The sequence below is a fragment of the Nocardia sp. NPDC056541 genome, from assembly GCF_042794235.1.
GTDB lineage: Bacteria > Actinomycetota > Actinomycetes > Mycobacteriales > Mycobacteriaceae > Nocardia.
Window position 1 is genome coordinate 251,586 of sequence record NZ_JBHTUD010000005.1, and the last position, 112,523, is coordinate 364,108.

111 protein-coding genes and 2 riboswitches (1 of these 113 only partly in view) are annotated in these 112,523 nt (G+C 66.7%); of the genes, 50 read left to right on the forward strand and 61 right to left on the reverse strand.

Annotated features, from left to right (window positions below; genetic code table 11):
* Nucleotides 1-116 precede the first annotated feature (116 nt).
* The 13 genes from ACFQ9R_RS11110 to ACFQ9R_RS11170 all read right to left on the reverse strand — a co-directional run bounded on the left by ACFQ9R_RS11110 (nt 117) and on the right by ACFQ9R_RS11170 (nt 12,983).
* On the reverse strand, nt 117-953 hold the full coding sequence (locus tag ACFQ9R_RS11110; RefSeq protein WP_067444693.1) for a mycofactocin-coupled SDR family oxidoreductase: 837 nt from the start codon (nt 951-953) through the stop codon (nt 117-119).
* A gap of 30 nt (nt 954-983) precedes the next feature.
* Nucleotides 984-2,261, reverse strand: a complete 1,278-nt coding sequence (locus ACFQ9R_RS11115) for a cytochrome P450 (RefSeq protein ID WP_067445216.1) — start codon at nt 2,259-2,261, stop codon at nt 984-986.
* Nucleotides 2,262-2,389: 128 nt separating this feature from the next.
* A complete protein-coding gene (locus ACFQ9R_RS11120; protein WP_378990275.1) occupies nt 2,390-3,001 on the reverse strand; it encodes a hypothetical protein in 612 nt (203 codons plus the stop codon).
* Between the two features lie 44 nt (nt 3,002-3,045).
* A complete protein-coding gene (locus tag ACFQ9R_RS11125; protein WP_378990276.1) occupies nt 3,046-4,332 on the reverse strand; it encodes an MlaD family protein in 1,287 nt (428 codons plus the stop codon).
* On the reverse strand, nt 4,329-5,435 hold the full coding sequence (locus ACFQ9R_RS11130) for an MlaD family protein (RefSeq protein WP_378990277.1): 1,107 nt from the start codon (nt 5,433-5,435) through the stop codon (nt 4,329-4,331). The genes ACFQ9R_RS11125 and ACFQ9R_RS11130 overlap by 4 nt, the downstream gene beginning before the upstream one ends.
* Nucleotides 5,432-6,535, reverse strand: coding sequence for an MCE family protein (locus ACFQ9R_RS11135; protein WP_378990279.1), 1,104 nt, complete (start codon nt 6,533-6,535; stop codon nt 5,432-5,434). The genes ACFQ9R_RS11130 and ACFQ9R_RS11135 overlap by 4 nt, the downstream gene beginning before the upstream one ends.
* Nucleotides 6,532-7,542: an MCE family protein gene (locus ACFQ9R_RS11140; protein WP_378990280.1), complete on the reverse strand. Its 1,011-nt coding sequence runs from the start codon at nt 7,540-7,542 to the stop codon at nt 6,532-6,534. Before ACFQ9R_RS11140 ends, ACFQ9R_RS11135 begins: the two co-directional genes overlap by 4 nt.
* 4 nt (nt 7,543-7,546) lie before the next feature.
* Entirely contained in the window at nt 7,547-8,584 is a 1,038-nt protein-coding gene (locus ACFQ9R_RS11145) for an MlaD family protein (protein WP_378990281.1), read from the reverse strand.
* Nucleotides 8,581-9,846: an MlaD family protein gene (locus ACFQ9R_RS11150; RefSeq protein ID WP_378990282.1), complete on the reverse strand. Its 1,266-nt coding sequence runs from the start codon at nt 9,844-9,846 to the stop codon at nt 8,581-8,583. The genes ACFQ9R_RS11145 and ACFQ9R_RS11150 overlap by 4 nt, the downstream gene beginning before the upstream one ends.
* Nucleotides 9,847-10,701: an ABC transporter permease gene (locus ACFQ9R_RS11155; protein WP_378990283.1), complete on the reverse strand. Its 855-nt coding sequence runs from the start codon at nt 10,699-10,701 to the stop codon at nt 9,847-9,849.
* The gene (locus ACFQ9R_RS11160; protein ID WP_378990285.1) at nt 10,701-11,531 is read right to left on the reverse strand and encodes an MlaE family ABC transporter permease; all 831 of its coding nucleotides are present in this window, start codon (nt 11,529-11,531) and stop codon (nt 10,701-10,703) included. Before ACFQ9R_RS11160 ends, ACFQ9R_RS11155 begins: the two co-directional genes overlap by 1 nt.
* A 2-nt stretch (nt 11,532-11,533) precedes the next feature.
* Nucleotides 11,534-12,028 carry a hypothetical protein gene (locus ACFQ9R_RS11165; protein WP_378990427.1) on the reverse strand — a complete coding sequence of 165 codons (495 nt, stop codon included), beginning with the start codon at nt 12,026-12,028 and terminating at the stop codon, nt 11,534-11,536.
* 301 nt (nt 12,029-12,329) lie between these two features.
* Nucleotides 12,330-12,983 (reverse strand): TetR family transcriptional regulator, encoded by a 654-nt coding sequence (locus tag ACFQ9R_RS11170; RefSeq protein WP_378990286.1) that lies wholly within the window; start codon nt 12,981-12,983, stop codon nt 12,330-12,332.
* A 259-nt stretch (nt 12,984-13,242) separates the two neighbouring features.
* Between ACFQ9R_RS11170 and ACFQ9R_RS11175 the strand changes: the two genes are divergently transcribed.
* On the forward strand, nt 13,243-14,355 hold the full coding sequence (locus tag ACFQ9R_RS11175) for a diguanylate cyclase domain-containing protein (protein ID WP_378990287.1): 1,113 nt from the start codon (nt 13,243-13,245) through the stop codon (nt 14,353-14,355).
* A 69-nt stretch (nt 14,356-14,424) separates the two neighbouring features.
* On the forward strand, nt 14,425-15,342 hold the full coding sequence (locus ACFQ9R_RS11180) for an LLM class F420-dependent oxidoreductase (RefSeq protein WP_378990428.1): 918 nt from the start codon (nt 14,425-14,427) through the stop codon (nt 15,340-15,342).
* A 13-nt stretch (nt 15,343-15,355) separates the two neighbouring features.
* Here the strand turns inward: ACFQ9R_RS11180 and ACFQ9R_RS11185 are convergent, their stop codons facing one another.
* Nucleotides 15,356-16,570 carry an acyl-CoA dehydrogenase family protein gene (locus ACFQ9R_RS11185; protein ID WP_378990288.1) on the reverse strand — a complete coding sequence of 405 codons (1,215 nt, stop codon included), beginning with the start codon at nt 16,568-16,570 and terminating at the stop codon, nt 15,356-15,358.
* Between the two features lie 135 nt (nt 16,571-16,705).
* On the reverse strand, nt 16,706-17,503 hold the full coding sequence (locus ACFQ9R_RS11190; RefSeq protein ID WP_378990289.1) for an SDR family NAD(P)-dependent oxidoreductase: 798 nt from the start codon (nt 17,501-17,503) through the stop codon (nt 16,706-16,708).
* 79 nt (nt 17,504-17,582) lie between these two features.
* Nucleotides 17,583-17,716: riboswitch (cobalamin riboswitch) on the forward strand.
* 105 nt (nt 17,717-17,821) lie between these two features.
* On the opposite strand from ACFQ9R_RS11190, the gene ACFQ9R_RS11195 reads away from it, so the two are divergent.
* From ACFQ9R_RS11195 to ACFQ9R_RS11215, 5 genes are read left to right on the forward strand one after another with little or no spacing between them, the layout of a single operon-like run.
* Nucleotides 17,822-19,342, forward strand: coding sequence for an ABC transporter substrate-binding protein (locus ACFQ9R_RS11195; protein WP_378990290.1), 1,521 nt, complete (start codon nt 17,822-17,824; stop codon nt 19,340-19,342).
* A complete protein-coding gene (locus tag ACFQ9R_RS11200; RefSeq protein WP_378990291.1) occupies nt 19,339-20,100 on the forward strand; it encodes a class I SAM-dependent methyltransferase in 762 nt (253 codons plus the stop codon). The genes ACFQ9R_RS11195 and ACFQ9R_RS11200 overlap by 4 nt, the downstream gene beginning before the upstream one ends.
* 11 nt (nt 20,101-20,111) lie before the next feature.
* Nucleotides 20,112-21,077 carry an ABC transporter permease gene (locus ACFQ9R_RS11205; protein WP_378990292.1) on the forward strand — a complete coding sequence of 322 codons (966 nt, stop codon included), beginning with the start codon at nt 20,112-20,114 and terminating at the stop codon, nt 21,075-21,077.
* Nucleotides 21,074-21,895, forward strand: a complete 822-nt coding sequence (locus ACFQ9R_RS11210) for an ABC transporter permease (protein WP_378990293.1) — start codon at nt 21,074-21,076, stop codon at nt 21,893-21,895. The genes ACFQ9R_RS11205 and ACFQ9R_RS11210 overlap by 4 nt, the downstream gene beginning before the upstream one ends.
* A complete protein-coding gene (locus ACFQ9R_RS11215; protein WP_378990294.1) occupies nt 21,888-23,420 on the forward strand; it encodes an ABC transporter ATP-binding protein in 1,533 nt (510 codons plus the stop codon). The genes ACFQ9R_RS11210 and ACFQ9R_RS11215 overlap by 8 nt, the downstream gene beginning before the upstream one ends.
* Nucleotides 23,421-23,439: 19 nt before the next feature.
* Here the strand turns inward: ACFQ9R_RS11215 and ACFQ9R_RS11220 are convergent, their stop codons facing one another.
* Both ACFQ9R_RS11220 and ACFQ9R_RS11225 read right to left on the reverse strand, forming a co-directional pair.
* Nucleotides 23,440-24,057 carry a hypothetical protein gene (locus tag ACFQ9R_RS11220; protein ID WP_378990295.1) on the reverse strand — a complete coding sequence of 206 codons (618 nt, stop codon included), beginning with the start codon at nt 24,055-24,057 and terminating at the stop codon, nt 23,440-23,442.
* 91 nt (nt 24,058-24,148) lie between these two features.
* Nucleotides 24,149-25,765, reverse strand: coding sequence for a hypothetical protein (locus tag ACFQ9R_RS11225; protein ID WP_378990296.1), 1,617 nt, complete (start codon nt 25,763-25,765; stop codon nt 24,149-24,151).
* Here ACFQ9R_RS11225 and ACFQ9R_RS11230 point away from each other — a divergent pair.
* Genes ACFQ9R_RS11230 through ACFQ9R_RS11240 form a run of 3 tightly spaced genes read left to right on the forward strand, consistent with a single transcriptional unit; the run spans nt 25,764 to nt 27,980 of the window.
* Nucleotides 25,764-26,657: a helix-turn-helix domain-containing protein gene (locus tag ACFQ9R_RS11230; protein ID WP_378990297.1), complete on the forward strand. Its 894-nt coding sequence runs from the start codon at nt 25,764-25,766 to the stop codon at nt 26,655-26,657. The genes ACFQ9R_RS11225 and ACFQ9R_RS11230 overlap by 2 nt on opposite strands.
* 32 nt (nt 26,658-26,689) lie before the next feature.
* Nucleotides 26,690-27,514 carry an SAM-dependent methyltransferase gene (locus ACFQ9R_RS11235; RefSeq protein WP_378990298.1) on the forward strand — a complete coding sequence of 275 codons (825 nt, stop codon included), beginning with the start codon at nt 26,690-26,692 and terminating at the stop codon, nt 27,512-27,514.
* Nucleotides 27,515-27,569: 55 nt separating this feature from the next.
* Nucleotides 27,570-27,980, forward strand: coding sequence for a hypothetical protein (locus ACFQ9R_RS11240; RefSeq protein WP_378990299.1), 411 nt, complete (start codon nt 27,570-27,572; stop codon nt 27,978-27,980).
* 309 nt (nt 27,981-28,289) lie between these two features.
* On the opposite strand, the gene ACFQ9R_RS11245 is transcribed toward ACFQ9R_RS11240, so the two are convergent.
* The 6 genes from ACFQ9R_RS11245 to ACFQ9R_RS11270 form a co-directional block, all read right to left on the reverse strand.
* Nucleotides 28,290-28,682 carry a nitroreductase/quinone reductase family protein gene (locus ACFQ9R_RS11245; protein WP_378990300.1) on the reverse strand — a complete coding sequence of 131 codons (393 nt, stop codon included), beginning with the start codon at nt 28,680-28,682 and terminating at the stop codon, nt 28,290-28,292.
* A 377-nt stretch (nt 28,683-29,059) separates the two neighbouring features.
* On the reverse strand, nt 29,060-29,866 hold the full coding sequence (locus tag ACFQ9R_RS11250) for an AAA family ATPase (RefSeq protein WP_067445129.1): 807 nt from the start codon (nt 29,864-29,866) through the stop codon (nt 29,060-29,062).
* Nucleotides 29,863-31,392 (reverse strand): nitric oxide reductase activation protein NorD, encoded by a 1,530-nt coding sequence (locus ACFQ9R_RS11255; protein WP_378990301.1) that lies wholly within the window; start codon nt 31,390-31,392, stop codon nt 29,863-29,865. The genes ACFQ9R_RS11250 and ACFQ9R_RS11255 overlap by 4 nt, the downstream gene beginning before the upstream one ends.
* Before the next feature lie 213 nt (nt 31,393-31,605).
* Nucleotides 31,606-32,307, reverse strand: coding sequence for a TetR family transcriptional regulator (locus ACFQ9R_RS11260; RefSeq protein ID WP_378990302.1), 702 nt, complete (start codon nt 32,305-32,307; stop codon nt 31,606-31,608).
* Nucleotides 32,308-32,320: 13 nt separating this feature from the next.
* Complete coding sequence (locus ACFQ9R_RS11265) at nt 32,321-32,758, reverse strand: hypothetical protein (RefSeq protein ID WP_067445123.1); 438 nt, start codon at nt 32,756-32,758, stop codon at nt 32,321-32,323.
* Between the two features lie 30 nt (nt 32,759-32,788).
* The gene (locus ACFQ9R_RS11270) at nt 32,789-33,526 is read right to left on the reverse strand and encodes a hypothetical protein (RefSeq protein WP_084472288.1); all 738 of its coding nucleotides are present in this window, start codon (nt 33,524-33,526) and stop codon (nt 32,789-32,791) included.
* A 561-nt stretch (nt 33,527-34,087) separates the two neighbouring features.
* Between ACFQ9R_RS11270 and ACFQ9R_RS11275 the strand changes: the two genes are divergently transcribed.
* Both ACFQ9R_RS11275 and ACFQ9R_RS11280 read left to right on the forward strand, forming a co-directional pair.
* Nucleotides 34,088-34,750, forward strand: a complete 663-nt coding sequence (locus ACFQ9R_RS11275; RefSeq protein ID WP_378990303.1) for a TetR/AcrR family transcriptional regulator — start codon at nt 34,088-34,090, stop codon at nt 34,748-34,750.
* 131 nt (nt 34,751-34,881) lie between these two features.
* Complete coding sequence (locus ACFQ9R_RS11280) at nt 34,882-35,121, forward strand: hypothetical protein (RefSeq protein ID WP_378990304.1); 240 nt, start codon at nt 34,882-34,884, stop codon at nt 35,119-35,121.
* A gap of 326 nt (nt 35,122-35,447) precedes the next feature.
* On the opposite strand, the gene ACFQ9R_RS11285 is transcribed toward ACFQ9R_RS11280, so the two are convergent.
* On the reverse strand, nt 35,448-36,116 hold the full coding sequence (locus ACFQ9R_RS11285; protein WP_378990305.1) for a hypothetical protein: 669 nt from the start codon (nt 36,114-36,116) through the stop codon (nt 35,448-35,450).
* Between the two features lie 460 nt (nt 36,117-36,576).
* On the opposite strand from ACFQ9R_RS11285, the gene ACFQ9R_RS11290 reads away from it, so the two are divergent.
* Both ACFQ9R_RS11290 and ACFQ9R_RS11295 read left to right on the forward strand, forming a co-directional pair.
* The gene (locus ACFQ9R_RS11290; protein WP_378990307.1) at nt 36,577-37,401 is read left to right on the forward strand and encodes a DUF1684 domain-containing protein; all 825 of its coding nucleotides are present in this window, start codon (nt 36,577-36,579) and stop codon (nt 37,399-37,401) included.
* Nucleotides 37,398-38,441 carry an LLM class flavin-dependent oxidoreductase gene (locus ACFQ9R_RS11295; RefSeq protein ID WP_378990308.1) on the forward strand — a complete coding sequence of 348 codons (1,044 nt, stop codon included), beginning with the start codon at nt 37,398-37,400 and terminating at the stop codon, nt 38,439-38,441. Before ACFQ9R_RS11290 ends, ACFQ9R_RS11295 begins: the two co-directional genes overlap by 4 nt.
* A gap of 207 nt (nt 38,442-38,648) precedes the next feature.
* Here the strand turns inward: ACFQ9R_RS11295 and ACFQ9R_RS11300 are convergent, their stop codons facing one another.
* The 10 genes from ACFQ9R_RS11300 to ACFQ9R_RS11345 all read right to left on the reverse strand — a co-directional run bounded on the left by ACFQ9R_RS11300 (nt 38,649) and on the right by ACFQ9R_RS11345 (nt 51,165).
* Entirely contained in the window at nt 38,649-39,686 is a 1,038-nt protein-coding gene (locus tag ACFQ9R_RS11300) for an aldo/keto reductase (RefSeq protein WP_378990309.1), read from the reverse strand.
* On the reverse strand, nt 39,683-40,726 hold the full coding sequence (locus ACFQ9R_RS11305) for an aldo/keto reductase (protein WP_378990310.1): 1,044 nt from the start codon (nt 40,724-40,726) through the stop codon (nt 39,683-39,685). Before ACFQ9R_RS11305 ends, ACFQ9R_RS11300 begins: the two co-directional genes overlap by 4 nt.
* A gap of 17 nt (nt 40,727-40,743) precedes the next feature.
* The gene (locus ACFQ9R_RS11310) at nt 40,744-42,081 is read right to left on the reverse strand and encodes an NtaA/DmoA family FMN-dependent monooxygenase (protein WP_378990311.1); all 1,338 of its coding nucleotides are present in this window, start codon (nt 42,079-42,081) and stop codon (nt 40,744-40,746) included.
* On the reverse strand, nt 42,081-43,421 hold the full coding sequence (locus tag ACFQ9R_RS11315; RefSeq protein WP_378990312.1) for an LLM class flavin-dependent oxidoreductase: 1,341 nt from the start codon (nt 43,419-43,421) through the stop codon (nt 42,081-42,083). The genes ACFQ9R_RS11310 and ACFQ9R_RS11315 overlap by 1 nt, the downstream gene beginning before the upstream one ends.
* Nucleotides 43,418-44,608 (reverse strand): acyl-CoA dehydrogenase family protein, encoded by a 1,191-nt coding sequence (locus ACFQ9R_RS11320; RefSeq protein WP_378990313.1) that lies wholly within the window; start codon nt 44,606-44,608, stop codon nt 43,418-43,420. The genes ACFQ9R_RS11315 and ACFQ9R_RS11320 overlap by 4 nt, the downstream gene beginning before the upstream one ends.
* Nucleotides 44,609-44,901: 293 nt before the next feature.
* Nucleotides 44,902-45,807, reverse strand: coding sequence for a LysR family transcriptional regulator (locus ACFQ9R_RS11325; RefSeq protein ID WP_378990315.1), 906 nt, complete (start codon nt 45,805-45,807; stop codon nt 44,902-44,904).
* A gap of 110 nt (nt 45,808-45,917) precedes the next feature.
* Nucleotides 45,918-47,696: a dipeptide ABC transporter ATP-binding protein gene (locus ACFQ9R_RS11330; RefSeq protein WP_378990316.1), complete on the reverse strand. Its 1,779-nt coding sequence runs from the start codon at nt 47,694-47,696 to the stop codon at nt 45,918-45,920.
* The gene (locus ACFQ9R_RS11335) at nt 47,693-48,556 is read right to left on the reverse strand and encodes an ABC transporter permease (RefSeq protein ID WP_378990317.1); all 864 of its coding nucleotides are present in this window, start codon (nt 48,554-48,556) and stop codon (nt 47,693-47,695) included. Before ACFQ9R_RS11335 ends, ACFQ9R_RS11330 begins: the two co-directional genes overlap by 4 nt.
* On the reverse strand, nt 48,553-49,506 hold the full coding sequence (locus tag ACFQ9R_RS11340) for an ABC transporter permease (protein WP_378990318.1): 954 nt from the start codon (nt 49,504-49,506) through the stop codon (nt 48,553-48,555). Before ACFQ9R_RS11340 ends, ACFQ9R_RS11335 begins: the two co-directional genes overlap by 4 nt.
* Before the next feature lie 3 nt (nt 49,507-49,509).
* The gene (locus tag ACFQ9R_RS11345; protein ID WP_378990319.1) at nt 49,510-51,165 is read right to left on the reverse strand and encodes an ABC transporter substrate-binding protein; all 1,656 of its coding nucleotides are present in this window, start codon (nt 51,163-51,165) and stop codon (nt 49,510-49,512) included.
* Between the two features lie 219 nt (nt 51,166-51,384).
* On the opposite strand from ACFQ9R_RS11345, the gene ACFQ9R_RS11350 reads away from it, so the two are divergent.
* From ACFQ9R_RS11350 to ACFQ9R_RS11385, 8 genes are all read left to right on the forward strand, one after another.
* A complete protein-coding gene (locus ACFQ9R_RS11350; protein WP_378990320.1) occupies nt 51,385-53,019 on the forward strand; it encodes an ABC transporter substrate-binding protein in 1,635 nt (544 codons plus the stop codon).
* A 9-nt stretch (nt 53,020-53,028) separates the two neighbouring features.
* The gene (locus ACFQ9R_RS11355; protein WP_378990321.1) at nt 53,029-54,072 is read left to right on the forward strand and encodes an ABC transporter permease; all 1,044 of its coding nucleotides are present in this window, start codon (nt 53,029-53,031) and stop codon (nt 54,070-54,072) included.
* Complete coding sequence (locus ACFQ9R_RS11360; RefSeq protein WP_378990322.1) at nt 54,069-54,953, forward strand: ABC transporter permease; 885 nt, start codon at nt 54,069-54,071, stop codon at nt 54,951-54,953. The genes ACFQ9R_RS11355 and ACFQ9R_RS11360 overlap by 4 nt, the downstream gene beginning before the upstream one ends.
* Nucleotides 54,950-56,602 carry a dipeptide ABC transporter ATP-binding protein gene (locus tag ACFQ9R_RS11365; RefSeq protein ID WP_378990323.1) on the forward strand — a complete coding sequence of 551 codons (1,653 nt, stop codon included), beginning with the start codon at nt 54,950-54,952 and terminating at the stop codon, nt 56,600-56,602. Before ACFQ9R_RS11360 ends, ACFQ9R_RS11365 begins: the two co-directional genes overlap by 4 nt.
* Entirely contained in the window at nt 56,599-57,900 is a 1,302-nt protein-coding gene (locus ACFQ9R_RS11370) for an acyl-CoA dehydrogenase family protein (RefSeq protein ID WP_378990324.1), read from the forward strand. The genes ACFQ9R_RS11365 and ACFQ9R_RS11370 overlap by 4 nt, the downstream gene beginning before the upstream one ends.
* Complete coding sequence (locus tag ACFQ9R_RS11375) at nt 57,897-59,273, forward strand: acyl-CoA dehydrogenase family protein (RefSeq protein ID WP_378990325.1); 1,377 nt, start codon at nt 57,897-57,899, stop codon at nt 59,271-59,273. Before ACFQ9R_RS11370 ends, ACFQ9R_RS11375 begins: the two co-directional genes overlap by 4 nt.
* A gap of 22 nt (nt 59,274-59,295) precedes the next feature.
* On the forward strand, nt 59,296-60,327 hold the full coding sequence (locus ACFQ9R_RS11380) for an aldo/keto reductase (protein WP_378990326.1): 1,032 nt from the start codon (nt 59,296-59,298) through the stop codon (nt 60,325-60,327).
* A 92-nt stretch (nt 60,328-60,419) separates the two neighbouring features.
* Nucleotides 60,420-61,754 (forward strand): NtaA/DmoA family FMN-dependent monooxygenase, encoded by a 1,335-nt coding sequence (locus ACFQ9R_RS11385; RefSeq protein WP_378990327.1) that lies wholly within the window; start codon nt 60,420-60,422, stop codon nt 61,752-61,754.
* Between the two features lie 64 nt (nt 61,755-61,818).
* Here the strand turns inward: ACFQ9R_RS11385 and ACFQ9R_RS11390 are convergent, their stop codons facing one another.
* Genes ACFQ9R_RS11390 through ACFQ9R_RS11400 form a run of 3 tightly spaced genes read right to left on the reverse strand, consistent with a single transcriptional unit; the run spans nt 61,819 to nt 65,232 of the window.
* Nucleotides 61,819-63,075, reverse strand: a complete 1,257-nt coding sequence (locus tag ACFQ9R_RS11390; RefSeq protein WP_378990328.1) for an MFS transporter — start codon at nt 63,073-63,075, stop codon at nt 61,819-61,821.
* Nucleotides 63,072-64,133, reverse strand: a complete 1,062-nt coding sequence (locus tag ACFQ9R_RS11395) for an LLM class flavin-dependent oxidoreductase (RefSeq protein WP_378990329.1) — start codon at nt 64,131-64,133, stop codon at nt 63,072-63,074. The genes ACFQ9R_RS11390 and ACFQ9R_RS11395 overlap by 4 nt, the downstream gene beginning before the upstream one ends.
* 25 nt (nt 64,134-64,158) lie before the next feature.
* Nucleotides 64,159-65,232 (reverse strand): acyl-CoA dehydrogenase family protein, encoded by a 1,074-nt coding sequence (locus ACFQ9R_RS11400; RefSeq protein WP_378990330.1) that lies wholly within the window; start codon nt 65,230-65,232, stop codon nt 64,159-64,161.
* A gap of 159 nt (nt 65,233-65,391) precedes the next feature.
* On the opposite strand from ACFQ9R_RS11400, the gene ACFQ9R_RS11405 reads away from it, so the two are divergent.
* The 3 genes from ACFQ9R_RS11405 to ACFQ9R_RS11415 all read left to right on the forward strand — a co-directional run bounded on the left by ACFQ9R_RS11405 (nt 65,392) and on the right by ACFQ9R_RS11415 (nt 68,271).
* On the forward strand, nt 65,392-65,568 hold the full coding sequence (locus ACFQ9R_RS11405) for a hypothetical protein (protein WP_378990331.1): 177 nt from the start codon (nt 65,392-65,394) through the stop codon (nt 65,566-65,568).
* Nucleotides 65,569-65,687: 119 nt separating this feature from the next.
* Complete coding sequence (locus ACFQ9R_RS11410; protein WP_378990332.1) at nt 65,688-66,896, forward strand: LLM class flavin-dependent oxidoreductase; 1,209 nt, start codon at nt 65,688-65,690, stop codon at nt 66,894-66,896.
* 10 nt (nt 66,897-66,906) lie between these two features.
* Nucleotides 66,907-68,271, forward strand: coding sequence for an NtaA/DmoA family FMN-dependent monooxygenase (locus ACFQ9R_RS11415; protein WP_378990333.1), 1,365 nt, complete (start codon nt 66,907-66,909; stop codon nt 68,269-68,271).
* A gap of 84 nt (nt 68,272-68,355) precedes the next feature.
* Here ACFQ9R_RS11415 and ACFQ9R_RS11420 read toward each other — a convergent pair whose 3' ends face one another.
* The 5 genes from ACFQ9R_RS11420 to ACFQ9R_RS11440 form a co-directional block, all read right to left on the reverse strand.
* Entirely contained in the window at nt 68,356-69,498 is a 1,143-nt protein-coding gene (locus ACFQ9R_RS11420) for a serine hydrolase domain-containing protein (protein WP_378990335.1), read from the reverse strand.
* An 83-nt stretch (nt 69,499-69,581) separates the two neighbouring features.
* Entirely contained in the window at nt 69,582-70,415 is an 834-nt protein-coding gene (locus ACFQ9R_RS11425) for a DUF1707 domain-containing protein (protein WP_378990336.1), read from the reverse strand.
* A gap of 97 nt (nt 70,416-70,512) precedes the next feature.
* The gene (locus ACFQ9R_RS11430) at nt 70,513-71,130 is read right to left on the reverse strand and encodes an NPCBM/NEW2 domain-containing protein (RefSeq protein ID WP_378990337.1); all 618 of its coding nucleotides are present in this window, start codon (nt 71,128-71,130) and stop codon (nt 70,513-70,515) included.
* 228 nt (nt 71,131-71,358) lie between these two features.
* On the reverse strand, nt 71,359-71,895 hold the full coding sequence (locus tag ACFQ9R_RS11435; RefSeq protein WP_378990338.1) for a hypothetical protein: 537 nt from the start codon (nt 71,893-71,895) through the stop codon (nt 71,359-71,361).
* A 48-nt stretch (nt 71,896-71,943) separates the two neighbouring features.
* Complete coding sequence (locus tag ACFQ9R_RS11440; RefSeq protein WP_378990339.1) at nt 71,944-74,322, reverse strand: NB-ARC domain-containing protein; 2,379 nt, start codon at nt 74,320-74,322, stop codon at nt 71,944-71,946.
* Nucleotides 74,323-74,444: 122 nt separating this feature from the next.
* On the opposite strand from ACFQ9R_RS11440, the gene ACFQ9R_RS11445 reads away from it, so the two are divergent.
* From ACFQ9R_RS11445 to ACFQ9R_RS11480, 8 genes are all read left to right on the forward strand, one after another.
* Nucleotides 74,445-74,714: a hypothetical protein gene (locus tag ACFQ9R_RS11445; RefSeq protein ID WP_378990341.1), complete on the forward strand. Its 270-nt coding sequence runs from the start codon at nt 74,445-74,447 to the stop codon at nt 74,712-74,714.
* Nucleotides 74,711-75,541 carry a Mov34/MPN/PAD-1 family protein gene (locus ACFQ9R_RS11450; RefSeq protein ID WP_378990342.1) on the forward strand — a complete coding sequence of 277 codons (831 nt, stop codon included), beginning with the start codon at nt 74,711-74,713 and terminating at the stop codon, nt 75,539-75,541. Before ACFQ9R_RS11445 ends, ACFQ9R_RS11450 begins: the two co-directional genes overlap by 4 nt.
* 207 nt (nt 75,542-75,748) lie before the next feature.
* Nucleotides 75,749-76,804, forward strand: coding sequence for an SEFIR domain-containing protein (locus ACFQ9R_RS11455; protein WP_378990343.1), 1,056 nt, complete (start codon nt 75,749-75,751; stop codon nt 76,802-76,804).
* A 202-nt stretch (nt 76,805-77,006) separates the two neighbouring features.
* Nucleotides 77,007-77,234, forward strand: a complete 228-nt coding sequence (locus ACFQ9R_RS11460; RefSeq protein WP_378653145.1) for a hypothetical protein — start codon at nt 77,007-77,009, stop codon at nt 77,232-77,234.
* 17 nt (nt 77,235-77,251) lie between these two features.
* On the forward strand, nt 77,252-77,575 hold the full coding sequence (locus ACFQ9R_RS11465) for a hypothetical protein (protein WP_378990344.1): 324 nt from the start codon (nt 77,252-77,254) through the stop codon (nt 77,573-77,575).
* Nucleotides 77,576-77,633: 58 nt separating this feature from the next.
* Nucleotides 77,634-78,467 carry a hypothetical protein gene (locus ACFQ9R_RS11470; protein WP_378990345.1) on the forward strand — a complete coding sequence of 278 codons (834 nt, stop codon included), beginning with the start codon at nt 77,634-77,636 and terminating at the stop codon, nt 78,465-78,467.
* Between the two features lie 38 nt (nt 78,468-78,505).
* Entirely contained in the window at nt 78,506-79,450 is a 945-nt protein-coding gene (locus ACFQ9R_RS11475; RefSeq protein WP_378990347.1) for an LD-carboxypeptidase, read from the forward strand.
* A gap of 217 nt (nt 79,451-79,667) precedes the next feature.
* A complete protein-coding gene (locus tag ACFQ9R_RS11480; protein WP_378990349.1) occupies nt 79,668-80,237 on the forward strand; it encodes a GNAT family N-acetyltransferase in 570 nt (189 codons plus the stop codon).
* A gap of 50 nt (nt 80,238-80,287) precedes the next feature.
* Here ACFQ9R_RS11480 and ACFQ9R_RS11485 read toward each other — a convergent pair whose 3' ends face one another.
* The 3 genes from ACFQ9R_RS11485 to ACFQ9R_RS11495 form a co-directional block, all read right to left on the reverse strand.
* Entirely contained in the window at nt 80,288-80,662 is a 375-nt protein-coding gene (locus tag ACFQ9R_RS11485; protein WP_378990350.1) for a VOC family protein, read from the reverse strand.
* A gap of 137 nt (nt 80,663-80,799) precedes the next feature.
* Complete coding sequence (locus ACFQ9R_RS11490; RefSeq protein ID WP_378990351.1) at nt 80,800-81,165, reverse strand: VOC family protein; 366 nt, start codon at nt 81,163-81,165, stop codon at nt 80,800-80,802.
* Nucleotides 81,166-81,406: 241 nt separating this feature from the next.
* Complete coding sequence (locus ACFQ9R_RS11495; RefSeq protein ID WP_378990352.1) at nt 81,407-82,204, reverse strand: TetR/AcrR family transcriptional regulator; 798 nt, start codon at nt 82,202-82,204, stop codon at nt 81,407-81,409.
* Between the two features lie 133 nt (nt 82,205-82,337).
* Here ACFQ9R_RS11495 and ACFQ9R_RS11500 point away from each other — a divergent pair, with 133 nt between their 5' ends.
* From ACFQ9R_RS11500 to ACFQ9R_RS11515, 4 genes are all read left to right on the forward strand, one after another.
* Nucleotides 82,338-83,795 (forward strand): MFS transporter, encoded by a 1,458-nt coding sequence (locus ACFQ9R_RS11500; protein WP_378990353.1) that lies wholly within the window; start codon nt 82,338-82,340, stop codon nt 83,793-83,795.
* A 397-nt stretch (nt 83,796-84,192) separates the two neighbouring features.
* Nucleotides 84,193-84,621 (forward strand): acetyltransferase, encoded by a 429-nt coding sequence (locus ACFQ9R_RS11505; RefSeq protein ID WP_378990354.1) that lies wholly within the window; start codon nt 84,193-84,195, stop codon nt 84,619-84,621.
* Nucleotides 84,622-84,686: 65 nt separating this feature from the next.
* Complete coding sequence (locus tag ACFQ9R_RS11510) at nt 84,687-85,844, forward strand: glutamate--cysteine ligase (RefSeq protein WP_378990355.1); 1,158 nt, start codon at nt 84,687-84,689, stop codon at nt 85,842-85,844.
* A 36-nt stretch (nt 85,845-85,880) separates the two neighbouring features.
* Nucleotides 85,881-86,132 (forward strand): three-helix bundle dimerization domain-containing protein, encoded by a 252-nt coding sequence (locus ACFQ9R_RS11515; RefSeq protein WP_378990357.1) that lies wholly within the window; start codon nt 85,881-85,883, stop codon nt 86,130-86,132.
* A gap of 29 nt (nt 86,133-86,161) precedes the next feature.
* Here ACFQ9R_RS11515 and ACFQ9R_RS11520 read toward each other — a convergent pair whose 3' ends face one another.
* Complete coding sequence (locus tag ACFQ9R_RS11520) at nt 86,162-86,983, reverse strand: class II glutamine amidotransferase (protein WP_378990429.1); 822 nt, start codon at nt 86,981-86,983, stop codon at nt 86,162-86,164.
* A gap of 365 nt (nt 86,984-87,348) precedes the next feature.
* Between ACFQ9R_RS11520 and ACFQ9R_RS11525 the strand changes: the two genes are divergently transcribed.
* On the forward strand, nt 87,349-88,065 hold the full coding sequence (locus ACFQ9R_RS11525) for a phosphodiesterase (protein WP_378990358.1): 717 nt from the start codon (nt 87,349-87,351) through the stop codon (nt 88,063-88,065).
* A 29-nt stretch (nt 88,066-88,094) separates the two neighbouring features.
* Here the strand turns inward: ACFQ9R_RS11525 and ACFQ9R_RS11530 are convergent, their stop codons facing one another.
* Nucleotides 88,095-88,520 carry a hypothetical protein gene (locus ACFQ9R_RS11530; RefSeq protein WP_378990359.1) on the reverse strand — a complete coding sequence of 142 codons (426 nt, stop codon included), beginning with the start codon at nt 88,518-88,520 and terminating at the stop codon, nt 88,095-88,097.
* Nucleotides 88,521-88,882: 362 nt separating this feature from the next.
* Here ACFQ9R_RS11530 and ACFQ9R_RS11535 point away from each other — a divergent pair, with 362 nt between their 5' ends.
* Nucleotides 88,883-89,506, forward strand: a complete 624-nt coding sequence (locus tag ACFQ9R_RS11535; protein ID WP_378990360.1) for a carbonic anhydrase — start codon at nt 88,883-88,885, stop codon at nt 89,504-89,506.
* Nucleotides 89,507-89,616: 110 nt separating this feature from the next.
* Here the strand turns inward: ACFQ9R_RS11535 and ACFQ9R_RS11540 are convergent, their stop codons facing one another.
* Entirely contained in the window at nt 89,617-90,498 is an 882-nt protein-coding gene (locus ACFQ9R_RS11540) for a hypothetical protein (RefSeq protein ID WP_378990361.1), read from the reverse strand.
* A gap of 296 nt (nt 90,499-90,794) precedes the next feature.
* Between ACFQ9R_RS11540 and ACFQ9R_RS11545 the strand changes: the two genes are divergently transcribed.
* Complete coding sequence (locus ACFQ9R_RS11545) at nt 90,795-92,444, forward strand: FAD-dependent monooxygenase (protein ID WP_378990362.1); 1,650 nt, start codon at nt 90,795-90,797, stop codon at nt 92,442-92,444.
* A gap of 149 nt (nt 92,445-92,593) precedes the next feature.
* Here ACFQ9R_RS11545 and ACFQ9R_RS11550 read toward each other — a convergent pair whose 3' ends face one another.
* Nucleotides 92,594-93,229, reverse strand: coding sequence for a TetR/AcrR family transcriptional regulator (locus ACFQ9R_RS11550; protein ID WP_378628561.1), 636 nt, complete (start codon nt 93,227-93,229; stop codon nt 92,594-92,596).
* Nucleotides 93,230-93,464: 235 nt separating this feature from the next.
* Here ACFQ9R_RS11550 and ACFQ9R_RS11555 point away from each other — a divergent pair, with 235 nt between their 5' ends.
* A complete protein-coding gene (locus tag ACFQ9R_RS11555) occupies nt 93,465-93,932 on the forward strand; it encodes an SRPBCC family protein (protein ID WP_378990363.1) in 468 nt (155 codons plus the stop codon).
* 406 nt (nt 93,933-94,338) lie between these two features.
* Here the strand turns inward: ACFQ9R_RS11555 and ACFQ9R_RS11560 are convergent, their stop codons facing one another.
* Nucleotides 94,339-94,557 (reverse strand): hypothetical protein, encoded by a 219-nt coding sequence (locus ACFQ9R_RS11560; RefSeq protein ID WP_378990365.1) that lies wholly within the window; start codon nt 94,555-94,557, stop codon nt 94,339-94,341.
* Between the two features lie 389 nt (nt 94,558-94,946).
* Between ACFQ9R_RS11560 and ACFQ9R_RS11565 the strand changes: the two genes are divergently transcribed.
* The 3 genes from ACFQ9R_RS11565 (at nt 94,947) to ACFQ9R_RS11575 (ending at nt 98,612) form a co-directional block, all read left to right on the forward strand.
* A complete protein-coding gene (locus tag ACFQ9R_RS11565) occupies nt 94,947-95,375 on the forward strand; it encodes a Fur family transcriptional regulator (protein WP_378990430.1) in 429 nt (142 codons plus the stop codon).
* Between the two features lie 22 nt (nt 95,376-95,397).
* Nucleotides 95,398-97,629 carry a catalase/peroxidase HPI gene (gene katG, locus ACFQ9R_RS11570; RefSeq protein ID WP_378990366.1) on the forward strand — a complete coding sequence of 744 codons (2,232 nt, stop codon included), beginning with the start codon at nt 95,398-95,400 and terminating at the stop codon, nt 97,627-97,629.
* A 497-nt stretch (nt 97,630-98,126) separates the two neighbouring features.
* Entirely contained in the window at nt 98,127-98,612 is a 486-nt protein-coding gene (locus ACFQ9R_RS11575; RefSeq protein WP_378628534.1) for a hypothetical protein, read from the forward strand.
* A gap of 261 nt (nt 98,613-98,873) precedes the next feature.
* Here the strand turns inward: ACFQ9R_RS11575 and ACFQ9R_RS11580 are convergent, their stop codons facing one another.
* The 5 genes from ACFQ9R_RS11580 to ACFQ9R_RS11600 form a co-directional block, all read right to left on the reverse strand.
* A complete protein-coding gene (locus ACFQ9R_RS11580) occupies nt 98,874-99,470 on the reverse strand; it encodes a hypothetical protein (RefSeq protein WP_378990367.1) in 597 nt (198 codons plus the stop codon).
* A gap of 75 nt (nt 99,471-99,545) precedes the next feature.
* Complete coding sequence (locus ACFQ9R_RS11585) at nt 99,546-99,872, reverse strand: hypothetical protein (RefSeq protein WP_378990368.1); 327 nt, start codon at nt 99,870-99,872, stop codon at nt 99,546-99,548.
* A gap of 546 nt (nt 99,873-100,418) precedes the next feature.
* Nucleotides 100,419-101,378 (reverse strand): non-homologous end-joining DNA ligase, encoded by a 960-nt coding sequence (ligD, locus tag ACFQ9R_RS11590; protein ID WP_378990370.1) that lies wholly within the window; start codon nt 101,376-101,378, stop codon nt 100,419-100,421.
* A 160-nt stretch (nt 101,379-101,538) separates the two neighbouring features.
* Entirely contained in the window at nt 101,539-101,826 is a 288-nt protein-coding gene (locus tag ACFQ9R_RS11595; RefSeq protein ID WP_378990372.1) for a DUF1905 domain-containing protein, read from the reverse strand.
* 25 nt (nt 101,827-101,851) lie between these two features.
* Nucleotides 101,852-102,232 carry a DUF1761 family protein gene (locus ACFQ9R_RS11600; protein ID WP_378990373.1) on the reverse strand — a complete coding sequence of 127 codons (381 nt, stop codon included), beginning with the start codon at nt 102,230-102,232 and terminating at the stop codon, nt 101,852-101,854.
* Nucleotides 102,233-102,308: 76 nt separating this feature from the next.
* Between ACFQ9R_RS11600 and ACFQ9R_RS11605 the strand changes: the two genes are divergently transcribed.
* Nucleotides 102,309-102,956, forward strand: a complete 648-nt coding sequence (locus ACFQ9R_RS11605) for a TetR/AcrR family transcriptional regulator (protein WP_378990374.1) — start codon at nt 102,309-102,311, stop codon at nt 102,954-102,956.
* Between the two features lie 13 nt (nt 102,957-102,969).
* Here the strand turns inward: ACFQ9R_RS11605 and ACFQ9R_RS11610 are convergent, their stop codons facing one another.
* Nucleotides 102,970-104,178, reverse strand: coding sequence for an alpha/beta fold hydrolase (locus ACFQ9R_RS11610; RefSeq protein ID WP_378990375.1), 1,209 nt, complete (start codon nt 104,176-104,178; stop codon nt 102,970-102,972).
* A 324-nt stretch (nt 104,179-104,502) separates the two neighbouring features.
* A complete protein-coding gene (gndA, locus tag ACFQ9R_RS11615) occupies nt 104,503-105,948 on the reverse strand; it encodes an NADP-dependent phosphogluconate dehydrogenase (RefSeq protein ID WP_378990376.1) in 1,446 nt (481 codons plus the stop codon).
* Between the two features lie 165 nt (nt 105,949-106,113).
* Nucleotides 106,114-106,210, forward strand: a riboswitch (TPP riboswitch).
* On the opposite strand from gndA, the gene ACFQ9R_RS11620 reads away from it, so the two are divergent.
* From ACFQ9R_RS11620 to ACFQ9R_RS11635, 4 genes are all read left to right on the forward strand, one after another.
* Nucleotides 106,201-106,908 (forward strand): TenA family protein, encoded by a 708-nt coding sequence (locus ACFQ9R_RS11620; RefSeq protein WP_378990378.1) that lies wholly within the window; start codon nt 106,201-106,203, stop codon nt 106,906-106,908. (Overlaps the previous riboswitch by 10 nt.)
* Nucleotides 106,905-107,927, forward strand: coding sequence for an ABC transporter substrate-binding protein (locus ACFQ9R_RS11625; protein ID WP_378990379.1), 1,023 nt, complete (start codon nt 106,905-106,907; stop codon nt 107,925-107,927). Before ACFQ9R_RS11620 ends, ACFQ9R_RS11625 begins: the two co-directional genes overlap by 4 nt.
* Complete coding sequence (locus ACFQ9R_RS11630) at nt 107,905-108,744, forward strand: ABC transporter permease (protein WP_378990380.1); 840 nt, start codon at nt 107,905-107,907, stop codon at nt 108,742-108,744. Before ACFQ9R_RS11625 ends, ACFQ9R_RS11630 begins: the two co-directional genes overlap by 23 nt.
* Nucleotides 108,737-109,576 carry an ABC transporter ATP-binding protein gene (locus ACFQ9R_RS11635; RefSeq protein WP_378990381.1) on the forward strand — a complete coding sequence of 280 codons (840 nt, stop codon included), beginning with the start codon at nt 108,737-108,739 and terminating at the stop codon, nt 109,574-109,576. The genes ACFQ9R_RS11630 and ACFQ9R_RS11635 overlap by 8 nt, the downstream gene beginning before the upstream one ends.
* Here the strand turns inward: ACFQ9R_RS11635 and ACFQ9R_RS11640 are convergent.
* Nucleotides 109,523-110,182, reverse strand: coding sequence for a DUF3159 domain-containing protein (locus ACFQ9R_RS11640; RefSeq protein WP_378990382.1), 660 nt, complete (start codon nt 110,180-110,182; stop codon nt 109,523-109,525). The genes ACFQ9R_RS11635 and ACFQ9R_RS11640 overlap by 54 nt on opposite strands.
* 167 nt (nt 110,183-110,349) lie before the next feature.
* Complete coding sequence (locus ACFQ9R_RS11645; protein ID WP_378990383.1) at nt 110,350-110,925, reverse strand: hypothetical protein; 576 nt, start codon at nt 110,923-110,925, stop codon at nt 110,350-110,352.
* A 404-nt stretch (nt 110,926-111,329) separates the two neighbouring features.
* On the opposite strand from ACFQ9R_RS11645, the gene ACFQ9R_RS11650 reads away from it, so the two are divergent.
* Nucleotides 111,330-112,163, forward strand: a complete 834-nt coding sequence (locus ACFQ9R_RS11650; protein WP_378990431.1) for an alpha/beta fold hydrolase — start codon at nt 111,330-111,332, stop codon at nt 112,161-112,163.
* A gap of 36 nt (nt 112,164-112,199) precedes the next feature.
* On the opposite strand, the gene ACFQ9R_RS11655 is transcribed toward ACFQ9R_RS11650, so the two are convergent.
* Together ACFQ9R_RS11655 and ACFQ9R_RS11660 are read right to left on the reverse strand one after the other, a co-directional pair.
* A complete protein-coding gene (locus ACFQ9R_RS11655; protein ID WP_378990384.1) occupies nt 112,200-112,430 on the reverse strand; it encodes a hypothetical protein in 231 nt (76 codons plus the stop codon).
* A gap of 28 nt (nt 112,431-112,458) precedes the next feature.
* On the reverse strand, nt 112,459-112,523 hold the 3' end of the coding sequence (locus ACFQ9R_RS11660; RefSeq protein ID WP_378990385.1) for an alpha/beta hydrolase. The gene runs 1,585 nt beyond the window's last position; 65 of the gene's 1,650 nt are visible here — the last part of the coding sequence; its start codon lies off the right edge, out of view; its stop codon occupies nt 112,459-112,461.

Genomic DNA, 112,523 nt, shown 5'->3' on the forward strand with positions numbered 1-112,523 from the left:
TTTATATCTCCCCGCCCCTCACTTTGGGCCCGGCCCCCCCCCCCCCCCTGCCCGTTTCCCCGCTTTGTTTGTTCCGGGGGGCCGCCCCCCCCCCCCGGGGGGGCGCGACGGGGTGATTACTTGAGCATTCCGCCCGCGTCGATCGGCAGGGGCACGCCGGTGACGTAGCGAGCCTCGTCGGAGGCCAGGTACAGCACCGCGTTGCTGACATCCTCGGGCTCGATCCAGGCCACCGGCAGGGTGTGGAACAACCGGGCGATCGGCTCGAGGTCGGCGGGGCCGGGGCTCTCCAGATCCGGGCGGAACAGCTTGTAGGTGCCCTCGTTCATCACCATGGGCGTGTTCACGTGCGTCGGGTGGACCGAGTTCACCCGGATGGAGTGCTGCGCCAGTTCCACCGCGAAGGTCCGCATGAGTCCGACGACACCGTGCTTGGCCGCGACATAGTGGCCGATATTGGGATAGGCCTTGAGCCCGCCCACCGAGCTCGTCAGGATTATCGAGCCGCCGCGCTCACCGGCGATCACATGCGGCACAGCGGCTTTCACCGATTTCCAGACGCCGCCGAGGTTGACGTCGATCATGTCGTCCCACAGGTTCTCCTGCAGATCGACCAGCGCGCCGCCCTCGTTGCCGATCCCGGCGTTGGCGACGATGATGTCGAGCCTGCCCAGTTCGGCGACCGCGCCGTCGACCGCGACCTTGAGCCCGTCGTAGTCGCGGACATCGACCTCGGCGGTGACCACGCGACGGCCCTGTGCCCGGATGAGGTCGGCGGTGGTCGCCAGATCCTCCGGGGTCGACATCGCGAACGGCACGTTGTCGAGTTGCTTACAGACATCGATGGCGATGATGTCGGCGCCTTCCTGCGCCAAGCGCAGCGCGTGGCTGCGGCCTTGCCCGCGCGCGGCTCCGGTGATGAACGCGACCTTGCCTTCGACCCGTCCGGTCATGATTACCTACCTCTGTCGTTGTTGTAGTGGTCAGGATTGGGGAGTGAAGCGGATGTGCAGTTCGCTGAGCCCACGCAGCAGGAAGGTGGGTTCGTACTCGTAGGTGCGCGCGTCGACCGGACCGTGCTTGTCCGCGTCGATCTCGATGTCGAGCAGCCGGTCCAGGATCCGTTCGATCGAGACCCGACCCTCGACCCGCGCGAGCGGGCCGCCCGGGCAGGTGTGCACGCCGCGACCGAACGCGATGTGCTCACGGAAGTTGTCGCGGTCGAGACGGAACTCGTGCGGGTCCTCGAATCGGCGCGGATCGCGATTGGCCGCGCCGGGGCAGAACATCACCAGGCCGCCGGCCGGGATGTCCACCTCACCGACGGTGGTCGCGCGGCGAGCGAGCCGGAACCCGCTCTTGACCGGTGCGTCCATCCGCAGGGTTTCCTCGATGAAGTTCGGGATCAAGGTGCGGTCCTCGCGCAATCGCTGCTGCACGTCGGGGTGATCGCCCATGAACCGCACCGCCGCGCCCAGCACCTTGGCCGTGGTCTCCTGCCCGGCGGCGAACAAGAAGGTCGCCGACCGCGCCACATCGAGGACCTCCGGTGTGGTGCCGTCCGGATACTTCGCCAGCGCCAACGACGTCAGTACGTCGTCGCGTGGCTCGTTGCGGCGATCGGTGATGTAGGAGACGAATTTCTCGTCCAGCCAGGCCAACGGGTTGCTCGAGAGCGCTTCGTTGTCGATCGCACCGGGTCGGGCACCCGGCTGGGGCGCGCCGAGCACGACACGGAATTGCTGGTGATCGACTTCGGGAACGCCGAGCATATCCGCGACGACCAAGAGCGCGAACGGCTTGGCGTACTGGGATAGGAATTCACATTGGCCGGCCTCGACGAATTCGTCGAGCTGCTGGTCGGCCAGCCGCCACATGAATTCTTCGTTTTCTTTCAAGCGGGCGGGCGTGAGCAGACGATTCAACACCGACCGCGCGAAGGTGTGTTGCGGCGGGTCCATCGTCACCATGTGCTCGAACATCGGCAACTCGGTCCGATGCTGGTCGATGAGGTCGCTGATATCGTCGCCGACCGGCGTGAACGGCAGTGGCGGGAAGGGTCCGCCGACGGCGACAGCCGAGGAGAAGATCGACGAATCCTTCAGTACCTCAGCCGATTCCTCATATCCGGTGACGGCGTACACACCGAAGTGCGGTTCCTGGGTCACCGGGCACTTCGACCGCAGATGATCGAAATAGGGATGGGGATCGGGAATCAGATCCGGGTCGGTGAAGTAGTTCACTGTATCGAAATCGGTCACGGAGAACTCCAGGTGATCGGGAAGCCGCGACAAAGACGCGCACTTCGATGGTAACAACCATATTCATTTTTGAGAACCTCATTCCCGCAAGACAGCACGGAACTCCGCGCGGTCGAGCGGGTAGAGGATTAGGGCAGGTAGACCCGGCTGGCCAGCCAGCGTCCGTTGACGAGTTCCATCGTCATCTGGACCCGGCTGTGGTCGACGCGCGGATCGGCGGCGGCGATATTGGTGACCGTCTGATCGATGAACAACAGCACTTCGACCTTGGTCTCGGATTTCGATTTCACCGCGGCATCGAGCACGGTCCCGGTGCCGGTCGCCTTGTTCTCGAGCAACAGCTGGCGCAGCTGACCGCTCGACCGGGTGTACATGTCCTTGAACTCGCCGGTCGATCCGTCCAGCACCGCCGCGAAATCACGATCGAGGTGGTTGGAGTCCACGCTGGTCAAGGTGACGGCGTAGGCCCGCGCCGCCGCGAGCCCGGCTTCGGCGGCGGCGTCGGTGTCGGACTTCTCGTCGAGTTTCCAGCCGAGGAAGCCGGCCACCACCAGCGCTGCCACGGCGGCCACCACGGTGACCGGCGCGGCGATCCGGCGCGCGATCGCCCGCACCCGCTGCAGCTTCGTCGGGCCTGCCTGTTTCGGCTCTTCGGTCGGCGCCGGATCAGAATCCGCCGATGTCTTCACTACCGCCGGTTCGAGCAATTCGGTCTCGGTCTTGGTGTCCGTGTCGTTCATAGCGATTCCTAGCGTGGTGGTGTGCGGTGCGAGTCCGGAGCCGTTCACCGAGGTACCGGCGTCGACAGATCCGGCCCGGCGAAGGTGAGCGGGAGGGTCCATGGTCCGAGCGGAGTCGGGATCGCCTGCGTCGCGGTCGCCTGTCCCGGCGGCGGCGGACCGGGGACACGCGAACCCGGCGGGCGCGGTGCGTTGCGCGCACCGCGGATGAGGACAGACGGGTCCTCGTTCGGGCAATAGGTGTAGAGGTAGGGCTCGGGGAAGTCCGGCTGCGACGGTGAATGTCGCGGCAGGTTGTAATCGCAGGAGTAGCGGGGGTACAGATTCACCAGCCCCCAGAGGCCACCGTCGTGGAATGCCGCGGTGAGGTTGCCCAGCGTCGAGCCCGCCCGCTCGGTCGGGAAGAAGAACTCACGCAGGGCAGGCACTCGCGAGTTCGCCATGTCGGCCACCGTGGTGAGGTTGCCGAGCAGGTCGACCACGCCGGGCGAGTTCTGGTCAAGCACCGCGTCCAGCGCACCGAGCGTTCCCGGCGCCGCGCCGAGCAGATCGACGAATCCGCCCGACTTCGCCTCCACGCCCGACATCACTCGTGCCGCGTCACCGGCGAATTCACCCAGTCCCGGCGAGGCGGCGGCCGCGGTGCTCAGCACCGTCCGGCTGTCGCGCAGCAGCCCGACCGTTTGGGGCAGCACCGAATCCAAGGTGGAGACGAGAAAGATGCCACCGTCGATGATGTCGGAGAGCTTGCGCGGGCCCTGCTCGCTCACCCCGAGTTCCTTGACGATCGCCGCCAGCCGCGCCGGATCCACCTGTGCGAGCGTGGTATCCAGCTGCGCGAGGGTCTGCCACAGCGGCACCGGCGTCGAAGTCCGCTCCACCTCGATCTCGGCGCCGTCGGCCAGGTAGGGGCCGTCGTCGTCGACGGGGCGGAAATCGAGGTACTGCTCGCCTGCCAGCGACAGGCTCGCGACCCGGACCGCGCCGCCGACGGGCACCCGGGCCTGCGCGTCGATCGCCGCGGTGGCCACCAATCCGGTCGAAGTCAGCTCGATCGCGGTGACCTCACCGATCGGGACACCGCGCAAGGTGACATTCTGCCCGGTCAACAGCCCACCGGACTGTGCGAGGTGCACCCGGACGGTCATGGTGGCCGCCGTGGGGTCGACGCCGAGGGCGCCGAACAGCAGATACGCGATGCCGACGATCAGGGTCAGCACCAGCGCGCCGCTGGACAGGATGGACCGGAACCGGCTGCCGAGCACGGCCGCGCCGACCACGACGCGCGCGGGCACGCCGAGCACGAGCCGAAATCGCTGCGCAGGTGTCATCGCCCCGCTCCCGTCACGCGCTGCTGCAGTTTGAGCAGGGTGTAGGTCAGGGTGCCGACGAGAGCCTGCCAGTCGCTCGCGTCCGGTATCCGGCTACCCGGATCACCGGGATGCGCCGGATCGGGCACCGCCCCGATCGTCACGTCCTGCAGATCGGCGTTCACGTGCGCCGAGGTGCCGTTGGTGATCTTGATGATCGGTCCGAGAATCGAATTCATCGCCGCGAGACTGGCATTGGGATCGGTCGAGGCCGCGTTGAGCCCGGCGGAGAGCCGGTTGACGTCGGCGACCATGCCCGCGGCGGAGCCGTCGATGGCGGGGAACTTCGCCAGGTCCCGACTGATCTGATCGACCTGCCGGATCAGCGTCAACGCCTGCTGGGAACTGTCGGTGGCGGCCGTGAGCGCCGGTCCCGCGACGTCGGCCAACTCGCCGAGCGGGCGACGCTGATCCTGCAATTGCCGGGTGAGCTGGTCGACTTCGACAAGTGCGGTGCGGATATCGGCCGATCGCGCGGCCAGTGCCTGCACCACCCTGGTCGATCTGTCCAGCAGCGCGGCGAGATTCGCGCCTCGGTCGCCGACGGCGTGTCCGAGACCGTTGACGATATTGGTCAGGTTCCGGATCACCCCACCGTTGACCAGCAGCGACGCGGTGGTGAGCAACTCCTCGATGGTGGCCGCGGCCTGGGTGGCCGACAGCGCGATGGTGTCGCCGTCGTGCAGCACCGGCCCGCCGGGAGCGGCGGCGTCGGGCGGAGTGAGCGCCACGAAGACATCGCCGAGTGGTGTGGCGGTGCGCAATTCGGCCCGGGTGCCCACCGGCAGGGCCACCCCCGGCTGAATGCGCATCGTGACCACGGCGGTGTAGTCGCGTGCCGACATCCGCGCGACCTCGCCCACGTCGGCGCCGAGTACCCGCACCTTCGCCTGCTCGGGCAGGTTCAGCGCATTGGCGAAGCCCGCGTGGATCGTATAGCCGCCCTCGCCGACGCCGGGCGCGGGCAACGGCAGATCACCCAGACCCACCGCGCAGCCGGGCACGGTAGCGAGTACCACCCCGGCCAGCAGCAGGGTCGACGCGGACCGATATCGCTGTCTCATCGTGGCAACCTCGACATCGCCTCAAGCATGTCGGTGATGCCGAAGTCCGGCCCGAAATCCTGCAATGTTCCTGTGCTGCAACCGAGTTGGCGTAGCCCCAGCACGTTGCACACCTCCTTCACCAGTTGGCCGTCGAAGAAGACCTTGTCCAGCAGCGCGTGCACCCGGACGCCGCGGTAGTCGACGTCGATGGCGTTGTAGGCGTTGTTCAGCAACAGCGGTGTCACGTCGATGAACTCGGCGATCTCCTCGCGGTAGTCCGCGAGCGCGTGGGTGACGGTGCCCGCGTTGGTCACCGTGGAGCGCAGGCTCGCACTGTTCTGGGACAGGAGGTCATCGGTCTGCTGCATGATCTGCACGATCTGCGCGCCGGTATCACCCGCGCCGATCTGGAGATCGGCCAGGACACTACTCAATTGCCCTGTCGCACTGCCGAATTCCCGGATCGTCTGGTCGTTGTCGGCCGCAGCGCGAATCAGGACCGCCAGGTGCTCGACGATGTCGGTGATCGCCTTCTGGGTCTGGGCTCCCCCGTCCTCGCCGAGCCGCAGGGCACCGGACAGTTCGTTCATCGTGGCCCGAAGTTCCGGACCGCTGCCCGAGGCGATCCGCGCGGACGTATCGAGCAGGCGCGCGATCGGACCGGTCTCGGGAGTCGCGCCGGCCAGCTGCGCGGCCATCCCGTCGGCGGCGCCGAGCAAGCGGTCGAAGTCGATGGGGGTGCGGGTGCGGTCGAGGCCGAGCTGCGCTCCGTCTGCCAGGGTGGCGCCGCCACGGTAGGCGGGTGTGAACTCGACGTGGCGATCGGTCAGTACCGAGGTCGAGACGGTCACCGCGGTCGCGTCCGCCGGGATGGCGACCTCGCCCTCGACCCGCATGGTGACCTCGACGTGGGAACCGCGCGGGGTGATGGCGGTGACCTCACCGACCGGCATCCCGAGCACGGCCACGGCGTTGCCGACGTAGAGTCCGGCGCCGTTGTCGAATCGGGCCGTCACAGTGATGGCCGAATCCGTGTCGTTCGGGCTGCCCGCGCACCCCGCGAGCGCGCCGAGTCCGAGGACCAGCACGATCCTGACCAGCGTGGCGAGTCGTGTCATTTGCAGTCCTGGAAGTAGGGGGCCAGCGAGACCTGCTCGGCACGCCCGCTCAGCGCGCACATCCAGGAATCGATCAGCGGCCCCGCGGGCGCGGTGAAGTCGACCTCGTTGGCGGTGCCCGACGCGTTCGCGAAATTGCGGATGGGGACGGGCAGGATCTGCAGGATGTTGCGCAACAGGTCGTCGTGGCGGGCGAGGCTGCCGAGCAATCCGTCGAAACCGCGCAGCAGTTCGTCGATCTTGGGCCGGTCTTCGACGACCAGCACCCTGACCTGATCCGCCAGCCGCCGCGTCGAGTCCATCAGGGTCTGGAGCGCACCGCGCCGCGCGAGAATCTCGGTGACCAGGTCGCGGCCCTGGCCCACGATGGCCGCGAGGTCGCCCTGCTGACCGTTGACCACCGTGGTCAACTGTTGCACGCCGGTCAGGAGCGCGCCGAGTTCGTTGCGACGGCTACCCAGCAGTGCGGCCAGCGAGCGCAGATTCCCCAGCAGCCCGGGCAGTACCGTCGGTACGCCGTCGAGTTGGTTGGCCAGCGCGTCGAGCGAGGTGGCGATACGGCCGGAGTCGATCTGTTCGAATGTCGCGGTGGCATTGTCGAGTGCTTGCTGCAGATCGTAGGGAACGGCGGTGCGCGACAGACCGATTCGGTGATCGGCGATCTCGCCGTCACCCGCCGGGGTCAGTTCGACGTAGCGGGCGCCGAGCAGGGTGGTCAGTTTGATGGCGGCGCGGGTGTCGGCGCCGAGGGCGGCCGATCGATCGACGCTCAGGGTGACCAGCACCCGGTCACCGGCCAGCCGCTGACCCGCGACCGTGCCGACCGGAACACCGGCGACGGTGACCCCGTCCCCCACGCGCAGACCGGCGGCCTGCGCGAACTCGACGTCGTAGCGCTGCTGTCCGACGCCGAGGGAGTTGAAACCCACCGCCCCGGCGACGATGGCGAGCAACAGTCCGAGCGCGATCAGCCCCAGCACGGCTTTCGAAGGCTGTTTCGATGTCATTGCCTCACCTGCAGATCGGTGATTGTTGGATGGCGCCGGTCGGCGAGGCCAGAGCGACGATGGTCGGTACCAGGGTGGCCAGCGCGGGCAGGAACGTCACGCCCATGTTGCACAGGTAGGTGTTGAGGTAAGACCCCTCCTGGCTCGCCCTGGCGAGCCCCTTCAGCAGCGCGGGCAGGTTGAAGCCCAGGTAGGCGAAACTGTCCTTGTTCTGCTCGAAGTGCTTGGTGAATCCTGGTTCGCGCGTGAGGAATTCGTTCAGCTGTGGCCGGACGTCCTCGACGACGGTGGCCAGGCGCCCGGTCACCGACGCGACGGTCGTCAACGACCCCATCAGCGCGTCACGGTGACGCGAGAGTCCGTCGATGATCGAGCGCGACTGGGTGAGCAGGGTGCTCACCGTACCGCTGTGCGCTGCCAGGTCGCCCACCACCTGGCTCAGGTTCGTGATCACCGCCCCGAGCACCTGATCCGGTCCGGCGACGGACTCCGCCAGGGTGGAGACCTGCGCGATCAGCAGCACCAGCGAGGTGTTGTCGCCCTGGAGCGCGGTGATCAGCGCTCCGGTCACATTGTCGACCTGCTGCGGATCCAGCCCACCGAACAGGGGCTCAAACCCGTTGAGCAGCACCGAGATATCGAACGAGGGTTCGGTGTGCTCGAGCGGGATCGTGCCGCCGGGCGCCACCTCCTGCGGTTGCCCGAAGTCGGCCAGGGAAAGGCCGAGATAGCGCTGGCCGATGACATTCTGATAGGTGATCGAGGCTTTCGTATTCCCGAAGACCTTCTGTTGTTCCTCGACCCGGAACCGCACCTCGGCGCGGTTGCCGACCAGCGCGATCCCGTCGACGCGACCCACCCGCACCCCGGCCATCCGCACATCGTCACCGGCGCGCAGGCCCGTGACATCGCTGAAGATCGCGGAGTACGTTCTCGCCGAGCCGTCCACCCCGCGGTGCAGCGTCACGAAGGTGACCCAGATCAGTCCGAGGGACACGACCAGGAACAGGCTCAGCCCGATCAGTGATCGACGAAAACTCATCGGCCGCCACCCACCGGGAGCGGACTGTCGGAGAGCAGTTGCGCCAGTACCGATTCCGCGGCGTTGGCCTCTCCGCCCAGAATCCGGCGGATCAGGTCCTGCAGTTCCGGCGCCAGCTGGGGTACCGAATACGACCGCGGATTCATACTGGGTGACAACTCCTGCTGGGGGATCGAGTCCGGTGCGGTCGTGCAACTCGGCGCGGCCAACTGGCCGTATCGGGGACAGTCCGCACGGGTGTAGGCGGTGTGCGGGCTCAACCGGAACTGGAATTTGCCGGTACCCATCTGGGTGTCGGAGTTCCAGAACTCGGCGAACCACAGATCCGAGATCGTTTTGATCCGGACCACGATCGGTGCGAAACTACCGGCTCCCTCGCCCAATACATCGAGGACCGGCACCAGATCATTCGTCACTGTGACGATCTGATCGGTATGTCGAGCCAGCCCGCCGCCCACCTTGGACAGGGTGTTGTTGCCCGCAGACAGCAGGTTCATCAGTTCGCCCTCGCGTTCGGCGACCGTGCGCAGCGGAAGCACCGCCGAGTGCAGGGCATCGAGCAGGTCCGGGGCCGCCGCGTTGAGTCCGTGCACCGCCTCGGCCATCGCGCCGAGGGTCGAGGGCCCACCATCGGGCGCGAGTAGCGCATCGAATTCCCTGGTGATCCGGTCGAGTTGCCCACCGGCGCGCACGATGTCGTCACCCCGCCGATCCGTGGCCGCGGCCACCGCGGCGAGCATTCCGACTGTGGTGTCGGACCCGACCCGCCCCGTACTCGCGATGATCTCGCGCAACTTGGTCAACGCGGTCTGCAACTGGACCGTCGCGAGGCTGCGGTCCTGAGCGATCTCAGTATCGGCGGTCAGCCCGGGGCCGGGCCCGTTGTCCACCAATTGGACCGAGGACACGGCGAAGACGTTGCTCGGCACCACCCGCGCGGTCACCGTGCGCGGCACTTTCCCGGCGTACACCGGGTCGAGCAGCAATGTCACCCGATTCGGACCGCCGTTGTCGGCGAGCGCCACCGTGGACACCGCGCCGATCAGCAGACCACGAAACTTCACGTCGGATCGGGCGGGCAGACCATCGCCGAGCTGATCCAGCATGGCGATCACTTCCACCTTGTCGTCGAAGCGGCCCGTCGACTTCATCAACAGTGCCGTGACCATGGCTACGGTCAGCACGATCAACACCACGCCACGCAGCACCAGCGAGAATGCGCCGGGACCTCGCCCATCCTTCTCGAACGGAGTCGCCGGCATCTACCCTCCCAGCCGAGCGCTGGAACCGATGCCCCAAAGACCTACGGTCAGCAGCAGATTGACCACGATCATCACCGAGATGGACGCGCGCATCGCCCGGCCCGCGGCCGTGCCGACGCCCTGGGGGCCGCCCGCGGCGTAGAAGCCGTAGTAGCACTGGATCGTCGAGGTGAGGATCACGAACAGAATCGCCTTGATCAGCGAGTACACGATGTCGGGGCCGTTGAGCACCAGCTGGAAGTAGTGCTGATAGGTGCCCGCCGACAGACCGCCGGACAGACCGACCACTATTTCCACCGCCAGGTAGTTGGCCGCCAGACAGACCAGATACAGCGGGAACATCGCGACCACCGACGCGAGGATCCTGGTACTGACCAGATACGGAACCGCGCGAATGGCCATCGCCTCCATCGCCTCGATCTCCTCGGCGATCCCCATCGCACCGAGTTGCGCGGTGAACCGGCACCCAGCCTGGGCGGCGAAAGCCAGCGAGGCCATGATGGGCGCCAATTCCCTGGTCGAGGCGGTCGAGGCGATCAACCCGACGGTGGGCTCCATGCCCAGCAGGTGCAGTGCGTTGTAGCCCTCCAGGCCCACGATCGCACCGCCCGCCGCGCCGAGCACGATGATCACGCCCGCGGTGCCGCCGCCGACGACGATCGAACCGTTTCCCCAGGTGATGTCGGACAGGATGCGCAGAAATTCCTTGCGGTAGTGCCGCAGCATCACCGGAATCGAGAACAGGGCCCGGATCAGGAACGTCCCCATATGGCCGACCCGCATCGCCCCCGCGGCCAGCCGGACCGCGGCCCGGTGCACCGGCCGCACCCCCGGCGGGTAGTACTGCGCCGCCATTACAGCCCCTGCCGCGGCAGCAAGATCATGTACAGCTGGGTGAAGGCGACGTTCACGATCATCAGCAGCAGGATCGAGGAAACCACTGTCGAGTTGACCGAATTCGCCACGCCCGCCGGACCGCCCTTGGTGGTCAGCCCTTTCTCGCAGGCGACCACGGCGACGATCGCCCCGTAGACAACAGCTTTGATCATGGTCAGCACCAGATCGTCCACGGTCGCGAAGGACGAGAACGTCGCGACGAAACTTCCCGGCGCCCCGCCCTGAACGAAGACATTGAACAGGTAGCCCGCGAGAAAGCCGACGAAGCAGACGATTCCCGTCAGCGACACCCCGATCAGTACCCCGGCCGCCAGCCGGGGGACGACCAGGCGGCGGATCACCGAGACACCCATGATCTCCATGGCGTCCAGTTCGTCGCGGATCTTGCGCGACCCGAGATCCGCGCAGATCGCCGAGCCGACCGCCGAAGCCATCAGCAGCGCCGCGACCATCGGCGCCCCCTGCCGGATCACCGCGAGCCCGCTCGCCGCACCGGCGAGCGAGGTCGCTCCGACCTGCCCGGCCAGCAACCCGAACTGGATGGACAGCGTCACTCCGATCGGCAGGGCGACAAAGATCGTCGGCAAGGCCGCCGACGACGCCATGAACGCGGCCTGTCTGACGAACTCCTGGAACGCGAATCGACCGGTGACCGTGTCGATGGCGAGAAAGCGCACAGCGCGCATGCCGAGGACGAATTGGCCACCGACCGTTTCCAAGGCGGCAATCGGGTGTCGGCGCAGATAGCCGCGCGCCCACTCGGCTATCTCACGATCGGCCGTTGCCATGGTCAACTCGCGGAGACCAATCCAGCAGTGGTCCGTGACGCGCTGACACGGAACATCTCGGTGGGGCCGACTTCTTCGGCGGGGAATCCCGCCGTAGCCAAGGCGCAGGCTTTGAACGCGCGCGCGGCCCGGCTGACGCGATGGTGGGTGATCTTCACTCGATCCGCCAGTTCGGCCGGAAGGGCATCGCCCCACAGCGACAGCTCGGCCGAACGGTGGTCGAGACAGTCCAGAATGCCATCGCGCACACGACAGTCCGCGACCATCTGGGTGGGTACAGCCACCGCATGCGGCCAGGTGTCGTGTTTCGGGGCCGCCAGCGACTGTTCGATATCGAGCACAGTGGCACCGAGGATCTGCAACGGGCGCACGTCGGAGTGGTCGTCGACGAGCACGGTCACTTCCCACCCGGCGGTTGTTCGATCGAAGAGCCAACCTCCCGCGTAGCGAACAACTTCCACGGCATTCGGCGCGACGATGGCCAGGCGATATCGCAGCGGATGCCGGCGGGCGTGGGCTCTCCAGTGGGCGGAATCAACGAATTGTGCGGCCATGTGCTTCCCATCCAAACTTCGAATCTGAAGATCTCGACAGGTGCGCCCCACGCCCGGATTTCGATCGCTCGGAGCCCCTGCCGACCACACGGTAATCCGGTTACTCAGCATGTGACAGCAGTCTCATCCAAGTAACTAGTGATCTACGTCACATTGATTTGCCCTTGACGTACAACCCTGAAATTCGCCTTACCGCAGGTCATTCGGGTTGTTCGAGCCGTCGGCCGGCGGGATCCGTCCGTGCCTAGCGGGCGGGCCCGTAAGGACCAGCCAACGAGGGATACACGAGCGGCGACGAGCCCTCCTCGCCCTCGGCCACCCGAACGCGCGCCGCCTCGGCCACGCTGCCACTGGTCAATCGGTCGATCGCACGCTCGAGCATGGGCAGGATCTCGGTCACATCGAGATCCTTGTCGACGAATCGACCGGTCAACGCGTAGATCAAATTGGTGACGATCAGTCCGACGTCCTCGACATAGTCGCGATCGTAGCCATCGAACAACATCGCGGCGACCGGCAGCACGGCGCTCACACCCTGTGCGTCCAATTGCCGACCACCGATGCCGCTGCGCGCGCGATGGTAGGCCTCGAGCATTCTGGGATTGCGTTCCCACGGCTCGAAGACGTGCCGGATGACGCGGACCAACCCGTCGCGCAGCGATTCACCCGGAACAGGCAACTCCAGTTCGGCATAGCTGTTGATCGCCATCCACCGGGTGACAGCGGCGACCATCAACTCGTCACGGGTGGCGAACTTCTTGTATACCGTCGCGAGCGAAACCTGGGCCCGACGCGCGACCTCCTTGAGCTGCAGATCGTCGTACCCATCCGACATCAACATCTCCATCACGACGTCGATGATCCGGACCGAGGAGTCCGTTTCCGGTGACCGTTTCACTCCACCACGGTATCGCCGCTGGTCGACTGACCTACTCCCGGGCCGACCGTCTCGACTCCGCAGACCTGGCGCTCTTCATCGATGAGCCGACGCCGATCGTGATGGCACCACCGTCGCGGGCAACCCGGCGGCGGGACCGAACCGGCGGGATTCCGCGACGCTCCGACCTAGACTACTGCCGATCAGCGGGTGGGTTTTCCGGAATTCTCACACGCGCAACCAACAGATAGGCGATGCGGTCGAGACCAAGGGTGAGTCGATGTACAACGGCAAGACGCTGCGGGACTGGTGGCACGATCCTGTCGACTACCGATGGCTCGTCCGCACGCTGGCCGCCAGGTCGGCGCTGGTTCCGCTGAAGATTCTGATCGGCCTCGCGGGAGCCGCGATCGCGGTGATGGGCGCGGTGATCGCGGGAACACCGGTGGGACCGCCCGGCCATCCCGGCCTCGCTTCGACAATCGGAGTGCTGTCGGGAACCCTGTGGGCGGCGCGCTGGTGGCTGCTGACCTGGCCGAGCAGGACCGAGTCGCTGATCCTGATCGCCTGCGCCGATGTGCTGTTCACGGTGGAATTCCTCCAGTTGCAGGATCGACTGTTCGGGGCGATGGGCACCGTCCTGCTCCTCGGCACCGGCAGCTACCTGAGCTTTTTCCACAGCGCCAAAGCACTGGCCGTGCATTCGGTGTGGTCGCTGCTCTCGGTGGTGGTGTTCTCGGTGCGGATCGCCACCGGCGGCGGGAGCATCGAACTCGCCCTCGCGGTCGCATTGCTACTCGCTTCGGTGGTCAGCGCGGTGCCCGCGTTCCAGCTGCTCTATTCGTTGCTGCGCACCGAGTCGCAGTCGGACCCGCTCACCGACCTGCTGAACCGCCGCGGTCTCGAGAACCGGCTGCAACAGCTGATGGACCGCAATCCCGCGATGTGTGTCATCTGCTTCGACCTCGACCGGTTCAAGAGCGTCAACGACACCTGGGGCCACCGCATCGGCGACATCGTCTTGATGCGCACCGCCCGGCGGCTGCGCGATGCCGCCGGGGAGATGGCGGTCGTGGCGCGGACGGGCGGGGAGGAATTCGTGGTGGCTGCCCCGATCTCCGCGGCCGCCGCGCGCAGGGAAGCCGAACGGCTGTGCCGAGTGGTCGCCGAACCGCCGGAAACCACGGTGGCTGTCACCGCGAGCGTCGGTGTGGCGATTTTCGACGCGACGATCTGTCCACGCTGCCCCTGCCCGACCGCGGACCGACTGCTGCAATCCGCCGACGCGGCGATGTACCGGGCCAAGCAGTCCGGCGGGAACCTGGTGGTGGTGGACGAACTCAGCCCGCCGCCGGACCACCGCCACCCGGACGACCCGGACAACAGCCGGTAGCGCCGACCGTTGCCCGGCGATCAGGCCGCCGCCGCGCCGGACCTGTTCACATCGGGCACGATGGTGATCATGGACCTCCGCATCTTCACCGAACCCCAGCAGGGCGCCGACTACGACACGTTGCTGTCGGTGGCCCGCGCCGCCGAGGAGCTCGAATTCGACGCGTTCTTCCGCTCCGACCACTACCTCGCCATGGGCGATGCCTCGGGCCTGCCCGGCCCCACCGATGCCTGGATCACCCTGGCCGGGCTGGCCAGAGACACCTCGCGTATCCGGCTGGGCACCCTGGTCACCGCCGCGACCTTCCGGCTGCCGGGGCCGCTGGCCATCCAGATCGCCCAGGTGGATCAGATGTCGAACGGGCGGGTCGAACTCGGTCTCGGCAGCGGCTGGTTCGCCGCCGAACACGCCGCGTACGGAATCCCGTTCCCGGACAACAGGTTCGGCCTGCTCGAAGAGCAACTGGCCGTCATCACCGGACTGTGGGACACCAAGCCGGGGGCGACGTTCAGCTTCGAGGGCGCCCACTATCAGCTCACCGACTCCCCCGCCCTGCCCAAGCCCGTGCAAGACCCGGTGCCCGTGATCATCGGCGGCAACGGCAAGGTCCGCACCCCGCGCCTGGCGGCCCGCTATGCCACCGAGTTCAACATGCCGTTCGCCTCGATCGCCGACAGCGCCGCCCAGTTCGACCGCGTGCGCGCCGCGGTGCGCGCGGCCGGGCGCACCGACGAACTGATCTACTCCAACGCCCTGGTCGCCTGCGTCGGGCGCACCGACGCCGAGGTAGCGCGCCGGGCCGCCGCGATCGGCCGCGAGGTGGACGAACTGAAGAGCAACGGCCTGGCAGGCTCCCCCGCCGAGGTCGTCGACAAGATCGCCCGCTACCGCGAGATCGGCGCGAGCCGGATCTACCTCCAGATCCTCGATCTCGCCGATCTCGATCACCTGGAACTCATTGCCGCCGAGGTGCAATCGCAGCTCTGAGAGCGAAATCCGGTCAGGGAAGCAGACCCAGCGCGGTGCGGCCGACCACGTCGAGGATCGCGTCGGTGTTGGGGGGATGGAGTTGTCCGGTGCGGACGTCGCGGTAGAGGCGTTCGAGTTCGTTGCGGCGACTGACCGACGACGCGCCGACCACCTGCACCGCGGTGTCGACGACGTTCTTGGCTGTCCTGGTGGCGAATTCCTTCGCCGAGAACAGACGCGGAATCGCCCACACGCCGAGCTCGACGCCGGCGTCCGCGTCCCGGGTCGCCGTCTCGAGCAGTGCGTACGCGGCGTCGAGCTGGATTTCGGCTTCGGCGATCTGGCGTTGTACCGCCGGTTTGCCGGCGTGGGCCTCGACACCGGGGACCAGCGAGGAGCGGGTGCCGGCGTGCAGGATCGCGACATCGAGCGCCCGCCTGGCGATCCCGAAGTAGACATTGGCCAGCAGCGGCAGGTACCAGCCGAGGATGCCGTTGATCAGCGGGGGGTAGGCACCGCCGGGCGCGTGCGTTCCCGCGAGCGTCGCGGCTTCGGCACGGGCGTTGTCGAAGATCGTGTCGTCGCTGCGGGTCGCCCGCACGCCGAGGGTGTCCCAGGTTTCCTCGGTGCGCACCCCCGGCTGGTCGCGGGCGACGAACAGGTGCACGATGCGCGGGTCGGCGGGGTCGGAGTCGTCACGGGCGTGGATACCCACCGAGGTCCACACCGGGCCCAGCGAGGTGAAGGTCTTGCGGCCGTCGACGCGGTAGGAGCCGTCGGGCAGGCGCCGGGCGCTCACCACCGAATCATCCAGTCCCACATCGTTTCCGCGTTCACCGTGACCGGCCGCGAACACCTCACCGTCGCGAACCGCGGCGAGCAACCAGCTGAAGTCCTCGGCACCGGAGACGGTCAGCGCGGCAGCGGGCCCGGTCCAGTACAGGTGCATGTTCACCGCGAGCGCGGTCGCGGGTGCCCAATACGCCAATTGCCTTTGCTCCCTGGACAATTCGCTGAGCGACAGGCCCCGGCCACCGTACTGCGGCGGCAGCGCGGCGCGCAGGTACCCGGCCTCGCGCAGTTCCTCGAAATCCTCGGTGAAGAAGGCGTTTTCAGCGTCGTAACCGGCCGCGCGGGCGTGGAACCGGTGGTAGTCCTCGGTGCTGAAGAAGGCGCTCGGCGCGGCGGCCGCCGAGAGCGGGGAGGTGCTGCTGGCAACGACGGTGGGTGTGACGGTGCTGGTCATCGCTGGTCTCCCGGGTTCGCCTCGGCGGCGAGATCGATGGCTTGCGCGAATCGGCGCGACTCCGAATGTGGCAAGTATCGCGGGCCGACCGGGCCGCGGTGAAGCAATAGAATCGGCCCGATCACATCCCGAACGTCAGTAGAAGACCGGCCCGGGAACGCCGCCCCCGGCCGCGATGGCATCGCCGGTGATGGCGATGCTGCGTGGCGAGGCCAGGAACGTCACCACATCGGCGACCTCACCCGCGTCGATGATCCGGCGAATCGAATTCTTGGCCAACTCTGATTCCAGCTCGGCCACGTCGCCACCCTCTTGCTCGACCTGGCGGGTGAGACGTTCGGTGAGCCGTTCGGTGCGGGTGAGGCCCGGGTGCACGACTGTCACATTCACCCCGTGCGGCCCCAGCTCGTCGGCGAGGTTCTTGGTCAACGCCGAGACGCTCACGTTGCGGATGGTCTGCCCGATCGAATTGGCCTGCCGCGCACCGAGCCCGCTGATGTTGATGATGCGACCCCACCCCTGCTCCACCAGATGGGGTGCGACAGCACGTGCGGTGCGCAGGTATCCGAGCACCTTGATCTCGACTTCCCTGCGCACGATCTCGTCGGTGGTGGCTTGCAGATCGCCGCCCGCGCCCGCGCTCCACGGTGTGGCGGCGGAGTTCACCAGGATGTCCACGCCACCGAGTTCGGTGACGGTGCGCGCGACGAGTTCTTTCACCTGCTCGTCGTCGCCGGTGTCGGTCGGTACCGCGATCACCCGTCGTCCCGATTGCCGAGCGATCTCGTCGGCGGCAGCGCGCAGCGGTTGCGCCGACCGTGCCGCGAGCACCACATCCACCCCCTCCGCCGCGAGCCCCCGCGCGATGGCCAGACCGATTCCCTTGCTCGCGCCGGTGACGATCGCCCGTTTCCCATCCAGTCCCAGATCCATGGCCCGACGCTAACAATCCCACCCGCAACGCCACACGCCCCAGCTCGAGATGATCGAAACCCGCAGCAGCCGGGGCTTCTCGCGACGTCCGGCGCACCGCGTAGGATATCGCCTGTCCGTAGGGAAGACCGGTGCGAGTCCGGGGCTGTCCCGCAACTGTGAGGCTCGTTCCCGAGCCGAAGCCAGATACCTGCGGATGAACTGTTGAAACGGTCGTGATCACGTGGGTATTGATCGATGCGCCGAACCGAGCCACACCGGTTGTGGCTTGTTTGCGCATGTCTTCGTCGCGTGTGAGCCCACGCGATAGGAGCATCCATGCAGCCGTCGAATCTGCGCCGCCGTACCTTCCTGCTCGGTGGCGCGCTCGCCGCGGGCACGGCCCTGGTCGGGTGCAACCGCTCGTCCGGGAACTCCGTCGACACTTTCACTGCCGCGTTCCAGGGCTCCGGTGCCGGTGAGGGCATCGATCCCGGTGTGAACACGCCGTTCATCGACGAGGCTCGGATGAAATCGGTCTACGACGGACTGTTCGAGATCGATGAGACGATGACCCCGATCCCGCGCCTGGCATCAGCCGCGGAGCCGAACAACGACGGCACGCGGTGGCGCATAACCCTGCGAGACGCCTTCTGGCACAACGGGAAAGCCGTCGGCGCCGATGACGTGCTCTACACCTTCTCGAGGGTGCTCGGACCTCCGCAGCGCCGCCCGTTCATCGCCGCCTCCTCGCTCGACAAGGTCGACCTAGCCCAGAGCCGCGCGATCGATGCGCGCACGGTGGAGATCGTCTTGAAGGAGCCCTCTTTTGAGTTCCTGATCGCGTTGTCGGCCTATGGGACCAAGATCGTTCCGAACGGGGCCACCGACTTCGAGCGACCGGTGGGGACCGGCCCCTTCGTGTTCGAGTCCTTCACGGCGGGCAGGGAATTCGTTGCTACCGCCAACGATCGCTACTGGGACGGCGCCCCGTCGATCCGGCGACTGCGCATCGTCAGCGCGGAGTCCGATGCCCGGCTCGCAGCGGTACAGAGCGGCGAGATCGACTACGCCGACAACCTCACCCCGTCGGCAGCACGGACCCTGCAGGGTCGGCGCGGCCTGACGCTCGCGGCGACCCCCAACAGTGGCATCTACTTCTTCGCGATGAAGACCGACCGTGCCCCGTTCGACAACCCGGATGTGCGCCGGGCGGTCATGCGGATGCTCGACCGCGACGAGCTGGTCAAGGTCGCGCTCGAGGGCAACGGCGAGGTCGGCAACGATGTGTTCGGCAAAGGCTTCCAGTACTACGCCGACCTGCCCCAACACACCTACGATCCCGACGAGGTGGGCCGGTTGCTGCGCCGCGCCGGGGTGCGTGACCTGTCGTTCGACCTGTTCACCGCGCCGGTGGCGCACGGCTTCGTGGAGTCGGCAAGGCTTTTCGCCGAACACGCGGGCCGCTGTGGGGTGAAGGTCAACGTCGTCCTCGGTTCCAAGGACACCTATTACACCGACGCGCTCAACACCGGTCATCTCACGATGGGCCAGTCCGGGCCACTGCCTGTTCCGAACCATTTCGCGTCACGACTGCTCACCGGGTCGCCGCAGAATCGGACGAAGTGGTCCGATGCAGAGTTCGACGCGCTCTACGTCAAGGCACAGTCGACACCCACCGTGGAAGGACGTGCGGCGATCTACCGAACGATGCACGAAATCCTGTACGACCGTGGCGGCTTCGTCTTCTTCGGCAACACCGCCTGGAACAGCGCCGCGGGCGATCGTTTTCAGCAACTGCCCGCCGCGGTACCGAACTCGCACGGCTGGGCCCGATTCGACGAGGTGAATGCTCGATGACCGGACTGGACGCGGCGACGGCGCGGTACTGGCTCGAACGCTGGGACCGCCAGCAGGAGCACTACATGCCCGATCGCGAGCAGCGATTCGAGGTGATCGGCGATGTGTTGGACGAACTCGGTGACCGCGACGACTTGTTGATCGTCGATCTCGGGGTCGGTCCGGGAACCCTGTCGCAGCGGCTGCTCGACCGGTTCCCCGACGCCTGCGTTGTCGGCGTGGACGCCGACCCGCTGCTGCTCGGTCTCGCCGAACCGGCCTTGGCTTCGCCACGCTTCCGGACAGTGAATGCCGACCTGCGATCCGAGGGCTGGCTCGACGCACTGGATCTGGAGCGAGTCCCGGACGCGTTCGTCAGCACCACCGCCCTGCACTGGATGAATCGGGATCCGTTGCGTGCGCTGATCAAGACCTGCGTGCAAGCGCTGAAACCCGGCGGGTTGTTCGTCAACGGTGATCACCTGTACGAGGGCCCATCCGGGACCGGGCTCGATGCTCTGGGCAAATCGTTGACCGCGCGCCGCGCCGCGCGACAAGGAACCGGGGACGCCGAGGACTGGGCGGCCTGGTGGGACGCTGTGAACCGAGCACCCGAGCTCGCCGACCTCGTGCGGGCCCGCGACGGCGGATTCGAGCACACCGTGCACGATCGCCCGACCGTGCACGACTACGTCGCCTTCGCCCGCGACGCGGGATTCGCCGAGGCCGGCATCGTCTGGCAGTACGGTGACGACCGCATCGTGGTCGGTATCCGGTAGCGTCCGTGCGCTTGTCGACCCCGTTCACCCGATTCCTGCTGCGCCGCAGCGTCATCGGGATCGGCCAGCTCGGCGTGCTGCTGGTCTTGGTGTTCGTGCTCTCATTGCTGTTGCCCGGCGATGCTGCCGACGTACAGAGCAACGACGTCCTCGGCGAGCAGCAGCGCGCGGCGGCCAGGCATCTGCTCGGCCTCGACGTCGCACCGGTCCAGCGTTTCCTGGACTGGCTGGCCGGCGCCGTGGTCGGCGACTTCGGCGTGTCCTACGCCAACGGACACCCGGTCGGTGACGTGATCGCCGACCCGTTCCTGACCACCGCGCTGATGGCCGCGCTGGCCTTGGCGCTGCTGGTCCCTGTCGCCGTCACGGCCGGGTTCGCCGCGGGCTCGGCACCGGGATCGTGGTGTGATCGGATCGTCAGCACCGTCAGTATCGGGCTCGATTCCATTCCGGATTTCGTGCTCGCGGTCCTGCTCGTCAGCTACATCGCCCTCGATCTCGACCTGCTGCCCGCCACCTTCCTCGGGACCGACCTCGATACCCTGCTCGACCGTCCGGAATACCTGGTGCTGCCGCTGATCGTGATGGTCGCTCGCGTCGCCGCTCCCCTGGTTCGGCTGGTCCGCGCCGGTGTCATCGACGTGATGGATCAGCCCTATATCGCCGCGGCCCGCCGTCTCGGCGTCGGCCGGATATCGCTGCTGACCCGCCATGTCGCGCCCAACGCGCTCGCGCCCGCGATGCAGGAACTCGGGCGCACCGGGGACGGATTGCTCTCCGGTGTGCTCATCGTGGAGGCGGTGTTCGTGGTGCCCGGCATCGCGTCGGCGCTCATCGGCGCCATCGGCAACCGTGACGACCCGGTCATCCTCGCGATCGTCGCGATCACCGGGGTCGTCGCGATCGCGATCAACACCGTCATCGATATCGCCGGGCAACGCATGGTGCCGGTGTCGGCCGAAGGCATCCGCCGATGACCCTGCGCCGCTGGATCTACAGCGTGCTGGTCGCGGTGCCGGTACTCGTCGCGACCGTGGGGCCGTTTCTCGCCGTGGGGGCGCCACCGCACCGTCAGTCGCCGTTCGGGCCGTCGGACTGGTCACCGTTCGGCACCGACCGACTCGGGCGTGATGTGCTGGCCGCCGCCCTCACCGGCGGACGGACATTCCTCGTCGTCGCGGCCGTGACAGTCGCCATCGCCTATCTCGTCGGGTCGCTGATCGGTGTCGCGGCGGCCGCGGCGCCACGCGCGTGGGTGGACGAGTTGCTGATGCGCCCGATGGATGTGCTGCTGTGTCTGCCCTCGTTGCTCATCATCATGGTTGCCGCGTTGCGCACTCGTGGCTCAGCGGTCGCGATCGCGTGTGCGATCGGTTTCGTGCTCGTCGCGCCGATCGCGCGATTCGTTCGCATGACGGCCCGCGGGACTGTCCACGGTACGGTCATGGACGCGTTGCGGATGCAGGGCGAGAGCCGCGCCTTCCGATACGGCAACTACGCGGTTGCCGAGATGTCCCGGCCGATTGCCGCCGATCTGGCGTTGCGGTTCACCGCTGCCGTGTACTTTCTGGCGTCGGCCAATTTCCTCGGCCTCGGATTCGACACCACCTCGACCGATTGGGCGGTGTCGGTCGCGGCCAACAAGGACGCACTGACCATCGCGCCCTGGTCGGTGGCCCTGCCCGCGCTGTTGATCGTGGCGCTCATCGTCGGGGTCAATCTGCTCGCCGACGACCTGCTCGCCGACCCTCGCACCCACGCCGCACGCCTGGCCACCCGTGACCGCGATGGCTGAGCCGCTCATCAGTGTGCGTGCGCTACGGGTCACCGCGGGCCGGACCGTCCTCGTCGACGACATCGACCTCGATGTGTACGCCGGCGAGATCGTCACCCTGTTCGGTCCCTCCGGTGCCGGCAAAACCACCATCGCTACGGCGATTGCGGGCGTCGCGGTCGCGGGAACTGTTGTCGCGGGAACCATTCGGTGCCCAGGACCGCGGAGCAGCGTGCGGATCGGCTACCTGCCCCAGCATGCGGCGTCCACCCTGAACCCCGCTCGCAGAATCGGTACCGCGCTGGCCGAGCTGGAGCGGCTGCGTCGACGTCGCCTCGGGCTGCCGCGCACCGACAGGGCCACCCGGCGCGGCCACGTTGCCGACGTGCTGACAGCCGCGGCGTTCGAGGTGTCCGACCACACAATGGCCACCATGCTCGGCAAGTATCCGTTCGAGTTCTCCGGCGGCGAACGTACCCGGCTCGCGCTGGCGCAGGTGCTGATGTCGGATCCCGATGTGCTCATCGTGGATGAGCCGACAGTCGGATTGGATCCCCTCGCGCGAGCCGCCCTGCTCACCGGACTCGACCGGCTGCGTCGGACAGGCAAAGCCGTAGTGCTCGTCACCCACGACACCGTCGCCGTCGACCGGGTCAGCGACCGGACGCTGTTCGTGCGCGCGGGTCGGCTCCACGACAGCGACCGACCCGCGCCGGTGGCAGCACCGCGCCGACGACGAGCGTCCGCGGTGTCACCGCCTGTTCTGCGACTGCGCGATCTCGCTGTCTCCCATCGACGTTCGCGCGTTCTGCGCGGTGTCGACCTCGATCTGCATCGCGGTGAACTCGTCGCGATGGTCGGCGTATCCGGGGCGGGCAAGTCGACGATCGGTCGTACGATCGCCGGACTGGTCGGTCCCGACAGCGGCCACGTGCTGCTCGACGGCGAACCACTGGCCCCGCTGCGCCGGCGTAGTCGCGCACAGATCGCCGCCGTTCAGTACGTGTGGCAGGAGTCGGCAGCCTCGTTCGACCCTCGGCGCACGATTCTCGACCAGGTCGCGGCCACCGCCGTCCGGCTGCGCGGAGTCGACCGAGACACCGCCCGCCGGCACGCTCACGAGTTGCTGAACGACTTGGGTATCGATGCGCGGCAAGCACTTCGATATCCCGCGGGATTGTCCGGCGGCCAGCTTCAACGCGCCGCCCTCGCGCGAGCACTCGGCGCCGAACCCGCTGTCCTGGTGTGCGACGAGATCACCACCGCGCTCGACGCGCCGCTGACCAGCCGAATCCTGGAGTACCTCGACAGCTACCGGCATCGAACCGGCGCCGCGATTCTGATGATCACCCATGATCTGCGTACCCACCTCCACCGCGCCGACCGGATCGTGATGGTCGACGCGGGGCGCGTCATCGAGGCCGGCGTACCAGCCGAATCCTGCGCCGACCAGCCCATCCCGATCCTGTCCGGATTCCTGGCCGCCGACGAGGTCGGCCACACCCGGCGACTCCGCCGTACCAGAGGGACACCAACACCCACCTGAACACCGCAGTCCTCGCCCGCTATGGGACGGGTTGGTGGCCCCGGCCCAGCGGGAGCGCGACGCGCAGGGCTCGAATTTCCTCGACCAGGTCGGCATAGCCTTCCTGGACTTGAGCAAAGCGCAGGGCGGCATGGTGCTGGTGTTCGGCGCTCTTGGTGTGGCGCAGTGTCCACTGAACGTGGGTGTAGGTGTCTGCCACGTGGCTGATCACCTCGCCGAGGGAATGGGTGTGCCGGCGGCCCGAGGTGGGGCGAGGAAGATGACAGGCCGACCACTCGTCGATCAAGCCGATGACGGTGTTGATCCGGCCGCTGGTGGTAGGCGCGTCGAAGTCGGCAGGCCGGCGGGTGGTCGACACCGACGCGGTGAACAGAGTCGCGTGCAGATCCGCCAGCTCGCGTGCCCATCCGATCAGCGGCGACCCGCCCTGCAGGTTCCCGGCGACGGCGAGCAGTAACTGACGGGCCTCCAGTAACCCCTCGGCGGTCCGCACGCGTGTGTTCTCCCCAGCGCGGCTGTCGGGCTTCGCGGCGGAGCCGCCTGCGTGCGTCACAGCTACACACACCCGGCTCACCGGCGTCTGCCCATTGCCCGATGGCCACGTCTCGGCGTCGTCGTAGTCATGAGCTGAGTACATCGCCGAATAATCTCTGCGACAATGACATTCGACAGGGCATGTCGTAAATGCCGCTGTGTGGGGATGACATCATCGGGTTGCGTCGACATTGCTACGCGGTCGCGAGGCGATGTTCGGTCAGCTGGTGCGGAGTGTGCCGGGCGGTGCGGACGGCCCGCCGGATCGTCTGACAGAGATCGCGAACATCGGATCGCGAGGACGCGAGACTCGCGGCGTGCACCAGCTGCCCCAGCCGGTCGCCGACTCGCCCGCTGTCGACCTGACCGGTCATGTCCAGGCAAGCCGTCGCGACGGAGACCGCGTCATCGATCTGGCCGAGGCGGAAGGTGCCCGTGGCGATGGTGATGTTGTCGAACAGAATGCTGCGGGCAGGTCGTCCCGGCGTGGACGCGGCCAACGAGGCGCGAGCGGCATCGACGGCTTCGGCTGTGTAATGTTGCGCGGTCTGTCCGCGGGCTGTCAGGGCGTACTCGTTGTAGATCACCGATCGCATCCCGGTGAACTCTCCGGGGGTGAAGAACACCCGGGTCCACGGGTCGATGGGATGATCTGCGACCCGGGCGATCTCGTCTTCGGCTCGGGCGAGCGCGGTCCGCATCCGGTCGACGTCGCCCATCATCGCGTGCGCCCAGGCCTCATTGGCATACAAGCGCGCCGATTCCCCACCGCCGGTGGCGTCTTGGGCAGGTAGCTGGCCGAGTTGGAACATCCGCAGAGCGACGCGCGGGTCGCGTTCGATCAAGCTGATCCGCCCCAGCACGTAGAGCGTTGACGCGACCAGGCTGTCCGCACCCGCTCGCCGCGCGGAAACCAAAGCCATGGTGGCGTATTGGCGGGCGCGATGCTGGTCACCGATGTCGTGGTAGGCCCACCCGATCAGCCGGGCCAGATCGGCGGTGGCGACCAGCAGTGCGTGCGCGAGCGTCGTGTGTCCGCGGTATCCGGCCAGCAGCGCGGTCGTCGATTTCAGGAGATCGACGGCCGTGCGCGCGACCGAGCCACCACCGTGTCGCTGATCGCGTTCCCGCAATCCCGAGGTGGCGCTGCGCACCGCATCGAGATCGAGGCACCCTGTGTCGCAGGGCATCTCGGGAACGTCGAGGGAAGGCAACCAGGGCGTCAGGATGTCAGCGGAACCGACCACGGCGGTCGCGAGGGCCTCCAGCAGCGTCGCATCCGCGCCGCGCCGCGTACCGGCACCGACGAACTCGGGAGCCTGTGACACCACTTCACGAGCGAACCCCACATTCAGGCCCGGCGAGGACAGCACGGAATCGATCTCGGGAACCGGTGCGCCGAGCGCAGCCAGCAGAACGCGATAGGACTTGCTGGGCCTGCGGACCTCGCCGAGTTCCCAGCGCGCGATGTGTCGTTCCGAACACGCGACATTGACGCTGTCGCGGCGAGCTCGGTCGTTGATCAACTCGGCGAAATCCCCACGGCTGAGCCCTAATCGAGCGCGACGATAGGTCCGAAGTCGCTGCCCCCAGCTGTTCGCGGCTCCGGCATCGAGAGTGCCGCGGAGGGTGTCTGGGTCGGTGACGTCCATGAGTGGGCCCCACTCTTCTTGCGCCGCAGGGTATGTCGCAGTTCGGATACACCCTCCGACTTGTTCGCCAAATAATCGTGGTTGATAATCTAACCTGATAATCAGGATTGCGAAACAGGTGGCAGCCGCCGCCCAGCAGCCCGATACGGTGGGATCCATGGCACGAACCGCACGAAAAGTGCTGCTAGGTCGAGAGATCGACGCGCTTCTGCGCCGGTCTCGCACTACCCAGGCCGACGCGGGAAAGATGATCGGGGTGAGCCAGTCCCGCATCGCGGCGGTGATCAGCGGCACGGGAAATCTGAGCGCCCAGGCACTCGACGAGCTGGTCAGGCAGCTCGGCGTGACCGACCACGACTACATCGCGATCCTGCTCGATCTCCGCGAAGACAGCCATCGCCGCGGATTCTGGAACTCCGGCTACCGCCGCGCCTACATCGAGGAACTGCGACTGCTCGTCGACCTCGAGGCGGTGGCGGATCGACTACGCGAGACCGCTGCCGAGATCGTTCCCGGCCTGCTCCAGCACGAGAGCTACATCCGCGCGCTGCACGAACCCCTCCAACTCGACCCCGACGATCCGGACGCGGTCACCGTGGACGACTACGTCCGAGCCCGCGTCGCGCGTCAGCGAATCCTGCTCGCGCGGGGCGCACCCGAGTTCCACGCGATCCTGTCCGAATCCTGCCTGCGCCGCACCTACGGCGGAGACGCGGTGATGCTCGACCAGATCACCCACCTGCTCGAGCTGTCCGCCCGACCCAACATCCAGATCCAGGTCATGCCCTTCACCCACCAAGCACCTGGCGCCGGCATGGAAGACCGCTACATCCTGGTTCGCGTGCCCTCCCCGGGAGCGGCCGGCGATCTCGAGATGGCCGTCGTCGAAGCGCAGGGCGAGATCCGCTACATCGATGACAAACCCGCCGTCGGTATCCGCGACAAGATCTTCAACCGCCTGGCGATGACCGCCTTGAGCCCCCACGACTCACGTCAGTTCATGGAACACCTCGTCCGCGGCCTCCGCAGCCGCCCCACCATTCAGCGATAGACCGGCACCACCGCAACCGCAGAGGAATCACGATGTCCGACAGCGACTTCGAGCCACGCCCGATCGACACCAACAAACCCAGCTCCGCACGCATCTATCACCACATGGTCACCGGCGAGGTGATCTTCGAATCGGATCTGCCGTTCATTCATCGGCTCTACGCCGACATCCCCTTCTATCCCCTGTGGGCCCAGCACAATCGCCGGTTTCTCGCCCGCGCCGTTCGCTACATGGCCGGCACCGGAATTCGCCAGTTCCTCGACATCGGGTCCGGCCTGCCGACCGGCGGCAACACCCACGAGGTCGCGCGCGAGCTCGCCCCCGATTCCCGCGTCGTGTACGTCGACAACGACGAAGAAGCGATCAACCGGGCCCGCGACCTGCTGCGTGAACAGGGCGTCACCGACACCGCGACGATGGTCGACGCCGATCTGCGCGACCCCGCGCGCATTCTCGCCCACCCCGATACCCAGCGCCTGATCGACTTCACCGAACCCGTTGGGCTGCTACTGGTTTCGGTGCTTCCCTGGGTCACCGACGCCAGCGAGCCCGGCAAGATCGTCGCGCAACTGCGCGATGCCCTCGCCCCCGGTAGCCACATCGCGATGACACACGTGTCCCTCGAAGACGCGGGCGCGGAGATCAAAGCACAGGTCGCCGCAGGCGCGGCGGTCTTCACCGATGCCAGCACACCGGTCACCCTGCGCACCCGCGCGCAGTTCCAGACCTTCTTCGACGGATGGACGATCGCCGACCCCGGCATCACCTACGCCACCGACTGGCGACCCGAACAGCCGATCGACCACGACGACTACGCCCGCCCCTGCAATTTCGCGGCTATCGGCAGTCTCCCCTAGTGTGTGCCCGCGCTGCCGGCACCGTCGCCGGCAGCGCTGTTCGAAAGGATCCACCATGTCGTTACCGACACCGCCCGCTGCTCACTTCCGCAAAGCGGCCGCCAGTTCCCCCCAACAGGCGTGCGTGATGGTCTACCGCGACAACCACCGCACCCTCATCTGGGACGACAAACTCGCGCGCCCGGTCACCACCGCACACCCTGTCCCCCTCGAGGAATGCCTGACCCTCGACCACCACCAGTTCGAGGCCCTTCAGGCCGCGATCCGAGCAGACCGGCCCATCCGTGGCGCCCTGACGATCACCCGAGCATCCGACGACCTCTACGAATTCAGCGCCGCGCCGGAATGCCGTGCCTCCGCCGGAGCCGCCCGGCTCTTCTTCGACCACCTCGAATACACCGCGTTCGTCCACGCGGTTCGGCACCGCGAGTTCGAACGATCGACCTTCCTCTCCCACGCCGCGTGACCGACTCAGCCGTGAGCCGCCGCGTGCCGGCACAGCTCGGCCGCAGCACCTCCTGACAGCCGCGATACCCCGCACCCTCCGCTCAGATCCGACATGGCCACCGACCCCGAAACCGGTGTAGGTGCTGATATTCGGGTCGGGTGAGGGGTGCGCGGGCCGCGGCTCCGGGATGCGGCGTGAGTCGGCCCAGCGCCGTCAGTCGAAGGTCGAGCTGTATGCCGCTCACCGGCTACCTCTGCCATGGCTGCATCCGCCTCAGGTCGCACACCAGCCACTTCCCAACCGAACGAGCTGAGAAATTCCGCTAGCTCAGTCCAAGTCGATGCGAACGGTCAGCAGATCGGTACCAACCGCTCGTACCACTGCGCTGTTGGCCCGCGGCAGCTCACGAAGCCGAGCTCGTGCGTCGTCGCCGCGCACCAAGTGAGCGGTGCCGGAGTACCACCGTCCACGAATACGCAGTCGAACACGGTTGTTCACCTGGATGTTTCGAATGTATTGGGATTTTTCACCGAACTCGGAAACGAGCCAGAAGGAGTTGCCGCTTCGACGGCCGCCGATCGGCGTGACCCGCGGCTGACCGCTTTTGCGCCCCGTTGTTTCGAGCAGGGTCTGAATCGGCAACCGTCCCATGATCGGGTTACCGATGTATCGTTGCCCTGCCGTCACCACTCGGTGTTGCAGGTCTCGCAGCTTGGTCACATTCCAAATCTTACTGAGCCAGTTGTTGGCCAACGGGTCAGCGCGGCGTTGCACCCGGTCATTGATCGTTGGGCGTCCCGCGACAACCCCGAGGCCGCAACCATGGTCAATGACCGGGCATGCACAAACTGACTGAGCCGCCACGAATTCAGCGACACCCGTGCGTGGTTCACGCCAATAAACGCTTACGCTCCGAGCTGCCCGGCATCGGCCGCCGACGATCTGATCACGGTGCTGGCGGGCAGATTCTTACCAGTCACGGGTCATCAGCATGTTGACCTGGATGAGGAACATTGTCAGCAGGTACCCGTACATCATGATCTGGAAGACGATCAACGCGCGCTTGCGGTTGCGGTCCTGTTCGTTCATAGCGACTCCTAGTTCGTGGACTGGATGTGTGTGGCAGTGGGCGACAGGTGTGCGGCTGCGATCTCTCGCAATCCGTCGTGGATCGCTCCGTCGCTGCTGAGCGGCGCCAGGATGCAGACCTGGGCCGCCTCGAGTTCGTCAACTCCCGCGGCGACCAATCGCGCCGCAGCGACCAGAACCCGGGTGGAGGGCGGTTCGAAGTGGAAAGCCTGGTCGGCCTGGCGGATGGTGGTGGCGCAACCGACGAGTCGGTGCGCGGTGGCGACCTCGACGCCGGATTCGGCGGTGATCACCTCTGCTTCACGATCGGGTGGCAGGTAGTCCATCCCGAGGGTGACGAAGCGTTGCCGGAAGGAGGGTTTGAGTTCCTTGAGCGAGCTGCGGTAGGCCGGGTTGTAGGAACAGACCAGCATGAAATCTGCTGGTGCGAGGACTGTTTCGTCGGCGCGGTCGAGGTAGAGGGTTCGCCGGTGATCGGTCAGCGAGTGCAGGATCGCGAGTGAGTCGTGGCGAGCCTCGACCACTTCGTCGAGGTAGCAGATCGCGCCGGTCTTGACCGCGCGTGTCAGCGGTCCGTCGGTCCAGATGACGTCACCGCCGGTGACCATGAATCGACCGACCAGGTCGGAGCTGGTGAGGTCGTCGTGGCAGCTGATGGTGACGACCTCACGCCCGAGGGCGCGGCCCATGTGCTCGACGAAACGGGTTTTCCCGCATCCGGTGGGGCCGGTCAGCATCACGGGCAGGTGTTGATGGAAGGCCCGCTCGAACAGGCGGACTTCACTGCTGTGGGCGAGGTATCGATCGGTATTCATTGGGTTGTCAACTCTCGATGGATGTTTGCCAGGACTCTCGGAAGGTCCTCGACCTGACGAATCCGCTGTGACCGGCGTGACCCGAACACTTCGGGCAGCGGGTCGACGCGGGTGGGGCCGACCCCGAGGTAGTAGGTGAGCACGCCCGCCTCCTCGGCCTCGGCGACCGCATGTGCGACATCGGCGAACGCGTAGCGGCCCTCGTAGCCTTCGTCGGACATCAGTCCGTCGCCGATGATGATCAGCAGTCGCCGTTCGCTGGGTTGCTCGAGCAGCCGCTTGGTGAGGTGCCGCACAGGTGCGCCCAAGCGGGTGTAGCCGCCGGTCATGAGTCCGGCCTTGCTCGGATCGACGAAATGCGGATCGGCGAAGTCCTTCAGGCAGCCGACTTCGACTCGGTGCCTGGTGTTGCCGGTGAAAACGAAAATCGCGTGTCTTTCCCGGGCCAGTGTCATCGCCCGTGACATCGCGTCCGCGCACGCGAGTTCCAGTGCGAAGATCCTGCCGCCGTTGAGCCCGAGCGACGAACTGCCGTCCAGCAAGAGCGCTGTCGTGCAATCACGTGAGCTGGGTACCAACTCCCGGAAGATTTTCGGCTGCCCGGCCGCGCCGGTCCGCACCGCGACGTGGTGGCGTACGTAACGGTCGATGTCGAGATCGGAGCCGTCCTCGAGTCCACCGCGCATTTCCCGGTGAGTGCGCTGTTCGAACCACCGCCGGATATCGGGCGAGACCGCGGTGACCGGTGTACTGCGGGTCGAGTGGCGGCGTTCGACAACTGCGACGTGGTCCGCCAGAAACGATCCGGTCCACAGATTCCACTCCGGATATGGGATCCCCGAGCGCTGATCGGTCCGGACCTCGAAGTCCTCGTCTTCGGGACGGCTCGGCGGCGGAAGCGTAGAGCTGCGCTCCCCTCCGTCGCCACCGACAGGGATGGTGACCATCCCTCGGCGGTCGCTGCGTGCGGAACTCCACGGCATCCGGCCGTAGACCCGGCGGATCGTCGCCGCCAACACGCCCCGGGCCGCCGTCGCCAACGGCAATCCGCCCAGCAACGGGTGTGGCGGCAGTGGCCGCGAGCGGGCCAGTTCCATCGCACGCTCCAGCATCGCGTGCCCCTCCAGATCGTGGTCGGCGATCTCGAGGTCGGGGGCGATTCGCCGCAACTCCGGCACCAGACCGGGAAAACGCTCGGCGATCCATCCGGCCGCGACACCGCCTTCCACCCAGGACAGCGCCACACGCTGACGTGGTGACAGCTCGTGCAATGCGTAGGCGGCGATGCGGTCCTTGGACGGCGAACACTGCAACGCGACACCACAGGTGAGCGTCGCGCGCGTCCATTCCGGCGCCATCACCGGGTAGGGAACGCTCACGAGTGTGCGGGCACGGTTCAAACCGAACCCGCGCGCGGGCCCGCTCATCAACCGCACGCCTTCTCGCCGCTTCTCGGAGAAGGCAACCGCGGTCACCGAACATCCACGCTCGACGGCCAGTGCGTGGCTCAGATCGTCGGGGTACAAGAGACCTCCTGATGTACCGATCGACAGTCGCGATGTCGGGGGTCCATGATCAGAAGGTTCCGATGTTCTTGATGAGCCAGTACCAGAACACGACGATCGCGATCATCGCGCCCCAGCACACCGTCAGGCGAAAAATTTCCTGCCACATGTTTCTCACTCCAGATCGTGTCATCGGCCCGAATCGTGATGCCCACGACCAGGACCGGTGCCCGCCTATCGGGCTTCGAGACTTCGTACGGTGGTCAGCAGGTAGCTGTCGAGGACCGTGTGACGCAGCTGCCTGGCTTCGCCGGTGACCGCCAGCAGCCCATACAGGCCATCGACGAAGAACATCGCGCTCTGATGCGCGGGAATCTTCCGCTGCGCGGCAGAGCTTTCGATGATCGCGGCTACGGCGGCGGCGACCGGGCACTGCGGCCATCGCTGGGATCGGCGGTCGGACATGAAACGCTCCGACATGAGATCCCGGAACAACGCTGTGCCGAACCGGCTCTCGAGCGCGAGCACGAGATCGATGGTTCGCGCCAACGAGGTCGCCAGATCCCGCGGTGCCGAAACCGAACTCCGCAGGCTCTGCGCGATCGCTGCCTCCTCGCGGTCGGCCAACGCGAGAAGGATGTGCTCCTTGTTCGGGAAGTGGAAGTAGAACGTCGCGCGGGCGACGCCTGCCGCCGCGGCAATCTCGCCGAGGTCGGCCGCGGCCATCCCGGCAACCCCGAACTGCGCCACCGCCGCCTCGAAAAGTCGCTCGCGGGTTTTGATCTGCCGGAGTCTCCGCGAGCCTGCAATGGCCGCGATCGTGACCGTGCTCATGTGTCGATCCTCAAAGTTCAGCACTGGGATCGAGCCGCGCTCGACAATCTCACGAGCGCGACCGGACCTGCTGACGTCTTGGTTGTTCCGGCCCGGTGTCACCGGGCGGCTGGTGTCACCGAGGCGGCGACTTCGCGGCATTCTCTCGGGCGATCCGCTCGTCGTGGTTGCGGACCAGTTCGCGGAAGCCGATTCGTTCGTAGTCCGGCTTCGGTTGTATTCCCCACTCATCGCGTGCGGTGGTCTGGTTCGCAGCTTCCGGCGCGCCGCCGAAGGGCGGGCCGGACAACGGGTAGGGGAACTCGCACTCGAGCGCATCGTCGGAGTAGCGCACCTTCATCAGCTCGCTACAGATCTCGGTCAGCGACAGCGATGGGTAGCCATACCAGATCGCGATCGCAGGAACGGTCAGAGAGCCCTCCACGACGAGCGCGAACAGGCACACCATGATCGCCCGTTGGAGCCATTTGTGCATTCGAGCGAACGTCGGCGTGGTGCCGGCCGGAAGCGAAGTGTCCTGCTCCGGAGTTCGACTGCTGCTTTGATCGGTCATTTTCTGTGTCTCCGTGTTTCGCGGGGAATTTCAGTCGGAGAAGATCTCACGATTGACTGTGTGCAGATAGGGAATGGCCAGGAATGGCGTTATGTACCAGATGTCGTAGAGCCACCAACCGAACACCGGAAGCACCGTCCCGCTGTACCGCAGGTCCGCATAAATGGTCATGTTCGCGATATATCCGACCCACATCACCACACCGAACCAGCAGGTGACGATCAGCCATTGATGACCCCAGCGCTGCATCCGAAGGAAAGCGATCGCGGCAGCGATCCGCAGCGGGAATACGATGAAGATACTGGCGATCTCCCACGACTTCTCTCCGGGCGCACCGGCACCACCGATCCACAATTCGTTGTAGTGCCAGAAATACCCGGCATCGAAGAAGTTGCCCCAACCGGTGAAGAACACCCGATTCACCAGGCTGTGGCTGGCGAAGATATCCAGTACCCATCCCACGGTGTTGATCGCGGCGTCCAGGATCACCAGATACCCGATTACGGTCACGATCATGGGGCGCACCGACAGATTCGCCTGCTGAGCGCGCCGCAGTAGCCACAATCCCCGCAGGAAGATCGGCAGCCCGATCAAACCCAGCACCAACGTGCCCATCAGCACCGTGCCCACGATCAACCACCGGTCGGCCTCGCGTTGAGCTGCCGAAGACTCGTCCAGATGCTGATCGTAGGACACCGAACCACCCGGCCCCGGCGGCGAGTCCGCCCGTTTCTCACCCGACTGTCGGTTGAATATCGACAAGTTCATGAAAGTCCTCACCAACTCCTGAATTACGACTCGAAGCGCGACGAAACGTTTCCGGCGCGCAGCTGATAGCGACCGGAGACACTCACCGTTCCGGAGCCGAATACATCGATCGCCAATAGTTCTGCACTATCGACCGATTCCTCTTGAAGTGCCGAGAGCAACTCGCGCAACACTGACTCTATTCAGAGAAATGCCACGTCACAGTTCGCCTCCGCACTACGGGCACAGCCCACAAGTAAACCAACGAACACCGCCACAGACGGCATCGTCGAAGATAGGGTTGCGCAAACAGAGGACTTCGGTATCGAGCGCACTTACACAATCTGCACGCTCGATGGCGGCATGCCGTGAATTCTCGGTCTCGGCACGCCGTGTCAAATTCCCTTCATGGCCAGAAAATAACAGGCGATACAGGTTTACCATGTTGTATCTCCTGCTGTCCAGGGCTCTTCGGAACAGGGCCCGCGAATGCCGTCGGATCTCAGCCGATGCCCCGCGCGGCGACCGCCCCTACCGCCCGCTCAGCATCGGCCCGGACCGTCGAGACGATAGATTCGACGTATGCGCACAACAGGCTGGCTAGGCCATCCACCGGCAACCGACGACGAAGCGCGCGCTCGGATCCTCGAGGCCACCCACCGCTGCGTCGAACGCCGTGGTGCGCGCACCACCATCTCCGACGTCGCGTCCTCGCTGGGGTTGAGTCGCGCCACCGTGTACCGCTACTACGAGGGCACCGCCACACTCCTGCAAGCGGCGGCGGTCGAAGGCACCCGGGAGTTCCTCGATCAACTCGGCGACCACCTTCGATCCTTCGACGACCTCGCCGAAGCCGCCGTAGAAGGCGTCACGTTCATCATCACGCAGGTGCCCTCGCAGCCCTACCTGCAACTGATGTTCGAGGAATCCACCCACACCCTGCTGCGCACAGTTACCTCCGAAACCACGCGCGCGATCGCACGCGCCCTGCTGGTCGAACGAACATCCGTCGACTGGACACGGACCACCATCGATTCCAGCACCCTCGACGAGCTTGTCGAATGGATCCAACGGATCGTCCAGTCATTCCTGTCCGACCAGACGGAAAGCCCCACACGCACCCCCGAACAACTGCGCGAATACCTCCACCGATGGCTCGGCCCCTCGATCAGGACCTGGGCTACCGTCGCCGACAACGCCCCAAGTCGATCAGCTCCCGAAACCGCTCCTGCGACGACACCATGAGAAGACATCCGGGTCGGCTACCACCTCACCACCAACCCGAGTACGCGAGCAGACGGTGGGATAGCTCGCACCAACAGCCGATAAGCTTCGATGTCTGGGATGTTGGGTATCAGCTCAAAGAGGAATCCGCGATGACCAGGCGTTTTCCGGTTGCCCATGTTTGCGTGTCCTGCCGAGGAATCGAACCTGCGACAACAAGGCGTTGCCTACCCGACCTCGACCACGAGCTCAAATTTCCGGCGACTACTGCGGGAGACCTGGGGTCCGAAATCAAGGCAAAGCAGCTCGCAGCCGACCCGAACATCTACGACCTGAACATGATTGAACGCTGCAGCGTCGGCGGCCTCATCACCTACAAGACCCGCGACTGACCCCCGATAACGTCTGCATCCCGATCATTGCCGCCCAGGTGGGGAGGCCGGCCTCGTCGGGGGCTTATCGGTGCGGACCCCGCGGAAGCCGGGTTGTGCATGGCCGGTCACTGACCTGGTGCTACCACCGAGTGGGTAGACCGCTGCATGCAGTACTGAGGGTCGTGCCTGTGTGTGGCCGGGCTGCACATTGCGATTCCTCGGCACAGCCTCTGCAACCATCGTTCGAGGTAGGTAGCTGTGCCAATCAACACCAGGTATCTCGCGCTGTCCAATTCGGTGTCGAACCATGCCCCGACGCTCGGGCGAACTCCCTCCGGGCGAGCTCAGTCGCGAAGCGAGGTCACCAGCATCGCCATCCCGGCCCCGGTGAACAACACCGTGACCCCTGCCAGGACGACGAACCCGAAATTCGGCTCCATCCCGTTGGCGAGCAGGGTCGGCACGAACACTCCGAGCGGCACGGCTGCGGCGAAAGCCCACGCACCCAGCCGGAATGCCCCCATGAACACTCCCACCGGCTCGAATATCCCTACCAACGCCAGCCCGACCCCCACGAACGCCAGCCACAGCCACCACCCCAGACGCCCGGTCTGACGCGGGTTGTAGGAATCGGACTGCCCGTCGATGACGACGCCGACGACCTGTCCCTGCCACGTCCGCAATGTCGCCTGCCCACCTTCGCGGGCCTTGGCGAAAAGTTCGCCGTTCACGTCGTGCGAATGCTGCGTCCCGTCGCGCATCCACCTGATCGTGAGGTGATTCGTCGTGGTCGTGCTGGTGGTTCCATCGTCGTTGAAGTGGGTGGAAGTCGAAGTGGACGTGTCCTTCTCGATGATGGTGACGGTCTCTTCGTCGAAGCAGCTGCCCGCACTCTTCTCACATGCCACCTGATGCCGATACTCCCGCGTCTGGTGAAACGGATCCACGGCATGCGCCAGCGCGAACACCACCAGTCCGGCCCCGACCAGGAACGCCAGCGCCCTACCAACCATCGCCTCTCCCACCAAGTTCCGATGACACACCTGCAGCGAGGTTGATCCGAACTTCCCCGAAGAGCCTCCGACACTACCGCCGCAAGCCCTCCCACACTCCAATTTTCTCTACGCTGGGCAATGATTCGCGTGAGTCGTGACCTCTTCGCCTCCCGCGTGCCGGCGGGCACCAGGCACGACCACAGACGGATACCGCTGGGCGGCTGATCAGGCACCCACCCACCGCCACGGGCAGCAGCTCCACCCGCCGCCCCCCCGTTCCCATCGCAGTTGTGTTTCTACGATTTGCACGCCGGTTTACACGGGTATCTGCGGGAAGCGCCCGGCAGCTTCGGGACATACAGCTAGCCATCTACCTGCGCGAACAGAGGGAGAATGGGACGAGTCGAGCAATGGTGACTTCTGTTCGGGTTGAGCGCAATTCTGTTCGTGGGCGGTGGTGTCGGGTTGTATCGATGCCATGGCAGCACAGGAAACCCCGGTCGCCGAGGTAGACAGCTTCACCGCCGAATGGCAGCAATGGCACCGTCAACAGGAGGCGCGACTGGCTGACCGGCACGGATTCCTGGCCATCACGAACCTGCACTGGCTCACCGAAACCCCGGAGCGGTTCACCGACGCGCCCGGCACCTGGTCCACCGGTGCCGGCGGTGTGGTCGTGGTTCTCGATGAGGGCGAGGAATTGGTCGTCGAGGGGACACCGGTGCACGGCCGTTACGAGTTCGGCGCGATCGCCGAGCGCGACGGGGTGAACGCGGTGTGGGGTGACGCGGTGATCGAGGTCGCGCGCCGTGGTGGCAACGACATCGTTCGCCCTCGGCACCCGAACAACCAGTTGCGCACCGCGTTTCGGGGCACACCCGCGTTCGCGCCGGACCCGAAATGGGTGGTGACGGGTCGCTACGTTCGGTTCGAGCAGCCGCGACCGACCACCGTCGGCGCCTCGGTTGAAGGGCTCGAACATGTCTACGACGCACCGGGACAGGTCGAGTTCGACATCGACGGTCAACCGCTGCGGCTGACCGCGTTCCCCGGCCGGAATCCCGGCGACCTGTCGGTGCTGTTCACCGATACCACTTCCGGAGTCACCACCTACGCCGCGAATCGCATTGTGCAGGTGTCGACTCCGGCGCCCGACGGCACTGTCGTGCTCGATTTCAATCGGGCGGTCAACCTGCCGTGCGCCTACACCGATCTCGCGACCTGCCCGCTGCCGCCCGCCGAGAACAGGCTCCCGATCGCGGTCGAGGCGGGGGAAAAGATCCCCTACGAGCGCCAGGGATGAACTCACCGCAGATCAGCACGCTGGCGTTCCTGACGCCGGGCAACTACCTCGACGACGATCCGTACACCGGGCTCGAGGACACGCTGCAGCTGTTCGAATACGGCGAGCGCCTCGGCTTCGACGGTGCGTGGATCCGGCAGCGTCATCTCGAGCACGGCGTGGGTTCGGCGGCGGTCTTCCTGGCCGCCGCCGCCCAGCGCACCAGCCGAGTAGAGCTGGGCGCCGCGGTCATTCCGATCGGTTACGAGAGCCCGTTCCGGCTGGCCGAGGACCTGTCGCTGGCCGATGTGCTGTCACAGGGCCGACTACAGCCCGGTTTCAGCGCGGGCACCCCACCGCACGCCGATCTCATCGGTGACCTGGTCTTCGATGGTGACTGGCGCAGCTTCGACCTGTCCTACGGCCGGGTGGCCCGTCTGCTCGAGAACCTGCGCGGGGACTATCTCGGCGACGCCGACACCGTCATCCAGTCACCGGGCAACACTCAGCGTCCCCGTCTGCAGCCGCACAGCCCCGGCCTCGCCGATCGTGTGTGGTACGGCGGCGGGAGCATCCGATCCGTGCACTGGACCGCGGAGAACGGACTGAACCTGCTCAGCGGCAACATCGTTTTCGGTGACGCCAGTGACGATTTCACCACCTCCCAGCTGACCCTGATCGCGGACTACCGCCGCCTGATCGACCCGGCTCGACCCGCCCGCGTGGCGGTCGGACGTGTGATCGTGCCGTTCGACAGCGCCGACCCTGCGACCCGCGAGCGCTACCGTGCCTACGCCGCGAGCCGCCACGACCGCACTCTCGGCCCGCAAGGTGAACGCCGAATTCTGTTCGCGCCGGACATCGTCGGCACCGCGGAGCAGATCCTGGAACAGCTGCGAGCTGACCCGGTGCTCGCGCAGACCTCGGAGCTGCGCCTGGAATTGCCTTACGAATTCCACCGTGAGGATTACGAGCAGATCCTGCACGACACCGTGCACCTGATCGCTCCCGAACTGGGCTGGAAACCGACGTTCACGAACGCGGCGAGTACGTCGGCGTGACCAGCCGCTCGGTGCATCGCCGAGCGTAGGAGCGAGCACAACACCGGTTGGGAGCGAGCACAACACCGGCACGGCCTCGATCCGCGCCGATGGATCGCGACGGTGATCCCGTGTGCCGGGCGGCGAACAATCAACCGAAGTCGCTGCCGCCACCCGGAAATCGCTGAGGAAGAGGGATTACGTCTCCCTCAGCGATCACTGGATGGGCTAGGCGGCGCGTCTGCGCAGGGCGGGGTCGGCCAGCGCGTCGGGGATCTTGCCGGTGTCCCGGTCGGCGAAGATCGTGCCGGGCGGGACTATCTCGTCGATGCGGTCGAGGATCTCCTCGCTCAGGACGACATCGGTCGCACCCAGATAGGCGTCGAGGTGTTCGCCGGTACGCGGGCCGATGATGGCGGCGGTGACATCGGGGTGGGCGAGCACGAAACCGATCGCGAGCTGGATGAGCGTGAGTCCGGATTCCTCGGCGAGGACGGCGAGCGCGTCGGCGGCGGCGAGTTTGGCCGCGTTGGCGGGTGCGTCGATGTCGAATCGACCCGGGATCAGTTCGGCCCGATGCGAACTCGGTTGAGGTGCGCCGAGGCGGTACCCACCAGAGAGCCACCCCGCGGCGAGCGGGCCGTAGGTGATGACGCCGAGTCCGTACTTGCGGGCGATCGGCAGGGTCTCGCGTTCGATGCCGCGAATCAGCGGTGAATACGGAACCTGTTCGGCGCCAGAGCGATTGGCCTTGGCCCGGTCGGCGATCCACTGGGCTTCGACCAGTTCGCCGGGCGAGAAGACCGAGGTGCCGTAGTAGCGGATCTTGCCCGCGCGGACGAGGTCGTCGAGAGCGGCGACGGTGTCCTCGAGTGCGGTCACCGATTCAGGGCGGTGCACCTGGTAGAGGTCGAGGTGGTCGGTGTCGAGGCGACGCAGCGAGTCCTCGACGGCACGGACGATCCAGCGCCGGGAGTTGCCCCGGTGGGTGGGGTCGTCGTCGACGGCGTTGTGGAACTTGCTGGCCAGGATCACCTGGTCGCGACGGTCGCGCAGCGCCTTCCCGACGATGATCTCGGATTCGCCCCGCGAATAGGTGTCGGCGGTGTCGATGATGTTGATTCCGGCGTCCAGCGCCCGATGGATCAGCGCGATCGATTCTTCGTGGGTGGTGCCGCCACGGGAACCGAAGTTCATGGTGCCGAGCACATACGGGCTCACCCGGACTCCGGTACGGCCGAGCAGGCGCAGGTCGGACAGGCTCATCGGGTGGCTCCGATCGTCGTGCGGCGGCGGACGGCCGCGTCGGTGAGCGAGGGCGGCAGGTAGCCCTCGTCGGCGGGGCTGAGTGTGGTTCCGGGCGCGACGATCTCGTCGATGCGGTCGAGCACCTCGGTGCTCAGCCGCACATCGACGGCGCCGAGCTGGGTCTCGAGGTGGGCCAGGGTGCGCGGCCCGATGATGACGGTGCTCACCGCCGGATGCTGGAGCACGAACGCCAGCGACAGATGCACCAGCGAAATGCCCGCTTCGTCGGCGAGTTTCGCCAATTCCTCGGCGGCGGCGCGCTTGCGCTGGTTGGCTGCCAGTTCGGGGTCGTGCCGGTGCGGCTGCCGGGCGAGCCTGCTCGACTCGGGCGCGGTCTCCCCCGCCCGGTAGCGGCCGGAGAGCCAGCCGCCCGCGAGCGGACTCCAGGTGAGTACGCCGAGGCCGTGCCGTTCGGCGATCGGCAGGGTGGCGCGTTCGGCGCCGCGAGCCAGGATCGAGTACGGCGGCTGCTCGGTGACCGGACGCGCCAGGTTGCGGTCCTGAGCCACCCATTGCGCCTCGACCAGCTGATGCGGTTCGAACGTCGTGGTGCCGTAGTAGCGGATCTTGCCCGCGCGCACCAGATCGTCCAGCGCGCGCAGTGTCTCCTCCAGCGGGACGTCCGGGTCGGGGCGGTGCACCTGGTAGAGGTCGAGGTGGTCGGTGCCGAGGCGGCGCAGCGAGTCCTCGACGGCGCGGACGATCCAGCGCCGGGAGTTGCCGCGACTGTTCGGGTCGGTGCCGATCTGGCCGTGGAACTTGCTGGCGAGGACCACGTCGTCGCGGCGGCCGCGCAGGGCCTTACCCACGATCTGTTCGTTCTCACCCTGGGAGTACACGTCGGCGGTGTCGACGACGTTGATGCCCGCGTCCAGGGCGCGGTGGATGATCGTCGCCGCGTCGTCGTGGTCGGGGTTGGCCCAGGCGCCGAAGTTCATGGCGCCCAGCGTGAGCGGGCTCACCAGTACGCCGGTGCGGCCGAGGTGTCGCAGTGTCATGGAGTGGGTTGTCACTTTCAGGTTGTGGAAACGGTTTCGCGGGCAAAGGAGTTCGCGGGTTCGGACAGGCCGAGGTGGCCGCGCAGGGTGGTGTGTTCGTATTCGCGACGGAAGAGCCTGCGCTTGCGCAGTTCGGGCACGACCTGGTCGACGAAGTCGGTGAGGTAGCCGGGCAGGACGGCGGGGATGATGGTGAAGCCGTCGATGCCCGCGTTGCGGTGCCACAGCTCGATGTGGTCGGCGACCGTCTGAGGTGTCCCGATCACCACGCGGTGCCCGCCCAGGAACTCGGTGAGCAATTGCCGCACGGTGTGGCCGGTTTCGAGCGCGTAGCCGGTGAGGGAGGCGAAGAAGCCCTGCGGGCCGATCCGGTCGGCGGGCAGCGTGGTGAGCTGGTGCGGCAGCGGGGAGTCGAGGTCGAGTTCGACGTCGGGATAGCCGAGCCAGCGGGCGAACTGGCGCACCGGAGCGCTGTCGGGGTGCAGCCGCCCCTGCAACTCGTCGAACTGTGCGCGGGCCTCGGCTTCGGTGGACCCGATCACCGGGACCAGGCCGGGAAGGATCCGGATCGCGTCGCCGTCGCGGCCGGAAGCCACCGCTGCCGAGCGGATCTCGGCCGAGAAGCTACGCGCGGCAGACAGGCTGAGCTGGGTCGTGTAGATCGCCTCGGCATGGGCGGCCGCGAAGGCCCGGCCCTGCGGGGAGGCTCCGGCCTGCACGAGAACCGGGCGACCCTGCGGAGAGCGCAGCACATTCAGTGGACCGGCGACGGAATAGAACTCGCCCCGGTGATCCACCGCGTGTACCCGATCCGGATCGGCGAAGACACCGGCTTCCTGGTCGCCGATCAGCGCATCGGATTCCCAACTGTCCCAGAGCTTCTCGGTCAGGGAGACGTACTCGGCGGCACGCCGGTACCGTTCGTCGCGCTCGGGCAGCTCGGCGATGCCGAAGTTGCGGGCGGCGTTCGGTTCGAACGTGGTGACCACATTCCAGCCCGCTCGGCCCCCGCTCACGTGGTCGAGCGAGAGGATCCGCCGGGCCAGGTTGTAGGGCAGGTTCAGCGAGGTGGTCGCGGTGGGGATCAGCCCGATGCGCTCGGTCGTCACGGCCAGCGCCGAGCTGAGCAGGATCGGGTCGAGCGTGGCGGCGGGCGCTCGGGCGATGCCGGGCTGCTGCACCGGGATATCGGGGAACAGCAGGCCGTCGAGTCCGCCGCGTTCGGCCTCGGCCGCGACCCGCTGGTAGTGCGAGAGCTGGATGAAGGCGTCGGCGGGCAGGGTCGGTTCGAGCCAGGCGGCCGGGTGGTAGCCGGCGCTGCCGACGTTGACGAGGAAGTGCAGTCTGCGTGCCATCAGTCAGCCCCTTCTGCGATGGTGCCCGGGTAGGTGGGAACGGGCAGACCGAGGTGACCGCGCAGGGTGGTCGCCTCGTAGTCGGTGCGGAACACGCCGCGCTCGCGCAGGATCGGCACGACACCGTCGACGAAGTCGTCGAAGCCGCCGGGCAGGACATCGGGCATCAGGTTGAAGCCGTCGGCGATGCCCGCCTCGACCCAGTCGATGATCGCGTCGGCGACCTGTTCCGGTGTGCCGGTGACGATGCGGTGGCCCGCGCCGCCGCCGAGGCGCCGCAGCAGCTGACGCACCGTCAGGTTCTCGCGCCGGGCCAGGCCCACGGCGATCTTGTAGAAGGTCTGTGACCCGCCCGCCTCGTCGGGGTCGGCCAGCAGGTGCCACGGGAGCGGGCCGTCGAGGGTGAGATCGTCACGGTCGACGCCGAGCTGGGTGGCGAGCCGATCGAGCGCGTAGTCCGGTGGCACGAGTTCGGCCAGCAGTTCACGGCGCTGGGCGGCCTCGGCTTCGGTGGAACCGAGCACGGTGGACAGGCCGGGCAGGATCAGCACGTCCTCGGCCCTGCGCCCGTAGCCGACGGCACGCGCCTTCACGTCGCGGTAGTACTCCCCCGCCTCGTCCGCGGTCTGGGCGGCGGTGAAGATCACCTCGCCGACCCGGGCGGCCAGTGCCCGGCCGTCTTTCGACGCACCGGCCTGCACGACCACCGGTTCGCCCTGCGGCGAGCGCGGAACATTCAGCGGACCGGCCACGTCGAAGTGCGGGCCGTGGTGATCGACGGCGTGGATGCGCGTGTAGTCGGCGAAGCGGTGGGTGGCCTTGTCGCCGATCAGCGCGTCGGGCTCCCAGCTGTTCCAGAGCGCGCGCACCACCTCGACGAATTCGGCGGCGCGTTCGTAGCGGGCGGCGTGGGCCGGTTCGGCGTCGAAGCCGAAGTTGCGCGCCGCGTCGACACCGGCGGTGGTGACCACGTTCCAGCCGGTGCGACCGCCGCTGAGCAGGTCGAGCGAGGCGAAGCGGCGGGCGACGTCGTAGGGGTCGTTGTAGCTCGACGACAGAGTGGCGATGAGGCCGACGCGCTCGGTGGCCGCGGCGAGGGCGGCCAGGATCACGGTCGGTTCGAGGCTGTTGAACGGCCGGTACCGGATGTCCTCGCGGATGGCGGGCCCGTCGGCGAGGAAGATCGCGTCGAACTTGGCTTCCTCGGCGCGCTGGGCGATGCGCACGTAGTGGTCGAGGGTGAAACTCGCGGCGGGGTCGGTGCCGGGGAAGCGCCACGAGCCGCCGAACACGCCGGCGTTGAGAATGTTGACGTTGAGGTGGACCTGTCGGCGGGTCACGGCTGTTCCTCCTTGGCACGGCCCGTCGCCAGCGCGGCGCGACCGAGATCGGCGAGCACGAAATCGCTCTGCGGGAAGTGGATTCGCCCGACCATGGCATCGCGATGGTGGCGTTCGAGGGGATGTCGTCGGTCGAGGCCGGGGTTGCCGGTCAGGTCGAGCGCGGATTCGGTAACCCGGATGGCGGTGGAGGTGGCCACATGTTTGGCCAGTGCGGGCAGGCGGCCGTGCTCGTCGTCGGCCAGGCTCGCCACGCCCTGGCGCACCAGTGCGCGGCTGGTCTGGATCCAGGCTTCGATCTCACCCACACGGTCGTGGAAACGCGGCACGGTGGCCAGCGAATCACCCAGTGCGGTGGGCACTCTGGTGTGCAGGTAGCGCACCAGCCAGTCCCGCGCCGCGATCGCGACGCCGTTGTAGTTCGCGGCCAACAGCAGGGGCAGCGATTGGCGCCCGGCTCGGCGAATCTTGGCGGAGCCGCCGTTGGGGTCACGCAGGTCGACGAGCCTGGCTTCGGCGACGACCGTGCCGTCGAAGACCACCGACTGAGTGTCGGAAGCGCGCAGGCCCAGGTGATTCCAGGTCGGTTCGACGTGCCAGTCGGTGGCGGTGCGGTCGAGCAGGAAGGTCGCCACACGCGGGCTCGGTTCGGCGGTGCTGGTAGTGACGGTGAACCAGCTCAGCCCGGAAATGCCGGTGGCGTAGGCCTTCTCACCGTCGATTCGCCAGTCCCCCGAGGGCAGGCGGGTGGCGGTGGTGGCCGGAATGCCGCCTCGGGAGAGGCTGCCCAGTTCGCGTTCGACGGCGAGCCCGTTGATCAGCGCGCCGTCCGTCGCGGCCGAGCGCAGCACCAGTTCCTTCAGTTCGGCGGGCCACGGGCTGTCGTCGCGGAGCAGGCTCAGATGGTTGGTGTAGTTCCACTGCAGGATCAGTCCGACCGACGGGTCGGCGGCGCCGACGCGTTCGATCACCTCGACCGCCTCGGCGAGACCCGCTCCGAGACCGCCGTATTCCACCGGAACCGTGAGCGCGGGCGCGCCGATCGCGCGCAGCGCCTCGAAGGCTGCGAACGGAAAGGCCCCCGCCCGGTCGTGTTCGGCGGCGCGATCGGCGATCAGTGCGAGCGCGTCGGCGAACGCGTCCTCGTCGAGACCGTGCACGGTGTGTGCTGGTGCCACAGCGGTCATGCGGGTGTCACTCTCCTGGTCGCGTCACGACCGCTCGGCGGCGGTCGAACGCAGATCTGTGCGGCGCACCGGAATTCACCGGAAAGGGAATCGGGGCGCGATGAAGTGGATCGTCGAAATCAGCGACGACAGGGCGGAGCCGTGGCGGCGGCCTCGATCCGGATATTCGGCAATTCCACGAGACCTCCTTTCCACGTTCGGTCTCCGCAATCCAGTATCGGAACCTCCGATGTCACCGAACAAGACAGCCGGTCTACCGGATTCGTTCAGTTTTTCTCGATCGTCGACCGGGATCAGGACGCCAACTGCTCGGGCGCCGCGATGGTGCGCAGCATGCGTATGGCCGCGGCGACAGCGGGCCTTTCCAGGGAGGCCTGCCGATAGGTCACGCCGACCTGGCGCGACCCGTTGGCGATGGTGCAGGCGATCAGGTGCCGGTACTCCGGTGGCACCGACATCTCCGGTACCACCGCCACGCCCAGCCCGTGGTCGACGATCTCGGCCATCCCGGCGAAGGTGCCGCTGCGATGCTCGATCCGCGGGGCGAACCCGGCCTCACGGCAGGCGTACATCACCGACACGATCGACGGCGCGCCGTCGCGGGCGGCGATCCAGTCGGCGTCGCGCACCGCGGACAAGCCCTGCTGGCGGGCCCGTTCCCGCAGGCCGGGTGGGGCGAGCAGCACGAGCGGATCGTCGAACAGGAACTCCGAGGACAGCCCGAGCGGCAGATCCCGAGCCCGGAACGAGTACGAATAGGTGATCGCGATGTCGACCTCCTGCTGGCGTACCGCGGGCACCGCATCCACCGGGATCAGGTCGACCACCTGCACCCGCAGGCCGGGGTTCTCGTTCATCAGCCTCGCCGCCGCGGGCAGCGCGAGCCGGGTCTGCGCGGTGCGGAAGGTGGCCAGGGTGAGTACACCGGTGATGGCCTCGGCGGTGGCGGCCACCGCGCTCTCGGCTTCCTCGAGCGCGGTGATGATCCGCGAGGTGTAGTCCACCAGCACCCGGCCCGCGTGGGTCAGGCGCAACACCCGGCCTTCACGGCGGGTGAGCACCGCGCCCACTTCCTCTTCGAGAATGCGCAACTGTTGCGAGACCGCCGAGGTGGTGATCCCGTGCAATTCCGATACGGCGGTCATGGTGGTTCGCTCGGCGAGATCGCGCAACAGGACAAGGCGTCGAATGTCGTACATGAATTCCTCGCTTCGACCGGTTGGCGTCCGGATTCGCCCATCATCCGCAGTAGCGACATTCCAGGAAATCCTTACGATCAGAGCGATTCTGTGCAGCTGCGCTTCGCCGATCACGCCACCACGGCATCGACGGCGACGGGCGTGCCCGTACCGACCGGTACCGCGTCGAGCAGCCGTCGGGTGTAGTCCTGGGTGGGTTTCTCGAAAACATCGGTGACAGCACCGGATTCGACCACCGAACCCGCGCGCATCACCGTCACCTCGTCCGCGACCAGCCGCACCACACCCAGGTCGTGGGTGATGAACAGGTACGTCAGACCCTGCTGGTGCTGGAGATCGACCAGCAAACGCAGGATCTGCGCCTGCACCGAGACATCGAGAGCCGAGACCGCCTCGTCGAGGACCAGCACGCGCGGTCCAGCGGCGAGCGCGCGGGCCACAGCGACGCGTTGACGCTGACCACCCGAGAGTTCGGCAGGCTTGCGCGCCAGGTGTTCTCGCGACAGGGCGACCTCATCGAGCAGTTCGCGCACCCGATCGCTGCGTCGTGGCCCACGCGGGAGCAGGCCGAGTGCGACGAGCGGTTCGGCGATGATCTGCTCCACGGTGAACTTCGGGTCGAGCGACGAATACGGGTTCTGATATACGAACTGGATCTCGCGACGGATCGGACGAAGTTTCCCGCGTGAGAGCCCGTCGATGCGGGCGCCGTCGAACCACACCTGCCCCGAGTCCGGTGAAGTGAAGCCCGCGGCTATCCGGGCGACGGTCGACTTGCCCGCCCCCGATTCCCCCACCAGCGCGTGCGTTGTTCCCGCGCGGACGGCCAGGGAGACGTTGTCGACCGCGCGCACACCACCGTGCGCGAAGGTCTTGGTCAGTTCCCGGACCTCGAGCAGCGGCCTGGCCGCTTTCGGCACAGGCGTCGCCCGGCCCGTCGACGAACTGATGGACGTCGGCGCCGACCGCGCACGCACGGCCGACGATCCGGTCCCTGTCGACGAAACCGATTCTCCGGGAACCGACGCCGGGCCGCAGGCGGACGGGCCACCTGGTTCGAGACGGGGCTCGGTGCTCGTCAGGCGGGTGCTCACCTGGGTGGGCGCCGCCGCGACCAGTCGGCGCGTGTAGTCGTGTCGGGGATCGGCCAGGATGCGGCCGGCCGGGCCCTCTTCGACGATGCGGCCCTGCTGCATCACGATCAGGCGGTCGGATCGTTCGGCGGCCACGCCCAGGTCGTGGGTGACGAGCAGGACGCCGAGGCCGAGGGTGTCGCGCAGGTGGGCGAGGTGGTCGAGGATCACCTTCTGCACGGTGACGTCCAGGGCCGAGGTCGGCTCGTCGGCCACCAGCAGCGCGGGGTCGTTGGCCAGCGCGATAGCGATGAGCACCCGCTGTTTCATGCCGCCGGACAGTTCGTGCGGGTACTGCCGGTACACCCGTTCCGGCTCGCGCAATCCCGCCGTGGCCAGTTTCGCCACCGCGAGGTCGCGACCCGGCCCGGATTCGACGCGCCGGTGCAGTCGCAAGGCCTCGAGCACCTGGGTGCCGACCCGTTTGACCGGGTTCAGCGAGGTGCCGGGGTCCTGGGGCACGAAACCGACGAACGGGCCGCGCAATCGGGCGAGCTTGCGGTCGTTCCAGGACGCGGTGTCGTGCCCGTTCAACGCCAGTGCCGTGGCCTCGACCCGCGCCGATGGGGGCAACAGATGCAGCGCGGCATGGACGGTGGTGCTCTTGCCGGACCCGGATTCGCCCACGATCGAGACGAATTCGCCCCGGCCCACCGTCAGCGACACACCGTCGACCGCGGCCTGCCCGTCCGCGCCGCGGACGCGGTAGCGCACGGACAGGTCCTCGATCCGCAGCAGGGTTTCCTTCTCGCTCATCGCTTCTCTCCCAACGCTCGCCCGATTCGATTGGTGGACAGCACGACCACGGCGATCACGATGCCGGGCAGCAGCGAGATCCACGGGTAGGTGGCCAGAAAGTCCCTGCCCTCGGAGACCGCGAGGCCCCATTCCGGGTCCGGCGGCGGTGCGCCGTAGCCGAGGAAGCCGAGCGCCGCCACGGCCAGCACCGCCGTGCCGCATTCGAGCGCGGCCAGTGACAGCACCGCCGAGACCGAGTTCGGCAGCACGTGCCGCACCACGACCCGTCCGAAACCGGCCCCGGAGCCGTAGGCGGCCTCGACGTAGTCGGTGCCCGCGACCTTGAGCACCTCCGAGCGCATCACCCGCGCGAACGCCGCCACCGCCGAGATACCGACGGCGACAGCGATATTCACGGTGCCGTAGCCCAGCGCGGTGACCACGGTCATGGCCAGCAGCAGGCTCGGGATGGCCAGCAGGACGTCGACGAAGCGCATGATCACCGCGTCGACCCGGCCCCCGAGGAACCCGCTGAGCAGCCCGATCGCCGACCCGATCACGAACCCCAGGGCCACCGCGAGCAGGGTCGCGGTGAGTGTGGTCGAGGTGCCGTAGATGGTGCGGGCGAGCAGATCGCGGCCGAGGCGGTCGGTGCCGAACAGGTGCTCGAGACTCGGCGCGCTGAAGCTTGCGTCCGAATCACCTTCCAAGGGTGAGTACTTCGTGAACAGGGACGGGACGAGCGCCCAGGCGAGCACGGTGGCGAGCACCAGCCACGCCAGGGTCAGCCCCGGCGCGGCGGTGATCGCCGCGGTCGCGGTGCGCACGCGATCGGGAACCGTCGGTGCGGTACGGATGTCGTTGTCGAGGACGGTCATGCGGAGGTCCTTGCTCGCACACGGGACCGCAGCCGCGGATCCGCCAGTGGATAGACGAGATCGACGAGGAAGTTCACCGTCACGAAAACCAGCGCGGCGAACACCACCACCGCCTGCACCAGCGGCACGTCCTGGGTGCGCACCGCCGTTTCGGTCAAGCGGCCCAATCCCGCACGGGAGAACACGGTTTCGACGATCACCGCGCCGGCGAGCAGGTTGCCGAAGGTGACACCGGCGATCGTGAGCGCGGGCAGGGCGGCGTTCTTCAATACCTCCCGTACCAACACCCACAGCCGCGTCGCGCCCTTGGCCACCGACACCGTGACATACCCGGCGTGCAGTTCGGCGTCGAAGTTCTTGATCAGCAGCTGCGCGATCGGCGCCGACACCGGTATCGCCAGCGTCACCGCGGGCAACACCAGCGCGCCGAAGCCTTCGTTGCCGATCGGCGGGAACCAGCCCAGCTGGAACGAGAACACCTGCAGCAGTGCGAGTCCCACCAGGAACACCGGCACCGACACCCCCGCCGCGGGCAGGGTCGCGACCAGATCGGCGACCCATTTGGTGCGGGTGTAGCCCGCGGTGGCGGCGACGGCGAAGGCCAGCGCGACGGCGAGGACCAGCGCGGCGCCCGCCAGCAGGGCAGTGTGCGGCAGCACCGACATGATCAGCGGCCACACCTGCTCACCGGTGCGGGTCGACACCCCGAAATCACCGGTCAGCGCGGCGAACAGCCGGTGCGTGTACTGCCCGACCAGCTGCTGGTCCAGGCCGAAGTACTCCCGTGAGTTCTGTTTGTCCTCCTCGGAGATCAAGTCGCCCTGCGACGGGTCGAACAGGAAGTCGACCGCGTCGTAGGGCAGCACGAACAGCAAAACGAAGGTGAGGGTGTAGGCGCCCCACACCACGAACACCGCCTGCCCCAGCTTGGCGAGCACATAGCGCGACATCGGTTACCTCGGCTCGATCCAGGTGTCGTAGAAGACGTTGCGCGACTGCGCTTCATAGCCCACGTTGTGCACCCGCGGGGATGCCGCGGTCACCTGCGCCGGGTTGTACACCGGCACGGTGAGCACCTGGTCCACGAGCAGGAACCGCTGCGCCGCCTCGGCGGCCTCGGCGCGCTTGCCCGGGTCGAGGGTCTTGCTCACCGCGCTGAGCTTGTCGATCGCCTGCTGGTAGAGCGGGTTCTCCGGCGCCAGCTTCGAGGAGTTGGTGTACTGCGGCGAGTACACCTGCTCGAGCACCGCCACATCGGCGCGACTCTGGTTGGCCACCTGGATGTTCCAGCGTTTCTGCTGGGTGGCGGCGGCGGTGTAGTCCGGGATCGGCAGCACGTCGAGTTTCAGGTCGATGCCGATCTTGCGCAGATCCTGCTGGATCAGCTCGTAGGCGGGCTTGTTGTTGACCAGGTTGTTGATGCCGAGCAGGGCGAGTTCGAGTCGGCGGCCCTGCGCGTCCACCCGGATACCGTCGGAGCCCTTCTTCCACCCCGCTGATTCGAGGATCTGCTCGGCCTTGGTCCGGTCCTGCTTCAGTTCCGCGGAGAAGTCGACGTGGCCGGGCACGCGCGAGGAGATCACCGAGCTCGAGACCTTGTAGCTCGAGGTGAGCACCGTCTTGGCGAGCGCGTCGCGGTTCCAGCCCAGCTTCACGGCCTCCCGCACGGCACGGTCGTCGGTCGGGAACCGGTCGGTCTTGAGGTCGAAGGAGATATCGCGCCCGGGAATCAACTGCGGCACGATCCGGTAGCCCTCGGCTTTCAGCGGCGCCTCGTCGGTGTTGTTGACGTCGAGGATCGCGTCGACCTGACCCGCGCGCAGCGCACCGGTGCGGACCGCGGCCTCGGGAATCACCGAGATCTCCACGGCGTCGAGGTAGGCCTCGCCGTTGTGTTTGCGGCTGGCGGGCGCCCAGTTGTATCCGGGACGCTTCTTCAGCACCGTTTTCTGCTGGTAGACGTGCTCGGCGACGACGAACGGACCCGTGGTCACCAGATTCTGCGCCAGCGCGCGCTGCTCTTTGGTCAGCTGCAGGGTCGAGTGACCGACGATGCCGGAGAAGTACAGCGAAAGTGCCTGGAGGAAACCGGCGTTCGGTCGATTGAAGACGACCTTGACCGTCGCCGGGTCGAGCACCGTGGTGCTGGTGTAGCCGACCCAGTACGCGGTCACCGGCACGATGCCCAGCGCCTTGTCACCGAATCCGAGCAGGTCGAAATTCTCTTTCACCGAATCGGCGGTGAATTTCGAACCGTCGGTGAAGGTGACGTCGTCGCGGAGCCGGAAGGTGAATTCGGTCAGCTCCGGATTGATATCCCAGGACTTGGCCAGCCACGGTTCGATGGCCCCGGTTTCAGGATTCTGGTAGGTCAATTTGTCGGTGATGTTGCTCGTGATGAGCGACTCCGGATACGAACTGCCCGAATGCGGATCGAGGTTGGCGGGTGCGTCGAGGACGGCGAAACGCAGGGTCCCACCGGCGACCGGCGGGCCCGCGTCGTCGTTGCCCGCGACCCGGTTACCCGAGGCCGCGCAGCTCGTCAGCACGGAGGCGACGAGGGTGACGGCCACGAGCATCGTCGCCGCGGAGAATCTTTTCGATGACATTTCGCGAAGTCTGCACAACGACAAGTGCGCGAACAACCAAGTTGCACTTCGTGATTTGTTCAGTTTTAGTGAATCGAGCACGCCACCCGATCGTGAAGCGAAACTTGAATAATGGTGTAGGCATTCTTGGCGATCCGAAATCGCGGAATGTGACGGTCGCGGACTTAACCTCCGGAGTGTAAGCAACACAGTCCGCTCCGACGAAAGACCCACGACCACATGAGGAATATTCGATTCCGTCACCTTCTGGCCACCGGCACCGCGGCCATCGCCCTCGCCACCGTGCTGGCCGCGTGTGGTGGGCCGTCGTCGCAGAACGAGGCGGCAGGCGACCCGGTTTTCGGTGGCACGCTGAACTTCTACGATCCCATCGAGTACACAGCGTGGACGCCGGTCAACTCGATCTGGTCCAACAGTCAGGTCGCCAACAATCTTGCCGAGCGCCTGACCTGGCAGGATCCCGAGACCGGGGAGATCAAGCCCTGGCTGGCCACGTCGTGGGAGGTCAGCCCCGACAAGCTGAAGTACACCTTCCGCTTGCGCGCGGGAGTCACGTTCAGCAACGGTGACCCGCTCGATGCGGCGGTCGTGAAAGCCAACTACGACCAGCACGCTCTCGGCGACAAGGCACTCGGCGTTCCGCCGGACCGGTTCTTCTCCGACTACCGGGCTTCGACCGTGATCGATCCGCTGACCGTCGAGGTGGCCTTCACCAAGCCCAATGCCGGTTTCCTGCAGGTGGCTTCGTTCTACCGGGCCGGGTCCATTCTGGCGAAGCCGTTCCTGGAGCGGGACCTCAACGGGCAGAGTCAGGCCAAGAACTGGATCGGGTCCGGTCCGTTCGTGGTGGAGTCGGTCACCGGCAACACCGGCATCACCCTGAAGCGGCGCGAGGACTACAACTGGGCGCCGACGGGTTCGGGCCACCAGGGCAAGGCCTACCTGGAGCGGGTGGTCTTCAAGACCGTGCCGGAAGCCGGGACCAGGGTCGGTGCGCTGCAGTCGGGTGAGGCGCACATCGCGCGCAACATCAGCCCCTACGACGAGGAGACGGTGACCGCCAACGGTGGCCGGATCGAGGCGTTCGCGGTGCAGGGCCAGACCAACAAGCTGTCGGTGCAGCTGGATTCGGCCACGCCGATCGTGGAGAAGGAGGTGCGCCTGGCCCTTCAGGCCGCCACCGATCGCAAGGAGATCAACGAGACGGTGCTCTCGCCGAGCTACCCGATCCCGAACAGCATCCTGGTCAAGGACACTCCCAATCGCGGCGACGCCGGCAAGTACCTCGGCTACGACCTGAACAAGGCCAACTCGCTGCTCGAGGGCGCGGGCTGGAAGAAGGGTGGCGACGGCATCAGGGCCAAGGACGGCAAGCGCCTGCAGTTCGAGGTCTGGGTGGCACCGTTCTACCAGGTGTCGCAGCCGGTGCTGGAACTACTGCAGTCCCAGTGGAAGAAGGCAGGCGTCGATCTGGTGATCCACACCGTGTCGCAGACCGAATACGAGTCGATCCGTAATTCCCGTCCCGACAACTGGGCGCTGGTGCAGGGCCAGACCTCGCGCGCCGAGGCCGACGTACTGCGCACCGCGTTCGACAGCACCGCACAGAACGAGTTCTTCGCGCCCGTGCCGGACGCGAAGCTCGACGAGTTGGTGCGCGCGCAGGCCTTCGAGTTCGACCCGGCCGCGCGGACCAAGGCCATCCAGGCGGTCGAGGACCGGGTCTTCGGCGAGGGCTACGCCATTCCGCTCTACGACGAGACCCAGGTGTTCGGCCTGGCGCCGACCGTGCACGGTTTCACCACCGAGTCCACGGCCCGCACCTGGCTCTACGACACCTGGATCACCGGGTAGGAGCCGGCGATGCGCATCTACGTTCTGCGGCGGCTGGTACAGGCGGTACTGGTCCTCTGGGCCGCCTACACCCTGTCGTTCATCTTGCTCAGCGCGCTGCCCGGGGATTCGGTGAACAACCGCATCCAGAACCCGGAAGCGCAGATCACGCCGGAGGCGGGCCGGTTGATGCTCGAGTTCTACGGGCTCGACCGGCCGGCCTGGGAGCAGTACCTGCACGCGCTGTGGGCCCTGCTGCACGGTGACCTCGGATTCTCGCTCACCTCGGGAAGGCCGGTGACGCACGCGGTCACCGAGGCGCTGCCCTCGACACTGACCCTGACCGGACTCGGCCTGGTGTTCGGGCTGATCTTCGCCGGTGTCGTCGCGGTGGCAGCCAACTACGCGCCGTGGACGTGGCTGCGCGGCGTCTTCGATTCCGCGCCCGCGCTGTTCGCCTCGGTTCCCACCTTCGTCGTCGGTGTGCTGGTGCTGCAATATCTTTCGTTCCGCTGGCACCTGATCCCCTCGGTCGACGACGGCACAGTGCTCGCGCTCATCGCGCCCGCCGCGACACTGGGGCTGATCGTGGCCGCGCCGCTGGCCCAGGTGTTCGCCACCTCGGTGCGCACCACCCGGCAGCGACCGTTCGTGCACGTGGTGGCGGCCAGGGGCGCGAGCGAGGGCTACATCTTCCGCAAAGATGTGCTGCGCAATTCGTCGCTGCCGGTGCTCACGCTGCTCGGGCTGGCCTTCGGTGAACTGATCGCCGGTGCGGTGGTGACCGAGTCGGTGTACGCGCGACAGGGCATCGGCCAGCTCACCGTCGGCGCGGTCGACACCCAGGACCTGCCGGTGGTGCAGGGGGTGGTGTTGCTCTCGACGGTGGCCTATGTGCTGGTGAATCTCGCGGTGGACCTGGCCTATCCGTTCATCGATCCGCGGGTGCTGGTGGACGGGCGCACGCACCGGGTCACCCGGTCGCGATCGGCCGTACGCAAGCAGGCCACCGTATCCGTTCCGGTCGTCGCGGCGGTGCCGCGTCGACTGCCTGCCGAGGTGGCGATGCCATGACGACACTCGAAAAGATCGAAGCTGTTCCAGCCCAGCCAGATTCGACGGAAACTGCGGGTCGGGCATGGTCCGCGCTGCGATGGACCCGTCGGCACTGGACAGTCGCGCTGGCATTGCTGGTGGTCGTCACCATCCTGGCGTGGGCGATCGTGCCGCAGCTGTTCACCGGCTACGACCCGCTCGCGGTGAATCCGGCCCAGAAGCTGAAGCCGCCCTCGGGCGAACACTGGTTCGGCACCGATCAGCTCGGCCGGGATCTCTACGCGCGCATCGTCTACGGCGCGCGGCCCTCACTCCTTGGTTCGGCGATCGCCGTCGGTGTCGGTGTGCTCGTCGGCTCCCTGCTCGGCGCGGTCGCGGGCTGGTTCGCCGGGTTCCCCGACAGCGCGGTGATGCGGCTCATCGACGTGGTGCTGTCGATTCCTGGCTTCCTGCTGGCCATCACCATCGTGGTGCTGCTCGGTTTCGGAGTGTGGCAGGCGGGGATCGCGGTCGGGCTCACCTCGTCGGCGACCTTCGCGCGACTCATCCGCTCGGAGGTGGTCAAGGCCCGCACGAGCACCTACGTCGAGGCAGCCACCACCAGCGGGGCCTCGACCGGCGCGATTCTCCTGCGACACGTGATCCCCAATTCGATCGCGCCGACCGTCTCGCTGGTCACCGTGCAGTTCGGCATCGCGATCATCTGGATCGCCTCGCTGAGCTTCCTCGGGCTCGGTGCGCAGCCGCCGGACCCGGAATGGGGCCGGCTGGTCTCCGACGGGCGCAACTACATCGCCACGCGCGGCTGGCTGACGCTGTGGCCGGGGCTCACCATCGTGGTGATGGTGCTGGCGACCAATCACCTGTCCCGCCATCTCTCCAGGAGGGGCTCCGCATGAGCGTCGTCCACGAAATATCAACGCCTACAATAGAAGTCGAGGTGCGGCCGGTGCTGCGCGTAGCGAACCTGCGCGTGGGCTACCGGGTGGACGACCGGGTCTCCCCGGTGGTGCGCGACGTCTCCTTCGACGTCCCGCCCGGCACCGTGCTGGCGCTGGTCGGCGAGTCCGGTTCGGGCAAGACCACCACCGCCCACGCCGTGCTCGGGCTGCTCCCCGGCAACGGCGAGGTCACCGGCGGCACCATCACCTTCCGCGACCAGGTCCTCACCGAGCTGAGCGCGAAAGGCTGGCGCTCGATCCGGGGACACGCGATCAGCCTGATCCCCCAGGATCCGACCGTCTCGCTCGACCCGGTGCGCCGGGTCGGACACCAGGTCGAGGATGTGCTGCGGCTGCACACCGAGCTCGATGCCGACGCTCGCCGCGAACGCGTGCACGAACTGTTCGAACTGGTCGGCTTCACCGACGTCGAGCGCCGCTATCGCCAGTACCCGCACGAACTCTCGGGCGGGATGCGCCAGCGGGTACTCATCGCCGCCGCGGTCGCGGCCGAACCGGATCTGATCATCGCCGACGAGCCGACCTCGGCGCTGGACGCGACGGTGCAGAAGCAGGTGCTCGACCTGCTCGACGAGGTCCGGCTGCGCACGGGGACCAGCGTGGTGCTGGTGACCCACGATCTCGGCGTGGCCGCCGATCGCTCCGACCTGATCGGCGTGCTGCACCAGGGCGAGCTGGTCGAGTTCGGGCCGACCGCGCAGCTGGTCGCCGACCCGCAGCACGCCTACACCCGGCGACTGCTCGACAGCGTGCCGTCGCGGCGGCCGTGGGTCCGCGACCGCACACCGGTCGCGGTCGGCACCGAAACGGTCATCGAGGTCGACGAGCTGCGCAAGGACTACGGCGGCATACCCGCCGTCGACGGCATCTCGTTCCGGGTGCGACGCGGCGAAACCTATTCCATCGTGGGCGAATCCGGCAGCGGGAAGTCGACGACGGCGCGGGTGCTCACCGGGCTCACCGAGGCGGACTCGGGTCGGGTCACACTGCTCGGTACCGACATCACCCGGCTGAGCCGCCGGGAGTTCCGTCCGCTGCGCCGCGACGTGCAGATCGTGTACCAGAACCCGTATTCCTCGTTCGATCCGCGCTTCGACGTCTACGACGTGGTGGACGAGCCGCTGCGCTCGTTCGAGCCGCGCCGTGGGCTGCGCCGCGGCAGGCCGAATCGGGATCGGGTGGTGGCCGCGCTCGAGGCCGCCGCCCTGCCCGCCGATTTCGTCGACCGGCATCCGCGCGAATTGTCGGGCGGGCAACGTCAGCGGGTGGCCATCGCTCGCGCGCTGGTGCTCGAGCCGAAGGTGATCGTGCTCGACGAGCCCATCTCGGCGCTGGACGTCTCGGTCGCTGCGCAGATCCTCGACCTGCTGCGCGGCCTGCAGGAAGAACGCGGGCTCACCTACGTCTTCATCTCTCACGACCTGGCCGTGGTGCGCGCGATCTCCGATCGCGTCGCGGTGATGCGCGAAGGCCGCATCGTCGAACAAGGCACCGTGGACCAGGTCTTCTCCTCTCCCACCGACGATTACACCGTGCGTCTGCTCGACGCGATCGCCGGCCGCGACCTCATCGGAGGACTGTCATGACCACCACCATCGCGCCCGCCACCCTGGCCGAGGCACTCCCCCGCATCCGGTCCATCCTGACCGAGTTCGTCCCCGGCACGGGCGAGCGCGACCTCGCCTTCGAGCACCCCGACGCGCTGATCCAGGCGCTGGCCGACGCGGGCTTCGGCCGATTGCGGGTGCCGGTGGAGTACGGCGGTTTCGACGTCGACCTGCCGACGCTGTTCGGGCTGCTGGCCGAGGCGGGGCAGGCCGATTCCAATATTCCGCAGATCTGGCGCGGGCATTTCACCACCACCGAGATCCTGCGCGCCGAAACCGATCCGGTGGTGCGCGAGCACTGGTTCCGGGCGATCGGTGCGGGCGCGGTGTTCGGCAACGCGCAGTCCGAGCCCTCGGCACTGGTCGCCGAAGCGGTGGGTGAATCCGCGGGCTGGGGCGTGACCACCACGCGCGCCCGGGTGGGCGAGGACGGCGTGCGCGTGGTCTCGGGCACCAAGTTCTACTCGACGGGCGCGCGATTCGCCGACTACATCCGCGCGGCCGTGGTCGACGACGAGGGCACCCGCGGTTTCGTGGTGATCCCGGCCCGGCACCCCGGCGTCACCCACGCCGACGACTGGGACGGCATCGGTCAGCGTCAAACCGGCAGCGGCACGACCTATTTCGAGGATGTGCCGGTCGAGGAGCACGGCGATATCGGCCGGTACAAGGAGTCCTTGCGCGGTCTGGATTCCTTCGTCCAGATCGTGCACCTGGCGAATCTGACCGGGATCGCGCGCAGCATCGTCGCCGAGACGGCGGAGATCGTGCGCGGTCGCACCCGCACCAGTCTGCACGCGCTCACCCAGCGCGCCACCGAAGATCCCGACGTCCTGTCGGTGATCGGCCTGCTCGAAGCCCGCAGGCTCACCGCCGAAACCCTGTTGCGGCATGCCGCCGAGCAGCTCGAGGCCGCGCACGCGGCCGGGGACGAGGCCGCCTACACCCGGGCCTACCTCGATGCCTCCGCCGCGCAGATCGCGGTGATCGAGGCCGTACTCGATGCCGCGACAAGGGCTTTCGATGCGGGCGGGTCCTCCACGATCCGCAACAGCGTGCATCTGGACCGGCATTGGCGCAATGCCCGCACCCTTGCCTCGCACAACCCGGTCATCTACAAGCCGCGCGTGCTCGGCGACTTCCTTGTCAACGGCAACGCGCCGGTGCCGGGCTACTACCGGCAGCGCCCCTCGGTGGTCACACCGGACGCCACCGTCGCCGCGGCCAACGGCGAGGCGACCGCGGCAGCCGACGCCGCGCAGAACGGCGCGCGATGACCGCCGTCGACCAGTCGGCATCCCTGTTCGAACCCGGCGCGACCGGTTCAGCACCGGCCGCGTCCTCTCTCCCGGTACTCGACGCCGTGCCGGGTATCAGCAGCGGTAGCCTGCCGATCGGCCCGACTCAGGGCACCGCGTCGGAGACCGAAATCGCAGGGACACCACAGCGTTCCCCGTCGGCAAGGCCCGACCATCCGCTCACGGTGGCGGGTATCCGAGCCGCCGCGGCGCCGATCCTGCGGCAGCTCGCCGAGACGGCGCGGCAACGCGAGATCGACCGCGACTACGCCTTCGCACAGGTGCGCGCGCTCGCCGAGACAGGGATCGCCTTGACCGGCATCGCCACTGCAGAGGGCGGGGCGGGCGGGTCGCTGCGCGAGGTCAGCGACCTGGTGATCGAGATCGCGCGGGCCGATTCCAGTGTGGCGCAGGCATTGCGGAGCAGTTTTCTGACCGCGAACCAGGTGGCGGGCAGACCTGACCTGCCGCACCGGGAGCAGACGCTGCAACGGCTACGCGACCGAGACCTGTTCGCGGGTACCAGCAATGAACGCACGGGCGGTGCCAGCGGGCAGGTCAACGCGACGGCCCGCCGTGACGGCGTGGACTGGGTGATCGACGGCGAGAAGTACTACTCGACCGGTGGGCTGTACGCGAACTGGTTCTCCACGCAGGCACAGACCGAGGACGGGACCGTGCTGCGGTTCACCGTGCCGGTGGATCGCGCGGGGGTGCGACGACTCGACGACTTCGACGCGGTCGGCCAGCGCCTCACCGCCAGCGGGACCACCCGGTTCACCGGGGTGCGAGTGAGCGCCGACGAGATCACCCCGGCGCCGGAGACCGAACCCGACAATCCGTGGCAGGGCTCCTACGCCCAGCTGTATCTGGCCGCCGTGCAGGCGGGTATCGCCGCGCGAGCCCGGGACGACGCCGTCGCCTACGTGCGGGAGAAGGCCCGCCCGATCAAACACAGCACCGCTACCAGCAGCCTCGACGATCCCTATGTCCGCCAGACCGTCGGCGAGATCGCCGCCCGCGCCCAGGCGGCGCGCGCGGTAGTCCTGCTGGCCGCCGAAACCCTCGAAGGTGTCCGCGGGCGCACCGGCGACGATGCCAGAGCCGCGGGTGCGGCGGCGGCGGTCGAGGTGGCCCAGGCGGGCGTGATCGCCATCGAATCCGCGCTCGCCGCAGCCGAACTCGTCTTCGACGTGGGTGGCGGATCGATCACCGACCGCGCCCTCGGCTTCGACCGGCACTGGCGCAATGCCCGCACCGCCGCCAACCACAACCCCCGCCAATGGAAGCAAGCCGTCGCGGGCGCGTTTCACTTGACGGGCGAACAACCCCCGACCACCGGTCTGTTCTGATCCACCGAGAGAAAGATCCCTGATGAGCTACGGCCCCTTCGACCGCACCTACACCGCCGCGGAAGACCGCTACGAGAAGGTCCCGTACCGGCGAACCGGTACCTCCGGCCTCGACCTGCCTGCGTTCTCCTTCGGGCTGTGGCAGAAGTTCGGCACCGACTACGCCTTCGCCACCCAGCGCGAGATCATCCTGCACGCCTTCGATCTGGGCATCACCCACTTCGACAACGCCGACCGCTACGGCCCACCGCACCGCGCCGCCCAGAAGAACTTCGGCCGGGTGCTCGCCAAGGACCTCGCGCCGTACCGCGACGAGATCGTGCTGTCCACCAAGGCGGGCAACGCGATCGGGCCGAGCCCGTACCTGCGCGGCGGCTCGCGCAAGTCGATCCTGAACTCCCTCGAGCACAGCCTGCGCGATCTCGGCACCGACTACGTCGACATCTTCTACCACCACAGCCCCGACCTCGACACCCCGCTCGAGGAGACCGTGGGCGCACTGGTCAGCGCGGTTCAGCAGGGCAAGGCGCTCTACGTCGGCATCTCCAACTACCTGCCCGACCGTACCCACGAGATCGCCGAGCAGCTGCGCGCCGCCGGTGTCCCGTTGCTGATCCACCAGGCCCGCTACTCGATCTACGATCGCCGCCCCGAGCAGAACGGTCTGCTCGACACCGCGACCCAGGACGGGTTCGGCGTGATCGTCTACTCGCCGCTGGCCCAGGGTCTGCTCACCGACAAGTACCTCGAGACCATCCCCGAGGGTGCTCGCGCGCAGAACAGCACGTTCCTGTCCCCCGATGTCATCGACGAGACCTACCGGCAGCGCACCGCCGAGCTGAACAAGATCGCCGCCGCGCGCGGGCAGTCGCTGGCCCAGCTGGCGTTGCAGTGGGTGCTGCGCCGTCCCGAGGTCACCTCGGCATTGATCGGCGCGAGTTCGGTGGCCCAGCTCGACCACAACACCGCCGCGCTGAACTTCCCCGACTTCACCGCCGAGGAGCTCGCCCTCATCGAGGAGCACGGTGTCCACGGCACCGGCCTGAAGCTCTGATTCCTGCCCGAACACGACGCCGATGACGTGGCCGAGTCCGCTCACGTCATCGGCGTCTCCTGTCTCACCGACCACATCAGAAGGCACCAACCATGTCCGGATTCCATTTGAACCTGTCCCTGATGACACCGGGACACTTCCGCCAGGCTTGGCGACTCGATCATGCCGACCCGCTCGCCTACCTCGACATCGACTACTTCCAGCGTCTGGCGAAGATCGCCGAGGCCGCCAAGATCGACGCGGTCTTCCTCGGTGACGGTCCTGCCCTGCGCGGGGAGATCGAGGAGGCGCCCGGCACCGGGATCGATCCGCTCGTCCTGCTCGGCAGCGTCGCGGCGGTGACCGAGCATCTCGGTGTCGTGATCACCTCGTCGACCACCTACAACTCCCCCTACAACCTCGCGCGGCGGTTCCAGGCGCTCGATCACGTGACGAAGGGGCGGGCGGCGGTCAACATCGTGACCACCGGAACACCGGCAGCCGCAGCGAATTTCGGCCTGACCGATCACCCGGAGAAGGAGACCAGGTATCGGCGGGCCTGGGAGTTCCTCGACGTGGTCACCCGGCTGTGGGACAGCTGGGAGCCGGACTGGCTGATCGCGGACAAGTCGACCGGCCGCTACGCCGACACCGGCAAGATCCATCGCATCGATCACGAGGGCGAGTTCTTCTCGGTCGCCGGGCCGCTGCCGGTGGCTCCGGGCCCGCAGGGTCGACCGGTGGTCGTGCAGGCCGGCGGGTCCGAGGGCGGACTCAAGTTGGCGGGTGACTTCGCCGATGTCGTGTTCACCGTCGCCCAGACCAAGGCCAAGGCGGTCGCGTTCCGCAACGACATCCGGCAGCGCGCGGCCGCGGCCGGTCGTCATCGCGACGATGTGAAGATCTCGCTCGGCGTGGTGGTGCTGGTCGCGGCGACTGAGGACGAGGCGCGTCGGCGCGAGCAGGAGCTCTACGATCTGCTGCCGATCGAGCGGCTCACCACCGCGCTGCTGGGTAACCTCGGCCTGCCCGCGGACTCTTTCGGCCCCGATGATCCGATCAGCGTCAACGACCTTCCCGACGCCGTTCCGGCCGGTGCGTTCTCGACGGGGTTCAGCATCTCCACCCGCGCGCTCATCGCGGAGGGACCGCGTACTCCGCGCGAGTTGATCCAGCAGGGCGCCGGCGGCTCCGGCCACCGCCTCCTGGTCGGCTCGGCCGAGCAGGTCGCCGACGATCTCGCGTCCTGGTTCGACGCGGGCACCGCCGACGGTTTCACCATCATGCCCGCCGAGACCGCCGTCGACCTGGAGAATTTCGCGACCCTGGTGGTGCCGATCCTTCAGGAGCGTGGGCTGTTCCAAAAGGATTACTCCGCGCCGACATTGCGCGCCCGCTTCGGTCTCCCCTTCCCGGGGGACCGCGCGGCGGAAAGCCTGCCCGCGTAATCACCGCAGTCCAACGGCCGCCCCACTCACCTTCGAGCGGGGCAGCCGTTTCGCCGCCGGTCCGTTACGGGGTCGCGCCGCAGTTGGGCCCGGTGACCGCGTCCTGAGGCGGAACCGGTGGGTGGTCTACCGGCGGTGTGCGCGATAGCGGAATCAGCGCGATCGCGGCGAGGAGGGCGGCGAGCCCGATGGCTACCAGGAATCGCCAGTCACCGAGCCAGGTGGCGGCCAAGGGAGCGCCCGCACGCGACAGCGCGATCGGGACCGTCATCACGGCCAGGATCCCGGCGAACTGGGGGACGCCGAAACTGTCGGCGACGATCGACGGGCGCGCGATCACGCTGGTGCCGTAGCCGGTGCTGAAGGCGACGATGCAGGCCAGCGTGAGCGGCAGTGAGGTGCCTGCCAGCGGTAGCGCCAGCAATCCTGCCCCCTGGAGGGCGAAGGAAACCCCTGTCACGCTGGTCATCCCGAAGCGGCGAGCCAACGGGGCCAGGGCCAGGCGGGCGGCGATCTGGGTGACGCCGACGGCGATCGGGAGGGCGGCGGCGGACACGGGCGAATAGCCGATGTCGCGGAAGTAGGTGACCATCATCAGCAGAAAGGCCGAGGTGGACCCGCTCTGGGCGACGAAAGAGACCACCAGCAACCAGAATTTGCGGTCACGGAGCGCGTCACCGAGGCGGACGCCGGTGCGTTGCGCGACCCGGCTGGTGTGCGCTGCCCGGCCCGGTACCGCCCACAGGTGCGCGGGCACCACGATCACCGCGAAACCGATCGCCAGCACCACCAGTGTTGTGCGCCAACCGAGTTGCGTTTCGAGCCAGCCCGCGAAGAAGTAGTACAGGCTGGTGGCCAGTCCGACGACCGTGGTCACCGCGACGATCGCCGAATCCCGGTGTTCGGGTTCGGTGGCCACCACGAGAACGGCGAACGCGGCCTCGTAGGTGGAGGTGGCCAGTGCCAACCCGATCAGTGTGAACGCCGCGTACAGCTGGGCCAGGCTCTGCGCCTGCGACCACAGCAGAACCGCGCCGACGCCGAGCGCCGAGCCCGCTGTCATCAACGCCCGCCCACCGTAGCGGTCGAGCAGATTGCCCACCGGCACCGCGGCCAACGCCCCGATCAGCGTGGAAATGGTGGCAGCGGCCGCGATTTCGGTGCGTGAGACCGCCATGGCCTGCGACATCGGGACCAGCAGCACGGTGAAGGCCTGGATCATCGCGCCGTAGCCGACGGTCTGGGTCACCGCGAAGACCGCGATGAGCCGGAACCGTCGACTGCGCACCGGGTCGACGGTCAGGACGGCGGCGGCACTCACTCCCCGAGCAACGGCAGCAGCTGGGAACCCTGACGCTCGATCTCGCGAAGGTACGGGGTGTCGGACAGCACGAAGTGGGTGATGCCGAGATCGCGGTATTTGCGCAGCGACTTGGCGACATCCTCGGCGGAACCGACCAGCCAGGTGGTACCCGCGCCGCCCCCACCGTATTTGCCCGGCGCGGTGTAGAGATTGTCGTCGAGCACCTCGCCGCGTGCGGCCAGGTCGAGCAGACGCTGTTGACCGACGGCGGTGCGACGGTGCGGATTCGACCCACTCTGGCTGTTCTTCGCCATCTCCGCGACCTTCGCCTCGGCATCGGCCCACGCCTGCTCGGTGGTGTCGCGGACGAAAGTCGTGATGCGCAAGCCGAATTCGAGCGGCGCGTGCTCCCGGCCCAGTTCGGCGCTCAGCGCGCGCAATCGTTCGATGCGCTCACGTACCCCTTCCAGCGGCTCACCCCAGAACAACTGGACATCTGCCTCGGTCGCGGCGACCCGTTCCGCGGCCTCGGAGGCGCCACCGAAGTACAGGGTCGGATGACGGCGGTCGCCTCGCGGCTCGATGCGGGGCACCACCGTGGAGTCGGTGACCTGGAAGTGCTCGCCGCGGTAGGTGACGTTCTCCTCGGTCCACAGCTTGCGGACGAGCTGGAGGAACTCCTTGGTGCGGGCGTAGCGGTCGGCCTGGTCGCCCTCGCTGTCACCGTAGGCGGCCAGATCGTCCTTGCCGGAGACGATGTTCACCCGCACCCGACCACCGGAGAGGTGATCGAGGGTGGCCGCGGCGGAGGCGAAGTTCGCTGGGCGCCAATAGCCGGGCCGGATCGCGATGAGGGGCTCGAAGGACTCGGTCCGCGCCGCCAGCGCCGCGGCGACGGTGAGCGTGTCGGGGCGGCCCCAGCCGGTACCGAGCAGCGCGCCCTTCCAACCGTGTGCCTCCAGCACCTTCGCCTGCGTGGTCAAGGTGTCCAGGCTGTTGTGATCGGCGGCCACGGGCTCGCCGCGGTGACCCGGCGTGACCTGATTGGGGATGTACCAGAGGAATTCGAGACTCATGTTCGGTGGTTCCGTTCGGTGGTGATCAGCGGGCCAGCGCAGCGAGCTGGGCGCGACGGACATCGGTGGTCTGGCCCTGGACCAGGACGAAGAGGACGGAGCGGGCGTGTAGTTGCGCGGTGTCGTCGCCGCTGAGGCCACGGCCGGATCTGGCGATGAGCAGCGCGCGGCTGATCGCCGAGAGTGCCTCTCCGCTGGCGACTTTGGTGGCCAGGCGCTCATCGAGGCGATGCGGTCCGGTGCCCGCGGCCGTGGCTTCGTCAGCGAGCGCGTACGCGGTGGAACGGATTTCGGCGACGCGTGGGCGCCAGGTCGCCGCGACATCGGCGGCCAGCGGCACCGTGCTGCGCTCCAGCTCGGTCAGGATCGTCTCGGCGAGGCCGAAGTGGTGGGCGCGCGCGTCGCTCGCGGTGCCGGTGTCGTCGATGCGCGCTTGGTCGAGACTCTGTGTGGTGAGAACGTTTTCGTCGGGGACGAAGACTTCGTCCAGGTGCACGCGGGCCGTTCGGCTGCCCGCGACCGCACCGAGTTCCAGCGGTCCGGTGCTGCGGGTTCGTGGCCCGACCGGAACGAGCGCGGTGACCACGGTTTCGGTGTCGGGTTCTACGGCGGCCACCGTCAGCGCCGAGTTGAGGCCCCACCCGCTGACCCAGGACAGGGTGCCGTCGAAGGTCCAGCCATCGGCAGCCTTACGTGCCACGACGACATAGTGATCGGGGAACCGCCGCACATCGCTGACTCCGGCACCGAGCAGCAGCTCACCGCGCAGAATCTGTGCGGCCAGCGCCGATACCGGGGCACCTGCCGCGGCGATGCGCCCGGCCAGCGGCGCGTGCTGTGCCCAGACCAGCCAGGTGTTGAAGCAGGCGCCCGCGATGATCTCGTGCACGCGACGGTCGGTGTCGCGGTCGATCGCGAGACCACCGAATTCTGTGGGCGCGAGATGATTGAGCAGACCGAGGCCGCCCAGTTCGTCGATCCGATCCGCGAGCACCCCGGTGCGGTCCGTCGACAGTGCGGCGGGTCGCAACACCTGCTCGGCGTAGTCGCGCACTCGGACGAGGAATTCGTCGTTCGCGTTGTCGTGCGCTGCGTTCACGTCGAAAGTATCGACCCGCACAGCGAGCGAATGCCTGTGTCTACCCCCGCTGTGTACCGAGCCGCACCGGCCTCTACCTGCGCGGACAGGAGGCAAGCGGAGATAAATTCCCGCAGAGCGAGAAGTCTGTGCGACGCGTCAGCAAACAAGGATCTGCCGGTGGACACCGCCGCGGGCAACGATGCGGCATTCCTCCATCCTCGCGCGATCGGTGCGCGGCGATCAGCGATCCGCAGGGCGACAGCCTATTTCCTGTCGATCGGGCTGAATTCAATGGTTGACGTCGCCGCAGCGGACCGGTCGTATTCACCCAGCCGCCCCGCTGACCACCGGTGATCGTTGCCGACATCGCTGCGCCCCGTACTGCGACCGCGCCGCTCGGATCCGCCCGACAACCCGGTGCCCGCCATCGGGTGTTGCACCAGGCACCGTTCACCGAACAGAAATGGCAGACGATGGCACCGAACCCACTGCACCTGGGTGTCGCGCTCGACGGCGCGGGCTGGCACCCGGCCGCCTGGCGAGCACCGAACTCGCGGCCCACCGAATTGTTCAGCGCCCGATACTGGGCCGACCTGGTCGGCACCGCCGAGCGTGGTCTGCTCGACTTCGTCACGATCGAGGACAGCCTGCGTGTGCCCGGTCCGCTGCACACCCGCGACGACGATGCCGTAGACCAGGTCCGCGCCCGGCTCGACGCGCATCTCATCGCCGCGACGCTCGCCCCGATCACCCGCCACCTCGGTCTCATCCCCACGGTGACGACCACCCACACCGAGCCGTTCCACGTCTCCACCGCCATCGCCACCCTCGACTACACCTCCCGCGGCCGCGCGGGCTGGCAGGTCCGAGTCTCGGCAGGCGCCGAGGAAGCCCAGCACTTCGGGCGCCGCGAGGTCACCGACCCCACGCCCGCCGAGTTCGCCGACATCATCGCGACCGGCAAGCTCCCCGAACACGCCGAAGCACTGTTCGAAGAGGCCACCGACGCCGTCGAGGTGGTGCGGCGCCTGTGGGACAGCTGGGAGGACGGCGCCGAGATCCGCGACGTCGCCGCCCGCCGCTTCATCGACCGCGACAAACTGCACTACATCGACTTCGAAGGCCGCTTCTTCAGCGTCCGCGGTCCCGCCATCACCCCGCGCCCACCGCAAGGTCAGCCGGTGGTCACAGCACTCGGCCACGCCACCCGCATCTACGAATTCGCCGCCGCGGCAGCCGATCTCGTCTTCGTCACACCCACACGCGAGCACGGACCGGCCGAGATTCTGCGACAGGTCGCGACCGCCGCCGCGACCAGGGTGGGCGAACCGCTGCGGGTCTACGCCGACCTGGTCGTCTTCCTCGACTCCGACGAGGACACCGGCGCGCAACGCCTGGCCCGGCTCAACGACCAGTCCGGTGCCGAATTCTCCTCCGACGCGGCCATTTTCACCGGCAGCGCCGAGGAGCTCGCCGATCTGCTCGCCGACTGGGACGCCCAGGGTGTCGACGGGTTCCGGCTGCGTCCCGGTGTCGCGGTCGATGACCTGGCCGCGATCGCGGGCCGACTCGTGCCCGCCCTGCAGCATCGCGGATTGTTCCGCACCAGCTATCCCGAGGGTTCCCTGCGCGGACTGCTCGGTCTGTCGACCACCGTGCCCAACCGTTACGCCAGAGTGTGAGGTCCCACCGATGAGTACACCCCGCAAGCAGGTCATCCTCGGCGCCTACCTCGGCGGCGTCAACCATCACACCGCCTGGTGGCACCCGCAGGCGGGCAGCCAGATCGATTTCAGCTCCTTCGAACACACCGCGCGCACCGCCGAACGCGGCAAGTTCGACTTCTTCTTCCTCGCCGAAGGTCTCATCCTGCGTGAACGTGCGGGCCAGATCTTCGACCAGGACATCATCGGCCGTCCCGACACCTTCGGCGTGCTGGCCGCCATCGCCTCGGTCACCGAGCACCTCGGCCTCGCGGGCACCATCAACGCCACGTTCAACGAGCCCTACGAACTCGCTCGGCAGTTCGCCACTCTCGATCACCTCTCCGGCGGCCGCGCCGCCTGGAACGTGGTCACGTCCTTCGACGCGTTCACCGGACAGAACTTCCGGCGTGGCGGCTTCCTCGACCCGGCCGACCGGTACGTGCGGGCCGAGGAGACATTGAATGCTGTTCGAGCCCTGTGGGATTCGTGGAACGTCGACGATATCGTCGCCGACAAGGACAGCGGGCGATTCCTGGCCCGGCCCGATGCCGGTGCGTTCGAGTTCCGTGGCCGGCAGTTCGACATCTCCGGCCGGTTCACGGTGCCGCGCAGCCCGCAGGGCAGGCCGGTGATCCTGCAAGCCGGCGTCTCACCACAGGGACGCGATTTCGCCGCGGCCAATGCCGACGCCATCTTCTCCCCCTACGGCAAGCTTCCCGAGGCCGCGGACTTCTATCGCGACATCAAGGCTCGCGCGGTAGCGGCCGGGCGCTCGCCCGACGACATCAAGATCCTGCCGTCGGCGAGTTTCGTCCTCGGCGACACCGAAGCCGAGGCGATCGAGAAGTACCACGCCATCCGCAACGAACAGGTCACCGGACAGACCGCGCTGATCCTGCTCGAACAGATCTGGAACCGGGACCTGTCCGGCTACGACCCGGAGGGCCCGATCCCCGATATCGAGCCCGATCCCGACGCGGCGCCGTTCATCCAGGGCCGCGCCTTCCTGCACCAGGACCGTTTCGCCACGGTCAAACGGTTGCGCGAGGTCTCCGAGGCCAAGAAGCTGACCCTGCGCGAAACGGTGATCGACCAGTTCGAGCGCGGTCCGATCGTCGGAACACCGGCCCGGGTCGCGGAGAAGATCGACGATTTCGTCAGCAGCGACGGCTCCGATGGTTTCATCCTCGGTTCCCACCTCGTCCCGACCGGCCTGGACGAATTCGTCGACCGCGTGGTCCCGCTGCTCCAAGACCGCGGCGCCCTCCGCACCGAGTACACCGGAACCACCCTGCGAGACAACCTCGGCCTGCCCGACCTCCGATCGGCCACCGTATCCGTCGATGCCTGAGTGATGGTGCTGCTGTGGGTATCTCGTTCCGATGCCCACAGCAGACCGTCCCGCACCCGGCCGGAGAGGACTTCGACACAGGCTCTAGGGTGCCGAGCAGGCAGCAGCGTCCAAAGCGCGCGAACCTTCCTGGTAGCGGTCGTCCATCAGGTCCTGGTTGAGGGCGATGGTGACGGCACGGCCTGTGGTGAGGACTACGCCGTCATAGGTCACGGTGCCCGACAGACCGCCGGTATGACCCCAGAGCTCGTTGCCGCACGACATCGTGATTCGCGCCAGGCCGAGACCGTAGGCCCATGTGCTGTCCACTCCGGTAGGCCGGACATTCTTCATCTCCGCCAATTGCGCGGACGGGAGCAGCTTTCCGTCCAACAGGGCGAGGAAGAAATGGTTCAGGTCCGCGCCGGAGGCGACCATCGCACCGGCCGCGCCGGCCCACGAGACGTTCTGGCTGGTGTAGTCGACTTGTACGCCACCGATCTCGGTGTACCCCTTCGGATGTGGGCCGCGGATGTCGACTTCATCAGGACTCGGGTAGTAGGTGTTGCGCAAGCCGAGGGGCTCGATGATGCGATGGGTGACCTCGGTGCCTACCGGGTTTCCGGTGATCTGCTCGATCACCATCCCGGCGATGGCGTAGTTGGTGTTGGAGTATGCCCATTGCGCACCGGGCTCGAAATCGGCTGGCGCGGTGAGCGCGTTGCGGACCACTTGGGCGATATCCGTTATCCCCCAGCGGACTTGCTCGGTGAGGCCCGCGACCTGGCCAGGCTTGGGCGGCGCCCCGAACTCGGCCGCATACTCGGGCAGTCCACTGGTGTGCTGCAACAGGTTTCGGATCGTGATCCGATTGCCGTCGATACCAGGCCCGTGCACCACGCCCGGCAGATACCGTTCCACCGGCGCATCCAGCTCGACCTTGCCCTCGGCCACCAACTGCAGCATCACGGTGGCGACGAACGGCTTGGTGTTGCTGGCAATCCGGAGCTGATCATCGTCGGAAAACGACCTGCCGGTGGCCACGTCGGCCACACCTGCGGTGACTGTCCAGGTATGACTTTTGTCGGTGATCACCGCCTGAGCTCCCGGATAGCCTTGGCGCACCGCGCTGTTCAGCGCGGCGGTGATCTCCGCCCGGCCCGTTTCCGTGGCACCGGGCGAAGTGTCCACGCCGCACGACGTGGCTATCAAGACCGTCATCCCCAGCATCGCAAGTTTCATCCGCATCCCATGAAACTAGGGAGAACGCCCTGCCACGAGAAGCCTGCCGACTCCCCGATACCCGGTAGTGCTGGCACTACCGACGACGACTATCGGGTGGCGCGCAGATCTCCGAAGACCCCGACGCAGTTACCGCCGGTCGTATCGGTCACTTGAAGCCGTAGGCGCAGCGGCTTGTCGAATTCGAGATGGACCGGCACCGTGGCACCCAGTTTCACCACCACATCGGTGAGCAGCGCTCCGTCGGCGTAGATCTGGAACTGAACAGCGATGTCGCTGGGCGTCGAATCGTCCTGAATGCCCAGCACTCCGTCGAGCCGGGTGAACTTGCGTCCCAGGTCGTACTCGACGAACGCCAACTGCTCGCGGTAGGGCTCGAGCAGGACAGAGCGACTGTAGGAGGTCCCCGACACCTGGCTCGGCCCGACATCGAGATCCGAGTACTTTCCTCCCGACAGTGCTTTGAAATCCATCACGTACTGCACCGCATCGGTGCTCACATCCGACAGGGCGCCCGAAGTGGAACTCGAGGTCGTCGTCGAAGTCGAAGTGGCCGTAGCAGATCGAGACGAGGTCGGAGCGGCGGCAACGACACTCGCCCGCGACGTGGTCGTGGAAACAGGCGCCGCTACTTCGCTCGTCGTGGCGGACGAGCGCTGCGTGGCCAGTACCACCACCGCGCCGATCAGCAGGACACACGTGATCCCCAACGCGACGGTGGCGACCAGCCACGGGTTGCGTCGGTCGTCCGCGGGCGACGGCAGGTCCGCGAAGATGGCGTCCAGATCCGCTTGGGTGACCGCGGAGGTGATCTGTTGAGCCCGCAGATCGAATTCCCGGAGATCGATGCGACCGGCCGCCTGATGCTCGTTGAGAAGCGCCAGAGCGCGATCCTTTTCGACTGTTCCGATCCGTGGAGTCATTTTCTCTTCCGATGTACGGAGTGCGGGAAATCCACACTCAGCCGATAGTTTGCTGAAGTAGTAACTTTGACGAAACGAATTACTCGCCGACGCCTGCTCAGCGCTTGCGACCGGGTGGCTCAGTGCAGTGCACCCGGGGCTTTCCCCACGCATTCTTGGCATCCTGGGATCGCCTCGTGTCGAGCAACGTCAGCCGGACGACACCGGAGATGTCGAGGTCGACCTCGCGGGCGGCGTCCGCCATCGACATCTCGCCCGCGAAGGCCTCTCGATCATCGGTCTGCACAACGAAACGGCCCACACCGTCGGACGAAGCGGAATCGGCGTCCTTGCCGATCCAGACCGAGAAGCGATCGCACTTGCCGCCCACCGTCCATATCGCGCGGTTCATCGGGTCCGACGTCGTGGACGGGTAATACCCGACAATGCTGCTCGGGAAGCTCGCCGAACCGATCCGAACCGGATCGACCGGGTCGAATCCGTTGTTCCAGGTAACGGATCGGTACGAGGTCAGCTCGTACCACCCGGCGGAGGGCGCAACCGTCGGGGACACGACTTTCGACGTGGAAGTGACGGACGTGGTGGGCGCCGGCGCGGCGGTGGGCAGCGCGCGATCGTCCGTCGACGTCGGGTCCGGCGATGCCGAGGTCGCCGAGGTGAGCCGCTCCAGAAACGACAACGCGCCTTCGGCATTCGCCAGAGCTGCGACTGCCAAGGCCGACACAGTCGTGGCGGCCAGCCATCGCGATCGCCTCGCTTTGATGAAACTCACGACATGCTCCAGTCCAGATTCATGACAGTGGTGGCGCTGTTCGCGGCAGCGTTGCCGACAGCACACTCACCGGGTAGATAAATACGTCACTATTTGTTCTGCCGCAACCTGATCGGCGAAATCGGACCGCCCGAATCGATACCGTTCGGAATTGAATTCCGGTCGGTCGGGTCAATCCACCGCGCGAACCAGCTTCTGTTGTTCGGTTTTGAGTTGTCCGTAGGTGTCGCGCACATAGCGCACGTAGGTCGCACCCGGGTGCGGCACCAGGGATCGAACGTGCACGCCGTCGGATTCGGCGGCCAGTTGCACTTCGACGGACGCGACATGCGAACAGAACGTCAGCAGCGGTTCCGGAACTTGGTAATCCGGTACGAGATCGGCGTGTTCGATGATCAGATCACGCATTGCCCGGTTCACCGGCATCAACGCGTGGTCGCGCCACCGACGCCAGTTGTCGGTGGCGAGGTCGGGACGGCGGTGGGACGCGGCGGGCAACTGCGATTCACGCAGCTTCTCCCAGATGCGCTCGTTGATGTCGACCATGACGTGCAGCGGACCGTACAGCTCACGAATCTGCCTGCTGATCCTGAGCAATCGCGCCTGTCGGCGTTCCTGCGCGAGCTGGCCGCGCTGGTTGAGCAGGTAGGCGAGTCCGGCGACCGCGACGGTCGTCACGGCCGTGATGAGAGTGGCGACCATGTTCACGGATTTCACCGTAGTGACGACGAGGCCGAAGCAGGATAGTGCTGCTGTTCAGGCGATTACAGAGTTTTCCAGCCGACTTTCGACAGGAGTCGCCCCCGCTGAACGAGACTCGAGCTTCTCGGCCCGGGCCGCGATCTCCGCGACCCGAGCAGTGTCACGAACCTGGGTGCACAGATCGATCGCGATGCGCCAGTGTTGTCGCGCGACCGCCGGTTCACCCCGGGCGACCGCGACCTTCCCGAGCCCGTCGTGGCCACGAGCCTGCTCGACGGCACTGCCCGCCATGCGCCCGAGCGCGACAGCGCGGTCGAAGGCCTCCCACGCGTCCGCGAGATCGTCCAGCGCCAGATAGGCGTCGCCGAGCACATTCGAGGTCATGGCCTCGTCGACGAACAGGTTGAACGTCCGGAACATCTCCGACGCGTTCAGCAGCCTCGGCACGGCGTCGAGAAATCGGCCGAGGTTCACCTCTATGAGGGCGGTATCACGCAACAGGATGGCCCTGTTGCGCGGAGTGCCGTGCACGTCGACGAACGCGAGTGCGCGGAGGCTGAGCTCCAGCGCCTCCGCGAAATCCCGCCTGCGCACGTGCACCCAGGCCTGGTGGGCCACAGCGGTGTGTTCGCCGTGCCGATCACCGAGACGCACGAACAGCAGCCGGGCTCGCTCGTACAGCGCCGCGGCGGCCACGTCGTCACCGGCGGTCATCGCGGCGAGACCGAGATTGTTGCAGGTCACAGCTTCCGCGTAGTGATTGCCGGCCCGGACCGCAGCGGCCACGGCCAGCCGATGGGTCTCGGTCCACAACTCGATGTCCTTGGTGATGAACGCGAACCCACGCACCGCGAAGGCGAGCTGCCAGCACTGCTCGTCGAGCCCGTGCCGGGTCGCGGCACGTGCCACGGCGGCCACGTTGTCGCGTTCGGCGGTCATCGCCTGCATGGCCTCGGGGTAGGTCGACACCGTCGCGTCGACGCAGGGCGAGCTGGGCGCCATCTGCGCGCGGTGCCGAGACGGGGTCAGGATCCGGTCCATGCCATCGGCGAACACGGTGTACCGGTCGACGAGGCGAGTGACGGCTGCCCGCGTGGTGACATCGTCGAAGTACGCGGCGGCGCGACGACGCGCGAAGTCGCGCAACAGATCGTGGAATCGGTATCGCCCGCGCGCGTCGGGTTCGAGCAGACTCACCTCGACCAGCAGGCGCAGGTGCCGCCACATCGCCGAGGGCTCCACGCCCATCAGCGCCGCGCCGCTCCCGAGATCGAAACTCGTTCCCGGGTGCAGGCCGAGCACCGTGAACGCGCGCGCCGAATCCGCTGGCAGGCGAGCCACGGAGTACTCGAACAAAGTCTCGACATCGCGATCGCCGTCGTGCAGCATCTCCAGTTCGACCCGGGGCTCGGCGCCCCCTTCCGCGGATGTCGGCCACATCTCGCTGCGCAAGATCGCCGCGGCGATCCGCACAGCCACCGGCAGGCCGTGGCACTGCCGTGCGATCGCGGCGCTCTGCTGAGGAGTCGGTGTGCGCTCAGCGGGCAGCCCGCCCGTGAGGCGATCGAGCAGCGCTACCGAATCCGCGTCCGCCAGCCGTCCGATCGGCACTCGGTCCACCTCGTCGAGTCCGTTGAGCGTGCCGCGGCTGGTGACCAGGATCGCGGAGGCGCCCGCTCCCGGCAGCAGCGGCGCTACATGGGCCGCGTCCAAGACATTGTCGAGCAGGACGAGATACTGCCCCGCGGCGAGCATCTCCCGCAGCAGCGAGATCCGCGAATCCGGTTGAGCGGGAACCGATTCAGGAGCGAGACCCAGCTGGCGCAGCAGCGCTCCCGCGGCCACTTCCGCTGCCACGACCGGCCCTGCGGCGTAACCGTGCAGGTCGAGAAACAGGCAGCCGTCGGGGAATCGGGGCAGCAAACGTCGGGCTGCGCGAACCGCGAGGGCGGTCTTGCCCACACCTGCGAGACCCGACAGCACACAGACCGCGCTACCGGCACCCGCTATCGCGATCACCTGGTCGAGTTCGCGTTCGCGACCGTGCAGAACCGCGATGTCGCGTGGCAGGTGGGTGTGCTGGTTCACTACCCGTGCCGAGGGCTCGGGCTCGGGCTCGCGACCGTCATCGGCGGTTCTCGTGATATCGCCGGACTCGCCGCACCGCTCGATCTCGAGCGTGTCGCGCAGATCGGTCAGCCGCTTGGCATCGGCCCCCGAGATGTGCAGCGCCGCCAGCAGTATGTCGAGACGCCCAGTGCTCGGCAGCGTGTTTCCCTTCAGGTAGGCGTACACACTGCTCGTAGAAACGTTGAGCTGCTTGGCTATTCGCGAGCATTCCACTCGACCGTGCGTCTTCTCGGCTCGCAGTGCGGCGGCTTTCAGCTCACCGGCGAATCGTTCCATCTCCGGCGTTCTCTCCCTGCCGCCCATCGTCAGCCTCCTGCTCGGACCGCACAGCACCGCTCAGGGTTTTCGAGAGCTTTCCAGAACCCCAGGCGCCTCGCACCTCGATCGTGCTGGCATGACGGCTCAGTCTACCGAAGGAGACGACCGTGTCCGATGCGATGAGTCGACCGAAATCCCTGGAACACATCCCCTTCGACGACACCACGGCGGGGGCGAGTGCCGCTCCGTCCCATCCGTACGGTCTGGTGCTGGACACCGACGGGCGAATTCTGCTGGTGGACAGAACAGAAGAACTCCTAGACCGCCAGTTCTCGCAGGTCACCACCGAGACGTTCGACGCGGCGACCGCGATGGCGCGACATCGACTACCCGTGGACCGCAACAGGTCCCGGCGCGATGTCCACCGGGGCGCGTGAGCGGGGTGTTTCGCCACGTCTCGCTCGTCGACTCCGTCCTCACCTCGATCGACCGGCACGTCGCCGCCCACCCGCCGGAACGTGGCGGCGGACTGCTCGGCCCGTTGGGGCTGCCCCTGATCACGGCGTTCCTTCCGGACCCGGACGCGATCTCGACCGCGACGACCTTCCGCATCTCGCCCGCGTTCCGGCGGGCACTCAACCGAATAGAAGAAACCGAGCCCGACCTCGAACTCAAGGGAATCGTGCACTCGCACGCCAAAGGCGCGGAGCATCCCTCGGTCGACGACCTGGCAGCCTTCACCGATTGCCTCCGCCTGACCCCCTGGCTCGGAAGGTACGTCACTCCCATTGTCACGCACCAGAATCAGCGCACGAGAGACCACCAGGTGCTGCTGCCCCACGGCCTCCTGTCGGTCTTCGTCTCGGTGCCGACCCCGCTGGGGACGGTCGAGGTCCGTCCCGCCCGAGTTCAGATCCTGCCGGTCGGTCGCGACTGCACCAGTCTCGCGACCACACTCGGCACCTCGGCCTCCACACCGAGAACTGCCGATGTCGAGGGAGTCGTCCATGTCACGGTGGTGATGCGCACGGCGGGACTGGAGTTGACGCTGCTGTTCCCGCTGCTGTATCCGACACAGGCGCCGATTGTGCTAGCCGAGCGCACCGACGAATTCGACAGTGGCAGGTCGACATTGCTGGATCGCTTCGGTATCGACCACCGACACCACCGCATACTCCCGCTGCCCCTCACCTGGGACCTGACCGTTCCGGCGGAATCCCGGTTGGCGCGGGCGCTACACGCCGCGCCGGATCCGGTGTGGTGAATTCCTGTCGCGATGCGGCCCGGAACACGGTCCCGGTCGCCTACCATTCTGGGCCGTCACCGGTTTCGGACGGGTGGAGATCGTGGTGTCTGTGAATCGTATTCCGCTCGGGCAGAACGTATTCGGGACGTCTATCAGAAGGGAAGAAATGAAGAACAGGACAACGATGGCACCGGCACGGGCTGCTGAGCAGCCCACCGCGCTCCAGTGAGTACCGAGCAGCACGCGACCACCCCGGCGGCTTCCGACAGCGTGGCTCCCCGGGTGTTCGTCTCCTATTCGCACGACTCACCCCAGCACAAGGAACTGGTGCGCGAGTTCAGCACCTTCCTGCGCAGCGAGGCGGGCGTCGACGTCCGGCTCGACGCCTGGGACGACTACGAGCGCCGCGACTGGTCGCTGTGGGCCATCGAGCAACTGACCAACGCGGACTTCGTCCTCGTCATCGCCTCCCCCGCCTACAAACGTCGCGCAGACGGCACTGCCGCCGCGGACGAGGGTCGAGGCGCGCAGTTCGAGGCGGCGATCATCCGCAACGGCCTCACCAGAGATCTGCGCGGGGAAACCCGACGGATCCTGCCGGTCATCCTCCCGGGCCGCTCGGTCGACGAGGTCCCGGTGTTCCTGGCCGCCCATTCCACCACCCACTACGAGATCAGCGAATTCACCACCGAGGGCATCAACGATCTGCTCGCGGCGTTCAGCGGAGTCACCGAACACCCTGCCCCGCGTCGCGGCACGTGGGTCGGCCCGCAGTGGGGTAGTCGCCGCACTCAACCGCAGGGTGCCGACGCACCACGTAAACGCAAGGCACAGCTGCTGACCGACGCTTTCGACCCGATCACGCGAGGCCCGGATCTGCAGATCACCGGAGCCGATCTCAACGGAATCCACTACGGCAACAGCATTGTTCACCGCTGCGCGAACTTCTGTGGCGACCCACGCAGCCCGATCGAGTACAACCTGCGCCGGTCGTTTCGGGAGTTCGAAACCGTGGTCGGCGTCCTCGACGACGCCGTGGACGCGCGGCAGATCGGCTACTTCCAGGTCTTCCTCGACGGCGAGGCGCAGAAACAGGTCGAGGTGGCCCATGGTGAACCGGCGCGGATTCGCTACGACGTGAGCGATGTCCTGCGGCTGCGCCTGGTCGCCTATCGGCCTGACACGGTCGCCAATCCGATGCTGGCAGGCTTGGGTGCCGCTGTCGGGCGCCCCAGCAAACTACCGGCTCTGGCCTGGGGAAACCCCACCCTGTTCGCCTGAGGCCGACCTCTCCTTTTCCAGTGGCGTTCAGCGTTTTTCAGCGTTTCCACGCCACGCGCCGGAACACCGCCGCGGCCGTGCATCCTCGATTCGGCAACGCCCAAGGCGTCGTCATGAGAAGGCCCGCCGATTCGGGCGCCGGGCGGGGTGCGCTCGAATCGGCGCACCTCCGCCCATCGGAAAACGGATAAGAGGATATCGAATGCGATTTGTCAACGCATTGTTCGTAGCGGTTTTCGGAATCATGCTCTGTGTAGCCGGATTCAATTTCTACGGTTCCGGCGCGATCGTGCTGATCGCCCTGGGTCTGCTATCGGTCGGGTACGGCGGATATATCGCATTCTCGCGTGGCAGCTATTTCATGACGGATTGGTTCTACGCGCTCCCCATCGTCGGTGGGCTCGTCCTCTTCGCCGGCCTCAATCGTTGACAGGGAGCGGACCACACATGACATTCCGACGCATTCTTCCGGTGACCGCAGGCATCCTCTTGGCTCTGACACTCGTCTCGTGCGGGCAGGACCCCAAGGATGTGACCTGTTCGGAGTTCGCCGCGATGAGCTACGAGGACCAGAACGACACCCTCGACGACCTTCTGGCCGACCATGATCTGCAGACTCTGTCCACCGCCAACACCATCGGTGTGCGTAGAGAAGTGGATTCCTACTGCGGCACCTTCGGATTCAGCAAGGACACCGGCGGCAAGGCAGGCCGCAACGGCGCGGAGTCGATCGACGACGCCGTCGACTGGGACTCCGGAACATGGGGCTGAACCCGCCGGCCGCGGACCACCGCGGCCGGATCCGTATTTCGGGAAAGGTGAATACGCAATGACCGTGGAAATTGCCGTCGCCATGTTGATCGCCTGGGCGGTCGGCAAGGCCAACCGGGTCGGGAAACCCATCAATGGACTCACCGACGAAGCGCTGGACCTCGCGGTGAATCGAGTACGCAACGCGGTGGTTGCCAAACTCGGTGGCGACCCGGCCGTCCAGCAGTTGCTGAACGAGGCCCGCGCGACCCGTGGTGCGGTGTCCTCGGCCACGCAGGTCGCCGCCGAACGGTCCCTTTCGGTCGCGGTGGCCGGCGACAGCGGCTTCAGTGCCGAACTCGACCGGCTGACCGCACCGCCGACTCCGCCACCTGCCCCGGCCGGTTCCGGGTCGCGGTACAACAACTCCGGCACTTTCGCCGGTGTGATGGGCGATATCAGCGCCACCGGCCCGGTCACTGTGAAGAGCAAGATCGTGCATCAGGCCAAGCGCCACCCGGTCCTCACGACGTTCGTCGTCGTCGGTGCGGTTGCGCTGCTCGGCTTCTCCGCCGACCGGTTGATGAGCGATCCGACCTCCGGTCCACAGCCGGGTGGTGGCGCAGAGGCCATGGCAGGCACGTGGACAGCATCCGACGGCACCGGAACAAAAACCTTCGGTTCCGATGGTGGCCGGTGCGACGGATTCTTCTACAACAACGGCGAACCGCTCGACATCGGCGGACCGATGACATGCTCGATCTCCAGCAAACCCGATGCGGACGGCCGGTACACGCTGATAGTGACGCAGAGCCCCAATCGAGCGAAATACCGCGTCGAGTTCACAGATGCCGAGCACGCCTCCGTTTTCGATTCGTCCGGAACCGAACTCTACGGCCTCGAGCGTTTCTGACCGGAAGGAACGCACCGCGGCGCTACAGTCGCTGACCTATGAGCCGATCGCACGAACTCGCCGTACGGTCGTGGCCGCGTCTTCGTTCGGGTGACACCGTTCGCCTGGTCTCACCGGCCAGTTTCCCCGACGAAGCTTCCTCGATCCTGCAACTGACCCAGATCCTGCAGGATCGAGGTCTTCGGGTCGAAGTCGGAGACCACGCGTTGGACCAGCACGGTTATATGGCAGGGCGAGACGCCGACCGACTCGCAGACCTCAACGCCGCCTACACCGATCCCGATGTTCGAGCGATCATCACAACGCGAGGCGGGGCAGGCGCCTACCGTCTCCTCGACGGACTCGACTACGACGCTATCCGCACCGACCCGAAACCCCTTGTCGGATTCAGCGACATCACCTACCTACATCTGGCGATCTGGCAGAACTGCCGCGTCCCAGGCGTCCATGGCTGCCTCGCAGGCCGCCGGTCGACCGAAACCGTTCACCATCTATTGACCAGCCCGCGACCATACGTGCTCGAGCGCAACTCGAAACTGATGTCGGTCGCGGTCGAATCAGCCGGGCGCGCACAGGGATTCGTGATGGGAGGTTCGCTGGCCGCCATGGCAGGCATGGTCGGTGCAGGCCTGCCCGACCTCACCGACTCCATAGTCCTCATCGAAGCCCAACGCCAAATCGGGCTCGGACAGATCGACCGCCAACTCACCCAGCTGATCCGATCCGGAGCCTTCGACGGTATCCGAGCGTTCGCCCTGGGAAGGTTCCACGGGTTCGAGGATTACACCGACCGCGGCTGGAACCTCATCGACGTCCTGCGCGACCGCCTTGTCCCCCTCGGCAAACCGATCCTCGGAGGCCTGGAATTCGGTCACGGACCAGATCCGCACGCGATACCTCTCGGTACTTTCGCCGAACTCGACACCGACAGTGGAACACTCACGCTCAACCCACCTGGCCGCTCGGAACTTGCCAGCCGCTGACTGCTACACCCGCCGAGCAAACTGATGGTTCGCGGAAGGCGCGACAGAGGACAGGTCGCTGGGCTGTTCCGCCGCACGGCGTCGGCCTCGTGTCATACAGAAGTTCCGAAGTCGGATTCGCGACATCGAGGCCGCCATTGTTACACCGGCAGAACTGATTCAGCCTGGCTGGTTCCAACTGTCCATCTTCGCCGGACTCGACGGGGACAATGCTGGAATGCCCGAGTTGATGTCGGCAGTGGTCGATCCCGCTGCGTTCGCCACCGATCAGCCCACGCTCACCGCGGCCGATGGGCTGACGCTGCGGCCTTGGACCGTCGCCGATGCGCCCACCGTCTACGCGGCATTCCAAGACCCCGCGATCCGGCAGTGGCATGTTCGGACGGCCGAGTCCATCGAGCAGGTTCGCCAGTGGATTCGCCAATGGCGCTCGGCCTGGTCCAGCGCCAACGGTCAATGGGCCGTCACCAGCAACGGAGAGGTCGCCGGACGCATCGGATTGCGGCAGTCGGACCTCACCGAGGGCGTCACCGAACTCGCCTACTGGACCCTGCCCGCCCGGCGCGGGCACCACATCGCGCCTCGCGCCGCAAACATGCTGACCCGTTGGGCTTTTCACGACGTCGGATTCGACCGGATCGAGCTCACCCACTCGGTCCACAATCTGCCATCGTGCCGGGTCGCAGCCAAATGCGGATTCCCCTTCGAGGGCACGCTGCGTGGCGCCGGCCGCCACAGCGACGGCCGCCACGACATGCACCTGCACGCCCGACTCCGCACCGACTGATACCCGGCCCGATCAGTGAGAACACGCGAGGGCGGGACAAGCTGATGGGCCTAGTCAGGATTGGGCGCCATCGTGAGGCAGAAAGGATGTCCCGCCGGGTCGAGCAGAACGCGCCAGCGATCCGGTGCGGGCTGGAACTGTGCCTTTACCGCACCGCAGCCGATCGCCGCAGCCTCGGAGACATCGAGATCAGTCACGAACAGATCCAGGTGCATCTGCTTGGGCACCCGATTGCCGGGCCACTCCGGCGGTATGTGGTCCGCCACTCGTTCGATCGTCAGCGTCACCCCCGATCCGCGCAGCACCACCAAATCGTCGGACTCGTAACGGATTTCGAAATCCAGCAACGCCCGGTAGAACTGGGCGAGGTGTCGGGCGTCCCGGCTGTCGAGGGCGATCGCACCGAACCTGGCTATCGCGGTCATGGCTCTCCCTACCTGTGACCCCAGCCTGACGCGGGAGTCGACGTCCTGCCATCGATACCATCGTTTGCCGTTCATAGCTCTACGGTGCGGACGTTCGAAGAGAGGCGTCAGTCGCCGGGAGCGGCGGTCTCAGCTACTCAGTCGAGACAGAACTCGTTGCCCTCGACGTCCTGCATCACCAGACACGATTCATTGACGCCATCGGCACGCAGTAGTCGCAGGCGTACCGCGCCGAGCGGGATCAGCCGTGCGCATTCGGCTTCGAGTGCGGCGACGCGCTCCTCACCCACGAGCCCGGTGCCGACCCGCACGTCGATGTGAAGTCTGTTCTTCACGACCTTCCCCTCGGGCACGCGCTGGAAATACAGGCGCGGGCCCACACCTGAGGGATCGACGCATGCCGAGCCCCTGTGCTCGTACCCCAGCACCTCGGACCAGAAACGAGCAACACGCTCAGGCTCCGCGCAGTCGAAGGTGACCTGGATCTGTTTTACCGACACCATCGATCCACCATAGAGAGCAAGTCTCGAGTCGTCTCCACTTCGGATCGCCACGCACACAACACGGTTTGGGCTGACAACGCCGAGAAGTCGGGCCTGGCGGCCGGCAATGTGCGTGAGACTCGGATACACCATCGGAGAGCAACCAGCACAGAGTGCCTCCAGGACAGCCATCATGACAACTCAAGTTGTCATACAGGGAGGACTGAACCTACCTCGCCGAAGTCGTGCCTAGGTGACAACTTTAGTTGTCAACGGCCGGGGCGGTCGGCCACCGTTTGCGGGCCGCCTGTCGACTGATCCCGACCAGCCGGCCCACATCACCGTAGGACGCGCCTGCGGCAAGCGCGATCCTGGCGCATTCGTCGACCCGTTCAGCAGCGGCCCGGCGCGCGGCATCCGCTTCGGCCAGCGCCGCCAATGCCGTGCACGGCTCTTTCGGCTCCGGCGGCACACCGTCCATCACCAGTGGGCGCAGGCACGGTCCGACCAACTCGACCAACCGCTCCGCCGGTGCATCGGACACCCCGGGAATGTGCACCATGTAACGCGCGACCAGCACGCCGAGCACCAGCGTGCCGATCAGCGCGGACCGCCGTTCAGCATCCGGGCCGACCAGCACGCGCGTCCACGGACTCGTCTCCGGATTCACGATCGCGCAGCGCACGGCGTGGGCCGCCTCCGGATGGGTGAGCATCGACCTCAGTACCGGCATCGTTCGGTCGTCCTTGCGGTCCACATCCGCCAAGGCGTGCCGAAGCAGGCGTTCACCGAGTTCCTCCGGCGGGCCTTCCAACGCGTCGTCGAGGGTGATCGGAATGCCCGAGACCGCATCGAACAGCGCGTTCTTGGCGCCGAAATGCTGCATCACCAGCGCCGGATCGACGTCGGCGCGCTGCGCGACGGCCCGAATCGTGGTCTCGAGGTAACCACGCTCGGCGAAGAGCTCGCGCGCCGCGTCCAGGATCACCTGCCGGGTCTGACTGCGCCGCTCGGCCCGGCTGACGGGCGCGGTCGCCGCGTCGAGTTCCTGCCCTGTCATCGCAACCTCGCTCAACATCTGTAGACGAAATAGGCGGCCGTGCCTATGCTGATCTCAGCCTACAAGCGTAGAGCAGACGCGCAGTGCCGCGCAGCAGCTCGACCTCTCCCCCGAATTCTTCGAACGGATGTCGATGACCAGCCGAGATACCCAGCCCGCCACCCGAGCTCACGACGAGACCACGCAGACCGCGGGCAGGCGCAACCGCCGCCTGTCGTTCGTGTTGGGCATTATCGTGACCTGCCAGCTCATGGTCGCGGTCGACAGCAATGTCGTCAATATCGCCCTGCCCGAAATCCGGTCCGGACTCGACATGTCCGGACCGGCACTCGCCTGGGTGTTCAGTGCTTACTCACTGGCCTACGGTGGCCTGCTGCTTCTGGGCGGCCGGGCCGGCGACCTTCTCGGCAGGCGCCGGATGTTCATCTGGGGACTCGGCCTTGTCGTCGCCGCCTCGATTCTCGGCGGCGTCGCACCCGACGAGAGCTTGCTGATCGCCGCGCGTGCGCTGCAAGGCGTCGGCTTCGCCTTCGCGAGCCCCGCCGCCCTGTCGATGATCGCCGCCACGTTCGCCGATGGGCCCGAGCGCACGCGTGCGCTCGGGGTGTTCTCCATGGTCACCGGATTCGGTATCACGCTAGGCCTGATCCTCGGCGGCATCCTCACCACCCTGAGTTGGCGTCTGGTGTTCTTCATCAATGTGCCGATCGGCGTGCTCACCATCGTTCTCGCGCTGCGCTACCTGACCGAAACAGAGCGCCACACAGGCACATTCGATCTCCTCGGGGCGATCTTGTCCACGCTCGGCATGGTCGGCGTCGTCTACGGGCTGACTCGCGGGTCCGAGGGCTGGGCCGCGCCGGCCACCGTGATACCGACCGTTGTCGGCATCGTGCTCATCGCGGCGTTCGTCTGCGTCGAACGGCGCGCCGATCACCCGATCATGCCGTTGCGCCTGCTCGCCGATCCGGTTCGGGCCGGCGCCTACCTCACATTCATCCTGCTGATGGCCGCCATGGCGGGCACCTACATCCTGCTCTCGCTCTACATTCAGGAAGCACTCGGTTTCAGCCCGCTGATCGCCGGAATCGCCTTCCTCCCCCTGGCTTCGGTCCAGTTCGCCATGGCGAAGTCGGCGCCGAGACTGATCGCCCGATTCGGCCGCAAACAGGTATTGCTCACCGGGGTGGTTCTGATGATGCTGGAGGCGATCTGGCTGACCACCACCCATGCGTCGACCAACTACGTCACCGGCGTTCTCGGCCCCTTCATCCTGCTCGGCGCCGGTCTGAGCCTGGCCTTCGTCACATTGAACATGACCGTGCTCGGTGGACTCGAGCCTCGCGACATGGGCGCCGCGTCCGGGCTGCTCCAAGCGACCCAGCAGCTCGGACTTTCATTGGGCGTGGCCATTCTGACCACTATCTATCAGTCGTCCCGCGCCGAGCGGGCCCAGGAGAACACCGGAACCAAGGACATCCTCGCGCACGGCATGGCCAGCGCGGTGATCGCAGCCGTGATCTTCACGGCAGCGGCCCTGCTGATCAGCCTGTTCATCGTCAAGGTACCCAAGCCGGCGGGTGCGGTCTGACGTCCGTTCGGCCCCTGCTGGCATGGTTCGACAGCGACCGGACGAAGTGCTTGCTCCCCGCGCCTGACCCGCGACCGCAATTATTGCGAGTGAATGCCGATTGCCGCATCTCGTCGAGCCGCATCTTGTTAAGAGGAATCCGCTCCGGTAAACTCTGAGCAACCCACGGAATGCGGATACTGCACTCCCGCAGACAATTTCGCTGGGCATGCGATCCTCGATGATGCACCGCGACACCGAGCAGAACAGTCGCGCACCAATAGCCCCCCTCACCGCGATGATAGCCACCACGCGTGGTCCACGGACAGACGATTCGAAAAGTAGAAGTTTCCGACAGGACCTGCTTCCATTCAACGGCGTCGGGTGGGCGGTCCTCAGTATCACCGAGGAGTCGATCATGACCGGCAACCCGTCACCGGTATACAACGTCCCAGAAGAAGAGCCCTTCCAGCGCGAGGCGGTCGCCGAGGGGATATCCATCGCCGCCGCGTTCATGCTTGTCATTTTGGCGGCGGTCTCCATTCTGCAGGGCATCTCCGCGATCGCGGACGACAAGTTGTATGTCGCCGGAATCGAATACGTCTACGAGTTCGACACCACGACGTGGGGCTGGATTCATGTCGTGCTGGGCGCCCTCGCTTTGATCTGTGGCGTCGGCCTCGCGATCGGATCGACGTGGGGCCGGTACGGCGCGATGGGAATCGCCGCACTGGTCATCGTCGCGAACTTCATGTCCCTGCCGTACTACCCGGCATGGTCCATCGTGATCATCGCGCTGAGCGTCGTGATCATCTGGGCTGTCTCCACCTGGCGACCCGAACGCTGAGTCCTCGTCGGATCTCTCCCCGATAGCTCGTCTACCGGTGGGCGCGACGCCGACCAGGAGGAACGATGGCGTCCCTGTCGATCGACCGACGCGATCGGTCACACCGCAACGATCTGCATGCGTTCACCGTCGGCGTCGAGGAAGAGTTCGTGCTGATCGACCCCGCCACCGGGCGCCCTTGCCTGACCAACACCACCGTCGCGGCAGCCGGAACCGACAGCGCATTGCAGCTGGAACTCTCGCAGTGCCAGATCGAAACCTGCACCCCCGTCTGCGCGAGCATCGAGGCGGTGCACCGCGAGGTTCGACGAGCCAGAGTCACCATCGTTGACGCCGCGGCTCGCTCGGGCTCGCTTCCGCTGGCGGTGGGGGTACCGATCTGGGGGCCGCCCGCAGGTTCCATCACCGACACGCCGAGATACCAGCGCATAGCCGAACACTTCAAGACACTGGCCGACCAGGTGACCTGCGGTTGCCATGTCCATGTCTGTGTCCCCGAGCGCGACCTCGCGGTGCAGGTCAGCAATCACCTGCGTCGTTGGCTGCCCGCACTGTTGGCGTTGACAGCGAATTCCCCGATCGCCGAGGGCATCGATACGGGGCACGCCAGTTGGCGCCACACGGTGTGGGCGCGGTGGCCCAGTTCGGGCCCACCACCGTATTTCCGCTCGGCAGCGCACTACGACGACATCGTCGCGGGACTCGCCGAAGACGGACAGATTCTCGACCCGGCGATGGTCTATTGGGATGTGCGATTGTCGGCTCACCTGCCGACGATCGAGATCCGGATCAGCGACGTGCCCGCGACCGTCGTGGAAACGACACTGTTGGCGAGTCTGGTGCGGGCCCTGGTCATCACCTCGGTCGCCGCCATCGGCCGTGGGCACCTCGCCGATCCGATCACCCGGACGCACCTGCGCTCAGCATGCCGCTACGCCGCCCGCAACGGGCTCTCCAGCACTCGATTCCCCACGACCATCGCGGGTCGGCGGGATAGCCGCCACGCCCTGGCCCAATTGCTCTGCCATGTCCGTTCCGCCCTGGAGGAATCCGGTGACTACGAATTCACCCGCGACGCGCTGGCGGCAGTGCTCACCAGCGGTAACGGTGCCGTCCGGCAACGCAGTGCACTACGGGAAGGCGGCCCGGCGAACGTCTTCGCTGTGCTCGCACGACTGACCGTCGAAGGGTGCGACATCGGCAATTCCCAGCGGAGCAGATGACAACGACCAGCGAGTTATGAGCGAGCAGGCGGGTGGATGATGCGCGACGACAATGAAGCTGTACAGATCGATCAGGTGATCGAACGCTTGATCGCCCGTTTTCCGGCAGAGCCACCGGCGGGGATAGAGCTCCTGGTTCGCCGTATTCACGAGCGCTTCGCCGACGCCCGTGTCCGCGATTTCGTTCCGCTGCTCGTCGAGAAGGCCGCTGCGCAAACTGTCGGCGCCTACCCGATCGAGGTCACCGGCGAGGACCCGCACAGCGCCAAGGCGATGGCTACGATCTAGCGAGGTTTCACGGATCTCGATCCGCCGACTCAGACCGGTGAAACGGGCTCGAACCCCAGGAGTTCATCCGCCCCGGCCCGCACGATTCCGGCACACGATTCGGGAACTTCGCTCCACGCGCCGGGAAGGTCGCGCAACGGTTCGGAAACCACGAAACGGGTGTGGTCGCCGAGGCGGTGCAGCACTTCCACCTCGGGGTACAGCGCGCGCAGCTGAGCGATCCTCGTCGAGAAGAACAGCGATCTCGACTGACGTTCACTGGAGTAGCGGAAAACCCACAGCGACTGTCCATCGGTCGTCGCTACCGTCATCTGGACCGGATTCTCCACCTGGTGCGCGCGGCCTACGTCTTCGACGAATCCGACCGCGCGGGCGACCGCGCCGAGTGGATCTTCGGTGAGACCGAAGGTCAACGCCAGATAGAACAGGGTTTCCGAATCCGTCGATCCTTCGAGGTCGGGAAACAATGCCGGGTCGATCGCGGTGACCAGGTCGCGCCGGACCTCGCGAAAGCCACGCAGTGCTCCGTTGTGCATCCACAGCCACCGACCGTGCCGAAACGGATGGCAGTTGCTGCGCTGTACCGGCGTCCCGGTCGACGCGCGGATATGGGCGAACAACAACGGCGTGCGGATCTGACCGGAGACCTCACGCAGATTTCGGTCGTTCCACGCCGGTTCGATGCTCTTGAACACCGCGGGTTCTGCACCCTCCCCATACCAGCCGATGCCGAAACCGTCACCATTGGTCGTCGTGGCTCCGAGTCGGGAATGCAAACTCTGGTCGATCAACGAGTGCCGCGGCGTGAACAACAATTCTTCCGCGAGAATCGGCTCCCCCGCGTACGCCATCCATCTGCACATATATCTATTCAAGCAGACTGGATCGCCGATGTTAAGAAGTCGACCATGCCAGCAGTTTCGATTTCACCGCAATGAATTTCGTTTCCACCGGTGCCCCGATTGTGGCGGCCGGCGATACCTGAGCTATCGCTGACGTTCGAGGCTGGAGCTCGAAACAAGCGCGGCGGTAACGACACTCTTCTCTGCGGATCGGCGACTTCCGATCGCCGAACAGCGATTGGGCTCCGTCGCCGGGGGTAGGCGCACCCTATGGACCACGCCGTCAACGCGGACGGCTGACTGAGCATCATCGCCCGCGGCTGCCTGCCGGCGCCCCGGGCGACGACCACCACCGTGACAGGAGACCAGCGCTGATGATCGATATGCACCGTGTCGCCGAACTGCCGAACACCGTTGTCCGCACCACCTTTCAGACCGGGGCCCGGTTGCGGCATGCACGGGTGTTCCACCCGCGCGGCGTCCGCCTCGCGGGCCGATTCCGTGCCACCAGCGCCTACGAGCCCTGGTTCGGACCCGGCGACCGAGCGGTCATCGCCCGGCAGTCGAAAGGCATCGGCAGCCCCGGCGGCGTGCCCGACGTACTCGGGCTGGCTTTCCGGGTACTCGATCGCGACGAACGGCCCTGGGACTTCGCGCTGGCGACCACCGGGCGCAGTGCGATGGGCCGGTTCGTCATCACCCCCGCTCGTACCTGGGCATCGGCCCGTTTCGGCACGCTGCTGCCCTACCGATTCGCCGACGCCCCACCGGTCTGGCTTTTCGCCGAACCGCTCGACACCGACGACCTGCCGAATACCGCGTCCCTGCGTGCCCTCGACGATCACCTCGACGACCGGGTGATCCGGTTCTCGATCACCGCCGATGGCATCGGCCGCCCACCCGAAACCGTCGGCGAACTCGACCTACGGCGAGCCGAGCCGGGCGAATACCGCACCGACTTCTTCGATCCGATCCTCAACCATCCCGCCGACGTCACATTGATGCCTCGAGTGGTGAACTGGCTGCGCGAAAACGCCTACACCGGAAGCCGCCGCGGCCGCACCGACGACGGCGCCCAGCCCGCGATCTGATCGGCGAGCTGGTCAGAGCCCCGGTCACGTCAGCTCGGACGTGAATAGAAGTGGATTGTGGCGAACCGAGAGTCCCGAACGATCGTCACCTGGGGGTAGTCGGCTCGGATGTCGCCATAGGGCGAGCTGGCGAACAATTCGATCGCGTTCGCGCAATCGAAGTTCCAGTCTGTGCGTTCGGTCGTCGGCTCGAATCCCAGCCGCTTGGTCAGCTCGGCGCAGGTAATCTTCTGCAGCGGTTGGGTATACGTCGAATCGGTGTACATCGCCCGATAGTCAGGAAAGTGTTCCGCTGGTGCGACATAGCTGCCTGCGTAGCCGCACATACCCGCCAACGGCGGGCACCCGAATCGCCGCATACTGACCAACTCGAACGAGTCGGGTATCCAGACACTCCGCCGTTCCATGACCCGTCGCGCCTCTTCGGCGGACAGATCCTTGTCCAGTTTCGGCATGACAACGGAGGCGGCACACCCCCACAAGAGCGCTCCACACGTCACGAGCGTGAGGACGGACCAGAACCACCGCACATTCGGGCTTTTCGACACGACCTTCTCGCTTGTCAGTGGGCACGTAGCCGGTTCGAGGCGGAAAGTACTCGAAGGTGCCCTGGGCGCCGATCGCGACCAGCATACGTCGCTGCGGGGTCGGGTCGGCCGCTCGCAATGGCCTTGCCGGGGTGCGGTGGAGCGCGTTCGTCGATCCGTCCTCTACTCGGTCGCGAACCGGGGTCCGCCGGGTGAGCGGTCCGCGACCGACAGCCAAGGAGCCGACCACCCCGCGGGTCGCGATCCAAGCGCATGTTAGAACTGGACATATGCCGCATACGAGTCCTGTTGCCGCCTGGAAGACCCTCCGCGAGGGAAACGATCGCTTCGTCGAAGGACGACTGCAGCATCCCAACCAAGGCGCAGCGAACCGAACCGAACTCACCACCGGGCAGCATCCGTCCGCGATCCTGTTCGGGTGCGGCGACTCCCGAGTCGCCGCCGAGATCATCTTCGACCGCGGCCTCGGCGACATGTTCGTCGTGCGCACAGCCGGCCACGTCGTCGACGGCTCCGTGCTCGGATCGATCGAATACGGTGTCGCGGTCCTGGATGTGCCATTGATCGTCGTCCTGGGGCACGACAGCTGTGGTGCGGTCCGCGCCACGATCGACGCCCTCGATTCCGGCGCCGTGCCCGGCGGATTCATTCGAAGCGTCGTCGAACGGGTTACCCCGTCGATCCTGCTGGGCCGCCGCGAAGGACTGAGCTCCGTCGACGAACTCGAAGCACGGCACGTGGAGGAGACCGGCCTGTTGCTGACGCAACGGTCGAGCACGATCGCCGAGAAGATCCAGGCCGGAAAACTCGCCATCGCGTGTGTCACCTACAACCTGTCCGAGGGCAGGGTCCAACTGAACCGGGTGATCGGCAACATCGGCGAACTCGAGTAACCGCAGCGGTCCGCATCGGATCCGGTACGGCGGCAACGTCTCTCAGTCCAGATCAGCCGCCGCTCGCGACCGAGTCAGCCGATGAAGCGGGCCGAAGGCGATGCCCACGATCACGCTCGCGGTCCGAAGAACTCGGCTCGGGCGGCCGCGATACGTGCCTGAGCCTGGGCGGCGCCTTGGAAACTGACCACGGCCGATCCGCCGCCGGCGAGCCCCAAAGCGATGAGGCCACCGATCACCGAGAGAAGATTCGGCTCGGGGAGGATCCCTGTGTCGCTGGTGGGTCGGACCTCGTGGGTGGGAACCGCCGCACCGCCGCCGGGTGTGGGCACGGCGGGTGGATCCCCTGCTCCGGCGGGGGCCGGTGACCGGGGTGACTCTCCGGCGCCATTGGGAGCTGATCCGGTCGGCGGTGCGGCACCGCCACCGCCCGGCGAGTCGCTGCCCGGTGCACCACCGCGTTCGGCGGTGTCGGGCTGGGCACTCTCGGACTCGGGGGTTGTACGGGGCGCCGGGGCTTCGGGAGCTGATTTCGGGACAGGCGCCTGCGGTTCGGGTGCATTGCCGGGGTTCGGGTTGCTGCCCTGGTTTCCGCCACCGTTTCCTTGGTTGCCGTTACCGCTGCCGGGGTTCTGATTCCCGTTGTTGCCCTGGTTACCGCCACCATTTCCCTGATTGCCGTTACCGCTGCCGGGGTTCTGATTCCCGTTGTTGCCCTGGTTACCGCCACCATTTCCCTGGTTACCGTTACCGCTGCCCGGGTCCGAATTCCCGTTGTTGCCGCCATTGCCGTGGTCTCCCGGACCCGCGACCAACCGAACAGCGTCGCCGTCGGCGAACCCATCACCGCCGGCAACCTCGGTGTAGCCCAGTCCCTCGGCGACGCTGATCTTGTCCCTGGAGACGACGGTCGGCTGAACAGCCGCAAGCCCGCCGTAGCCGAGGAGCCCCAGAGCGCCCACGGCCCCTGCCACCACGGCTGTACGCCTCATCCGACCGACTGTCACGCGCCGCCGTCCTGTCCTCGATAGCCCTGCTCCCACCATTGCGGTCGCATCCGGCTCCCCCTGCGTTACGCATCGCCGCGCCCGAGCACCGGCAACCTGCGGATCACACAGTTCGAGGTACCGCGTGAGTCGCGGAGCTTGTGGCCGCGGCGGACGGTTCTGTCGGCCGCGATGGCTCGATTCCCGGCGATCCGTCGATTCGTGGGATTCCGCGGGCCGGTGCCAGGCGTACGATCAGCGAACAACATGAGGCGGGGGCTTCCAGCGTGAGGTGATGTCGCATGTTCGATACCGATGTTCTGATCGTCGGCGCAGGTCCGGTGGGCTCGGCCGCCGCCGTCGAGGTGGTCCGGCGTGGCGTCCGGTGCCGGATCATCGACGCGCAATCCGATCCGCCGCAGTACGCGAAAGCGGTCGGCGTCCAGCCCCGCACGCTGGAACTGTTCGAGGCGATGGGCATCCTGCGCGAGGTCCTCGACGCCGCGGTCCTGTTGCGCGGCCAGATCGTGTACATCAACGGCGCCGAGGCCGATCGCATGGATCTGGCGCTGCCCTCCGAGATTCCGTTCGGGTTCCTCGGACTCCCCCAATACGAGACCGAGCGGATCCTGCGACAGCACCTGGAATCGCTGGGCACGCGAGTTGAGCGCGGAGTCCGGCTCGTCGGGTTCACCCAGGACGAGGACGGCGTCGCCGCCGTGCTCGCCGGACCCGAGGGCGAGCGCACGGTGCGGGCACGGTATCTGGTCGGCTGCGATGGTGCGCACAGCACCGTCCGCAAGACGCTGGGCCTGACGTTCGAGGGCGCGGCCTTCGCCGAGCAGTACATGCTCGGCGATGTCGAGCTGGATTGGGCACAACCGCACGGCTACACCGTGCGGTCGATGCACCAGACCAACGGTGTCACCGACGACGTGCTGGTGTGTGTCCCGCTGCCCGGCCACCACCGATACCGGGTGTCGATGCGGGTTCCCCCGGAACTGGCCTCCGACAACTCCGTTGGCGGCGACAGGGTCGAACACGGACTCGGCACCGGGCCCGGACCTGCGCTGGCCGACATTCAGGCGGTGCTCGACCGGCTCGCGCCCTCACCGACGACTGCCTCGCACTTGCGCTGGTCCTCGGTGTTCCGGATCAGCCATCGCATCGTCGACTCCTACAGCCGGGGAAGAGTTTTCGTCGCGGGCGATGCCGCCCACATCCACCCACCCACGGGCGCCCAGGGCATGAACACCGGCATCCAAGACGCCCATAACCTCGCCTGGAAGCTCGCGCTTGCCGTCGCAGAGCTAGCCGCGCCGACGCTGCTGGCCAGCTATGACGCCGAACGCAGACCGATCGGCGAGGAGGTGGTCGGTCGCACCGTCCGCGACGCCCGCGACGGGATCGGTGCCGGCGAATCGGACCCCGAACGCGTGCTGCTCCGCGAGGCACAACTCCTGATCGACTATCGCGACAGCCCTATCGTCACCGAATCCCCCCGCGGCGCACCGTCTCCCCTCGCGGGCAGCCGCGCTCCGGACGCGATCGGACTGACCCGAGACGGCGTGACGTCGCCGTTCCGGCTCTTCACCCTCCTCGCCGGTCCCGACCACACACTGCTCTGGTACGTCGGCGACACCTGCGACACAGCCACTCTCACCGAAATCGAACGCCACGTCGACCTGCTTCGCAAACTGACCGACGGCCGCCTCGACACCTATCTTGTCGCGAGCCCCCGCGCCGCCGTCGACCCGACGATCCTCCCGGTCATCCGTGACAGCGACGGCGACTTCGCGCGGCAGTACCACTGCGCCGCCGGCGCGGCCTACGTTGTCCGCCCCGACGGCTACCTCGGCTGTGCCGCCTCCCCTGCCGCCCCGGACGACCTCATTCGACATTTCGAGTCGACCTTCGCCCCGGCCCCCGAAAATGTTCTGGGCACCGCCTGATTCACCAGCCCAGCAACAACATTCCCTCCCATCAGCAAGGACACACGACTCTTACAGGGGCCCAGACGAGGGCAAACCCCATGGTCCAGTCGGGTACGACGCGAGAAGGGACGGTTCTCGAATGCGCGACGCATCAGCGTCTTCGGGAGCTATGCGGGCGAATCGGCCTGTGCCACTGAGGTTATCCAGAGCCCGATCATGTCGGCGGTCTGATCGATCACCGCGTCGCGGTCCATGCCCTCTTCGTCCATCTTGACCGAGCGCAGCGCGGTGGAGAAGCCCGCGTTGAGCACGATATAGGCCATGGTGTCGACGTCGAGGCCGTGCGTCGGACCGAGCGACTGGATCAGGTAGAGCTTGATGAGCATTCGCAACCGCGGTTCGAATTCGGGGATCCCGCTGCCGTAGAACTGAAGGTCGGCCACCAAGGCGCGCACGAGGGGGCCGTTGGCTACGAGGATTTCGACGCCGACACGGATGATCTCGGCAACCGTGTCGCGCCGAGGTTTGTCGGCGACCGACTTGGTGAGCAGCCGAGCGTATTGTTCCTCGGCCTGCACGAACAGGCTGTCGGTGAGTTCCTTGACGATCTCTTCCCGGTCGGTGAAATACCGGTACAGAGTGCCGATGCTCATGCCGGCCTCGGCGGCGATCCGGTTCGTCGAGGTGTTGCCGATACCTCGATCACCGAACAGCTGAGCGGCCACCTCGAGAATCCGCGCTTTGGTCTCCTTCGCGCGATCCTGCTGAGGGCGTTTGCGCTGTTGATCGGCGTGGGTTGGCATCAGGTAGACCTCGAGAGCAGGCGGAACAAGAGAGAGCGAGAACGCACACCGTCATGATCACGAAAACACCGGAATCGGTCAATTGCCACCCGAAGCCCGAGTGCCGCACTCCTGTTTGCGCTTTCGGGCCTCGGGTAGGCCGCCACTGTACGAGTTGCAGCGCCTCGAAGGCGCGCAGCTGCGAACGAATCCAGTCTGTGGCGGCGACGCAGGCAGGCTGGGGAATGGAGTACTCGTGAGCACAGTAGCCGCAACTGTCGATGTAGACGTCCCGATCCGTACCGCCTACAACCAGTGGACGCAGTTCGAGACCTTTCCGCAGTTCATGGAAGGAGTCGAGCAGGTCAGTCAAGTCGGCGACCGGCACACTCACTGGCGCATCCATGTCGGACCGTCGACACGGGAATTCGACGCCACCATCACCGAACAGCACCCGGACGAACGAGTCGCGTGGAGGTCCGACGATGGGCCCAACCACGCCGGGGTGGTGACATTCCACCGTCTCGACGACACCCATACCCGGATCACCGCGCAAATGGATGTCGACCCGGAGGGTTTCGTCGAAACCGCCGCCGACAAGCTGGGCGTGCTCGAACACCGAGTGAACGGCGACATGAAACGCTTCAAGCAGTTCATCGAGACCGAGGGCCGCGCAACCGGAGCTTGGCGTGGCGATATCCCGCGCCCCGGTGCCGGGATCTGAACCGCGACGTTTCGGGTGAGGCACTACAGGCCGCTGTGTTGGGCTGTCGCGCACTCCTCGGGAGTTCGACCGGTAGCCGTGAAGATTGTCCGGCGGCCGACTTCCACGGCGTGATCGGCGGCCGCTCGCAGTAGCGCCCAGCAAGGTCACGTCGACATCCACCGCTTGGGTGCCGTGCTCGTCGGCGAGCACGGCACCCAGGCGTTCGCGATGAGATCCAGCTCGCCCGCGTCGAGATGCAAGGCCGCACAAAGGGAATCGCTCGCGGCGCCGGGCATTGCCGGTGTCGGCGGGTTGCTTCGCCGGTCCCGCGAGAAGCGGTGCCGGGCGGCAAAGAAGGTCGAGTCCTCGGTTCCCGAGCCGGTGGCCGAACCAGCACTTCGGAGGGGGAATCGACTGACAGGGATCAGAGCTGTTCGGTGTTCCGCAACGCTTCGGCTACCGCTTCGAGCCGCCACTGCGCCCGGCTGGATAATCCGGCGGCGCACGTACACAGCCTGCGCAGATCCAGGTCTTGGAGTTGGGCGACAAGCTGGTTGTCGTGCGTCACCATCGCCGCAACGGTCTCGATATCACCATTTTCAGGAGTTCTGTCGAGTTGCTGAGCTGGACCAGAAATCGGCATAAGCGGTCTCCTCGTGTCCCGCACGGCAAGGCCACCGGCGCGGCGAAAGTTCTTCTGTTGGGGTGCAGACGGAATTCCCTTCTCCGACAACATCAAACAGCCAGAAATCGACCCGATATCGCAAACTTCGGGCTATTCCGGGGTGTCGTCATACCCCCGTTGGGCACCGCCACCGCGGACTCGTCGCGCGAGCAGCGTCCGCCACCGCACCGGCGACGAACGCCACAGTCGCAACGACAGCGGCGACGCCGGGCCGGGCGGCGGGAATCCGTGCCGGGTGCCGAGCGCCGAAGCGGTTAGCACGAAGACACGGCGGCCAGCAAATACTTGACTGATTCCAGAAAACGCGGAAAACTGCGGATGTGCCCACGGACGCGGAGTTCCAGCAGATGCTGCGGGGAGTTTCTGTGCGGGTGACAGCACCGCGCGTGGCGGTGCTGAGCGCCGTGCACGCACACCCGCACTCCGACACGGATTCGATCATCCGTGCCGTTCGGTCCCGTTTGTCGGCGGTCTCGCATCAGGCCGTCTACGACACCTTGCGCACGCTCACCATCGCCGGGCTGCTCCGGTGCATCCAACCTCGCGGCCTGCTGGCCCGCTACGAGGCACGAGTAGGTGACAATCACCACCACTTGATCTGCCGAACGTGTGGCGCGATCGCCGACGTCGACTGCGCGGTCGGCGAAGCACCCTGCCTGACTGCCTCCGACGACCTCGGCTTCGTGATCGACGAGGCCGAGGTCATCTACTGGGGCCGGTGCCCCGAATGCGCGGACTCCGCGCTCAGCGAACACAACTCCGCTCCCAGCCTGTAAGACCCGTCCAGGAAGGAATATCGTGACCTCCGATAGCCGCCCACCCGCTCCTGACGCCGAAACTCTCAGCAACAGCGAGAGCGAGAACCCGGCGATCCCCTCGCCCACCGCGGACACCGACCGTCGCCCCCACTCCAACAAGGACTGGTGGCCCGAACAGATCGACGTCTCGGTCCTGCACGCCCACTCGTCCAAGTCCAACCCACTGGGCGAGGACTTCGACTACGCCACGGCATTCGCCGAGCTCGACGTCGACGCCCTCAAAGCCGATATCGCCGCGGTACTGACCGACTCGCAGGACTGGTGGCCCGCCGACTACGGCAACTACGGTGGCCTGTTCATCCGGATGAGCTGGCACGCAGCCGGCACCTACCGCATCGCCGACGGACGCGGCGGCGGCGGTCAGGGCGCCCAGCGCTTCGCCCCGCTCAACAGCTGGCCCGACAACGCCAACCTCGACAAAGCTCGTCGGCTGCTGTGGCCGGTCAAGCAGAAGTACGGCGACAGCATCTCCTGGGCCGACCTGCTCGTGTTCACCGGCAACGTCGCCCTCGAGTCCATGGGTTTCCAGACGTTCGGCTTCGGCTTCGGCCGACCCGATATCTGGGAGCCCGAGGAAGTGTTCTGGGGCCCGGAGGACACCTGGCTCGGCGACGAACGCTACAGCGGCGACCGTAAACTGTCGGGCCCGCTGGGCGCGGTCCAGATGGGCCTGATCTATGTGAACCCGGAAGGGCCCAACGGCAGACCTGATCCGGTGGCCGCGGCACGTGACATCCGCGAGACCTTCGCTCGCATGGCGATGAACGATGAGGAGACCGCCGCCCTGATCGTCGGTGGTCACAGCTTCGGCAAGACCCACGGTGCGGGCGATGCGAGTCTGGTCGGCGCCGAGCCCGAGGCCGCGCCGCTCGAGCAGCAGGGTCTGGGCTGGAAGAGCACGCACGGCACGGGCAAGGGCAAGGACGCCATCACCAGCGGCCTGGAGGTCGTGTGGACGGCCACCCCGACCCAGTGGAGCAACGGCTTCTTGCAGAACCTCTACGGGTTCGACTGGGAACTCACCAAGAGCCCGGCCGGTGCCTGGCAGTGGAAGCCGAAAGACGGTGCGGGCGAAGGCCTTATCCCTGATCCGTTCGGTGGGCCCGCGCGCACCCCGACAATGCTGACCACCGACCTGTCCCTGCGCGAAGACCCGATCTACGAGGAGATCACCCGACGCTGGCTCGAGCACCCCGAGGAGCTGGCCGAGGCGTTCGCAAAGGCCTGGTACAAACTCCTGCACCGCGATATGGGTCCGCTCAGCCGCTATCTCGGCCCGTGGGTGCCCGAGGCGCAGCTGTGGCAGGACCCGGTTCCCGCTGTCGACCACGCACTGATCGACGACCAGGACATCGCCGCGCTGAAGAACACGGTGCTCGCGTCCGGTCTGTCGGTCGCGCAACTGGTCAAGACGGCGTGGGCCTCGGCCGCGAGTTTCCGCAGCACCGACAAGCGCGGCGGCGCGAACGGCGCCCGGATCCGGCTCGAACCACAGCGCGACTGGGACGTCAACGAACCCGCCGAGCTGGCGAAGGTGTTGCCGGTTCTCGAGCAGATCCAGCGAGATTTCAACGCCGCTGCTCCCGATGGCAAGGCGGTGTCACTGGCCGACCTGATCATCCTGGGCGGTTCGGCGGCGATCGAGAAAGCAGCCGGCGATGCCGGTCATCAGATCACCGTGCCGTTCTCGCCCGGGCGCACCGACGCCACGCAGGAGAACACCGATGTCGACACCTTCGATGTGCTCGAGCCGCGGGCAGACGGCTTCCGCAACTACGTGCGTCCCGGCGAGAAGGCGCCGCTCGAGCGTCTGCTCCTGGACCGCGCCTACATGCTCGACGTGACAGCGCCGCAGCTGACGGTGCTGATCGGCGGCCTGCGTGCGCTCGGCGCCAACTACGATGGCAGCGCACACGGTGTCTTCACCGACCGGCCGGGCGTGCTGTCGAACGACTTCTTCGTGAATCTGCTCGACCAGAGCACGGAGTGGAAGGCCTCGGAGTCGGCGGAGAACGTCTACGACGGTGTCGACCGGCGGACCGGCGAGAAGCGATGGACGGCCACCGCCAACGATCTCGTCTTCGGCTCGCACTCGGTGCTTCGCGCGGTGGCCGAGGTGTATGCGCAGAACACAGCGGGAGCGAAGTTCGTGAACGACTTCGTCGACGCGTGGGTCAAGGTGGTCGACAACGATCGGTTCGATCTGCGCTGACCTCTCGACCGCCGATGATTGCCGTCGGCGCCCACGATCGAGCCGACCGGGTGTCCCGGTCGGCTCGATTCGTTTCGAGCGCTTACTTGCCGAACTTCTGCTGCCCCTCGGCCGCGCTGGTCGTCGGTGAAGCGGCTCCGGAGAACGCCCTTCGGCGAAAGGCCTTGTGCAGTCAGGAGTTACCGCCCGGCCGCCAAATCTGCCGCAGATTCCCTGGTCGGGGCACGTTATTAAATGTTTCTTGAGAGAGTGCACCGGCTGCAGCGACCACGTCTGCCGCCTGATAGCTTGACGGATACGAATATCGGATTCTGCAAAGACCCTCGCGGCGCCGGTGCGGGACCGTGCGCAGGATCGGAACCCTGCTTGTCCGCTGGGTCGACCCGTTCATGCGGATGTGTGCTTGATCAGGAGCTTGCTTTGTCCGGTGCCAGAAATCTGAATTCCGCAATTCCACAGCAGTGTCTACTCGGGGCAGGCCTGTCCGGTGAGCGCAGGTGAGCGCACCGGATTCGTGGTACCCGGCGCCGGCTCAGCACGGTCCGTTTCTTTCGCCGCAGGAATTGCTTGCCGCGATCAACGGGGGCGCCGATTGTGATCAGCCGCTCGCGCGCTGGGCTCGCACCCTCGGGTCGTTGTATCGGGACTGGCTGGCCGAACCGTCCGCCGTCTGGGTCGGTCGTCAGATCGCGGAAGTCGCGCACACCATCGATGTGTGGATCACCGCGCAGCTTCCGCGGCCACGCCCCGGCGCTCCGCGGGGAATCGACACGGTGGGCGGGGTGATCGGCCGGGTCGCGGAAGCCGCCACCTATGCCCACTGGGCGCTCCACAACGCCGAGGACGCCCAGCGACATCGAGCCTGGCACCATCTGGCCGAGATGCGGGAGGGCTACGAGGACCTGGTGCGGTTGGTCCTGGACGGTTCGGTCAACCTGCCGAAGTCGTGGCCCACCATCAGCTGGCCGGCCGCGGCGACATAGAAATCTGCTGGGTCTCCCCGTTTCGAAGCGACACACCGGGGTATCGCCCGCTTGTAAACCAGAGACCGCCACCGGGGACAGGATGACCGAACTCCTGACCGGTCGGCGGGCGGTTGCCGGGACCAGCGCGTCCCGTTCGGACGCTGCCCCAGACGACGGCCCCGGCAACCGCCAACCACGGCCGGCGAGGCAGGAGCCGAGGCCACCGTGTCGATGGGTGCTCACAGCAGCACCGGACCCCGCGACGACAAGAGCTGGTGCCTAGATCGCGGTTGGAGCACCCGTCGCGACTACGGTCGCCACCTCTGACGCGAATGCACCTCCGGCCGGCGACAACGGCCAATCCGTGGCGAGACGAAACCTTGCGCCGATCATCGACACCGCGTTCAGCACCGCGTCGACACCGTCCCACCCTCTCGCGATCGCGCAGGTTTCGCCGTCGACCCGAAACAGACACAGCATGCCGTCCCCGCCGCCGGTCTGTACAGGCCGGCAGATGGCAATCGTGTGCCGGTCGCCTGCGTGGATGATCGTCTGCGTCGCCACAACATCGGCGTCATCCACCGCCTCGGGTCGATCACCAGCGGGTGGTACCGGAAAGCCGAGGTTCGCCGGGACGACAAACCGCGCCGACGCGCCGCGATTCGCCTGCGCGAGCAAGTCGCCGATCTCGAGCAGAGCCCGGTAGAGCGCCGCCAGCGAATCGGGGCCTTCGGTGGTGCGCCGCGTGTCCGCCAGCCGATAGGCGCACTCCACCTTCCCGCCAACCGGTCGCGGCCGACTCACCTCGATGACCACGATCTGGCCGCCTTCGGTGACGCGCCGGGACAAGATCGGTACTTCGACGGACTTTCTCACAACGCCTCCCACTCATGGCATCCACGCGGGCTGCCGCGGATTTTCCTAGTGCAGTAGTACTGAGGCGGATATGACTCAGTCGCGCAGAGATCGGTGCTCGAACCGACGCCAGATCCGGGTGGTCTGCAGCCACCTGCGAAGTCCCCACGAACCCAACAGAGCCGAAAGGAACATGTGCAGGCAAAAGGCGATGACGACGAGCTCTGCCCCATAGTCACGGGTCCACTCCCCCATTGCCGAGGACGCGATGCATCCCGCCGCCACGAGCACGAACGACACAATGACGGCCAGCGGCGCCAACGGCGCCAACTCGTCGCCGCGTTCCTCGGAGATGCCGCGCGGACCGTCACCGTGTTCCTGTAGCGCGAACCGATTATCGAAGTGAGCTCTGATGTAGACCATGAATCCTCCCACCCGGCTACCCCAGCCGGACCATTTCTCTTACGCGCCCGTTCATTCCCCCTATAACGACGAGGAGCTCAGCCGAGATTTGCGGTCGCCGCAATCGGTGCCGCGATCTCGGTGACCCATACAGTGCCAGATGGTGGAAGTCGATGGAAGCAGAAACAGAAATTCCCTCACCTCCCGGAGGGCCGTTATTTGCCGGTGACAATTGGCAGGTTTCCCTGATACGAGGTCACACGCGGCAAGCAGGCACTTCACGCATCGGACAGGCAAGAATTTCACCGGCGTAGTTTATGCAATCGTGACGAATGTGGGCACGACATGACTTCGAGTAACCTGTCGCACCATTTGCTTCCCGCTGGAATCCCTGGCCCGAATCACACTCGGCACTTCCAGCATGAATTCTCATTCACTTGCGTTGCCACTTGCAGACCGGCACACCTCGAACACAATCCACCGACCCGAGGCAGTGATAGCAGCCAGGCATCGACATCTGCGCTGCCCCCCGAGAGAACAGCACCGAACAAATACGCGCGCGGACGGTCAGTTGCGCCCGGTCGGGGTTTCGACCTCGTCGACATCCTTGTCGAAACGTAGACCTCGCCAACTCGGATGCCGCAACCGGCCGTCGTCGGTCCATTCCGTGAACGCCACTTCCCCGACAAGTTTCGGCTGCACCCACGACACCCCGTCCGGGGTACGGTCGATGCCCGACACCGGCGGATCAGCACGGTGCAGCGGTGCGAGCTGTTCGGAGAGATCGGCGAGCATCGCGGCCGTGAACCCCGTGCCCACACTGCCGGCGTATTCCAGGCTGCCGCGATCATCGGGCACGGCGACCAGCAAGGATCCGATCTGCCCGGCACGGCGACCGGTGCCCTTCTTCCAACCGATCAGCACGACTTCTTGGTGGGTGACATTCTTGACCTTGGTCCAGGCGGGGCTGCGCTGCCCGGGCAGGTACCAGCTGTTGCGACGCTTGCAGATGATGCCTTCCAGTCCGAGTTCCTGCGAGATCGCCAGGGCGTCTGCGGCGGGACCGGGGAGCAAGTGCGGGACGCGCCAATGCGGGCGGGTCAACCCGAGATGTTCGAGGAGCTCGCGTCGCTGGGCATAGGGCAATTCGATCAGCGGCCGGTCGCCGATGTGGAGAAGGTCGAAGATCATGTAAGTCGCCGGAGTCGATTGCGCAAGGGCGCGGATAGCGGCTGGGTTGCGCTGGTGCATTCGCGGCGCCAATGCCTGAAACGAGGATCGGCCCGCGTGTTCGATCACGATCTCGCCGTCGACCACGAACCCGAGCTCGGCCGGAGCGAGCCCGGAGAGCTCGGGCCAGGCGACGGTGATGTCGTTGCCATTGCGCGACTCGAGCCGCAGTTCGTCATCGATATAGGCAATGGCCCGGATTCCGTCGTACTTCACTTCGTATGCCCAGCGGTCACCGTCGGCAGGCAGATGACCCGCCGTGGCCAGCATCGCGGCATAGTGCGGCAATCGGGTCATACAGGCCTCACCATCACCTGATCGATCCCCTGGACACCGTCAGCAAACATTCAGCATAGCCCTGGTGCGTTACGCGCCGATGTCGCGAAGACCAACTCGGCCACCGTGCGGCCGTCCCCGGATCCACTGCGCCCCAAGCAGGGCACCGCGCCACCGTCTGTCAGCTCAATCGTTCAGTCAGCTCGACGGTGACTTCGTCGCCATCGGTCTTTCCGATGCGGCGGCGGATCTCGGCGGCGACGGGAAGCTTGTGGGTGCCGTCGCCGAGTGCCATGAACGACGATGTGAACGCGACACCGTCCACCGTTCCCTTCACCTTGACCAGGCCCCGGGTGCCGAAGATCCGCGCGGAGTCGGGCAGTTGCACGCATGTCCACGTGTCACCCGCCCTGACTTTTCCGAGGACAGCGGTGAACGTCATGTCGATCGGTCCCGGTGCGGTGTTCATGAGAGCTCCTGTCGGGGTTCGGGATTCAGACGAACATGCCGAGCACGACACCGCTGACGACCAACTTCAGGACCCAGTCGGTCATATGCACCAGAGTGGTCGGTATCGGCACGTTCTCGTGGACGATGGCGCCGGCGAGGATGGTCACCGGTAGTACCGCCACGATCGCACCTACCGCCGCCCCGGCGGCGATGCCATGCCGATCGCCGGCGACGAGCAGCGCCGCCAGCACCCCCGCGGCCAGCAGCCCCCGCAGCACCACGAACAGCATCTGGACCGGCATGCCGATTCCGGGACGCGGGGTACTCGTCCTCGACACGAGCGCGGCGATCGGCGGTGTCGCGTACAGCACCGCGCTGATGACGAACGAGACGACCGCCGCAACGACGACACCTGCAACTATCATGGCCAACTCCTTGAGTACGATCCAGTACTTAATCTAGGAGGATGAATAAGTACTGTCAAGTACTAATATGGGGAGCATGACCTCTTCTGCTCGACGCCGTGGCCGGCCACCCGGGAAGTCCGGCGCCGAACTACTCACCGTCGCCCGCGAGGTGTTTCTCGAGCGCGGGTTCGCGGGATCGACGATGGACGAGATCGCCGCACGCGCCGGGATCTCCAAAACATCGCTGTATCGCGAACATCCGTCGAAAGAGGGCTTGTTCGCCGCGGTCGTGGAGCACTGGACCGCCGCCGGGCGTGATGCGATGCGACCCGCCCTCACCGAACTCGAGTCCGCCGAGGATGTCCGCGAGGGCTTACTCGTCTGGGCACGAACGCTGCTGGCCGGCGTCCTCTCGCCGACCGTGGTGGAAATGCGCAGGCTGGTCACCGCCGAGGCGGCCCGCCTGCCCGAGGTCGGGGCGACATATCTGCACCAGAGCTGGGTCCGCAATATCGGCGCTCTCGCCACCACGCTGCAGGCACTCGACGCACGCGACGTGCTCGCGATCCCCGACCCCCGGGCCGCAGCCGAACAGCTCACCTGGCTGGTCGTGGGCGCACCGCTGAACGCCCGAATGCTCGATGCCACAGCAATATCGGCGAACCCCCCCGGCGCAGCGATAGATCTCTTCCTGGCCGCTTACCGACCTGCCCTGACCGCATCCGAGCTCGGCGGTCCGTGATGCGGCCACGCCCTCAGGCGAGCGCCTCGTCCGCGAGCGCTCGCGCCGCCTCGTCGGGCGCGTAGCTCGCCAGCGCGAGGACAAGGCTTCGGATCCCGGTCCGCGCGGATGGCGGCAAGTGCGCGTGGCGTGCGACATCGAGCTCGTTGGCGATCGTCAGCACCGCGAAATCATGCAGTTCAGCACCCCCGACCAGCGTGGAAGTGCCGGTGAAGCGGTCGATCACCGACAGCGGCTCTCGCCCGAGGTCGCGGTATGTCCGTTCGCGGTCGCATCCGCCGTAGAGATAGACCAGGCGCTCGGCGTCGTGCCCGATCACGGTCGCCAGCCGCGGCCGATCGGTTGTCGGCAGGAGCTCGACAGCGAATCCGTCTGTGCCATAGGACGCGTGGCAGATCGCGGCCAGACGGGTTCGCGGCGTGGCGTTCCATTCGACCACGAGGGCGTGGACCCGGCGCAGGTGAGCGTGCAGAGTTCCGCCGGGATGTTCGATCTCTTCGGCACCGAGAACCCGCTGCAGGTCGAATGCGCTCTGAACAGCGTGGGCGGTAGCGAGCCAGGTGCCTGCGTGCTCCGAGACGATGCGTGCGAGCTCTTCGGAAGCCTCCCGGGCGACGAGGTGTCCGGCTTCCGGCACACAGGTAACCGTGACACGACGATTGGCGAGGAACCGATCCACTTCGGCGTCGGTGAGCGGCGACCGTCCGCCGCGCACGAGCAGCATCGGCACTTCCGAACCGACAGCCGTCGCATGCAGCGCAGGCCCCGCCGCGAGGCTGTCTTCCACCAGTTCGGTGCGTTGATCGCGAAGCCCGCTGTCACTGAGCCAGGCGCGTACCCGATCCGGATCGGAATTCGGCACCACATCGACAAGGATCAGACCGGCCACACGACCGGCAATATCCGGTTCGCCGAGCGCGGCGATGGCAGCGAGCCCGCCGACGGAAGCGCCCACCACCACGAGCGGGGCCGGCTCACGCCGCACCATGTCGGCCACGTCATCGGCAACCGCCCGAAGGACGGTCGCCTCCCCCGTACTGTCGCCGTGTCCACGCAAATCGAAGGCCACCGCCCGGAATCCGGCCGCGGCGATCTGCCACGCGACCGGTGCCCACACGCCGCGATCCTCGCCTCCCGCATGGAGCAACAGCACCGTCGGGCCCGCGCCGGTCACGGTGCCCCGCAGGGTGACATCACCCAGGGCGATACTCACGTCGGTCATGAGTGAACCGATCGCCGGCAATCGAGGCCACCGCCGTCCGTGAGCACACCGTTCGGTCGCGGATTGTCCTTGCGCGCAGCAGGTTCGGTCGCATTCATGATGCTCCTCGGCGAACGTCGGGAATGACGCTGTGTGGTTTCGTCGCAGACTTCGGAATTCGGGTCGACACCCGCCCCGCGTCCTGCGTCCCGAACGGGGACGTGTCAGTAACGCGGGGCGGGTTGCCGCCTGGGTCCACGACCATCATCAGCGACAAACCACCAGCGGGTCAATCCTCGGTTTCCCTTGGCCGACCCCGAGATTCACCACACCGGCAGTCAGAGCTCAGCCCGCGACGACCTCGCTGCGGTCACCGCTCCACAGAGTGTGGAACTTGCCGTCGGCGTCGATGCGCTCGTAGGTATGCGCGCCGAAGAAGTCACGCTGGCCCTGGGTCAGCGCGGCGGGCAGGCGCTCTGCGCGCAGTGCGTCGTAGTACGACAGCGAGGACGCGAACGCCGGGACCGGGATACCGAGCAGGGTGGCGGTGGATACCACGCGCCGCCAGCTGTCGATCGCGGTCTCGATGGCCTCGCGGAAGTACGGCGCGAGGATCAGGCTCGGCAGGGCGGGGTCCTGCTCATAGGCTTCCTTGATCCGGTTCAGGAACCGAGCCCGGATGATGCAGCCGCCGCGCCAGATCGTCGCCAGATCGCCGGGGTGCAGATCCCAGCTGTACTCGGCGCTGCCCACGGCGATCTGGTCGAAGCCCTGTGCGTAGGCGACGACCTTGGACGCGTACAGCGCCTGCCGGATGTCCTCGGTGAACTGCTCGACATCGGTGGGCTTGTCGGCGAGTGTGCCCGAGGCGAGACCCACCGCGGCTTTGCGCTGGGCACGCGAACCCGACAGCGCCCTGGCGAAGACCGCCTCCGCGATGCCGGTCACCGGCACACCGAGATCGAGCGCGGACTTGACCGTCCAGCGGCCGGTGCCCTTCTGCTCGGCGGCGTCGACGATGACGTCGACCAGCGGCTTGCCGGTCTTCGCGTCGACCTGCGCGAGCACCTGCGCGGTGATCTCGACCAGATAGCTCTCCAGGTCCCCGGAGTTCCACTGTGTGAACACGTCCGCGATCTGCCCGGCGTCGAAACCGAGCGCGTCACGGAACAGGTGGTAAGCCTCACCGATCAGCTGCATATCGGCGTATTCGATGCCGTTGTGCACCATCTTGACGAAGTGTCCGGAACCGTCGGGGCCGATGTGGGTGCAGCACGGCGTGCCGTCGACCTGCGCCGCGATCGACTCGAGCAGCGGGCCGAGCGATTCGTAGGATTCCTTGGGCCCGCCCGGCATGATCGCGGGACCGTTGAGCGCGCCTTCCTCACCACCCGAGATGCCTGCCCCGACGAAATTGAGGCCACGTTCGGCCATGGCGGCCTCGCGGCGAATCGTGTCGGTGTAGAGGGCGTTGCCACCGTCGATGATGATGTCGCCCGGCTCCATCACGGCAGCCAGCTCCTCGATGACGGTGTCGGTCGCCTCGCCCGCCTTGACCATGATCAGCACCCGTCGCGGCTTCTCCAGCGCCGCGACGAACTCCTCCACGGTCTCGGTGCGGACGAAATCGCCGTCACCGCCGTGCTCGGCGAGCAGTGCGTCGGTCTTGGCCACGGAACGGTTGTGCAGCGCGACGGTGTAGCCGTGCTTGGCGAAGTTGCGGGCGATGTTGCTGCCCATCACTGCCAGGCCGGTGACACCGATGTGTGCACGCGCGGTAGAGGTCGACATTGATCAGCTCTCTTCGTTCGGCGATTCGATGGGTGCAGAAGACGAACTCCTTGGCAGGCAAGTTACTGGGTGCCGGTTCGCCGCCGAACACCTACCACCGTGACCGGGGCTACACGGCGAACCGGGCCCGGCCCGCGTGTCGGCGGTCGCTGCTAGTGTCGGTCGAGTTCTGACACGGGGTGTCTCGCGACCGCGAGGCTGAGAACAGACCCGCTGAACCTGTTCAGGTAATGCTGACGAAGGGATGTCACGGTGTTGCACGCCCACACCACAAATACAGACCTGTTCACCGATCACCTCTGGGACCGCACCAAGGTCCTGCGGAGCGCGATCGATGAACTGGAATTCCTGCGGCACCTCGGCGAGGGCACCTTGCCGCTCGAGGTGTTCCGGACCTACATCGAGCAGGATTCGCTGTATCTGACCGGGTATTCGAAGGCGCTGGCGATTCTCGCCGCCAAGTCACCGGACCCGCAGACCGCGGCCTTCTGGGCCACCTCGTCCGCGAACGCCGCTGCTGTCGAATCGGCCATGCACGACCAGATGCTCACCGGCGGAGCGCTGCCCCCGCGGCAGGGCGAGCCGGAGCATTCCCAGACCTGCCTGGCCTACGTCTCCTACCTGATCGCCGCCGCGGCGACCGAGTCCTACGCGGTCGCGGCGGCGGCCGCGCTGCCCTGCTTCTGGATCTACGCCGACGTGGGACGCGGCCTGGCCGAGAGTGCCGCGAAGGTGATCGCCGCCGACGCCGCCCACCCGTATGCCCAGTGGGTCACCACCTACGGCGCGGAAGAGTTCCAGCAGGCCGCGGCCACGGCGCGATCGCTGGTCGACGCCGCCGCCGAGTCGGCGAGCGAGCGTGAGCGGGCGGCGATGGAGAAGGCATTCATTCTCGCCGTGCGCTACGAGCTGATGTTCTGGGACACCGCCCTGCACCCGCAGCCCTGGCCTGCCGGATGAGCGGGCGGCTGCGCCGCGCATTCGCGGTCATGGCAACCACCGTCGCGACCCTGTCGCTGGTCACCGCCTGCGGTTCGGGCGGCGGCTCCGATCAGACCATCCGCTTCGCGCTGGACTGGACGCCCAACACCAACCACTCCGGGTTGTATGTCGCCTTGCAGCGCGGCTACTTCGCCGACGCCGGTCTGGATGTGCAGGTGCTGCCCTACAACAACACCTCGGTCGACACGGTGGTCGATGCGGGGAACGCGGAATTCGGGATCAGTACCCACAATTCGTCGACGTTCGCCCGCGCCTCGGGTGCGCGCATCCAGTCGGTGCTCGCACCCCTGCAGCACTGGGCGACCGGGATCGGCGTGCGCGCCGACCGTGCCGACCTCGCAAGCCCGAAGAATCTGGACGGCAAGACCTACGCCGGTTTCGGTGACCCGGGTGAGAAGGAGTCACTCGCACAGGTCATCCGCAACGACGGCGGCACCGGCGAATTCACCTCCGTCATGCTGGGATCGTCGGCGTACGAGGCCGTCTACTCCGGGAAAGCGGACTTCACCGTCTCGTATCTGGCGTGGGAGGGCATCGAGGCCGAACACCACGGCACCCCGATGAAGTACTTCCGCTACACCGATTTCGGATTCCCCGACTCCTACGCCATCGTGATCGACGCCAACGAAGGCTGGCTCGCCGAGAATCCCGACCGTGCGAAGAAGTTCGTCCAGGCCCTGCAACGCGGCTACCAGTTCGCCGCGGACAACCCGGACGCCGCCGCCCAGGACCTCATCGACGCCAACCCGGGCGCGTTCAACGACGAGAAGCTGGTCTTCGACAGTCAGCGCATGCTGGCCGACCAGTTCATGAAGGACCCGAACGGGCGAGTCGGTACTCAGACCGTGGAGCAGTGGTCGGCGAATTCGCGATTCCTGTACCGCAGTGGCCTGCTCAACGGGCCCGACGGTAAATCACTGACCACCGAGCCCGACTGGTCGACATATTTCACCGATGACTACCTTGCCAACCCGTGACGGGTCCGTAGACGCGCAAGTCCTGTCCGGCGACCGGCCCGGTCGCTGGGCAGGGATCCGGTGGGCGGTGCCATCGATCGTCACGGTGGCGGTCCTCGTGGCCGTGTGGCAGATCTATGTCATCACCAGCGGTGTGCGTCCGCAGGTGCTGCCCTCGCCGGTGCGGGTGGTCGAGCAGGGCTGGGCGCATCGCGACGAGATCGCCACCCACGCGGCCGCCACCTTGCAGGTGACGCTGATCGGTTTCGCGGTCTCGCTGAGCGCGGCATGGGTACTGGCGGTGATCGTCGACTTCTCACCCTGGCTGCGACGCGCGTTGGTGCCGTTGTTCGTGGCGTCGCAGACCGTGCCGATCGTCGCGATCGCACCGTTGATGATCATCTGGTTCGGGTTCGGTCTCCTGCCGAAGATCCTGGTGGTCGCGCTGGTCACCTTCTTCCCGATGGCCATCGGCCTGATCGAAGGGTTCGCCGCGGCCGACCGTGACGCGGGCGCGCTGCTGCGCAGTATGGGCGCCTCCCGCGTGCAGGAGTTCCGGTATGTGCGGCTGCCCTCCGCGCTGCCGCGGTTCTTCACCTCGTTGCGGATCGCGATCACCTACGCGGTCGTCGGTGCGGTGTTCGCCGAATATGTCGGCGCCAGTGTCGGTCTCGGCATCTACATGAGCCTGCAGAAGAATTCGTTCCGCACCGATCTGGTGCTGGCGGCGGTCTTGGTGACCGCGCTGCTGAGTATCGCGCTCTACCTGACGACGTTCGCGGTCGAGCGCCTCGTCGCGCCGTGGGCGCGCGCGGAGAACAGGAGCCGGCGTGACTGACACCGAAGGCGACCGGATCGTCGTCGACCGACTCACCAAGTCGTTCCCCCAGCCCGGTCGTGGCAGCCCTGGCCTCGAGGTGTTGGGCGGGGTGTCGTTCGCGGTCCGATCGGGCGAGTTCGTCACGGTCATCGGCCCCAGCGGCTGCGGCAAGAGCACGGTGTTCAACATGCTGGCCGGACTCGAATCCCCCGACTCCGGCAGCGTCGGCTTCCACACGGCCGACGGCGAAGACACCGCGTCGCACTGCGCCTATATGCCGCAGAAAGACCTGCTGTTCCCGTGGCGAACCGTCCTCGACAACACCATTCTCGGTTTGCGTGTGCAGGGTGTCCCGAAAACAGAGGCCAGGCGCCGCGCGCGCGAACTGTTTCCGATATTCGGCCTGTCCGGTTTCGAGGACGCCCGCCCGTCTCAGCTGTCGGGCGGGATGCGACAGCGGGCGGCACTGCTGCGCACCGTCGTCCAGGAGCGCGAGTTGCTGTTGCTCGACGAGCCTTTCGGCGCGCTCGACTCCCTGACTCGCACCGAGATGCAGTCGTGGTTGCAGGAGGTCTGGCAGCGCTACCGGTGGATGGTCCTGATGATCACCCACGATGTCCGTGAGGCGGTCTACCTGTCGGACCGTGTGATCGTGCTGTCGGCGCGGCCGGCCACCGTGCGCCGCGAACTGCGCATCGACCTGCCGCGCCCGCGCGGGTTGTCCATGATCACCGCCCCCGAATTCGTCGCGCTGGAGGAAGAACTGCTCGCGATCCTGCACGAGGAGTCGCGTCGCTCACTCGAGCAGTCGCTGGGTCGAGCGACGAAACGCCCAGACGACGACCACTAGCGCCAGCGCCAGCAGCGGTGTACCCATGACGATCTTGGCGGTGGCCAGCCACCCGGCTGCGTCGATGTCGTAGAGCCAGCCCTGAACGAAGTAGCGTGCCGCGAACACCGCGGCGAGGGCGAGGGTGGCGATATCGTGCCCGCGCAGGGACGGGCGGTCCTGCCGCCAGGCGAACTCGTTGCCGTGCAGCATGTTCCACAGCACGCCGGTCAGTGGTCGGCGTGCCAGCAGCGAGACGAGCGCGACAACGGCACCGGCCAGACTGGCCCAGATGCCGACCAGGAAGAATCCGCCCGCCGAGCCGGTCCACGCGGCGACGCCACCGGCGACGACGACGCCGACGAGCCCGCCGCTCGCCTGGACGACCGGCTCACCGCGAACGATCCGACATCCCATGATCACCACCGCGACGGCGACGGCGGACCCGATGGCAATAGGTAGTGCCACCAGCGCATTCGCCACGACGAACGCAATGACCGGTATCGCCGTGTAGATCATTCCCGTGGTGCCGCCGAGTTGGTCGACCAGCCGCTGTGCAGGGTCGGCCGTCGATACACGCGAGGCGGCGGACTCGTCGACGTCGCGGTGGGATTCGGGCTGAATCATCGTGCTCTCCAAGCGGTTGCGCGAAAAGGTGTTGTGCGAGGAACAGCTCCAACGTTCGTCGCCGCGAAGGTCGGAAACCAGTGCGCGCCAACACCTTTTCCGATGACACCCTCATGGATGCGACATGACATCTGTCACGACAACCGGCTCGGGATGACCTGCGGTGCTCAGCGCATGGGTTCCATCAGACTCAGCAACCCGAGATCCTCGGCGAGCGCGCCGTCCTGGCCGAGCGCCGCGAAGTCGGCCTCCACCTCCGACAGGGCGAGCTTGCCCGCGCGCACCGCGCGGTAGCGCACATACGACCAGAGGAAGACGTCGAGGTTGTCGAAGCGGGTCCCGCCCTCGAGAACCTCTTCCTCGTGAAACCACACCGCGACCTGACCGGTGGTGAGCACGACGTAGAGGTTGCCGCCGCCGTCGGCCCCGAGGGAGAACACGTCCTCGTCGGTCAGTTCGGTCGTGTAGTCCGCATCGAGAATTCCGCAGCCGTTGCCGGCGAAGTCGAAAGCGTAGGACCAGTCGAAGATGTCGAGGAACTGTGGCAGCCGACCGGAACGGACCCGGCGGTCGAAGGCCGCGAGTGCGGCAGCGCCGGCCGCGGGCAATCGTTCGAGAAACGGTTCCACCGAACGAGTTCCGGCGGAGACGACGACAGGTTCGCCGTCACCGAACCAGCGGGCGAGATCGGCGTCGAGGCCACGATCGGTATAGCCGACGAGGTCGGCGAGGGTGAGCGTCACGCCGAAATTGTAGAAACGACCACCGACATGCGCGCGTCTTCCTTCGATCAGGAGAACTCAGCGCCGCTGCGGTCCGAACAAGCGGACCTGGGCCACCGCTCAGCCGACTTCTCATGGGCACGAACCATCGATTCGCGACTAGCGGCTGGTCGATCGCATGTCGCGGTCGGGATGTCGGATCACTCAGTGTATTTTCGGGACTCGAGCAAGTGGCCCGCCGACTCGTTGTCGACGTCGTGCTGCTGTATCCGAGTGCGATCCGGTTCGGTCTCACCGGGCCGGTGAGGAACACGATGGACGCCCGCGATGCCGCCAGGTTCATCCGGGTGAGGCACCCGCGTCTCACGGTGCCGGTGAACTACGAAGCCTGGACCCGTTCGATCGAAAGTAAGGGTGAACTGATCATGTCCTCGTCGACCAACGTTGCGAATCCGCGCCGGCGCCGGATGCTGAGCGTCGTGGCAGCGGCGATTGTCGCGCTCGGCCCCTTCGTCCCCGCACTCGCGACCGCCGACCCGGGCGAACCCACCGTAGTTCTGGTGCACGGCGCCTTCGCCGACGCCACCAGCTGGGATGGCGTCGCCGCCGAGCTACGCGGACGCGGCTATCGTGTTGTCGCAGTGGACAACCCGCTGCGCGGGCCGCGCAACGACGCGCAGGCGCTGCAGGGCGTGCTCGACTCCATCGACGGCCCGGTTGTGCTTGTCGGGCACTCCTACGGCGGGTCGGTCATCACCAACACCCACGACCCCAAGGTCAAGGCCAACGTCTACATCGCGGCATTCGCCCCGGCGCAGGGTGAGTTCGTGCTGGGACTGATCGACCCCATCCGGTTCCCCGGCAGCCAACTGCTCCCACCCGCACTGCAGGTACGGGTCGTGGACGACCCCACCGGGATCGCGGGCAAGAATGTCGACGGCTACATCGAGGAACCGTATTTTCGCGACATCTTCGCCCAAGACGTCAGCGCCGAGACCGCCGCGAACATGTATGCCCATCAGCACTCGGCGGCACTGAACGCCAATTTGGAGCCCTCCGGCTCACCCTCGTGGGCGAGCACACCCAACTGGTACCTGATCTCGGGTGAGGACCGCGTCATCCCCGCAGCCGCGCAACGGTTCATGGCTGGACGTGCCGCGGCCACCACCCGCGAGATCAGCTCCTCGCATGCCTCGTTGGTCTCCCAGCCGATCGCCGTCGCCGACACCATCGCGGAGGCCGCGGACACGGTTCGATAGCCGAACCGACCGCGGCACCGGCGACCGGCCGAGCATTCATTTGCGGGCGCGACGGGTGGTGAGAACTCCGGCGATCCAGCCGACGACGAACATCGCCAACAGGATCAGCCACATCGGGGAACTGACCGTGATCAACAGGATCTCGACAGTGACCTTTCCTCTGTTCTCCAACACGAACACGACGGCGAAGATGCTCAACCCGATGGCGACCCATTGGGTTGGTGACACGCGACTCAGCAGGGACCGCTTTCCGGCGGCGTCGTTCATCAGAGTCCTCCTTTCGACGGGGTGGCGTTCACTCGGCGCCACGCAGGATCTCTCGTAAACGCTCGGTGTCGGCGACGGTCCAGTCGGCCGGTG

Coding starts and splice junctions, on each gene's coding strand:
- ACFQ9R_RS11420 (WP_378990335.1), bottom strand. CDS start 69,498: ATGCGGATGAAACTTGCGATGCTGGGGATGACGGTCTTGATAGCCACG.
- ACFQ9R_RS11235 (WP_378990298.1), top strand. CDS start 26,690: ATGTCCGACAGCGACTTCGAGCCACGCCCGATCGACACCAACAAACCC.
- ACFQ9R_RS11650 (WP_378990431.1), top strand. CDS start 111,330: ATGTCCTCGTCGACCAACGTTGCGAATCCGCGCCGGCGCCGGATGCTG.
- ACFQ9R_RS11355 (WP_378990321.1), top strand. CDS start 53,029: ATGCGCATCTACGTTCTGCGGCGGCTGGTACAGGCGGTACTGGTCCTC.
- ACFQ9R_RS11520 (WP_378990429.1), bottom strand. CDS start 86,983: ATGGCGTACGCGGGGGAGCCGATTCTCGCGGAAGAATTGTTGTTCACG.
- ACFQ9R_RS11310 (WP_378990311.1), bottom strand. CDS start 42,081: ATGGCACGCAGACTGCACTTCCTCGTCAACGTCGGCAGCGCCGGCTAC.
- ACFQ9R_RS11395 (WP_378990329.1), bottom strand. CDS start 64,133: ATGAGTCTCGAATTCCTCTGGTACATCCCCAATCAGGTCACGCCGGGT.
- ACFQ9R_RS11610 (WP_378990375.1), bottom strand. CDS start 104,178: ATGACCGACGTGAGTATCGCCCTGGGTGATGTCACCCTGCGGGGCACC.
- ACFQ9R_RS11135 (WP_378990279.1), bottom strand. CDS start 6,535: ATGACACGACTCGCCACGCTGGTCAGGATCGTGCTGGTCCTCGGACTC.
- ACFQ9R_RS11375 (WP_378990325.1), top strand. CDS start 57,897: ATGACCGCCGTCGACCAGTCGGCATCCCTGTTCGAACCCGGCGCGACC.
- ACFQ9R_RS11185 (WP_378990288.1), bottom strand. CDS start 16,570: ATGACCAGCACCGTCACACCCACCGTCGTTGCCAGCAGCACCTCCCCG.
- ACFQ9R_RS11155 (WP_378990283.1), bottom strand. CDS start 10,701: ATGGCGGCGCAGTACTACCCGCCGGGGGTGCGGCCGGTGCACCGGGCC.
- ACFQ9R_RS11340 (WP_378990318.1), bottom strand. CDS start 49,506: ATGTCGCGCTATGTGCTCGCCAAGCTGGGGCAGGCGGTGTTCGTGGTG.
- ACFQ9R_RS11210 (WP_378990293.1), top strand. CDS start 21,074: ATGACCCTGCGCCGCTGGATCTACAGCGTGCTGGTCGCGGTGCCGGTA.
- ACFQ9R_RS11280 (WP_378990304.1), top strand. CDS start 34,882: ATGACCAGGCGTTTTCCGGTTGCCCATGTTTGCGTGTCCTGCCGAGGA.
- ACFQ9R_RS11625 (WP_378990379.1), top strand. CDS start 106,905: ATGAGCGGGCGGCTGCGCCGCGCATTCGCGGTCATGGCAACCACCGTC.
- ACFQ9R_RS11265 (WP_067445123.1), bottom strand. CDS start 32,758: ATGACCGATCAAAGCAGCAGTCGAACTCCGGAGCAGGACACTTCGCTT.
- ACFQ9R_RS11475 (WP_378990347.1), top strand. CDS start 78,506: ATGAGCCGATCGCACGAACTCGCCGTACGGTCGTGGCCGCGTCTTCGT.
- ACFQ9R_RS11415 (WP_378990333.1), top strand. CDS start 66,907: ATGAGTACACCCCGCAAGCAGGTCATCCTCGGCGCCTACCTCGGCGGC.
- ACFQ9R_RS11240 (WP_378990299.1), top strand. CDS start 27,570: ATGTCGTTACCGACACCGCCCGCTGCTCACTTCCGCAAAGCGGCCGCC.
- ACFQ9R_RS11110 (WP_067444693.1), bottom strand. CDS start 953: ATGACCGGACGGGTCGAAGGCAAGGTCGCGTTCATCACCGGAGCCGCG.
- ACFQ9R_RS11335 (WP_378990317.1), bottom strand. CDS start 48,556: ATGACCGTCCTCGACAACGACATCCGTACCGCACCGACGGTTCCCGAT.
- ACFQ9R_RS11515 (WP_378990357.1), top strand. CDS start 85,881: ATGATGCGCGACGACAATGAAGCTGTACAGATCGATCAGGTGATCGAA.
- ACFQ9R_RS11180 (WP_378990428.1), top strand. CDS start 14,425: ATGGACCTCCGCATCTTCACCGAACCCCAGCAGGGCGCCGACTACGAC.
- ACFQ9R_RS11425 (WP_378990336.1), bottom strand. CDS start 70,415: ATGACTCCACGGATCGGAACAGTCGAAAAGGATCGCGCTCTGGCGCTT.
- ACFQ9R_RS11270 (WP_084472288.1), bottom strand. CDS start 33,526: ATGAACTTGTCGATATTCAACCGACAGTCGGGTGAGAAACGGGCGGAC.
- ACFQ9R_RS11545 (WP_378990362.1), top strand. CDS start 90,795: ATGTTCGATACCGATGTTCTGATCGTCGGCGCAGGTCCGGTGGGCTCG.
- ACFQ9R_RS11130 (WP_378990277.1), bottom strand. CDS start 5,435: ATGAGACAGCGATATCGGTCCGCGTCGACCCTGCTGCTGGCCGGGGTG.
- ACFQ9R_RS11230 (WP_378990297.1), top strand. CDS start 25,764: ATGGCACGAACCGCACGAAAAGTGCTGCTAGGTCGAGAGATCGACGCG.
- ACFQ9R_RS11370 (WP_378990324.1), top strand. CDS start 56,599: ATGACCACCACCATCGCGCCCGCCACCCTGGCCGAGGCACTCCCCCGC.
- ACFQ9R_RS11295 (WP_378990308.1), top strand. CDS start 37,398: ATGAACTCACCGCAGATCAGCACGCTGGCGTTCCTGACGCCGGGCAAC.
- ACFQ9R_RS11330 (WP_378990316.1), bottom strand. CDS start 47,696: ATGAGCGAGAAGGAAACCCTGCTGCGGATCGAGGACCTGTCCGTGCGC.
- ACFQ9R_RS11600 (WP_378990373.1), bottom strand. CDS start 102,232: ATGATAGTTGCAGGTGTCGTCGTTGCGGCGGTCGTCTCGTTCGTCATC.
- ACFQ9R_RS11125 (WP_378990276.1), bottom strand. CDS start 4,332: ATGACACCTGCGCAGCGATTTCGGCTCGTGCTCGGCGTGCCCGCGCGC.
- ACFQ9R_RS11320 (WP_378990313.1), bottom strand. CDS start 44,608: ATGACCGCTGTGGCACCAGCACACACCGTGCACGGTCTCGACGAGGAC.
- ACFQ9R_RS11585 (WP_378990368.1), bottom strand. CDS start 99,872: ATGGTCTACATCAGAGCTCACTTCGATAATCGGTTCGCGCTACAGGAA.
- ACFQ9R_RS11350 (WP_378990320.1), top strand. CDS start 51,385: ATGAGGAATATTCGATTCCGTCACCTTCTGGCCACCGGCACCGCGGCC.
- ACFQ9R_RS11485 (WP_378990350.1), bottom strand. CDS start 80,662: ATGACCGCGATAGCCAGGTTCGGTGCGATCGCCCTCGACAGCCGGGAC.
- ACFQ9R_RS11360 (WP_378990322.1), top strand. CDS start 54,069: ATGACGACACTCGAAAAGATCGAAGCTGTTCCAGCCCAGCCAGATTCG.
- ACFQ9R_RS11530 (WP_378990359.1), bottom strand. CDS start 88,520: ATGCCGAAACTGGACAAGGATCTGTCCGCCGAAGAGGCGCGACGGGTC.
- ACFQ9R_RS11525 (WP_378990358.1), top strand. CDS start 87,349: ATGATCGATATGCACCGTGTCGCCGAACTGCCGAACACCGTTGTCCGC.
- ACFQ9R_RS11325 (WP_378990315.1), bottom strand. CDS start 45,807: ATGTACGACATTCGACGCCTTGTCCTGTTGCGCGATCTCGCCGAGCGA.
- ACFQ9R_RS11480 (WP_378990349.1), top strand. CDS start 79,668: ATGCCCGAGTTGATGTCGGCAGTGGTCGATCCCGCTGCGTTCGCCACC.
- ACFQ9R_RS11565 (WP_378990430.1), top strand. CDS start 94,947: ATGCTGCGGGGAGTTTCTGTGCGGGTGACAGCACCGCGCGTGGCGGTG.
- ACFQ9R_RS11550 (WP_378628561.1), bottom strand. CDS start 93,229: ATGCCAACCCACGCCGATCAACAGCGCAAACGCCCTCAGCAGGATCGC.
- ACFQ9R_RS11150 (WP_378990282.1), bottom strand. CDS start 9,846: ATGCCGGCGACTCCGTTCGAGAAGGATGGGCGAGGTCCCGGCGCATTC.
- ACFQ9R_RS11380 (WP_378990326.1), top strand. CDS start 59,296: ATGAGCTACGGCCCCTTCGACCGCACCTACACCGCCGCGGAAGACCGC.
- ACFQ9R_RS11195 (WP_378990290.1), top strand. CDS start 17,822: ATGCAGCCGTCGAATCTGCGCCGCCGTACCTTCCTGCTCGGTGGCGCG.
- ACFQ9R_RS11175 (WP_378990287.1), top strand. CDS start 13,243: ATGTACAACGGCAAGACGCTGCGGGACTGGTGGCACGATCCTGTCGAC.
- ACFQ9R_RS11495 (WP_378990352.1), bottom strand. CDS start 82,204: ATGACAGGGCAGGAACTCGACGCGGCGACCGCGCCCGTCAGCCGGGCC.
- ACFQ9R_RS11595 (WP_378990372.1), bottom strand. CDS start 101,826: ATGAACACCGCACCGGGACCGATCGACATGACGTTCACCGCTGTCCTC.
- ACFQ9R_RS11505 (WP_378990354.1), top strand. CDS start 84,193: ATGACCGGCAACCCGTCACCGGTATACAACGTCCCAGAAGAAGAGCCC.
- ACFQ9R_RS11640 (WP_378990382.1), bottom strand. CDS start 110,182: ATGATTCAGCCCGAATCCCACCGCGACGTCGACGAGTCCGCCGCCTCG.
- ACFQ9R_RS11145 (WP_378990281.1), bottom strand. CDS start 8,584: ATGAGTTTTCGTCGATCACTGATCGGGCTGAGCCTGTTCCTGGTCGTG.
- ACFQ9R_RS11200 (WP_378990291.1), top strand. CDS start 19,339: ATGACCGGACTGGACGCGGCGACGGCGCGGTACTGGCTCGAACGCTGG.
- ACFQ9R_RS11140 (WP_378990280.1), bottom strand. CDS start 7,542: ATGACATCGAAACAGCCTTCGAAAGCCGTGCTGGGGCTGATCGCGCTC.
- ACFQ9R_RS11190 (WP_378990289.1), bottom strand. CDS start 17,503: ATGGATCTGGGACTGGATGGGAAACGGGCGATCGTCACCGGCGCGAGC.
- ligD (WP_378990370.1), bottom strand. CDS start 101,378: ATGACCCGATTGCCGCACTATGCCGCGATGCTGGCCACGGCGGGTCAT.
- ACFQ9R_RS11560 (WP_378990365.1), bottom strand. CDS start 94,557: ATGCCGATTTCTGGTCCAGCTCAGCAACTCGACAGAACTCCTGAAAAT.
- ACFQ9R_RS11460 (WP_378653145.1), top strand. CDS start 77,007: ATGCGATTTGTCAACGCATTGTTCGTAGCGGTTTTCGGAATCATGCTC.
- ACFQ9R_RS11605 (WP_378990374.1), top strand. CDS start 102,309: ATGACCTCTTCTGCTCGACGCCGTGGCCGGCCACCCGGGAAGTCCGGC.
- ACFQ9R_RS11160 (WP_378990285.1), bottom strand. CDS start 11,531: ATGGCAACGGCCGATCGTGAGATAGCCGAGTGGGCGCGCGGCTATCTG.
- ACFQ9R_RS11410 (WP_378990332.1), top strand. CDS start 65,688: ATGGCACCGAACCCACTGCACCTGGGTGTCGCGCTCGACGGCGCGGGC.
- ACFQ9R_RS11120 (WP_378990275.1), bottom strand. CDS start 3,001: ATGAACGACACGGACACCAAGACCGAGACCGAATTGCTCGAACCGGCG.
- ACFQ9R_RS11535 (WP_378990360.1), top strand. CDS start 88,883: ATGCCGCATACGAGTCCTGTTGCCGCCTGGAAGACCCTCCGCGAGGGA.
- ACFQ9R_RS11440 (WP_378990339.1), bottom strand. CDS start 74,322: ATGGGCGGCAGGGAGAGAACGCCGGAGATGGAACGATTCGCCGGTGAG.
- ACFQ9R_RS11300 (WP_378990309.1), bottom strand. CDS start 39,686: ATGAGCCTGTCCGACCTGCGCCTGCTCGGCCGTACCGGAGTCCGGGTG.
- ACFQ9R_RS11655 (WP_378990384.1), bottom strand. CDS start 112,430: ATGAACGACGCCGCCGGAAAGCGGTCCCTGCTGAGTCGCGTGTCACCA.
- ACFQ9R_RS11385 (WP_378990327.1), top strand. CDS start 60,420: ATGTCCGGATTCCATTTGAACCTGTCCCTGATGACACCGGGACACTTC.
- ACFQ9R_RS11540 (WP_378990361.1), bottom strand. CDS start 90,498: ATGAGGCGTACAGCCGTGGTGGCAGGGGCCGTGGGCGCTCTGGGGCTC.
- ACFQ9R_RS11365 (WP_378990323.1), top strand. CDS start 54,950: ATGAGCGTCGTCCACGAAATATCAACGCCTACAATAGAAGTCGAGGTG.
- ACFQ9R_RS11345 (WP_378990319.1), bottom strand. CDS start 51,165: ATGTCATCGAAAAGATTCTCCGCGGCGACGATGCTCGTGGCCGTCACC.
- ACFQ9R_RS11275 (WP_378990303.1), top strand. CDS start 34,088: ATGCGCACAACAGGCTGGCTAGGCCATCCACCGGCAACCGACGACGAA.
- ACFQ9R_RS11305 (WP_378990310.1), bottom strand. CDS start 40,726: ATGACACTGCGACACCTCGGCCGCACCGGCGTACTGGTGAGCCCGCTC.
- gndA (WP_378990376.1), bottom strand. CDS start 105,948: ATGTCGACCTCTACCGCGCGTGCACACATCGGTGTCACCGGCCTGGCA.
- ACFQ9R_RS11465 (WP_378990344.1), top strand. CDS start 77,252: ATGACATTCCGACGCATTCTTCCGGTGACCGCAGGCATCCTCTTGGCT.
- ACFQ9R_RS11490 (WP_378990351.1), bottom strand. CDS start 81,165: ATGGTGTCGGTAAAACAGATCCAGGTCACCTTCGACTGCGCGGAGCCT.
- ACFQ9R_RS11290 (WP_378990307.1), top strand. CDS start 36,577: ATGGCAGCACAGGAAACCCCGGTCGCCGAGGTAGACAGCTTCACCGCC.
- ACFQ9R_RS11250 (WP_067445129.1), bottom strand. CDS start 29,866: ATGAATACCGATCGATACCTCGCCCACAGCAGTGAAGTCCGCCTGTTC.
- ACFQ9R_RS11510 (WP_378990355.1), top strand. CDS start 84,687: ATGGCGTCCCTGTCGATCGACCGACGCGATCGGTCACACCGCAACGAT.
- ACFQ9R_RS11285 (WP_378990305.1), bottom strand. CDS start 36,116: ATGGTTGGTAGGGCGCTGGCGTTCCTGGTCGGGGCCGGACTGGTGGTG.
- ACFQ9R_RS11215 (WP_378990294.1), top strand. CDS start 21,888: ATGGCTGAGCCGCTCATCAGTGTGCGTGCGCTACGGGTCACCGCGGGC.
- ACFQ9R_RS11220 (WP_378990295.1), bottom strand. CDS start 24,057: ATGTACTCAGCTCATGACTACGACGACGCCGAGACGTGGCCATCGGGC.
- ACFQ9R_RS11500 (WP_378990353.1), top strand. CDS start 82,338: ATGACCAGCCGAGATACCCAGCCCGCCACCCGAGCTCACGACGAGACC.
- ACFQ9R_RS11630 (WP_378990380.1), top strand. CDS start 107,905: ATGACTACCTTGCCAACCCGTGACGGGTCCGTAGACGCGCAAGTCCTG.
- ACFQ9R_RS11470 (WP_378990345.1), top strand. CDS start 77,634: ATGACCGTGGAAATTGCCGTCGCCATGTTGATCGCCTGGGCGGTCGGC.
- ACFQ9R_RS11225 (WP_378990296.1), bottom strand. CDS start 25,765: ATGGATCCCACCGTATCGGGCTGCTGGGCGGCGGCTGCCACCTGTTTC.